Annotated in this window: 102 protein-coding genes, 5 tRNA genes, 1 other RNA gene and 1 pseudogene (1 of these 109 only partly in view); 44 read left to right on the top strand and 65 right to left on the bottom strand. The window is 61.1% G+C overall.

The window, feature by feature from the left end; translation table 11 throughout:
• The 3 genes from CFY91_RS08935 to CFY91_RS08925 form a co-directional block, all read right to left on the bottom strand.
• A protein-coding gene (locus CFY91_RS08935) for a DUF1302 domain-containing protein (RefSeq protein WP_093986002.1) crosses the window boundary here: on the bottom strand, positions 1 to 900 show its beginning. Its footprint begins 999 nt before the window's first position; the window shows 900 of its 1,899 coding nt (coding positions 1-900); it begins with the start codon at positions 898 to 900; the stop codon falls past the left edge of the window.
• 229 nt (positions 901 to 1,129) lie between these two features.
• Positions 1,130 to 2,812, bottom strand: coding sequence for a fatty acid--CoA ligase (locus tag CFY91_RS08930; RefSeq protein WP_093986001.1), 1,683 nt, complete (start codon positions 2,810 to 2,812; stop codon positions 1,130 to 1,132).
• A gap of 162 nt (positions 2,813 to 2,974) precedes the next feature.
• The gene (locus CFY91_RS08925) at positions 2,975 to 4,606 is read right to left on the bottom strand and encodes an NAD+ synthase (protein WP_093986000.1); all 1,632 of its coding nucleotides are present in this window, start codon (positions 4,604 to 4,606) and stop codon (positions 2,975 to 2,977) included.
• Positions 4,607 to 4,752: 146 nt separating this feature from the next.
• Between CFY91_RS08925 and CFY91_RS08920 the strand changes: the two genes are divergently transcribed.
• The 4 genes from CFY91_RS08920 to CFY91_RS08905 all read left to right on the top strand — a co-directional run bounded on the left by CFY91_RS08920 (position 4,753) and on the right by CFY91_RS08905 (position 8,897).
• A complete protein-coding gene (locus CFY91_RS08920; RefSeq protein ID WP_170307402.1) occupies positions 4,753 to 4,968 on the top strand; it encodes a PP0621 family protein in 216 nt (71 codons plus the stop codon).
• Positions 4,965 to 6,560, top strand: coding sequence for a sensor histidine kinase (locus tag CFY91_RS08915; protein ID WP_229727126.1), 1,596 nt, complete (start codon positions 4,965 to 4,967; stop codon positions 6,558 to 6,560). The genes CFY91_RS08920 and CFY91_RS08915 overlap by 4 nt, the downstream gene beginning before the upstream one ends.
• A gap of 2 nt (positions 6,561 to 6,562) precedes the next feature.
• Positions 6,563 to 7,897 carry a sigma-54-dependent transcriptional regulator gene (locus tag CFY91_RS08910; protein WP_093985998.1) on the top strand — a complete coding sequence of 445 codons (1,335 nt, stop codon included), beginning with the start codon at positions 6,563 to 6,565 and terminating at the stop codon, positions 7,895 to 7,897.
• Between the two features lie 88 nt (positions 7,898 to 7,985).
• On the top strand, positions 7,986 to 8,897 hold the full coding sequence (locus CFY91_RS08905; protein ID WP_093985997.1) for an acyltransferase: 912 nt from the start codon (positions 7,986 to 7,988) through the stop codon (positions 8,895 to 8,897).
• A gap of 65 nt (positions 8,898 to 8,962) precedes the next feature.
• Here the strand turns inward: CFY91_RS08905 and CFY91_RS08900 are convergent, their stop codons facing one another.
• Both CFY91_RS08900 and CFY91_RS08895 read right to left on the bottom strand, forming a co-directional pair.
• Positions 8,963 to 9,640, bottom strand: coding sequence for a YiaD family glycine zipper/OmpA-like lipoprotein (locus CFY91_RS08900; RefSeq protein ID WP_093986052.1), 678 nt, complete (start codon positions 9,638 to 9,640; stop codon positions 8,963 to 8,965).
• An 80-nt stretch (positions 9,641 to 9,720) separates the two neighbouring features.
• A complete protein-coding gene (locus CFY91_RS08895; RefSeq protein WP_093985996.1) occupies positions 9,721 to 10,365 on the bottom strand; it encodes an MBL fold metallo-hydrolase in 645 nt (214 codons plus the stop codon).
• A 167-nt stretch (positions 10,366 to 10,532) separates the two neighbouring features.
• Between CFY91_RS08895 and CFY91_RS08890 the strand changes: the two genes are divergently transcribed.
• The 12 genes from CFY91_RS08890 (at position 10,533) to CFY91_RS08830 (ending at position 22,546) form a co-directional block, all read left to right on the top strand.
• Positions 10,533 to 11,528, top strand: coding sequence for a tyrosine-type recombinase/integrase (locus CFY91_RS08890; RefSeq protein ID WP_229727127.1), 996 nt, complete (start codon positions 10,533 to 10,535; stop codon positions 11,526 to 11,528).
• Between the two features lie 150 nt (positions 11,529 to 11,678).
• Entirely contained in the window at positions 11,679 to 14,051 is a 2,373-nt protein-coding gene (hsdR, locus tag CFY91_RS08885) for an EcoAI/FtnUII family type I restriction enzme subunit R (protein WP_093985994.1), read from the top strand.
• Positions 14,048 to 15,463 carry a B12-binding domain-containing radical SAM protein gene (locus CFY91_RS08880; RefSeq protein ID WP_093985993.1) on the top strand — a complete coding sequence of 472 codons (1,416 nt, stop codon included), beginning with the start codon at positions 14,048 to 14,050 and terminating at the stop codon, positions 15,461 to 15,463. The genes hsdR and CFY91_RS08880 overlap by 4 nt, the downstream gene beginning before the upstream one ends.
• A 6-nt stretch (positions 15,464 to 15,469) precedes the next feature.
• On the top strand, positions 15,470 to 16,939 hold the full coding sequence (locus CFY91_RS08875; protein ID WP_093985992.1) for a type I restriction-modification system subunit M: 1,470 nt from the start codon (positions 15,470 to 15,472) through the stop codon (positions 16,937 to 16,939).
• Complete coding sequence (locus CFY91_RS08870) at positions 16,936 to 18,612, top strand: restriction endonuclease subunit S (RefSeq protein ID WP_093985991.1); 1,677 nt, start codon at positions 16,936 to 16,938, stop codon at positions 18,610 to 18,612. Before CFY91_RS08875 ends, CFY91_RS08870 begins: the two co-directional genes overlap by 4 nt.
• Positions 18,612 to 19,319 carry a DUF3800 domain-containing protein gene (locus CFY91_RS08865; protein WP_093985990.1) on the top strand — a complete coding sequence of 236 codons (708 nt, stop codon included), beginning with the start codon at positions 18,612 to 18,614 and terminating at the stop codon, positions 19,317 to 19,319. Before CFY91_RS08870 ends, CFY91_RS08865 begins: the two co-directional genes overlap by 1 nt.
• Positions 19,316 to 19,801: a hypothetical protein gene (locus CFY91_RS08860; RefSeq protein ID WP_093985989.1), complete on the top strand. Its 486-nt coding sequence runs from the start codon at positions 19,316 to 19,318 to the stop codon at positions 19,799 to 19,801. Before CFY91_RS08865 ends, CFY91_RS08860 begins: the two co-directional genes overlap by 4 nt.
• Positions 19,802 to 20,034: 233 nt before the next feature.
• Complete coding sequence (locus CFY91_RS08855) at positions 20,035 to 20,583, top strand: hypothetical protein (RefSeq protein WP_093985988.1); 549 nt, start codon at positions 20,035 to 20,037, stop codon at positions 20,581 to 20,583.
• A complete protein-coding gene (locus CFY91_RS08850) occupies positions 20,580 to 20,921 on the top strand; it encodes a hypothetical protein (RefSeq protein WP_093985987.1) in 342 nt (113 codons plus the stop codon). Before CFY91_RS08855 ends, CFY91_RS08850 begins: the two co-directional genes overlap by 4 nt.
• Positions 20,911 to 21,678: a hypothetical protein gene (locus tag CFY91_RS15890; RefSeq protein WP_133063677.1), complete on the top strand. Its 768-nt coding sequence runs from the start codon at positions 20,911 to 20,913 to the stop codon at positions 21,676 to 21,678. The genes CFY91_RS08850 and CFY91_RS15890 overlap by 11 nt, the downstream gene beginning before the upstream one ends.
• Before the next feature lie 56 nt (positions 21,679 to 21,734).
• Complete coding sequence (locus CFY91_RS08835; protein WP_093985984.1) at positions 21,735 to 22,046, top strand: ParE family toxin-like protein; 312 nt, start codon at positions 21,735 to 21,737, stop codon at positions 22,044 to 22,046.
• Positions 22,043 to 22,546: a glycine-rich domain-containing protein gene (locus tag CFY91_RS08830; RefSeq protein WP_093985983.1), complete on the top strand. Its 504-nt coding sequence runs from the start codon at positions 22,043 to 22,045 to the stop codon at positions 22,544 to 22,546. Before CFY91_RS08835 ends, CFY91_RS08830 begins: the two co-directional genes overlap by 4 nt.
• Positions 22,547 to 22,954: 408 nt before the next feature.
• On the opposite strand, the gene CFY91_RS15885 is transcribed toward CFY91_RS08830, so the two are convergent.
• Positions 22,955 to 23,191, bottom strand: a complete 237-nt coding sequence (locus CFY91_RS15885; protein ID WP_133063676.1) for a hypothetical protein — start codon at positions 23,189 to 23,191, stop codon at positions 22,955 to 22,957.
• Positions 23,192 to 23,513: 322 nt separating this feature from the next.
• Here CFY91_RS15885 and CFY91_RS08825 point away from each other — a divergent pair, with 322 nt between their 5' ends.
• Entirely contained in the window at positions 23,514 to 24,689 is a 1,176-nt protein-coding gene (locus CFY91_RS08825; RefSeq protein WP_093985982.1) for a thiolase family protein, read from the top strand.
• Positions 24,690 to 24,737: 48 nt separating this feature from the next.
• On the opposite strand, the gene CFY91_RS08820 is transcribed toward CFY91_RS08825, so the two are convergent.
• A complete protein-coding gene (locus CFY91_RS08820; protein ID WP_093985981.1) occupies positions 24,738 to 25,724 on the bottom strand; it encodes a DUF481 domain-containing protein in 987 nt (328 codons plus the stop codon).
• Between CFY91_RS08820 and CFY91_RS08815 the strand changes: the two genes are divergently transcribed.
• Together CFY91_RS08815 and CFY91_RS08810 are read left to right on the top strand one after the other, a co-directional pair.
• A complete protein-coding gene (locus CFY91_RS08815) occupies positions 25,723 to 26,112 on the top strand; it encodes an MGMT family protein (protein ID WP_093985980.1) in 390 nt (129 codons plus the stop codon). The genes CFY91_RS08820 and CFY91_RS08815 overlap by 2 nt on opposite strands.
• Before the next feature lie 45 nt (positions 26,113 to 26,157).
• On the top strand, positions 26,158 to 27,708 hold the full coding sequence (locus CFY91_RS08810) for an AmpG family muropeptide MFS transporter (RefSeq protein ID WP_093985979.1): 1,551 nt from the start codon (positions 26,158 to 26,160) through the stop codon (positions 27,706 to 27,708).
• Between the two features lie 77 nt (positions 27,709 to 27,785).
• Here the strand turns inward: CFY91_RS08810 and pnp are convergent, their stop codons facing one another.
• From pnp to ftsH, 14 genes are all read right to left on the bottom strand, one after another.
• Positions 27,786 to 29,891, bottom strand: a complete 2,106-nt coding sequence (gene pnp / locus CFY91_RS08805; RefSeq protein ID WP_093985978.1) for a polyribonucleotide nucleotidyltransferase — start codon at positions 29,889 to 29,891, stop codon at positions 27,786 to 27,788.
• Positions 29,892 to 30,058: 167 nt separating this feature from the next.
• Positions 30,059 to 30,328 carry a 30S ribosomal protein S15 gene (gene rpsO / locus CFY91_RS08800; RefSeq protein WP_003240577.1) on the bottom strand — a complete coding sequence of 90 codons (270 nt, stop codon included), beginning with the start codon at positions 30,326 to 30,328 and terminating at the stop codon, positions 30,059 to 30,061.
• Between the two features lie 117 nt (positions 30,329 to 30,445).
• Complete coding sequence (truB, locus tag CFY91_RS08795) at positions 30,446 to 31,363, bottom strand: tRNA pseudouridine(55) synthase TruB (RefSeq protein WP_093985977.1); 918 nt, start codon at positions 31,361 to 31,363, stop codon at positions 30,446 to 30,448.
• Between the two features lies 1 nt (position 31,364).
• The gene (gene rbfA, locus CFY91_RS08790; protein ID WP_093985976.1) at positions 31,365 to 31,742 is read right to left on the bottom strand and encodes a 30S ribosome-binding factor RbfA; all 378 of its coding nucleotides are present in this window, start codon (positions 31,740 to 31,742) and stop codon (positions 31,365 to 31,367) included.
• A gap of 125 nt (positions 31,743 to 31,867) precedes the next feature.
• A complete protein-coding gene (gene infB / locus CFY91_RS08785; RefSeq protein WP_093985975.1) occupies positions 31,868 to 34,357 on the bottom strand; it encodes a translation initiation factor IF-2 in 2,490 nt (829 codons plus the stop codon).
• A 27-nt stretch (positions 34,358 to 34,384) separates the two neighbouring features.
• Positions 34,385 to 35,866: a transcription termination factor NusA gene (gene nusA / locus CFY91_RS08780; RefSeq protein WP_093985974.1), complete on the bottom strand. Its 1,482-nt coding sequence runs from the start codon at positions 35,864 to 35,866 to the stop codon at positions 34,385 to 34,387.
• A 47-nt stretch (positions 35,867 to 35,913) separates the two neighbouring features.
• Positions 35,914 to 36,372, bottom strand: coding sequence for a ribosome maturation factor RimP (gene rimP / locus CFY91_RS08775; protein WP_093985973.1), 459 nt, complete (start codon positions 36,370 to 36,372; stop codon positions 35,914 to 35,916).
• A 130-nt stretch (positions 36,373 to 36,502) separates the two neighbouring features.
• Positions 36,503 to 36,579, bottom strand: a tRNA-Met gene (locus CFY91_RS08770).
• Between the two features lie 95 nt (positions 36,580 to 36,674).
• Positions 36,675 to 36,760: transfer RNA gene (locus CFY91_RS08765), tRNA-Leu, on the bottom strand.
• A gap of 11 nt (positions 36,761 to 36,771) precedes the next feature.
• Positions 36,772 to 37,146, bottom strand: a complete 375-nt coding sequence (gene secG, locus CFY91_RS08760; RefSeq protein ID WP_093985972.1) for a preprotein translocase subunit SecG — start codon at positions 37,144 to 37,146, stop codon at positions 36,772 to 36,774.
• A 1-nt stretch (position 37,147) separates the two neighbouring features.
• Positions 37,148 to 37,903, bottom strand: a complete 756-nt coding sequence (gene tpiA, locus CFY91_RS08755; RefSeq protein ID WP_093985971.1) for a triose-phosphate isomerase — start codon at positions 37,901 to 37,903, stop codon at positions 37,148 to 37,150.
• A 65-nt stretch (positions 37,904 to 37,968) separates the two neighbouring features.
• A complete protein-coding gene (gene glmM / locus CFY91_RS08750) occupies positions 37,969 to 39,312 on the bottom strand; it encodes a phosphoglucosamine mutase (RefSeq protein WP_093985970.1) in 1,344 nt (447 codons plus the stop codon).
• 129 nt (positions 39,313 to 39,441) lie between these two features.
• Entirely contained in the window at positions 39,442 to 40,287 is an 846-nt protein-coding gene (folP, locus tag CFY91_RS08745) for a dihydropteroate synthase (RefSeq protein WP_093985969.1), read from the bottom strand.
• Positions 40,288 to 40,298: 11 nt separating this feature from the next.
• The gene (gene ftsH / locus CFY91_RS08740; RefSeq protein WP_093986051.1) at positions 40,299 to 42,209 is read right to left on the bottom strand and encodes an ATP-dependent zinc metalloprotease FtsH; all 1,911 of its coding nucleotides are present in this window, start codon (positions 42,207 to 42,209) and stop codon (positions 40,299 to 40,301) included.
• 339 nt (positions 42,210 to 42,548) lie between these two features.
• Between ftsH and yhbY the strand changes: the two genes are divergently transcribed.
• The gene (gene yhbY, locus CFY91_RS08735) at positions 42,549 to 42,863 is read left to right on the top strand and encodes a ribosome assembly RNA-binding protein YhbY (RefSeq protein WP_093985968.1); all 315 of its coding nucleotides are present in this window, start codon (positions 42,549 to 42,551) and stop codon (positions 42,861 to 42,863) included.
• 6 nt (positions 42,864 to 42,869) lie between these two features.
• Here the strand turns inward: yhbY and CFY91_RS08730 are convergent, their stop codons facing one another.
• The 8 genes from CFY91_RS08730 to grpE form a co-directional block, all read right to left on the bottom strand.
• Entirely contained in the window at positions 42,870 to 43,286 is a 417-nt protein-coding gene (locus CFY91_RS08730) for a DUF4149 domain-containing protein (RefSeq protein WP_093985967.1), read from the bottom strand.
• Between the two features lie 10 nt (positions 43,287 to 43,296).
• Positions 43,297 to 43,773: a transcription elongation factor GreA gene (gene greA, locus CFY91_RS08725; RefSeq protein WP_093985966.1), complete on the bottom strand. Its 477-nt coding sequence runs from the start codon at positions 43,771 to 43,773 to the stop codon at positions 43,297 to 43,299.
• Positions 43,770 to 46,991 carry a carbamoyl-phosphate synthase large subunit gene (gene carB / locus CFY91_RS08720; RefSeq protein WP_093985965.1) on the bottom strand — a complete coding sequence of 1,074 codons (3,222 nt, stop codon included), beginning with the start codon at positions 46,989 to 46,991 and terminating at the stop codon, positions 43,770 to 43,772. The genes greA and carB overlap by 4 nt, the downstream gene beginning before the upstream one ends.
• A 30-nt stretch (positions 46,992 to 47,021) precedes the next feature.
• The gene (gene carA, locus CFY91_RS08715) at positions 47,022 to 48,170 is read right to left on the bottom strand and encodes a glutamine-hydrolyzing carbamoyl-phosphate synthase small subunit (protein ID WP_093985964.1); all 1,149 of its coding nucleotides are present in this window, start codon (positions 48,168 to 48,170) and stop codon (positions 47,022 to 47,024) included.
• A gap of 231 nt (positions 48,171 to 48,401) precedes the next feature.
• Positions 48,402 to 49,205, bottom strand: coding sequence for a 4-hydroxy-tetrahydrodipicolinate reductase (dapB, locus tag CFY91_RS08710; RefSeq protein WP_093985963.1), 804 nt, complete (start codon positions 49,203 to 49,205; stop codon positions 48,402 to 48,404).
• A gap of 86 nt (positions 49,206 to 49,291) precedes the next feature.
• Complete coding sequence (dnaJ, locus tag CFY91_RS08705) at positions 49,292 to 50,416, bottom strand: molecular chaperone DnaJ (protein WP_093985962.1); 1,125 nt, start codon at positions 50,414 to 50,416, stop codon at positions 49,292 to 49,294.
• A gap of 111 nt (positions 50,417 to 50,527) precedes the next feature.
• Positions 50,528 to 52,441 (bottom strand): molecular chaperone DnaK, encoded by a 1,914-nt coding sequence (dnaK, locus tag CFY91_RS08700; protein ID WP_093985961.1) that lies wholly within the window; start codon positions 52,439 to 52,441, stop codon positions 50,528 to 50,530.
• Positions 52,442 to 52,537: 96 nt separating this feature from the next.
• Complete coding sequence (gene grpE / locus CFY91_RS08695) at positions 52,538 to 53,095, bottom strand: nucleotide exchange factor GrpE (RefSeq protein WP_093985960.1); 558 nt, start codon at positions 53,093 to 53,095, stop codon at positions 52,538 to 52,540.
• A gap of 157 nt (positions 53,096 to 53,252) precedes the next feature.
• Between grpE and recN the strand changes: the two genes are divergently transcribed.
• Positions 53,253 to 54,917 carry a DNA repair protein RecN gene (gene recN / locus CFY91_RS08690; protein WP_093985959.1) on the top strand — a complete coding sequence of 555 codons (1,665 nt, stop codon included), beginning with the start codon at positions 53,253 to 53,255 and terminating at the stop codon, positions 54,915 to 54,917.
• Between the two features lie 57 nt (positions 54,918 to 54,974).
• On the opposite strand, the gene fur is transcribed toward recN, so the two are convergent.
• Positions 54,975 to 55,382: a ferric iron uptake transcriptional regulator gene (fur, locus tag CFY91_RS08685; protein WP_093985958.1), complete on the bottom strand. Its 408-nt coding sequence runs from the start codon at positions 55,380 to 55,382 to the stop codon at positions 54,975 to 54,977.
• Between the two features lie 98 nt (positions 55,383 to 55,480).
• Between fur and CFY91_RS08680 the strand changes: the two genes are divergently transcribed.
• Positions 55,481 to 55,990 (top strand): outer membrane protein assembly factor BamE, encoded by a 510-nt coding sequence (locus CFY91_RS08680; RefSeq protein WP_093985957.1) that lies wholly within the window; start codon positions 55,481 to 55,483, stop codon positions 55,988 to 55,990.
• A gap of 68 nt (positions 55,991 to 56,058) precedes the next feature.
• On the opposite strand, the gene CFY91_RS08675 is transcribed toward CFY91_RS08680, so the two are convergent.
• Both CFY91_RS08675 and CFY91_RS08670 read right to left on the bottom strand, forming a co-directional pair.
• Positions 56,059 to 56,367, bottom strand: a complete 309-nt coding sequence (locus tag CFY91_RS08675; protein WP_093985956.1) for an RnfH family protein — start codon at positions 56,365 to 56,367, stop codon at positions 56,059 to 56,061.
• Positions 56,360 to 56,794, bottom strand: coding sequence for a type II toxin-antitoxin system RatA family toxin (locus CFY91_RS08670; protein WP_093985955.1), 435 nt, complete (start codon positions 56,792 to 56,794; stop codon positions 56,360 to 56,362). Before CFY91_RS08670 ends, CFY91_RS08675 begins: the two co-directional genes overlap by 8 nt.
• A 107-nt stretch (positions 56,795 to 56,901) precedes the next feature.
• Between CFY91_RS08670 and smpB the strand changes: the two genes are divergently transcribed.
• Positions 56,902 to 57,384: an SsrA-binding protein SmpB gene (smpB, locus tag CFY91_RS08665; protein WP_093985954.1), complete on the top strand. Its 483-nt coding sequence runs from the start codon at positions 56,902 to 56,904 to the stop codon at positions 57,382 to 57,384.
• Positions 57,385 to 57,447: 63 nt separating this feature from the next.
• Here the strand turns inward: smpB and CFY91_RS08660 are convergent, their stop codons facing one another.
• Positions 57,448 to 58,224 (bottom strand): FCD domain-containing protein, encoded by a 777-nt coding sequence (locus tag CFY91_RS08660; RefSeq protein WP_093985953.1) that lies wholly within the window; start codon positions 58,222 to 58,224, stop codon positions 57,448 to 57,450.
• Positions 58,225 to 58,546: 322 nt separating this feature from the next.
• Between CFY91_RS08660 and CFY91_RS08655 the strand changes: the two genes are divergently transcribed.
• The 3 genes from CFY91_RS08655 (at position 58,547) to CFY91_RS08645 (ending at position 64,497) form a co-directional block, all read left to right on the top strand.
• A complete protein-coding gene (locus CFY91_RS08655; protein ID WP_093985952.1) occupies positions 58,547 to 60,241 on the top strand; it encodes an L-lactate permease in 1,695 nt (564 codons plus the stop codon).
• A 53-nt stretch (positions 60,242 to 60,294) separates the two neighbouring features.
• Positions 60,295 to 61,440, top strand: coding sequence for an FMN-dependent L-lactate dehydrogenase LldD (lldD, locus tag CFY91_RS08650; RefSeq protein ID WP_093985951.1), 1,146 nt, complete (start codon positions 60,295 to 60,297; stop codon positions 61,438 to 61,440).
• Positions 61,441 to 61,662: 222 nt separating this feature from the next.
• On the top strand, positions 61,663 to 64,497 hold the full coding sequence (locus CFY91_RS08645) for an FAD-binding and (Fe-S)-binding domain-containing protein (protein WP_093985950.1): 2,835 nt from the start codon (positions 61,663 to 61,665) through the stop codon (positions 64,495 to 64,497).
• Between the two features lie 6 nt (positions 64,498 to 64,503).
• On the opposite strand, the gene CFY91_RS08640 is transcribed toward CFY91_RS08645, so the two are convergent.
• Both CFY91_RS08640 and CFY91_RS08635 read right to left on the bottom strand, forming a co-directional pair.
• Positions 64,504 to 66,207 (bottom strand): O-antigen ligase family protein, encoded by a 1,704-nt coding sequence (locus CFY91_RS08640; RefSeq protein WP_093985949.1) that lies wholly within the window; start codon positions 66,205 to 66,207, stop codon positions 64,504 to 64,506.
• Positions 66,208 to 66,266: 59 nt separating this feature from the next.
• Positions 66,267 to 66,722 (bottom strand): pilin, encoded by a 456-nt coding sequence (locus CFY91_RS08635; protein ID WP_093985948.1) that lies wholly within the window; start codon positions 66,720 to 66,722, stop codon positions 66,267 to 66,269.
• Positions 66,723 to 66,952: 230 nt separating this feature from the next.
• On the opposite strand from CFY91_RS08635, the gene pilB reads away from it, so the two are divergent.
• From pilB to yacG, 5 genes are read left to right on the top strand one after another with little or no spacing between them, the layout of a single operon-like run.
• Positions 66,953 to 68,656 carry a type IV-A pilus assembly ATPase PilB gene (pilB, locus tag CFY91_RS08630; protein ID WP_093985947.1) on the top strand — a complete coding sequence of 568 codons (1,704 nt, stop codon included), beginning with the start codon at positions 66,953 to 66,955 and terminating at the stop codon, positions 68,654 to 68,656.
• 3 nt (positions 68,657 to 68,659) lie between these two features.
• A complete protein-coding gene (locus tag CFY91_RS08625) occupies positions 68,660 to 69,877 on the top strand; it encodes a type II secretion system F family protein (protein ID WP_093985946.1) in 1,218 nt (405 codons plus the stop codon).
• A gap of 2 nt (positions 69,878 to 69,879) precedes the next feature.
• Positions 69,880 to 70,755: a prepilin peptidase gene (locus tag CFY91_RS08620; protein ID WP_093985945.1), complete on the top strand. Its 876-nt coding sequence runs from the start codon at positions 69,880 to 69,882 to the stop codon at positions 70,753 to 70,755.
• An 11-nt stretch (positions 70,756 to 70,766) separates the two neighbouring features.
• Positions 70,767 to 71,375 (top strand): dephospho-CoA kinase, encoded by a 609-nt coding sequence (coaE, locus tag CFY91_RS08615; RefSeq protein WP_093985944.1) that lies wholly within the window; start codon positions 70,767 to 70,769, stop codon positions 71,373 to 71,375.
• Positions 71,372 to 71,572 (top strand): DNA gyrase inhibitor YacG, encoded by a 201-nt coding sequence (yacG, locus tag CFY91_RS08610; protein ID WP_093985943.1) that lies wholly within the window; start codon positions 71,372 to 71,374, stop codon positions 71,570 to 71,572. Before coaE ends, yacG begins: the two co-directional genes overlap by 4 nt.
• 226 nt (positions 71,573 to 71,798) lie before the next feature.
• On the opposite strand, the gene CFY91_RS08600 is transcribed toward yacG, so the two are convergent.
• The gene (locus tag CFY91_RS08600) at positions 71,799 to 72,476 is read right to left on the bottom strand and encodes an energy-coupling factor ABC transporter permease (protein ID WP_093985941.1); all 678 of its coding nucleotides are present in this window, start codon (positions 72,474 to 72,476) and stop codon (positions 71,799 to 71,801) included.
• Between the two features lie 62 nt (positions 72,477 to 72,538).
• Between CFY91_RS08600 and CFY91_RS08595 the strand changes: the two genes are divergently transcribed.
• Together CFY91_RS08595 and CFY91_RS08590 are read left to right on the top strand one after the other, a co-directional pair.
• Positions 72,539 to 73,165 carry a DUF1780 domain-containing protein gene (locus CFY91_RS08595; RefSeq protein ID WP_093985940.1) on the top strand — a complete coding sequence of 209 codons (627 nt, stop codon included), beginning with the start codon at positions 72,539 to 72,541 and terminating at the stop codon, positions 73,163 to 73,165.
• A gap of 57 nt (positions 73,166 to 73,222) precedes the next feature.
• Positions 73,223 to 73,951 (top strand): substrate-binding periplasmic protein, encoded by a 729-nt coding sequence (locus tag CFY91_RS08590; RefSeq protein WP_093985939.1) that lies wholly within the window; start codon positions 73,223 to 73,225, stop codon positions 73,949 to 73,951.
• A gap of 30 nt (positions 73,952 to 73,981) precedes the next feature.
• On the opposite strand, the gene CFY91_RS08585 is transcribed toward CFY91_RS08590, so the two are convergent.
• The 3 genes from CFY91_RS08585 to CFY91_RS08575 all read right to left on the bottom strand — a co-directional run bounded on the left by CFY91_RS08585 (position 73,982) and on the right by CFY91_RS08575 (position 74,226).
• Positions 73,982 to 74,057, bottom strand: a tRNA-Lys gene (locus tag CFY91_RS08585).
• Between the two features lie 7 nt (positions 74,058 to 74,064).
• Positions 74,065 to 74,141 (bottom strand) — tRNA-Pro (locus tag CFY91_RS08580).
• A gap of 9 nt (positions 74,142 to 74,150) precedes the next feature.
• A tRNA-Asn gene (locus tag CFY91_RS08575) sits at positions 74,151 to 74,226 on the bottom strand.
• Positions 74,227 to 74,469: 243 nt separating this feature from the next.
• Here CFY91_RS08575 and CFY91_RS08570 point away from each other — a divergent pair.
• The 3 genes from CFY91_RS08570 (at position 74,470) to CFY91_RS08560 (ending at position 77,496) form a co-directional block, all read left to right on the top strand.
• The gene (locus tag CFY91_RS08570; RefSeq protein WP_093985938.1) at positions 74,470 to 76,809 is read left to right on the top strand and encodes a DUF1631 domain-containing protein; all 2,340 of its coding nucleotides are present in this window, start codon (positions 74,470 to 74,472) and stop codon (positions 76,807 to 76,809) included.
• Positions 76,810 to 76,818: 9 nt separating this feature from the next.
• A complete protein-coding gene (locus tag CFY91_RS08565) occupies positions 76,819 to 77,151 on the top strand; it encodes a PilZ domain-containing protein (protein WP_093985937.1) in 333 nt (110 codons plus the stop codon).
• A gap of 105 nt (positions 77,152 to 77,256) precedes the next feature.
• Positions 77,257 to 77,496 carry a PA4570 family protein gene (locus CFY91_RS08560; protein ID WP_093985936.1) on the top strand — a complete coding sequence of 80 codons (240 nt, stop codon included), beginning with the start codon at positions 77,257 to 77,259 and terminating at the stop codon, positions 77,494 to 77,496.
• 41 nt (positions 77,497 to 77,537) lie between these two features.
• Here the strand turns inward: CFY91_RS08560 and bamJ are convergent, their stop codons facing one another.
• The 4 genes from bamJ to CFY91_RS08540 are packed head-to-tail and all read right to left on the bottom strand — an operon-like array spanning position 77,538 to position 80,180.
• Positions 77,538 to 78,155 carry a BamJ family beta-barrel-assembly machinery protein gene (gene bamJ, locus CFY91_RS08555; protein ID WP_093985935.1) on the bottom strand — a complete coding sequence of 206 codons (618 nt, stop codon included), beginning with the start codon at positions 78,153 to 78,155 and terminating at the stop codon, positions 77,538 to 77,540.
• 50 nt (positions 78,156 to 78,205) lie between these two features.
• The gene (locus CFY91_RS08550; protein ID WP_093985934.1) at positions 78,206 to 78,349 is read right to left on the bottom strand and encodes a DUF2256 domain-containing protein; all 144 of its coding nucleotides are present in this window, start codon (positions 78,347 to 78,349) and stop codon (positions 78,206 to 78,208) included.
• On the bottom strand, positions 78,346 to 79,884 hold the full coding sequence (locus tag CFY91_RS08545) for a cryptochrome/photolyase family protein (RefSeq protein ID WP_093985933.1): 1,539 nt from the start codon (positions 79,882 to 79,884) through the stop codon (positions 78,346 to 78,348). The genes CFY91_RS08550 and CFY91_RS08545 overlap by 4 nt, the downstream gene beginning before the upstream one ends.
• A complete protein-coding gene (locus CFY91_RS08540; protein ID WP_093985932.1) occupies positions 79,881 to 80,180 on the bottom strand; it encodes a DUF6482 family protein in 300 nt (99 codons plus the stop codon). The genes CFY91_RS08545 and CFY91_RS08540 overlap by 4 nt, the downstream gene beginning before the upstream one ends.
• A gap of 154 nt (positions 80,181 to 80,334) precedes the next feature.
• Here CFY91_RS08540 and CFY91_RS08535 point away from each other — a divergent pair, with 154 nt between their 5' ends.
• From CFY91_RS08535 to CFY91_RS16410, 3 genes and pseudogenes are all read left to right on the top strand, one after another.
• The gene (locus tag CFY91_RS08535) at positions 80,335 to 84,474 is read left to right on the top strand and encodes a bacteriohemerythrin (RefSeq protein ID WP_165765315.1); all 4,140 of its coding nucleotides are present in this window, start codon (positions 80,335 to 80,337) and stop codon (positions 84,472 to 84,474) included.
• A 77-nt stretch (positions 84,475 to 84,551) separates the two neighbouring features.
• Positions 84,552 to 85,352, top strand: a pseudogene (locus tag CFY91_RS16415) (Tar ligand binding domain-containing protein); the annotation flags it as partial.
• Positions 85,347 to 86,210, top strand: coding sequence for a methyl-accepting chemotaxis protein (locus CFY91_RS16410; protein ID WP_423812482.1), 864 nt, complete (start codon positions 85,347 to 85,349; stop codon positions 86,208 to 86,210). The pseudogene CFY91_RS16415 and the gene CFY91_RS16410, both read left to right, overlap by 6 nt.
• Here the strand turns inward: CFY91_RS16410 and CFY91_RS08525 are convergent, their stop codons facing one another.
• From CFY91_RS08525 to secA, 3 genes are all read right to left on the bottom strand, one after another.
• The gene (locus CFY91_RS08525; protein ID WP_093985929.1) at positions 86,211 to 87,149 is read right to left on the bottom strand and encodes a Nudix family hydrolase; all 939 of its coding nucleotides are present in this window, start codon (positions 87,147 to 87,149) and stop codon (positions 86,211 to 86,213) included.
• Positions 87,150 to 87,216: 67 nt separating this feature from the next.
• Complete coding sequence (gene argJ, locus CFY91_RS08520; RefSeq protein WP_093985928.1) at positions 87,217 to 88,434, bottom strand: bifunctional glutamate N-acetyltransferase/amino-acid acetyltransferase ArgJ; 1,218 nt, start codon at positions 88,432 to 88,434, stop codon at positions 87,217 to 87,219.
• A gap of 157 nt (positions 88,435 to 88,591) precedes the next feature.
• On the bottom strand, positions 88,592 to 91,321 hold the full coding sequence (secA, locus tag CFY91_RS08515; RefSeq protein ID WP_093985927.1) for a preprotein translocase subunit SecA: 2,730 nt from the start codon (positions 91,319 to 91,321) through the stop codon (positions 88,592 to 88,594).
• A gap of 183 nt (positions 91,322 to 91,504) precedes the next feature.
• Between secA and CFY91_RS08510 the strand changes: the two genes are divergently transcribed.
• Positions 91,505 to 91,960: a DciA family protein gene (locus CFY91_RS08510; protein ID WP_093985926.1), complete on the top strand. Its 456-nt coding sequence runs from the start codon at positions 91,505 to 91,507 to the stop codon at positions 91,958 to 91,960.
• Here the strand turns inward: CFY91_RS08510 and CFY91_RS08505 are convergent, their stop codons facing one another.
• The 19 genes from CFY91_RS08505 to rsmI form a co-directional block, all read right to left on the bottom strand.
• Positions 91,961 to 92,269: a cupredoxin domain-containing protein gene (locus CFY91_RS08505; protein ID WP_093985925.1), complete on the bottom strand. Its 309-nt coding sequence runs from the start codon at positions 92,267 to 92,269 to the stop codon at positions 91,961 to 91,963. It lies immediately after the preceding gene.
• A gap of 140 nt (positions 92,270 to 92,409) precedes the next feature.
• Positions 92,410 to 93,321 carry a UDP-3-O-acyl-N-acetylglucosamine deacetylase gene (lpxC, locus tag CFY91_RS08500; protein WP_093985924.1) on the bottom strand — a complete coding sequence of 304 codons (912 nt, stop codon included), beginning with the start codon at positions 93,319 to 93,321 and terminating at the stop codon, positions 92,410 to 92,412.
• A 107-nt stretch (positions 93,322 to 93,428) separates the two neighbouring features.
• Positions 93,429 to 94,625: a cell division protein FtsZ gene (ftsZ, locus tag CFY91_RS08495; protein WP_093985923.1), complete on the bottom strand. Its 1,197-nt coding sequence runs from the start codon at positions 94,623 to 94,625 to the stop codon at positions 93,429 to 93,431.
• A 49-nt stretch (positions 94,626 to 94,674) separates the two neighbouring features.
• Positions 94,675 to 95,919, bottom strand: coding sequence for a cell division protein FtsA (ftsA, locus tag CFY91_RS08490; protein ID WP_093985922.1), 1,245 nt, complete (start codon positions 95,917 to 95,919; stop codon positions 94,675 to 94,677).
• A gap of 16 nt (positions 95,920 to 95,935) precedes the next feature.
• Positions 95,936 to 96,811, bottom strand: coding sequence for a cell division protein FtsQ/DivIB (locus tag CFY91_RS08485; RefSeq protein WP_093985921.1), 876 nt, complete (start codon positions 96,809 to 96,811; stop codon positions 95,936 to 95,938).
• Between the two features lie 3 nt (positions 96,812 to 96,814).
• Positions 96,815 to 97,756 (bottom strand): D-alanine--D-alanine ligase, encoded by a 942-nt coding sequence (locus CFY91_RS08480; protein ID WP_093985920.1) that lies wholly within the window; start codon positions 97,754 to 97,756, stop codon positions 96,815 to 96,817.
• A complete protein-coding gene (gene murC, locus CFY91_RS08475; protein ID WP_093985919.1) occupies positions 97,753 to 99,189 on the bottom strand; it encodes a UDP-N-acetylmuramate--L-alanine ligase in 1,437 nt (478 codons plus the stop codon). The genes CFY91_RS08480 and murC overlap by 4 nt, the downstream gene beginning before the upstream one ends.
• Entirely contained in the window at positions 99,182 to 100,252 is a 1,071-nt protein-coding gene (murG, locus tag CFY91_RS08470) for an undecaprenyldiphospho-muramoylpentapeptide beta-N-acetylglucosaminyltransferase (protein ID WP_093985918.1), read from the bottom strand. The genes murC and murG overlap by 8 nt, the downstream gene beginning before the upstream one ends.
• Positions 100,242 to 101,486 carry a putative lipid II flippase FtsW gene (gene ftsW, locus CFY91_RS08465; RefSeq protein ID WP_371870502.1) on the bottom strand — a complete coding sequence of 415 codons (1,245 nt, stop codon included), beginning with the start codon at positions 101,484 to 101,486 and terminating at the stop codon, positions 100,242 to 100,244. Before ftsW ends, murG begins: the two co-directional genes overlap by 11 nt.
• On the bottom strand, positions 101,483 to 102,829 hold the full coding sequence (gene murD / locus CFY91_RS08460) for a UDP-N-acetylmuramoyl-L-alanine--D-glutamate ligase (protein ID WP_093985917.1): 1,347 nt from the start codon (positions 102,827 to 102,829) through the stop codon (positions 101,483 to 101,485). The genes ftsW and murD overlap by 4 nt, the downstream gene beginning before the upstream one ends.
• Before the next feature lie 10 nt (positions 102,830 to 102,839).
• A complete protein-coding gene (mraY, locus tag CFY91_RS08455) occupies positions 102,840 to 103,922 on the bottom strand; it encodes a phospho-N-acetylmuramoyl-pentapeptide-transferase (RefSeq protein WP_093985916.1) in 1,083 nt (360 codons plus the stop codon).
• On the bottom strand, positions 103,922 to 105,292 hold the full coding sequence (locus tag CFY91_RS08450) for a UDP-N-acetylmuramoyl-tripeptide--D-alanyl-D-alanine ligase (RefSeq protein WP_093985915.1): 1,371 nt from the start codon (positions 105,290 to 105,292) through the stop codon (positions 103,922 to 103,924). The genes mraY and CFY91_RS08450 overlap by 1 nt, the downstream gene beginning before the upstream one ends.
• A complete protein-coding gene (gene murE / locus CFY91_RS08445) occupies positions 105,285 to 106,748 on the bottom strand; it encodes a UDP-N-acetylmuramoyl-L-alanyl-D-glutamate--2,6-diaminopimelate ligase (RefSeq protein WP_093985914.1) in 1,464 nt (487 codons plus the stop codon). The genes CFY91_RS08450 and murE overlap by 8 nt, the downstream gene beginning before the upstream one ends.
• Positions 106,748 to 108,475: a peptidoglycan D,D-transpeptidase FtsI family protein gene (locus tag CFY91_RS08440; protein ID WP_093985913.1), complete on the bottom strand. Its 1,728-nt coding sequence runs from the start codon at positions 108,473 to 108,475 to the stop codon at positions 106,748 to 106,750. Before CFY91_RS08440 ends, murE begins: the two co-directional genes overlap by 1 nt.
• Positions 108,472 to 108,765: a cell division protein FtsL gene (gene ftsL, locus CFY91_RS08435; protein WP_093985912.1), complete on the bottom strand. Its 294-nt coding sequence runs from the start codon at positions 108,763 to 108,765 to the stop codon at positions 108,472 to 108,474. The genes CFY91_RS08440 and ftsL overlap by 4 nt, the downstream gene beginning before the upstream one ends.
• Positions 108,762 to 109,703, bottom strand: coding sequence for a 16S rRNA (cytosine(1402)-N(4))-methyltransferase RsmH (gene rsmH / locus CFY91_RS08430; protein ID WP_093985911.1), 942 nt, complete (start codon positions 109,701 to 109,703; stop codon positions 108,762 to 108,764). Before rsmH ends, ftsL begins: the two co-directional genes overlap by 4 nt.
• A 2-nt stretch (positions 109,704 to 109,705) precedes the next feature.
• On the bottom strand, positions 109,706 to 110,161 hold the full coding sequence (mraZ, locus tag CFY91_RS08425; protein ID WP_093985910.1) for a division/cell wall cluster transcriptional repressor MraZ: 456 nt from the start codon (positions 110,159 to 110,161) through the stop codon (positions 109,706 to 109,708).
• Between the two features lie 321 nt (positions 110,162 to 110,482).
• An RNA gene (rnpB, locus tag CFY91_RS08420) (RNase P RNA component class A) lies at positions 110,483 to 110,832 on the bottom strand.
• 79 nt (positions 110,833 to 110,911) lie between these two features.
• Positions 110,912 to 111,763, bottom strand: coding sequence for a 16S rRNA (cytidine(1402)-2'-O)-methyltransferase (gene rsmI, locus CFY91_RS08415; protein ID WP_371870503.1), 852 nt, complete (start codon positions 111,761 to 111,763; stop codon positions 110,912 to 110,914).
• A 137-nt stretch (positions 111,764 to 111,900) separates the two neighbouring features.
• Between rsmI and CFY91_RS08410 the strand changes: the two genes are divergently transcribed.
• The 4 genes from CFY91_RS08410 to CFY91_RS08395 all read left to right on the top strand — a co-directional run bounded on the left by CFY91_RS08410 (position 111,901) and on the right by CFY91_RS08395 (position 115,307).
• On the top strand, positions 111,901 to 113,706 hold the full coding sequence (locus tag CFY91_RS08410) for a penicillin-binding protein activator (RefSeq protein WP_093985909.1): 1,806 nt from the start codon (positions 111,901 to 111,903) through the stop codon (positions 113,704 to 113,706).
• Positions 113,703 to 114,053 (top strand): YraN family protein, encoded by a 351-nt coding sequence (locus CFY91_RS08405; protein WP_093985908.1) that lies wholly within the window; start codon positions 113,703 to 113,705, stop codon positions 114,051 to 114,053. Before CFY91_RS08410 ends, CFY91_RS08405 begins: the two co-directional genes overlap by 4 nt.
• Before the next feature lie 127 nt (positions 114,054 to 114,180).
• Positions 114,181 to 114,774, top strand: coding sequence for a phosphoheptose isomerase (locus tag CFY91_RS08400; RefSeq protein ID WP_093985907.1), 594 nt, complete (start codon positions 114,181 to 114,183; stop codon positions 114,772 to 114,774).
• Entirely contained in the window at positions 114,771 to 115,307 is a 537-nt protein-coding gene (locus CFY91_RS08395) for a BON domain-containing protein (RefSeq protein ID WP_093985906.1), read from the top strand. Before CFY91_RS08400 ends, CFY91_RS08395 begins: the two co-directional genes overlap by 4 nt.
• Positions 115,308 to 115,343: the final 36 nt, after the last annotated feature.

Raw genomic sequence — 115,343 nt, 5'->3', positions numbered from 1 at the left:
CCACTGTCCACTATCACGAGCATCTCGGTCTGCTCCGCGCGGGACCAAGACACCCTCCTCATTAAAGTTAACCCCATTTGCTGCCAGCAAACCCTGAGCACCGGCAGAGAGGGTTCGGGAACTATTGAGCAAACGATGGTTGTCAGTACAGCCATCAGCCACCACATCTGGCTGGGCGAAGAAGGTGCCGCAGTTATCCACTACGGTCTGATCCCACTCGATCTGATAGAAGGCTTCAGCGGACAGGTTGTCGGTCAGACTCTGCGAAACATAGAACATATTGACCGGAATCAGACCTTCCTTGATTTCGGCACCCGGACGGCGGAAAGCAGCCACGTCAATAGGGTTGATCGAGTTGATGCTGTTCTGGATAAAGGTACTCTCACCCCAGTTAATTACCTGTTTACCCAAACGCACCGAACCTGGTTGGTCCATCACGGAGTAGTTGTGATAGACAAAGGCATCGAGAATTTCGCCGCCGGAGGATTGAGCGCCCTCTTTGCGGTTGCTATCGCTGATATCTTTGAAGAGACGCGACTCGTCTTTCAGCTCAAAGTCATACCAGTATTTGCCACGGACAAACGCACCTGAGTCACCATAACGAAGTTCAAGGTCATGAATGCCCTTGAAAATCTTCGAGAAAGTTTCACCACGCTTGAAGTTCTGACGCGAGTCATCAGAAGTCTGCGACAAGCCCTTGCCACCATTGTTCGCGCCAATCAGGTCTTTATCCGCCTTGGACGTCGACCAACTGGCACCAACCGACAGCGAGGAGTCCAACTGGCCTTCAATTTCCCCAATGTTGAAGGTAACGCCAAAGGCGGGGGCAGCAAGGGTGGATGCGAGGCTGACGGCCAGCGGCAGTTTTGCCAGGCGCCAGGTTTGCTTGGTTTTAGTCATCGACGCTACTCCATGTGTTTTTGTTATGGATGTACGAACTATATCGCTTGCGAGCGGTGCCGCCTGATCCCTCGAAAGAGTGATTTGCGATCCCCCCGGATGCCTCTGCTAAACCGCCCCGAACTGCTCTGGCACGGGGCAAGCGCACAGAATCGCTAATAGACAGCAAATTGCGGGCCAAACGCTCGCTTGACCCAGCAGTCATTTTGTAGCCCAGCACCCGCGCAGGCTACAGGGTAGACAGGAACGGGCTACCGGCGGCCTGCCATTGCTGGATATCCAGGCGAATACGTTTCTTATCCAGCTTGCCAACGCTGGTCTTGGGAATTTCGGTAACAATTGCCACCTGAGTCGGGATTGCCCACTTGTTGATATGCCCCTGCTCGACAAAGGGTTTCAGGTGTTCCTTGAGCTGCCGCGCATCCAGTGCCTGACCATCGCGCAACACCAGCAAGGCAAACGGCCGCTCCCCCCACTGCGGATCGGGCACACCGACCACCGCCACTTCGCGCACCGCAGCGTGCTGGCTGATCAGGTCTTCCAGCTCCAGCGAGGACACCCACTCTCCCCCGGTCTTGATGACATCCTTGATGCGGTCACGAATATCGATGTAGCCCATGCTGTCGATGCAGGCGACATCGCCGGTATGCATCCAGCCGTGCTCCCACAGTTCGGCGCCCTTCTGCGGCTCGCGGAAGTATCCCTGGGTCAGCCAGGGCGCGCGCAAGACCAGCTCGCCCTGGCTTTCCCCGTCATGCGCCAGAAAACGACCCTCAGCATCCATCAGTGCGGCGTCCACCAGGGGCACCGGGATACCGGCCTTGACCCGGTAAGTGACCTGTTCGTCGTCACCCGCTGCGCGCAATTCATCATTGATGTGCGCACAGGAAATCAGCGGACAGGTTTCCGACATGCCGTAGGCGGCTGTCAGCTGGATCCCTTTGGCCTTGGCGGCACGGTACAACGAGGTATTCAGCGCGCTGCCACCGATGATCAGCTTCCAGCCGGCAAAGTCGACGCCCTCAGCCGCCTTGGCATGCATGACCATCTGCAGAATGGTTGGCACGCAGTGAGAGAACGTCACCTGCTCGTCACGCCACAGGCGCACCAGCAGTTCCGGATCGTAACGCCCGGGATAAACCTGTTTGACCCCCAGCATGGTCGCCACGTAAGGCACACCCCAGGCATGCACATGGAACATCGGGGTGATCGGCATGTACACATCATCGCTGCCCATCAGGCGGATACTGTCGAGGCTGCCGAGCACACTGGCCATCGACAGGGTATGCAGCACCAGTTGCCGGTGGGTGAAGTACACCCCTTTAGGGTTGCCTGTGGTGCCGGTGGTGTAGAAGGTAGTCGCCAGCGAGTTCTCGTCGAAGTCCGGGAAATCGTAGTGGCTGGAGGCCCCGGCCAGCAGGCTCTCATACTCGCCCAGCAGGTTCGGTAGCGCGGCGTTCTGTTCACCCGCATCGCTCAGCAGCAGGGTGCTCTGCACCGTGGTCAACTGCCCGGCGATCCCCTGGTACAAGCCGACAAACTCACTGTTGACCAGTACCAGTTTGTCCTCGGCATGATTCATGGTGTAGAGAATCTGCTCGGGCGACAGACGAATGTTGATGGTATGCAGCACCGCACCGATCATCGGGATGGCGAACATGCATTCCAGGTAGCGATGGCTGTCCCAGTCCATCACCGCGACCGTATCGCCAGCCTTTACACCCGCAGCACTGAGCACATTGGCCAGACGCGCCACACGCTCGTTGAAGGTGGCATAGCTGTAGCGCAACTGGTCGCGATAGACGATTTCACGGGTCTTTTCGTAGCGCGCGCCCGACAGCAACAGGCGCTTGATCAGCAAGGGATAGGCGTAGGCGTTGTCCGCCGCGGGGAGAATACGGGTCTGCAGCATGGCATTACCTTGGACTTGTTGTTGTAGAAGAAGCCATCGCCGGCGGGATAACGCCGACGCTTGCCGCACTCTAGTCAGCCAGGCAATGCTGATTCATCAGTCAAAGGAATGATTTGCCAGACCGGTAGCGCGCCACATCAACGGCTACCGGCAGACCACAGACTAATCGCCGATGCGCCAGCCGTTACTGATCGGGTAACGCCTGTCACGCCCGAAGCCACGCTGGGTAACACGCGGCCCAATGGCCGCCTGACGGCGCTTGTACTCATTGATATCCACCAGGCGCAGTACACGCTGCACCGTGTCGGCGGCAAAACCGGCGGCAATGATGGCCTGTGCGGACTGATCTTCCTCGACGTAGCGGCGAAGGATTTCATCGAGTACGGGGTAAGGTGGCAGTGAGTCCTCGTCTTTCTGGTCGGGCGCCAGTTCGGCGGAAGGCGGACGGTCGATGACCCGCTGCGGAATGACCTCTCCGGCCAGGCTGTTGCGGTATTCACAGAGGCGGAACACCAGGGTCTTTGGCACATCCTTGAGCACATCGAAACCACCCGCCATGTCGCCATACAGGGTGGCATAACCCACGGCCATCTCGCTTTTGTTGCCGGTGGTCAGCACCAGATACCCCAGCTTGTTGGACATGGCCATCAACAAGGTGCCACGGCAACGCGCCTGCAGGTTTTCTTCCGTGGTATCGCGCTGGCGACCGGCAAACACCGGCTCCAGGGTATTCATGAAGGCCTCGACCATCGGTGCAATCGGTAACACCCGATAGTTCACGCCCAGCGTACGGGCCTCGGCTTCGGCATCCTCCAGACTGATCTGCGCCGTGTAGTGATACGGCATCATCACTGCGTCCACCCGCTCGGCGCCCAGCGCGTCAACGGCGATCGCCAGGGTCAGGGCCGAATCGATGCCGCCGGACAGCCCCAGCAATACCCCCTTGAAGCCATTTTTCCGCACATAGTCGCGCACACCAAGCACCAGCGCCTGGTAGACACTGGCCTCCAGCTCGGGCAAAGGCGCGCAAGCACCCGCCTGCACGCGCAGGGTACCGGCTTCGCGATAACAGTCCACCTGCTCCAGGCTTTCCGTAAACGCCAGTGCACGCTGCAGCACACGGCCATCGGCGGCCATCACGCAGCTACCGCCATCGAATACCAGTTCGTCTTGGCCGCCGACCTGGTTGACATACAGAATCGGCAGCGCCACTTCACTCGCCCGCTGCGCCAGCATGCGCTCGCGCTCGGCCTGCTTGTCCAGATGAAAGGGTGAGGCATTCAGGCTGACCAACAGCTCGGCGCCGGCTGCCAGGGCCTGCGCTGCGGGCTCGGCGTGCCAGATATCCTCGCAGATGGTCAGCCCCAGGCGTACCCCCTTGACCTCGACCACACAGGGCTGCTGCCCTGCCGTGAAATAGCGCTTTTCATCGAATACCTTGTAGTTGGGCAGGCGCTGCTTGGCATAGCGCGCCTGCACCTGACCGTCGGCCAGCAACACGGCGCAGTTGTAGCAATGCTCACCCTCACGCCAGGGCAAACCGAGCAGCAGACTGATGCCCTGCACGTCCTGACAGAGACGCTGCAAAGCCGCCTCGATACGTCGCTGCATGCTCGCACGCAGCAGCAGGTCCTCGGGCGGATAGCCACACAGGCTCAACTCCGGCAACACCAGCAGGTCAGCCTGCTGCTGGCGGGCCTGTGCCGCCACCTCGATGATGCGTTGCACGTTGCCATCGATATCGCCCACCCGCAGGTTGAGCTGGGCCATCACGACTCGCAAGGCCGGGGTCATTGCCGCTCTCCAGAAAAACACGGCCCAGCGGCCGCCAAAGACGGCCATTGTCCCGCATTGCCTGGCCCCCGACAACGCGCCCAGGCGTTTGCCGCAACGCGGCCAGACACCCTAAACTGCAAGCCCAATCTTCCTGCGAGCCTGCCATGGGTATTGTCCGTCTTGTTATTCTGCTGGCCCTGATACTGGCCGCCCTGTGGCTGTGGCGACGCCTGCGACGCAGTGCCGGGCAGCCACCACGCGACAGTCAGCCGATGGTGCGCTGCGCCCACTGTGCCGCCTTTGTCCCGCAACAGCGCGCGATTGCCTTCCAGCAGCAATGGTACTGCTGCCCCGAGCATCTCCCGCAGGATCGTTCGTGAGCCCGCAGGACCTGGCTTTCAGCGGCGCCCCCGCACGACGCCTGCTGCGCCTGTACCATCTTTACCGGCTGAGCATCGGCCTGGCGCTGCTGGTGCTGATCGCCAGCAGCCTCGACGACCAGTTGCTAAACATGGCCCACGCCCAGCTGTTCCGCTACGGCAGCTGGTTCTACCTGGGGTTCAACCTGCTGGTGAGCCTGCTGGTCAATCGCCCACGCCACCTGTTACAGGTCTTCAGCCTGGCGCTCGGCGATATCCTGCTGCTTGGCGCCCTGTTCTACGCTGCCGGCGGCACCCCCAGCGGTATCGGCCATCTGATGGTCATCTCCGTGGCGATCGCCAATATCCTGCTGCATGGACGCATCGGCCTGCTGATCGCGGCGGCAGCGGCCAGTGGCATCATCTACCTGACCTTTTATCTGAGCCTGGCCCATCCTGGGGCAGCCGGGCAGTTCCTGCAGGCTGGCGGTCTGGGCGCGCTATGTTTTGCCGTGGCCCTGTTTGTCCAGGGACTGACCAAGCGCCTGCAACAGAGCGAGAGCCTGGCCGAGCAGCGCGCCGCCGAGCTGGCCAACCTGGAAGAACTCAACGAGCTGATCATCCAGCGCATGCGCACCGGCATTCTCGTGCTGGATAGCCAGCACCGGGTTCTACAGGCCAACCAGGGCGCCCTGAGCCTGATCGGCAAGAACAAGCTGGTGGGAAAAATCCTCGACCCCTTCGCCCCGGAGCTGATCCGCCGCCTGCAGCAATGGCTGATCAATCCGACGCTGCGTTCGGAAGGTCTGCAGACCTCGCCGACGGGCCCACTGCTGCAACCCAGCTTTGTTCCCCTGCAGCGTAACGGGCAGACACACACCCTGGTCTTTCTCGACGACCTGTCGCAGGTCGCCCAGCAGGCCCAGCAACTCAAGCTGGCGTCACTGGGACGCCTGACCGCCGGCATCGCCCACGAAATCCGCAACCCACTGGGGGCCATCAGCCATGCCGCGCAACTGTTGCAGGAGTCCGAGGCACTGGACCCCGCCGACCAGCGCCTGGCGCAGATCATCCAGGACCATTCGCGGCGCATGAACCTGGTGATCGAGAATGTCCTGCAACTGTCACGCCGACGCCAGGCCGAACCCCAGCTACTCGATCTGAAATACTGGCTACATCGCTTCGCCAGCGACTTCCGCAGCAACCACGCCAGCGACAAGTACAGCCTGCACCTGGAAACCAGCAGCGGCAGCCTGCAGACGCGCATGGACCCGCACCAGCTGACCCAGGTAATCAGCAACCTGGTACAGAACGGCCTGCGTTATAGTGCCCAGCGCCACAAGCACGGCCAGGTCTGGCTCAAACTGTTCCGTGACAGCGACAGTGATCTGCCAGTACTGGAAGTGCTGGACGACGGCCCTGGCGTGCAGCCGGAACAACTGCAGCACATTTTCGAACCCTTCTTTACCACCGAGAACAAAGGGACCGGCCTGGGCCTGTATATTTCTCGCGAGCTGTGCGAGAGCAACCAGGCCCGCCTCGACTATGAACCCCGCGAAGGCGGCGGCAGCTGCTTCCGCATCACCTTCGCCCACCCACGCAAACTGAGCTGAGCATGACCCGCCAGAGAGCCCTGATCGTCGACGACGAGCCCGACATTCGCGAACTGCTGGAAATCACCCTGGGTCGCATGAAGCTCGATACGCGCAGCGCCCGCAATGTCCGCGAGGCACGCGACTGGCTGGCCCGCGAGCCGTTCGATCTGTGCCTGACCGACATGCGCCTGCCCGATGGCACCGGTCTGGAACTGGTGCAGTTCATCCAGCAGCGCTACCCGCAAACCCCGGTGGCGATGATCACCGCCTATGGCAGCCTGGACACCGCGATTGGCGCGCTCAAGGCCGGCGCCTTCGACTTCGTTACCAAACCGGTGGACCTGGCGCGCCTGCGCGAACTGGTCAACAGCGCCTTGCGCCTGCAGGAGCAGCAGGCCGGCGATGCCCCCAGCGACGAGCGGCTGCTCGGCAACTCGCCACCCATGCAGCAGCTGCGTAGCCAGATCGGCAAGCTGGCGCGCAGCCAGGCACCGGTCTACATCAGTGGCGAGTCCGGCAGTGGCAAGGAACTGGTCGCCCGCCTGATCCATGAACAGGGCCCGCGCGCCGACAAACCGTTCGTGCCGGTCAACTGCGGGGCCATCCCTTCCGAGCTGATGGAAAGCGAATTCTTCGGCCACAAGAAAGGCAGTTTCACCGGAGCCATCGAAGACAAGCAGGGCCTGTTCCAGGCGGCTCAGGGCGGCACGCTGTTTCTTGACGAAGTGGCCGACCTGCCGCTGGGCATGCAGGTCAAGCTGCTGCGCGCCATTCAGGAAAAAGCCGTGCGGGCGGTCGGCGGACAACAGGAAATGCTGGTGGATGTGCGCATCCTCTGCGCCACGCACAAGGACCTGGCTGCCGAGGTGGCTGCCGGGCGCTTCCGCCAGGACCTGTTCTACCGGCTGAACGTCATCGAGCTACGCGTACCGCCGCTGCGCGAGCGCCGCGAGGACATCCCGTTGCTCGCCAGCGTCCTGCTGCAACGCCTCAACCAGTGCAGCCATAACAACGTGCAACTGAGCGAGGATGCCATCACCAAGCTGCAGAGCTACCGCTTCCCCGGCAACGTGCGAGAGCTGGAGAACATGCTGGAGCGCGCTTACACCCTGTGCGAGCACGAGCGGATCGAGGCGCGCGATCTGCGCCTGGCTGATAGCAGCCTGCCCAGCGACGGCGGCGAAACCAGCCTGGCCCAGGTCGACAATCTGGAAGACTACCTGGAAGCCATCGAGCGCAAGCTGATCATGCAGGCGCTGGAAGAAACCCGCTGGAACCGCACGGCCGCGGCCGAGCGCCTGGGCATGAGCTTTCGCTCCATGCGCTACCGCCTGAAAAAGCTGGGTATCGACTGAAGCCAAGACCGACTGGTCAGCCATGAGGCTTGCAGGTCAGTGAACAAGCGTTAACCATGTTGATACTTTCAACTGCAAAGAGCCCACCATGCTGCGATTTCTTCCCGCCCCCCTGCGCGGCCTGATAGCCAGCCTGATCCTGGCAGCCAACACCCTGTTCTGGTGCTGGCCGCTGTTCGCCCTGGCCCTGCTCAAGCTGCTCATCCCCATCCCGTTCATCCAGCGCCAACTGCGCTTTGTCATGCACTGGATCGCGGAAACCTGGATTGCCATCAACAGCCTGTGGATGGACCTGGTACAACCCATTCGCTGGGACGTGCAGGGCCTGCAGGGCCTGGACAAGCAGCACTCCTACCTGGTGACCAGCAACCACCAGAGCTGGGTGGACATCCTGGTGCTGCAATACCAGTGCAACCGACGCATTCCGCTGCTCAAGTTCTTCCTCAAGCAGGAGCTGATCTGGGTACCGGTGATCGGCCTGTGCTGGTGGGCGCTGGAATTCCCCTTCATGAAACGCTACAGCAAGGCCTACCTGGCCAAATACCCGGAAAAGCAGGGCAAGGACCTGGAAACCACCCGCAAGGCCTGCGAGCGCTACAAGACCAATCCGGTATCGGTGTTCAATTTTCTCGAAGGCACCCGTCTTACCCCGGCCAAGCACAGCCAGCAGCAGTCACCCTTCCAGTACCTGCTCAAGCCCAAGGCCGGCGGTATCGCCTTCGTCCTCGACGCCATGGGCGAGCAGCTCAGCGCACTGGTCAACGTCACCCTCCACTATCCCGACGGCAATCCGAGCTTCTGGAGCCTGCTCAGTGGCCAGGTACACAGCGTGGTGATGCGCGTGGAAACCCTGGAAATTCCCGCCGAGTTCCTGGGCAAAAGCTACGACAGCGATGAACAGTACCGTCTGCAGTTCCAGCAGTGGGTCAACCAGCTATGGCAAGCCAAGGATCGCCAACTGCAGGACCTGCACCAGCGCTATCCGGTCATTCGCCGCTGATCCCTAACGCTCCGCTGATTAAGAAAACGCCCCGCTGATGCGGGGCGTTTTGCTAGCGACACACGTTAATACTGCGCGTTGGGCAACGGCCGCAGATTGATCTCGACACGGCGGTTTTGCGCCCGTCCGGATTCTGTGGCATTGCTGGCCACCGGCTGGTCAGGCCCCATGCCGCGCGTGGTAATACGCATGCCGTTAACGCCCTGCGCCATCAGGTAACTGGCCACACTCTGCGCACGACGCTGCGAGAGATTCAGGTTGTAGGCGTGAGCGCCCACATTGTCGGTATGCCCGACAATCTCGATGCTGTTCTGGTCGTACAGGCGGAAGGAGTTGGCCAGGTTGTTCAACGGCGCATAGAAGTTGCCGGCGATATCGGCAGAGTTGGTGGCAAAAGTGATGTTGCCCGGCATGATCAGCTGGATATTGTCTCCCTGGCGCTGCACCTCGACCCCGGTTCCCTGCATGCTGCGGCGCAGCTCGGCTTCCTGTTTGTCGGCATAGTAGCCGTAGCCACCACCCGCCGCCGCACCTACGGCCGCGCCAATCAGCGCACCTTTGGTACGGTCCTTCTTGCTGGATGTCGCCGCCCCCACCGCCGCACCGGCAATCGCCCCGACAGTGCCGTAGGTGGTCGACTTGCGCATCTGTCCGTCATCGCGCACATAAGGGTTCTGCACCGCACAACCAGCCCCCAATGCCACGGCAGTGGCCAGCAAGAGCATTCGCGAAGGTCTGAACATCATGGTGAATCTCCCGTATTCAACAGCCAGGCCAAGTGCCTTGCCGAATTGGAGCACGCCGGGCGGAAAAGATTCCGTGCTCAGGCACGCACGAAGGGGTTGTCACGCATTTCGTCGCCCAGCCGGGTATCCGGGCCATGCCCGGTGACCACGGTGGCATCCTCGTCCAGGCAATACAGGCGCTGGCGAATCGAGCGCTCGATGGTCGAGTAATCGCCACCCCACAAATCCGTGCGACCAATACCGCGTTTGAACAGCGTGTCACCGGCAATCAGCAACTTGGCATCGGCAAACCAGAAGCTCATCGAGCCCGGCGTATGACCCGGCGTGTGCAACGCCACACCACAGCCGCAGGCCAGCTCCTCGTCATCACTGAGCCACTGATCCGGTGCCGGCACCGGCGTGTAAGGCACACCAAACATGCGGCACTGCATTTCCAGGTTGTCCCAGAGGAACTGGTCTTCCTTGTGCAGGTGCAGCGTCGCGCCGGTCTTCTCCTTCATCTGCCCCGAAGCGAGAAAATGATCGAGATGGGCGTGGGTGTGGATGATGCTCACCACCTTCAGCCCATGAGCCTCCAGACGCGCCATGATCAGCTCAGGATTGCCGCCCGGATCTACCACTACGGCCTTCTTGGTCACAGGGTCGCCGATGATCGTGCAGTTGCACTGCAAAGGGCCAACGGGGAAGGTTTCGCGTATTAGCGCGGCTTTTGCGGGTTCCATGGGTATTCCTGTAGGATAAATGGCACATTTTTGGCACAGTGCGATTGACGATGGCGACGATCAGGAAGAAAGGTCCATACCAGTGGCACGCCCAAATCAGGCGTAAAGGGTGGCCCCAACAGACCCGCACTTTCAACACCCAGGCTGAAGCGAAAGCTTGGGCAACGATGATCGAGCGCGAAATGGACGCCGGCGTCTTCGTCAGCCGTAACGAAGCGGAATCAACCTCCTTCGCCAAAGCCCTGGAGATGTACGCCGAGCAGGTTACTAGCAAGAAGCGCAGTAGCGACTCCGAGCTATCCCGCATCCAGGCTCTGCAACGCCATCCGCTGGCCCTACGATCACTCGCCAGTATCCGTGGCGCCGACATGGCCAGCTACCGCGATCAACGCCTCGCAGAGGGGCTGGCAGCGGCCACAGTCCGTCGCGAGCTTGCTTTGATTTCTCATGTCTTCACCATCGCTCGCAAAGAGTGGCGTATGGAGTCCTTGAGCAACCCCGTGGAGCTGATTCGCCAGCCCAGTGTTGATGACGCCAGAGATAGACGCATCTTGAGCGCAGACGTTTGGACACTGCGCGACGGCGTACTGATTTGCGAGCACCTCGATGAGCTGGAAATGATTTACCGCTACTCGCGCTCGGCCGAGCTGCCGAAGATCGTCGCCTTCGCCGTGGAAACGGCGATGCGCCGAAGCGAGATAGCCGGCCTGCTGCGCAGCAACGTAAACCTGGCCAAGCGGGTTGCCCTACTGCCCATGACCAAGAACGGAACCGCCCGTGGCGTCCCCCTATCCAGCAAGGCGGTGGAGATACTGGAAAGTCTCACCAAACGCGACGATGGCCGCTGTTTTAAAAGCCGGCCGGACTCAATCACCAAGGCTTTCGCGGACGCCATCGTCGATGCACGCAGCGCCTACGCAGAAGGGCTAAGCCTTCACCTCAAACAGAAAAAGCTTTCTCAGGCCAAGATCGACAAACACATCAGCGACGATCCGTTTCTGATGGATTTGCGCTTTCATGACCTGCGCCACGAAGCCACCTCGCGCCTGGCCGAAATTTTCCCGCTGCATGAGTTGACCAAAATCACCGGACACCAAGACACACGGATGCTGATGCGCTATTACCACCCGAGGACGGAAGATTTAGCTAAAAAACTGCTATGAGCACTCAGAAAAGAAGTCGTAGCGTAAGCCGCTAAAATGACCGCCCCGCCAGCCCCAATCAACGCCAAACAAGGTACATTTACGCCAATCGAGCACAATCAGCAGTACCGGAATGGAGCGACCAGGCCGGCTTGAAAGGGAATTGGGGTTATGGACAAAAAGTCGCTTTCCGAACGGGACATCTGCAGCAAATACATCGCTCCGGCCATTCAGCAAGCCGGCTGGGATATGCACAAGCAGGTGCGCGAGGAAGTCAGCTTTACCAAGGGCCGCATCATCGTCCGCGGCAAGCTCCACAGCCGGGGCGAATCGCGCCGCGCCGACTTCATCCTCTACCACCAGGCCAACCTGCCCATCGCCATCATCGAAGCGAAGGACAACAAGCACTCGATTGGCTCCGGCATGCAGCAGGCGCTGGGCTATGCCGAGGCGTTGGATGTGCCCTTCGTGTTCTCCAGCAACGGCGATGGCTTTCTGTTCCATGACCGCAGCGGCACTGGCGCTCAGGTCGAAAGCGAGCTGAGCCTCGCCGAGTTCCCCAGCCCCGATGAGCTCTGGCAACGCTACTGCCAGTGGAAGGGGCTGGACGACCAGGCCCGGCACAAGGTCGCCGCGCCTTACTACGACGACGGCTCCGGGCGCATGCCGCGCTACTACCAGATGAACGCCATCAACCGCACGGTTGAAGCCGTGGCGCGTGGGCAGGACCGCGTGCTGCTGGTCATGGCCACCGGTACCGGCAAGACCTACACCGCCTTCCAGATCATCTGGCGGCTGTGGAAGTCCGGGCAGAAGAAACGCATCCTCTTCCTCGCCGACCGCAACATCCTGGTCGACCAGACCAAGAACAACGACTTCAAACCCTTCGGCCAGGCGATGACCAAGATCGCCAAACGCCAGATCGACACCTCCTACGAGATCTACCTGTCGCTCTATCAGGCCGTTACCGGCGCTGAAGAGGAGATGAACGTCTACAAGCAGTTCTCCCGCGACTTCTTCGACCTGATCGTCATCGATGAATGCCACCGCGGCAGCGCCGCTGAGGATTCCGCCTGGCGCGAGATTCTCGACTACTTCTCCAGCGCCACCCACGTCGGCCTCACCGCCACGCCGAAGGAAACCAAGGACGTTTCCAGCATCACCTACTTCGGTGAGCCGGTGTACAGCTACACCCTCAAGCAGGGCATCGAAGACGGCTTTCTTGCCCCTTACAAAGTGGTGCGCATCGACTTCGACAAAGACCTGCAAGGCTGGCGGCCGCCCAAGGGCATGCTCGACAAGAACGGCGAGCTGATCGAAGACCGCATCTACAACCTCAAGGACATGGACCGCACCCTGGTCATCGAGGCGCGTACCCAGCTGGTCGCGCAGAAGGTCACCGAGTTCCTCAAGGCCACCGATCCGTTCCAGAAAACCATTGTTTTTTGCGACGACATCAACCATGCCGAGCGCATGCGCCAGGCCTTGGTCAACCTCAACCCCGAGCGGGTGGCCGAGAACCGCAAGTACGTCATGCGCATCACCGGCGACGATCAGGAAGGCAAGGCCGAGCTGGACAACTTCATCAACCCGGAAGAGCGCTACCCGGTCATCGCCACCACCAGCAAGCTGATGACCACCGGCGTCGATGCCCAGACCTGCAAGCTGATCGTCCTCGACCAGCACATCAAGTCGATGACCGAGTTCAAGCAGATCATCGGTCGCGGCACCCGCATCAACGAAGACTTCGGCAAGTACTGGTTCACCATCATGGACTTCAAGAAGGCCACCGAGCTGTTTGCCGACCCGGCCTTCGACGGTGACCCGGTGGTGATCTACGCCCCCGAGGGCGATGAGTCCCCCGTGCCACCGGACAGCCCGCTGGCCGATGAAGACGGCATCACTGCAGGCATGCCCGATCAGCCCACAGATGTTGAGTTCACCGGCGAGCAAGACGGCAAGAAGCGCATCAAGTACGTCATCGACAACCTGCCGATCTACGTCATCGCCGAACGCGTGCAGTACTACGGGCCGGACGGCAAGCTGATCACCGAGTCGCTGCACGACTACACCCGTGCCTGCGTGCACAAGCAGTTCGCCTCGCTGGATGACTTCCTGCGCCGCTGGAGTGATGCCGAGCAGAAGAAGGCCATCATCGACGAAATGGCTGCCCAGGGCGTGATGTGGGAGGCCCTGGCCGAAGAAGTGGAAAAGAAGCAGGGCAAGCCGCTCGATCCGTTCGATCTGATCTGCCACGTCGCCTTCGACCAGCCGCCGCTGTCGCGCAAGGAGCGCGCCGAGCAGGTCAAGAAGCGCAACTACTTCGCCAAATATTCCGGTGCAGCCCGCCAGGTGCTGGAAGCGCTGCTGGATAAGTACGCCGACACCGGCATCGAGCACATCGAGGACATCAAGATCCTCCAGCTCGACCCCTTCAGCCAGATCGGTGCGCCCATCGAGCTGGTCAAGGCGTTTGGCGGGAGGCCTTCCTTTACGGCGGCAGTACGCGATCTTGAGCAAGCCATCTATGAGCATGCCCAATGAGCCGGGTGATTTGCATCAGCGCGGGGCAGCTACAAGTTAAAAAGGCCGATACCCCAATCAACCGTCGCCACCAATACTTGAACTACGGCCTGCTCTCGCTGGCCACGGTGCTGCAGCGCCACGGGTTTGATCCTGTAGTGCTCCACGGTCACTTCGATCGTCCGGAATCACTGTTACTGAAAGCAGAAAATCTGGGGCTGGATAAGTCCTTACCTGTCCTTATTTCCCTGCCCAGCTTCTATGCCGTGGAGTGGGCGGATCTGTTCATGCGCCAGGCAAAAGCGCTGTACCCTTCGCTGCGCTTTATTGTCGGTGGTCGCTGGGTAGTGGGGGATAACCCGGAGCGCCTCAAGGCTCTGCTGCCCTTGGCAGATCGGGTGATCGCCGGTCTGGCGGAGTGGCAAATTGTCGAGTTGCTGGGGGGGACGCGAAATGCCACCGGGTTATTGCTGGGCAGCCCGGCATCACAGAGTTCGATACTGGATTACCGGCTGCTACATCAGCGTGAGCTCTACCAGCCCAGCATTGAAGTTTCACGCGGCTGCGGCATGGGCTGCAGCTTCTGTCAGGAGCGCAGCGAGCGCCTGCAACCGCTAAAGCCTGCCAGTCAGGTTGTCGAGGAGCTGGGGGCGACATTGCTGCGAGACAACCTGATTGAAATGACACCGTATTTTGAGGCCTCGATGTTTGTGCCGACCAAGGGCTGGGTCGCCGATTTTGCCGAGGCCTTGTCAGAGGCCGAGCTGGAGCTGCGCTGGCGCAGTGAAGGCCGCGTCGACAACATTCGCCCGGAACTGATGGCCGACCTTGCCGCAACCGGCCTCACAGTACTTGATCTGGGGCTGGAGAGCGCCAGCCTACAGCAGTTACAGAGGATGCAGAAAAGCAAGAAACCACAAGGTTACCTGGACAGAGCCTCCCGCCTGCTGGAGGCCTGTGCCGTCAATGGCATCAAGGTCAAAGTGAACCTGCTGATGTTTGCCGGCGAAACTGACGATAGCCTGGCTGAAACGCTCAATTGGCTGGATGCACGCAAGGATCAGTTCCACGGCGTATCGGTCGGGCCGGTTATCGTCTATGGCTGGCCGCAAGAGAGCGAAAGTTATTTGAATGAGCTTTCAGCCTTTGGTGCATCCCTCAGCCACTCGCCTTGTTTCGGCGTAAACCACCTGAATCTCAGCCCACAGATGAGTCATGCGCGGGCGCTGGCAGTTTCCCGTGAAATCAGCCAGCGCTACATGGATGCCGAGCACTATTACCAGCTGAAGTCTTTTTCCTACTTCGCACGTGACTACCGTTACCCGGACTTTCTCGAAGATGTAGCCAATACCAGCGTGCCGCTGAGCTTCGATACGTCCCGCCTCACATTGCCGGCCCGTGAAGGTCGCCATTCACCTGAATTAACTGTGTAAGCCACTATGTCTATCTCCAGTACCATCAAATCCATCCAGGACATCATGCGCAAGGACGTCGGCGTCGACGGCGACGCTCAGCGCATTGGCCAGCTCGTGTGGATGCTGTTCCTCAAGATCTTCGATGACCGCGAGCAGGAGTGGGAACTGCTGGATGACGCCTATCGCTCGCCGATTCCAGAAAGCTGCCGCTGGCGCACCTGGGCTGCCGACCCGGAAGGCATTACTGGTGACGAGCTGAAGAACTTCATCGACAACAACCTGTTCCCGCAGCTGCAGAACCTCCACGAATACAGCATCACTCCAGCCGCCTACGTGGTGCGTGGCGTATTCGAGGATGCCTACAACTACATGAAGTCCGGCCAGCTTATCCGCCAGGTGATCAACAAGATCCAGGAGGGTGTGGACTTCAACAAGGCGCAAGAGCGTCATGCCTTCGGCGACATGTACGAGCAGTTGCTGCGCGACCTGCAGAGTGCCGGCAACGCCGGTGAGTTCTACACGCCGCGCCCGGTCACCGAATTTATGGTGCGCATGGTCGATCCCAAGCTGGACGAGAAGGTCATGGACCCGGCCTGCGGCACTGGCGGCTTCCTTACCTGCACGATCGAGCACAAGCGCAAGCGCTACGTGAATACCGCCGAGGACGAGCGCGTGCTGCAAGCCAGCATCTTCGGCGTGGAGAAAAAGCCGCTGCCGCACCTGCTGGCCACAACCAATATGATCCTGCACGGCATCGAGGTGCCCAGCCAGATCAAGCACGACAATACCCTGAGCCGCCCGCTGATCAGCTGGGGGCCGGGCGAGCGGGTCGACTGCATCGTCGCCAACCCGCCGTTCGGTGGGATGGAAGAAGATGGCATCGAAACCAACTTCCCCGCCGCCTTCCGCACCCGCGAGACCGCTGACCTGTTCCTGGTGCTGATCATGCACCTGCTCAAGGACGGCGGCCGCGCCGCCGTGGTGCTGCCCGATGGTTTTCTGTTCGGCGAAGGCATCAAGAGCCGAATCAAGGAAAAGCTGCTGACCGAGTGCAACTTGCACACCATCGTTCGCCTGCCCAATGGCGTGTTCAACCCCTACACCGGCATCAAGACCAACCTGCTGTTCTTCACCAAGGGCACGCCGACCAAAGAGGTGTGGTTCTACGAGCACCAGTACCCGGCCGGCTACAAGAGCTACTCCAAGACAAAGCCCATGCGCATTGAGGAGTTTGCGGTGGAGGAAGCCTGGTGGGGCAGCGAGGCCGATGGCTTTGCCGCACGGGAAGAAAACGAATTCGCCTGGAAGGTCAGCCTTGAAGAACTCAAGGCGCGCAACTGGAACCTCGACTGCAAGAACCCGCATGTGGGCGAGCAGATCAGCCACGACCCGGACGAACTGCTGCGTAACTACGCCAGCCTGCAGGACGAAATCAGCGACCTGCGCGACCAGCTCAAGGCGGTACTGGCCGAGGCCCTGGAGCGCCAGGTATGACGGCGCTGCTCACCGACAACCTGCCGTTGCTGGCCGGCGCACCGAATGGCATCAAAAAGCTGCGTGAGCTGATTCTGGAATTGGCGGTGCGTGGCAAGTTGGTGTCGCAAGATCCGAGTGATGAACCGGCCAGTGAGTTGCTAAAGCGGATTGCTGAGGAAAAGGCACGGTTAGTTGTCGCAGGTAAAAAGGGCAAGCAGCAGGCTGAGATTAATGACAAGGAGCAACCATTCTCCGTGCCTCAGAGCTGGAGCTGGGTGCGACTTGGGAGTTGTCTTGAGATGATCAATGGGCGCGCATTCAAGCCAACAGAATGGATAGCTGCGGGCCTTCCTATTGTCAGAATCCAAAACCTGAATAAACCAGATGCGCCGTTTAACTATTGCGACCCAGATACTGTCGATGATCGCCATGTCATCGACACAGGGACAATACTCATCAGCTGGTCAGGCACACCTGGAACTTCATTCGGGGCATTCATTTGGGAACGAGGAAAAGCGGCTTTAAACCAGCATATTTTTTCTTGCTTTCAGGTAGGCGACGCATTTTTCGATAAGTTTCTAAAACTGGCAATTAATACTCGCTTAGAAGAGCTGATTGCTAAAGCTCACGGCGGAGTAGGACTTCAGCATGTGACGAAAGGCAAGCTAGAGGCACTTACTCTCGTCTTGCCTCCACTCGCCGAACAACACCGCATCGTCGCCAAAGTCGATGAACTGATGGCCTTGTGCGACCGCCTGGAAGCCCAGCAGGCCGACGCCGAAAGCGCCCACGCCCAACTGGTGCAGGCACTGCTCGACAGTTTGACCCAGGCCAGCGACGCCGAAGACTTTGCCCAGAGCTGGCAACGCCTGGCCGAACACTTCCACACGCTGTTCACCACCGAATCCAGCATCGACGCCCTCAAGCAAACCCTGCTGCAACTGGCCGTAATGGGCAAACTGGTGCCGCAAGATTCCAACGATGAGCCGGCCGATGAGTTAGTCGGGAAAATTGCTAAAGAGATTGCGCAGCTTCATTCAGAGGGAAAAATTAGAAAGCCAAAGCCTGTAAGTCCTGTCTCTACAGAAGAAGCAGGATTTGAATCGCCTCAAGGTTGGAGGTGGTTGAGGCTTTCGCAGATAACTAGGCAGCTAGGTGATGGCCTGCACGGCACGCCGATTTACAGCCAAGACGGCGCATACCATTTTGTGAATGGCAACAACTTAAAGGATGGCAAGATAGTCATCAAACCGGAAACCAAGACTGTTAGTGAGAGTGAGTATTCAAAACATAAGAAACCCTTAGATGAACAAAGCATTTTAGTTTCAATCAACGGCACTATCGGCAATGTTGCATTTTACAATTCTGAAAAAGTCGTCCTAGGGAAAAGCGCCTGCTACTTCAATCTTGCTGGCGGGATATCCAAGCACTTTGTTAGATTGTTGATTGAAGCGCCTGGCTTTATGGAATATGCCTTGAAGAGTGCGACTGGGACCACAATCAAGAATCTTGGTCTCAAAGCAATGAATGACTATCCAATTGCTCTTCCGCCCCTCGCAGAACAACACCGAATCGTCGCCAAAGTCGACCAACTCATGGCCCTCTGCGACCAACTGAAAACCCGCCTGACCCAGGCCCGCCAACTCAACGAACAACTGGCCAGCACCCTGGTCGAGCAGGCGGTGGCGTGATGAGTGAAACCTTCAATATCTACTGCGATGAATCCTGCCATCTGGAGAACGATGGTCAGAAGGCCATGGTGCTGGGGGCCGTCTGGTGCCCGGAGGCCAAGCGTCTGGAGATTGCCCAACGTCTGCGTGAAATCAAGGTCAGGCACAAGCTGCCGGCGGATTTCGAGATCAAGTGGACCAAGGTCGGTGCGACCAAGCTGCAGTTCTACCTGGACTGCATCGACTATTTCTTCGATGACGATGACCTGCATTTCCGCGCCCTGATCGTGGCCGACAAGGCGCGCCTCAATCATCAGCAGTACCGGCAGAGCCATGATGACTGGTACTACAAGATGTACTTCTCGATGCTCAAGACCATCTTCGAGCCAGATGCCGGTTATCACGTTTACATCGACATCAAGGACACCCTAGGGCATGAGAAGGTCGCCAAGCTGCATGAGGTGTTGGCCAACAACGCCTATGACTTCTCGCGCAGGGTGATTCGCCGGGTGCAACGCATCCACTCCCATGAGGCGGAGCAACTGCAGCTGGCTGACTTGCTCATCGGCGCGCTGTCCTATCTGCATCGCGGGCTTGCCGGCAGTGAAGCCAAGCAGCGCCTGATCGAACGTATCCGCGAGCGCAGCCACTACAACCTCAAGCAGAACACGCTGCTGCGTGAGTCCAAGTTCAACCTGTTCCTCTGGAACGGGAGCGCTGGGGTATGAGCCTGCCGGGGTGGCTGCCACCACTGGAGGAGCTGAAGGCTTACGGGGGCGATTTTGCTCGTTACCTGGACGCCATCTACCAGATCTTCTGTGCCGACTTCGTTGTTTCGAAACCTGTGTTTGCCGGTAAGCGCTTGAGCTTGAAACGCCACCCGATCATCCAGGGTAGGGAAGCCACCTTCTGGCACATGATTTCCGAAGGCAACGACGAAGCAGAACGTCTGCCCGACTTGAGACGTTGTGAGCGCATCCGCTGGCCCAGGCCGATTATCGAAAATACTGAAGACGCCGCGCTCAAGGTCTGGCGCGAGCCAAACGGTTCAGGTCATCGCGTGCTGATCTGGTTTGCCGAAGCCGAATACCTGGTGGTACTGGACGAGCGCAAGGACTACATCCTGCCCTGGACGGCCTACCCGGTTGAGCGGGAGCATCAGCAGAGAAAACTGGAGAAGCGTTGGGAGCGGTATAGCGAGGGGAATTAGGCTGGCCGCGCCCTCCGCAGGAGGACGGGGCCGTTACTCCTTCTACGCTGACACCCGAAGGCTGGTAGATGAGCTGGTGCGAACAGTAGGTGCTGCCGGGCACAATTTCAAGTCACGTTACGTTAATTCAGACGACCGTTGCACCTGCACCGACAAGCCATCGGTGCGGGTACGCATCACACTCAGCCGCCACCGGTAAGGGTGGTTACACACAACACATGCAAGGAGCACCTATGCAACACCCCGAACTCTCTCTGGCTGGCAAACTGGATATCGGCCTTAGCAAAGGTCTGTGCTGGCTATTGGGCTGGTCGAAAACCGTCAGCTTATGGCTGATCGGCCTGTTTATGCTGGCATCGCTGCCCTGGACTATTTTTGAATACGGCGAAGGCCTGGCTGATCTTGCCCCCCTGGAATGGCTGTTTATGCTGCTGTTGGCGCTCTTGCTGTGGCGACACATCCATTACGCCTCGCACTTTGCTTTGGGCTTCTGGCACGGCTTGCACCGCCTGCTGATCGCACAAGGCGTGATGTTCGTTTTAGGTCTTGTAGTACTCGGTGCAATCGCAGCAGTGCTTCAACTTGACAAGCACCCTGAAGAACTCTTGCGGCTGATACCCCAAGAGCACCCCATCGACAAGATCGTAACCTTCGGTGCGGTATTACTGGCGATCTTTCTTGGTGTTCCGCGTACTCCGGCAACTCAAGCCCCAGTGCCTGCGAGCGTGCAAACGCGCGTCGAACCCGAGATTACCCCCTTGGCCAAGGAGGCCAGCCTGTGAACCTGAAAGCACTGAGCATCTGCTGCCTGCTAACCAGCCTGCTAAGCCCTTTAGCGCAGGCCAACAATGACCCAGAGTACTTAATTGAGAGTTGCAAGGAGTTGGTCGGCATTTATGCCAAGCGCGATCAGCAGAATTTGCTGGCCGGCATATCGACCAGTTTGTCCGAAGCGCTGCGCGCCGGTTACTGCATGGGGGTAGTGGATGAGTACCGACGCCAAAATCATTGCGCCAGGCGTGACTGGTTTAGCCAGGCCAGCAGGGTGGCAGAAATGCCTGTGTCTTTTGCCAAGCGCACGTCAGTGAGGGCACTGCTGGAGCACTCCTGTGAAATCTGACCCACGCCATTGGCCCGAGCTGGCACAGGTATACGATGACCTACTGTGCAAAAGAATTGGCTTACAAAGCCCTCTAAGCCAGCATGGCAAACTGCTCAACAGCCTCAATACGTTAGTGAATGCCCTCAGCCCCTCCATCAAAGAAAAGGACGAGGTCGATCGCCGTCCTGACCGCAGCAAATACCGGGCGATCCATCTGGACTGGACGCCCATCGTGGGCGGCAAGGAAGGCCGCAACCGTGTGCGTATCAATCCTGAGCACATCATCCTGTTGTGGAATGCCATTTTGCTCCAGGGAGTATTTGGTGAGCCGAGGGTCGTCCTTGAGCTGGTCAAACCAAACGCAAAGCGTCAGCCTCTGGTCGATTGGGCCAGGCATCTTTTCCTGGAGCGTCAGTCACTTGCAGGACTTGGTTTGCTCAGGCAGGAGTTGTTGGTTTTTCTTGAACGCCTTCCGCTTGCCAAGCTCAATGAAGAAGCCTTGCCCAATCCATTTGCCGATACACTCCCACAAATGGGCCTCGGCCATCTGCAAGGCAACCTGCTGAAAGCTCTGGCAGCGCAGACAGCAGCGCTCTCTTTGGGCGACAGCATGATGGCGCATTACCTCAGCGGGGATCTGCAGCAGGCTTATGAGAAAGCCCGCGAGGTACACACGCAGAATGAACTGCTGCTGCAATACCGCGAGCTGATCATCCGTGAATACGAAGAAGCCAAGGACTTCGACGACCTGCTCGATTTACTTCGAAAAAACTAGGCGGCTTGTGGAATCCACAAATCAACACTGGCTCCGTCATCACAACGGAGCCTGTCATGCACACCATTCAATCCATTCTCGCCCGCTGTCCGCATCAGGTCAGCAGCTGCCACCAGGCTAAAGCCCAGCGCATTGACCAAGCCTTGCACACTGGCACGCCCTTTACCGCATTGGGCGGCAAGCGCGTGCGCTGCCGCGAGGGGCTACTGCGCTTCAAGCTTGGCAGCGACTGGCGCTTGCTCTATCAGATAACCGCCACTGGCTACGCACCGTGCGCCCTGGTCAGTCGTCAGTGTTTCGAACGTGAGCTGAAGCGAAGGCGGCCTATCAAGGCCTGCAACCTTCAATCACAGGAGAAACATCCATGACTGCACTTGTATCGCTCAATCAGCCGCTGCTGGCGGCCAACGGCCTGGAGATGAACGTCAGCCGCCTGGACTTCAAACGCCTGAAGTATAAGTACACCGAGTCTTCGGAAGCTGAAATGTCGGCAACTGAGTGGGATATGGCCGAGCTGGAATACCGCCGCTTTCTGACCCTCAAGCGCTTCTATCCATCCGTGGCATTGGTACCCAGCAAGACAGTGGATGCGATCTGGCATGCACACATTCTGGACACCCGTGCCTACCGCGAAGACTGCCAGCAAGTGTTCGGCCGTTTTATCGACCACTACCCCTACTTCGGCATCTACGGTCAGGACGATTACCAGGAGCTGAAGAGCGCTTTTGCTCAAACAGTCGCGCTGTATGAAAAGCACTTTGGTGCCTATCCGGGCGGTGGCAGCGAGGCGCAGGCCATGCGCTGCAAAGATCACCCGTGCCACGTTCCGACCAGCTGCGCCTGCCGCGTCGAAGGCGCTTGCAAGTAAACCCATTCACTTATTCAGGAAGCATGACCATGAGCAAACAACCGCAAAGCCCAAGCCGCCCTGCCCCTCAGCCTGCCCCACGCCCGGTAGTGCCTAACTTGCCAAGCACCACGGGCAACAAGTCAGGCGGTGGTCGCGGTAATTACCCGCCGGCTAAATCGAAGTAACGCCGTGGGTACGGCAGGCGCTTGGTTTGCGCCTGCCGTAGTTAATAGCTCCCAAGCAGGGCGTGGGCAGTTCGACTGCCTCAGCGTGGGAACGATCATAAATCGCAGGCAATAAAAAACCCCTGAGCAATCTCAGCGCCGGAGCGCATCAACCGACAGGGGCCGTGTTGCTGACGATTGTAGGCAGCTACGCCATTGCGTCAACCGCCGTCTGGCGTCAAAAACTGCCCGACCTTGGCCATCAGACATCTGGAGAGCATGCCTTGCGGCTGATCCATGTCGGCGGTTCCAAAAAAGGTTCAGCCGTGTATTCATGGCTGGGATCAGCTTGTTCTAGCTCAGCAGCCCGGGCCTTGCCTTGCTCTTCGCTGTAACAGGGCTCGACACCAATCCAGATGCCGGCATCGCATGCCCGATCACGCTTGTCGATATAGCCCCAGGCCTTCGCCTCTTGGTGATCACTTTGAAGATTCGCCATGCAGAGCAAAGTAGTTCGTGCGCGTTCGGCGCAGGAAAGTTGTGCAATGACGATTCACGCGCAATATTCGGCAAGCACAGGAGCAGTCTCGCGACAAAATCGGCCGAAGGCTGCCGGGCGCAGAATCAATGCGCTGCGATTTTACGCTAGCCGTTCGCCCTGGGCCGAATAAGGCGCGAAAAACTGATCACCACCTGCCAGTTCATCACTAAAACGGCCATGCGACACTCGTCGAACAAAATGACTCTATGGCGCTTTTCGGTCACAGGCTAAAATCGCCCATCGGCCCACCACGGCCCTGACTCAACGAGAGGTTATACAGATGTCCGATATCGTCATCGTCAGCGGTGCACGCACCCCCATGGGTGGTTTCCAAGGCAGCCTGGCCAGTGTGCCGGCCGTCGAACTGGGCGCGCTGGCCATTCGTGAAGCGGTAGCCCGCGCCGGCATCGCCGCCAGCGACGTCGAGGAAGTGATCATGGGCTGCGTACTGCCCGCCGGCCTCAAGCAGGGCCCGGCGCGCCAGGCGGCCCTGAATGCCGGACTGCCGGCCGCCACCGGCTGCACCACCATCAACAAGTTGTGCGGCTCGGGCATGAAGGCCGTGATGCTGGCCCATGACCTGCTCAAGGCTGGCAGCAACCGCGTGATGATCGCCGGCGGCATGGAGAGCATGTCCAACGCGCCCTACATCATCGAGAAGGCCCGTACCGGGCTGCGCATGGGCCATGGCGAGATCAAGGACCACATGTTCTTCGACGGCCTGGAGGATGCCCGCAGCGGCCGCCTGATGGGCTCCTTCGCTCAGGAAACCGCGGACCAGTACGGGATCACCCGTGAGGACATGGACGCCTACGCCATCGAGTCGCTGAAGCGCGCCCAGGCCGCCATCCAGAACGGCGAACTGGCCAGCGAGATCGTCCCGGTCACCGTCACCAGCCGCAAGGGCGAGGTGCTGGTGAAGGATGACGAACAACCGCTGACCGCCAACCTGGACAAAATTCCGACCCTCAAGCCGGCCTTCAAGAAAGACGGCACGATCACCGCAGCCAACGCCAGCTCGATCTCCGACGGTGCCAGCGCCCTGCTGCTGATGACCGCCGAGGAAGCCGCCCAGCGTGGCCTCAAGCCGCTGGCGAAGATCGTCGCCCATGCCACGCAAAGCCAGGACCCGAGCGAGTTCACCCTTGCGCCGATCGGCGCCATGAGCAACCTGTTCAAGAAGACCGGCTGGAGCAAGGACGACGTCGACCTGTTCGAGATCAACGAAGCCTTCGCCATGGTCACCATGCTGGCCATGCGCGAGCATGGCCTGGATCACGCTAAGGTCAACGTCTACGGCGGCGCCTGCGCCCAGGGGCATCCGGTGGGTTCCACCGGCTCGCGGATCATCCTCACGCTGATCAATGCGCTGCAACGCAAAGGCGGCAAGCGTGGTGTAGCTTCGTTGTGCATTGGTGGCGGCGAGGCCACCGCAGTCGCCATCGAGCTGCTGTAAGACCTTTCACGGTGCCTGCCTGGCAGGCACCGTGCCTCTCCGCCGGCTCTACCAGCCGACCCCCAGGCCAATCAGGTAGCGCCGCTGCGACTGGGTCACACCCAGGCCGCGCACCTGGTCCAGCTCGTACAACAAGCTCAGGCGAGCCCAGCTGTTGAGGCGATAGCGCAAGCCCATTTCGCCATCCAGCACATAGTCGATCTGCTGGATGTCCGGCATCTGTAGCTTGGCATTGCCGTAGAGCTCGACACGCGTGCCCCACAGCAGGCGTTGGTAATCCGTCTCCAGCGACCAGGTATCAAAGGTCAATGCACGCTGCTCACCTTCCAGACGAAAGCGATTGCGCATCAGGGTCATGTCGAAGCGCCCCAGTTCATCGTCCCAGAACAGATAGCCGGGCCCCATGCCGATGCTACGCTGGCGGCGCAGGGCTTCCATGGCATCCTCCTGCCAGTCCAGGCTGCTTCGCCAGTACAACTGCTCAGCGAAGAAGCGATCGAGGTCGTACTCCAGCTCCCAGTTATCCTTGGTCTGCGCATCATTCTTACGCTTGTCTTCCAACTCACCCTTGAGCAGATGTCGCCACGGGCCATGTTCAATACGCGTATCACCCTTGATCTTCAGCTCATCGGTGTCGTCCGCTTCGCGCTCGATATCCAGCTTTAAGTCGAGATTGCCTTCCCAGACCAGGTCATCGACCAGTTGCCGTGGCGGCACAGCACGATTGATATCACGCAGAGCCAGGGTCCGCGGAGTCTCTCCAAGCAGCCGAACCTGCCCAGGCTCCGCGGCCTGCAGGCGTTGTGCTCGTTCAGCCGTCACCCCTTCACCGCGCAGCAACAGGGCCGTTTCGGAACTTAAGGTCTGGATATTCTTCCAATCGATGACCACTCGCCCGGCATAAGTGGTATCCAGCACCAGTTTGCCGCCATCCATCAGTATGATGGTGCCACTCAGGCGGTCACCATTGTTCAGCCACACCGTATCGGCCAGGGCTGGCCAGGCCAGCATGCAGAGGAAAAGCACACGCCACATGGAATCAATTCATCACCGTGAGTCAGAAGTTGCACAGGATGCCTGCAGGCCAGCCTCTGCAACAAGCGCCAGTGAGCGGCGCGCGGCACTCTATGCCGTGCTGGCAGGCATACCCCAAGGCTATTTGCTGAGCTACGGACAGCTCGCCGAACTGGCCGGCCTGGGCCGTGCGGCACGCTGGGTAGGCCGGGAGCTGGCCCTGTTGCCGGATGACAGCCAGTTGCCCTGGCACCGCGTCGTTGCGGCAGGTGGTCGTCTGAGCCTGCCGGCGGACAGCCTGGCCGGGCAAGAACAGCGCGCCAGACTGGCCGCGGAAGGTGTACCCGTGCTCGGCGCACGTGTCGATTTGCGACGCTATGGCTGGCATGCCCAGCCTCCCAGGGGGTAGAGTGCCCGCTTTATTCCGCCTGTCTGCTACAAGGCCTGTCAGTCGATGACCGAAAATACCTGGCGCGCCGCCCTGGCCGCCTATGCCAGCCCGGCGACCCTGGTGCTGCTGCTGCTGGGCTTTGCCGCCGGCCTGCCCTACATGCTGGTGTTCTCCACCCTGTCGGTGTGGTTGCGCGAAGCCGGTGTCACCCACCAGACCATCGGCTATGCCAGCCTGATCGGCCTGGCCTACGCGTTCAAATGGGTCTGGTCACCCATGCTCGACCAATGGCGCCTGCCATGGATCGGTCATCTTGGGCGACGTCGCTCCTGGCTGGTGCTGTCACAGGCCCTGGTGGCAGCGGGGCTGGCCGGCATGGCCCTGTGCGACCCACAACACAACCTCGGCCTGTTGATCGGCATCGCCGTGGTGGTGGCCTTCGCCTCGGCCACCCAGGACATCGCCATCGATGCCTATCGCCTGGAGGTCGCCGATGACAGCCGCCAGGCTGCGCTGGCTGCCAGCTACATGGCCGGTTATCGTGTCTCGGCCCTGCTGGCCACCGCCGGCGCGCTGTACTTTGCCGACTGGTTTGGTGCCAACGACGGTCTCTACCATTACAGCGCCTGGTCCAGTACCTACCTGCTGTTCGCCCTGCTGATGCTGCCAGCACTGTTCACCAGCCTGCTGATGCGCGAGCCACAACGCGCCGCCGACATCAGCCGAGGCAACGGCCACAGCCTGCTCAGCCAGTTGCTCTCGGTACTGGTACTGATTGTCCTGCTGATCTCCGTGCCGGCACTGTTCACCCAGCTGTACAACACCGGTTTCAATGCCGCCCTCGAAGGCGGCGACCCACTGAGCCTGGTCACCGAGGATCGTGCTTTCCTGCGCGCCATCCTCTACGCCATCCTCACCGCACTCTGCCTGTCCAGCCTCGGCCGGCGCAGCCTCACGCCGGTGCTTACCCCGGTCAACGACTTCATTCGCCGCTATCGTTGGCAGGCCCTGCTGATGCTCGGACTGATCGCCACCTACCGCCTCTCCGATACGGTGATGGGCGTGATGGCCAACGTGTTCTACATCGACATGGGCTTTACCAAGGAACAGATCGCCAGCATCAGCAAGCTGTTCGGCCTGGCCATGACCCTGATCGGGGCCGGAGCCGGCGGCTTGCTGATCGTGCGTTTCGGCATTCTGCCGATCCTGTTCATCGGCGGCCTGAGCTCGGCAGCGACCAACCTGCTGTTTGCCGTACTGGCCGGGATGGGTGCCGACCGCGACATGCTGATCTTCACCATCAGCATGGACAACTTCAGCTCCGGCCTGGCCACTGCGGCCTTTGTCGCCTACTTGTCGAGCCTGACCAACCTGAAGTTCTCCGCCACGCAATACGCCTTGCTCAGCTCAATCATGCTCCTCCTGCCGCGCCTGATCGGCGGCTACTCCGGCAGCCTGGTGGAGAAGCTGGGCTATGAGCAGTTCTTCGTCACCACCGCGCTGCTGGGTATCCCGACCCTGCTGCTGATCGCCCTGCAATGGCGCAACCAGCCCCTGCAGCCTATGCCGGCCAGCAGCGATGACGCGACACAGCCCACAGCAGAACAACGCTAAGCCAGGCAAACAGTCACCGCATGATTTCCGCCCATAAAAAAAGAGCCCCGCAGGGCTCTTTTTTACCGGCTGGACGCTTACACGCCCGACGCCTTGGCCGCCGCCACGTCCTTGATGGACAGTTTGATACGGCCACGGTTGTCGACATCCAGCACCAGCACTTCAACTTCCTGGCCTTCCTTCAGTACGTCGGTCACCTTCTCCACGCGGGCATCGCTGAGCATGGAGATGTGTACCAGACCGTCCTTGCCGGGCAGGATGTTGACGAAGGCGCCGAAGTCGACGATGCGCTCGACCTTGCCGACGTAGATCTTGCCGATTTCCGCCTCGGCAGTGATCGACAGTACGCGTTGCTTGGCCGCTTCCGCCGCTTCCTTGGTTTCGCCGAAGATCTTGATCGAACCGTCGTCTTCGATGTCGATCGACGCCTTGGTCTCTTCGCAGATGGCACGGATGGTGGCGCCGCCCTTGCCGATCACGTCGCGGATCTTGTCCTGGTCGATCTTCATCGCCAGCATGGTCGGCGCATTGGCCGACAGCTCGCTGCGCGACTCGCTGATCACCTGGTTCATCTGACCGAGAATGTTCAGACGCGCTTCCAGCGCCTGGTTCAGGGCGATCTCCATGATCTCTTCGGTGATGCCCTGGATCTTGATGTCCATCTGCAGCGCGGTGACGCCCTTGGCGGTACCGGCTACCTTGAAGTCCATGTCGCCCAGGTGGTCTTCGTCACCGAGGATGTCGGTCAGCACGGCGAACTTCTCGCCTTCCTTGACCAGACCCATGGCGATACCGGCTACCGGAGCCTTCATCGGTACACCGGCGTCCATTAGGGCCAGCGAGGCACCGCACACCGAGGCCATGGAAGACGAACCGTTGGATTCGGTGATCTCCGAAACCACGCGGATGGTGTACGGGAACTCATCGGCGCTCGGCAGCATGGCGGCCACGCCACGACGGGCCAGGCGGCCGTGGCCGATCTCGCGACGACCGGTGGCGCCCATGCGACCACACTCACCGACCGAGTAGGGCGGGAAGTTGTAGTGCAGCATGAAGGGGTCTTTCTTCTCGCCTTCCAGGGTATCGAGCAGCTGTGCGTCACGCGCGGTACCGAGGGTGGCAACCACCAGGGCCTGGGTTTCGCCACGGGTGAACAGCGCCGAACCGTGGGTCTTGTCGAGCACGCCGACTTCGATGTTCAGGCCACGCACGGTGCGCGTGTCGCGACCATCGATGCGCGGCTTGCCGTTGACGATGTTCTCACGCACGGTGCGGTATTCGATCTCGCCGAAGGCATCCTTAACTTCTGCGGCGGAAGGCTGACCTTCCTCACCGGAGAACTTGGCGACTACCTGATCTTTCAGCTCGCCCAGACGCGCATAGCGGTCCTGCTTGATGGTGATGGTGTAGGCCTCGGAGATGGCCGCACCGAATTCGCTGCGGATGGCGTCGAGCAGCGCGGTATTGGCCTGCGGAGCAGTCCAGTCCCAGCGCGGCTTGCCGGCTTCGGCGGCGAGTTCTTCAACCGCCTTGATCACCGCCTGGAACTCTTCATGGGCAAACAGCACCGCACCGAGCATCTGGTCTTCGGTCAGCTCCTTGGCTTCCGACTCGACCATCAGCACGGCGTCCTTGGTACCGGCCACCACCATGTCCAGGCTGGACGCCTTGAGCTGCTCGTAGGTCGGGTTCAGCAGGTAGCCGGTTTCCGGGTGGAAGGCTACACGGGCGGCGCCGATCGGGCCGTCGAAGGGAATGCCCGAGATAGCCAGAGCTGCCGAGGTACCGATCATCGCAGCGATATCCGGATCGGTCTTCTTGCTGGTGGACACCACGGTGCAGATAACCTGCACTTCGTTCTGGAAACCTTCCGGGAACAGCGGGCGGATCGGGCGGTCGATCAGGCGCGAGGTCAGGGTCTCTTTCTCGGAAGGACGCGCTTCACGCTTGAAGAAGCCACCGGGAATCTTGCCGGCCGCGTAGTTTTTTTCCTGGTAGTGCACCGACAGCGGGAAGAATCCCTTGCTCGGATCGGCACTCTTGGCGCCTACCACGGTCACCAGCACGGTCACGTCGTTATCGACGGTAACCAGTACGGCGCCGGAGGCTTGGCGGGCAATACGCCCTGTTTCGAGGGTAACGGTCGACTGACCGAACTGGAACTTCTTGATAACCGGGTTCACGGTATTTTCCTTCTCTGTGTTGCCTTGGGGGAAATCCGCAGAAGGCCCGGGAATCGGCCCGAAGCATCCTGCAAGAAAGCCGAAAGCTGGAAGCCAGAAGCTGCAAGCGGGTGATACCCGATATGCAACTTCCCGCTTCCAGCTTCCGGCTTCACGCGAGCTACGTCTTAGCGACGCAGACCCAGGCGACCAATCAGGGCGCTGTAACGAGTGGTGTCCTTGCCCTTCAGGTAGTCCAGCAGCTTACGACGCTGGTTAACCATGCGGATCAGACCACGACGGCTGTGGTGGTCTTTGCCGTTGGCCTTGAAGTGACCTTGCAGCTTGTTGATGTTGGCGGTCAGCAGGGCTACCTGCACTTCCGGAGAACCGGTATCGCCTTCAGCTTGCTTGTACTCGTTTACGATCTGGGCTTTTTCTTCAACGCTCAGTGCCATGGTAATGGGCTCCTAGAGTGAACAGGCCGGGACTGCTCCCGTGTTTTAAAAAGAGGCATGACCGTGCCTGTTGACAGCCACCCTCGTCATCCAGCCGGTTTCCCGACTGGAGTCCGGTCATTCTGACCGAATCAGTCGACGCGGCGCCAGACGCCCGTCATCACTAACTTCACCAATTCCGATAAACCGCCCCTGCTCATCAACCACCCGCAGCAAACCGAATGTCGGTGTTCCGGGAGCACGTACCGGCTGACCATGCAACCAGTAGTACGCCGAATGGGCACTCAACTCCACCAGAGGCCAATGTTGCAGGCCGCTTTCTACCGGCAGGAGGAAGGCATCCAGCGCCTCGCTACCCGACTCGGCATGAGCCGCCTCCAGGGCCTCCAGGCTCACGGCCTGGGCCAGACTGAAGGGACCGGCCTGGGTGCGCCGCAACTCTGCAACATGCGCACCACAACCAAGCTGCTGACCGAGGTCTTCGACCAGGGTACGAATATAGGTACCCTTGCTACAGTCCACAGCCAAACGCAATTGCTCGCCTTGCCAGGCCAGCAACTCAAGCCGGGCAATAGTAACAGAACGCGCCTCGCGCTCCACTACTTCCCCCGCGCGAGCCAGCTTGTAGAGTGGCTGGCCGTCTTTCTTGAGCGCCGAATACATGGGGGGAATCTGCTGAATGGGCCCACGAAACCCCTGTAGAGCCGCTTCGATCTGTTCCGCAGTCAATGCAACGGGACGACGCTCCAGCACTTCGCCCTCGGCATCGCCCGTGGTAGTGGTCACGCCCAGCTGGGCGAGGGTTTCATAACCCTTGTCAGCATCCAGCAGATACTGGGAAAACTTGGTGGCCTCGCCAAAGCACAGCGGCAGCACGCCAGTGGCCAGGGGGTCGAGGCTGCCGGTGTGCCCGGCTTTTTCGGCATTGAGCAGCCAGCGCACCTTTTGCAGAGCCTGGTTGGAACTCATGCCGCGCGGTTTGTCGAGCACCAGCACACCATTGACCTGACGCCTTACACGCTTGACCTGCGCCATCTCAATCGTCCTGATGCTGGCGGTCTTCGGCTACCGCACGCTCGATCAGCGCCGAAAGATGCACGCCACGACTGACACTCTCGTCATAGTGGAAGTGCAGTTGCGGTACGCTGCGCAGCTTCATCAGCTTACCCAGCAGCATACGCAGGTAACCCGCAGCATCATTGAGAATCTCTAGGTTGAGCGCGATGCGCGGTGCATCGGCCTCGCCCATCAACGTGATGTAGACCTTGGCATGCCCCAGGTCGCGACTGACTTCCACCGTCGTAATGGTGATGAAGCCTAGCCGTGGATCGCGCACTTCACGCGGAATCAGCTGCGCCAGTTCGCGCTGCATCTGATCGCCGACCCGCTGGGTACGGCTGTAGTCTTTGGCCATAAAAGCTGCCTCAAGCTCCAAGCGTTACGCTTCAAGCTAAAAAATACCAAAAAGCCAAACGGCAAGCTCAACAGGTCGGCTAGGCCACCCCTTGAAACTTGCCGTTTGAGACATGTCGCTGCTGGTTAGAGCGACCGCGCTACCTGGACCTTCTCGAAGACCTCGATCTTGTCGCCGACCTTGACGTCGTTGTAGCTCTTCACGGCGATACCGCACTCCATGCCGGCACGCACCTCGGACATGTCGTCCTTGAAGCGGCGCAGCGACTCCAGCTCGCCTTCGAAAATCACCACGTCTTCACGCAGTACGCGAATCGGACGGTTGCGGTGCACCGTGCCTTCGACCACCATGCAACCGGCCACCGCGCCAAACTTCGGCGAGCGGAACACGTCACGTACCTCAGCGATACCCAGGATATTTTCCCGCACATCACTGCCGAGCATACCGGTGAGCGCCTTCTTGACGTCCTCGATGATGTCGTAAATGACGTTGTAGTAGCGCATGTCCAGGCCTTCGGACTCGACGATCTTGCGCGCCCCTGCGTCAGCACGCACGTTGAAGCCGAACAGTACCGCATTCGAGGCGAGCGCCAGGTTGGCATCGGACTCGGTGATGCCACCGACGCCGCCACCGACCACACGCACCTGCACCTCGTCGTTGCCCAGGGTACTGAGCGAGCCTTGCAGGGCTTCCAGAGAACCACGCACATCGGCCTTGAGGACGATGTTGAGGGTTTTCTTCTCTTCCTGGCCCATGTTTTCGAAGATGTTTTCCAGCTTGCCGGCATGCGCGCGAGCCAGTTTGACCTCGCGGAACTTGCCTTGACGGAACAGCGCGACCTCGCGGGCCTTCTTCTCGTCGGCCACCACCATCATCTCGTCGCCAGCATCCGGCGTACCGTCCAGGCCGAGAATCTCGACCGGAATCGACGGACCGGCTTCCTTGATCGGCTTGCCATTCTCGTCGAGCATGGCACGCACGCGACCATAGTTGACGCCAACCAGCACCATGTCGCCCTGACGCAGGGTACCGTCCTGAACCAGCACGGTGGCCACAGGACCACGGCCCTTGTCCAGACGCGACTCGACCACCACCCCACGGCCCGGTGCCGCCGGCGTAGCCTTCAGCTCCAGCACCTCGGCCTGCAACAACACCGCCTCGAGCAGTTCGTCGACGCCCGTACCTACTTTCGCAGACACATGCACGAAGGGTGCGTCGCCCCCCCACTCTTCCGGAATGACATCCAGAGCGGCCAGGCCGTTCTTGATGTTGTCCGGGTTGGCATCGGGCTTGTCGATCTTGTTCACCGCGACCACGATCGGTACGCCAGCCGCTTTCGCGTGCTGCACCGCTTCCTGGGTCTGCGGCATAACGCCGTCATCCGCCGCCACGACCAAGATGACAATGTCGGTAGCCTTGGCACCACGTGCACGCATCTGGGTAAACGCGGCGTGGCCGGGCGTATCGAGGAAGGTGATCATGCCGCGATCGGTTTCCACGTGATAGGCACCGATGTGCTGGGTGATACCACCCGCTTCCCCTGAGGCCACCTTGGCACGACGAATGTAGTCGAGCAGCGAGGTCTTACCATGGTCGACGTGACCCATGACGGTAACTACCGGCGCACGGTGGAAGGACTCACCTTCGAACTTCAGCGACTCGGCCAGTTGCTCTTCCAGGGCGTTATCGCTGACCAGCTTGACCTTATGACCGAACTCCTCGGCAATCAGCTGTGCGGTTTCCTGATCGAGCACCTGGTTGATGGTCACCGGCGTGCCCAGCTTGAACATGAACTTGACCACTTCCGCACCCTTGACCGCCATTTGCTGGGCGAGCTCGGAAACGGTGATGGTTTCGCCAATGGCGACGTCACGCACGATCGGACCGGTCGGGCTTTGGAAGCCATGCTGATTGCGCTTCTTCAGCTTGGACTTGCCACCACGCCCACCGCGACGGAAACCGTCGGTTTCTTCATCAGTGCTGCGCGGCGCCACACGCGGTGCAGGCACCTTCTCTTTTTCCTTGGCAGAAGGACGATGCGCCGGCTTACGCTCACGACGTTCGTCATCGACACGCGCACGCTCGGGCAAGCGGCGTGCTTCTTCTTTCTTGACCTCGGTGACTGCAGCGGGCAGCTCTTCGACAGTTGCAGCAGCCAACTCAGCCTGCTTGTTCTGCACAGCCGCCTTGCTGGCCTGCTCAGCCTGACGGCGAGCCTCTTCAGCAGCCTGGCGCTTGTTCTCCTCATCGGCGATCTTGCGAGCAGCCTCTTCCGCCGCACGCTTCTCAGCCAGATCACGCTGCTTTTCAGCCTCGATCTCTTCCGGACTACGCTTGACGTAGGTTTTCTTCTTGCGAACTTCGACACTGACCGTCTTGCTACCCGCTACGCGCAGGGTACTGGTGGTTTTGCGCTGCAGGGTAATCTTGCGCGGCTCTTCCACCTTGGCACCGTGACTGCTCTTGAGGTGCGCCAGCAGCGCCTGCTTCTCGCTGTCGGTTACCACCTGGTCGGCGCTGGAGTGCGGCAAACCCGCCTCTTTCATTTGCTGCAGCAGGCGCTCGACAGGGGTATCCACCACCTGCGCCAGTTCTTTCACCGTGACTTGCGTCATGCACTTCTCTCCTCAGGCCGCAATCGCTTACTCGAACCAATGGGCGCGGGCGGCCATAATCAGCTTGCCGGCACGTTCTTCATCCATGCCGTCGATGTCGAGCAAGTCGTCAATCGACTGCTCGGCCAGATCTTCGCGGCTGACCACACCACGCACAGCCAGCTCTACGGCCAGCTCGCTATCCATGCCTTCCAGCGCCAGCAGGTCTTCAGCCGGATGAACCTCGGCCAGCTTCTCTTCGGTGGCGATGGCCTTGGTCAACAGGCGATCCTTGGCCCGCGCACGCAACTCACTGACGATGTCTTCGTCAAAGCCGTCGATACCGAGCATTTCTTCCATCGGTACGTAGGCAATTTCTTCGAGGCTGGTAAAGCCTTCTTCAACCAGCACCTGCGCCAGCTCTTCGTCGACTTCCAGTTCATCGATAAAGTGCTGGAGGATGTCACCGGTTTCCGCTTGCTGCTTGGCCTGGATGTCCGCTTCGGTCATAACGTTGAGCGTCCAGCCGGTCAGCTGGCTAGCCAAACGCACGTTCTGACCACCACGACCGATAGCCTGAGCCAGGTTATCCTCAGCTACCGCGATATCCATCGCGTGGGCATCCTCATCAACGATGATCGCCGCCACTTCGGCCGGCGCCATCGCGTTGATGACGAACTGTGCAACGTTGTCGTCCCACAGCACGATATCCACACGCTCGCCACCCAGTTCGCCAGAAACGGCTTGCACACGCGAACCACGCATGCCGATACAGGCGCCTTGCGGATCGATTCGCTTGTCCTTGGAGCGCACCGCAATTTTCGCGCGCGAACCCGGATCACGCGCAGCGCCCATCACCTCGATCAGCTCTTCGGCAATCTCGGGCACTTCGATACGGAACAACTCGATCAGCATCTGCGGTGCTGTGCGAGACAGGATCAGTTGCGGACCACGATTCTCGCTACGAATCTCCTTGAGCAAGGCACGCACGCGTGCACCAACCCGGAAGGTCTCGCGCGGAATGATGTCTTCGCGTGCCAGCAACGCTTCAGCGTTGTTACCCAGGTCGACGATGACGTTGTCGCGGGTCACCTTCTTGACAGTACCGGCAATGATATCGCCGACTCGATCACGGTAGGCTTCCACCACCTGAGCGCGCTCGGCTTCACGCACCTTCTGCACGATGACCTGCTTGGCGGTTTGCGCAGCAATGCGCCCGAACTCAATCGACTCGATCTTCTCTTCAAGCACATCACCGACCTTGGCATTGGCGGCCACTGCCTGCGGCATGTCGACGGTCAACTGATGCGCCGGGTCTTCGAAGTCACTTTCTTCAACCACAGCCCAGCGACGGAAAGTGTCATAGCTGCCATTCGCCCGATTAATGCAAACGCGCACATCCACTTCATCTTCGTAACGCTTCTTGGTGGCCGTGGCCAGCGCCAATTCCAGCGCCTCGAAAATCACCCCCGCCGGCACACCCTTTTCGTTGGATACCGACTCAACAACCAGCAGTATTTCTTTGCTCATCGCACGCCTCGCCTTTGGCAATCCGTTGGACCCGTCGGATCCGCGTCTCAATCAAAACGGGGAATAATATTGGCCTTGTCGATCAGATCGATCGGCAGCAGGTATTCGTGATCATCCACAAGAACCACGACATCCTGCTCCTCTGCTCCACGCAGCAGGCCCTGGAAATTGCGTCGCCCCTCAAAGGGCGAACGCAGCTTGATTTTCACCAGCTCGCCGGCATGCCGGGCAAACTGTTCCAGCGTAAACAGAGGACGATCCATACCGGGCGACGACACCTCCAGGGTGTACTCGCTGCTGATCGGATCCTCCACGTCCAGTACGCCACTGATCTGTCGACTGACCTTTTCGCAATCGTCAACCAGCACGCCATTGGCATGATCGATGTAGACACGCAACAGGGAGTGACGCCCCTGTGACAGAAATTCTACCCCCCAGCACTCATAGCCCAGGGCTTCGACCACCGGAGCCAACAAGGCCTGCAACTGTTCTAGCTTGCTCGACACTCGAACTCCTCGCGCATGCTTTGCAAATAAAAAATGGGCATAACGCCCATCACCTCATGCCGCCAGGACACACACCTGCGGCCAATGTCCCAGCTAGCAAAAAGCCCCTGAAAAGGGGCTTCGGCACTACTGGTTGCGGGGGCTGGATTTGAACCAACGACCTTCGGGTTATGAGCCCGACGAGCTACCAGACTGCTCCACCCCGCGTCAAAGCTGGAGCGGGAGTATACGGCTCGACACCTCAAGGGTCAACCGCACACACCAGAAACGCAGCGACCCGCCAAGGCGGGTCGTTGCAAGTTTGGTACCGAGGAGGGGACTCGAACCCCTACAGCCTGTGGCCACTACCACCTCAAGGTAGCGTGTCTACCAATTCCACCACCTCGGCAAACTTTTGCACTACTCAGTTACTGGAATATCTTCCTGCCCCTGAACAGCACCTTGCTCTTCCAGTACCGGCACATCTTCAACCGCCGGCGCTTTTTGTTGAACCTGAATTACCGCAGGATCCGGCAATCCAACTTGACCCATTGTATCAGCTTTTTCTTTAGCAAAATACGCTAAACCCAAGCTGGTAATAAAAAAAGTTGCAGCAAGTATAGCTGTAACACGACTCAGAAAAGTAGCCGAACCCTGACTACCAAATACCGTAGCCGAGGCTCCCGAACCGAACGAGGCACCCGCATCAGCACCCTTACCCTGCTGAACCAGCACAAGACCGACAACAGCCAGGGCCACCAGCAGATGCACCACAATAACAACGGTTTCCAGCATGTCAGTTTCCCGCAGCGCGACAGATCGCACCGAATTCGTCTGCATTCAGGGAGGCACCACCCACCAGCCCCCCATCGATATCCGGCATTGCAAAAAGCTCGACAGCATTCGTCGACTTCACGCTTCCGCCGTACAAAATCCGCAGCTTCTCTGCCACATCAGCATCGAATGCCGCCACATGCTGGCGAATCGCCGCATGCACCTGCTGCGCCTGATCAGCGGTAGCAGTCAACCCCGTACCGATGGCCCAAACAGGCTCGTAAGCCACTACCGCCCGAGAGAACGCCTGAACACCCAGCGCATCCAGAACAGCACTTACCTGTCCCAGCACCACATTCAGCGTCTGATCCGACTCTCGCTCGGCGAGCGTCTCACCTACGCACAGTATCGGCGTTATGCCACACGACTGCACAGCAGAAAACTTGCGCACCACCTGCTGATCGTCTTCACCCAGCAACTGACGACGCTCGGAGTGCCCAACCAACACATAAGTGCAGGAAAAATCCAGCAACTGCGAAGCACTCACCTCGCCGGTCAGCGCACCTTGGCCAGGCTCGACCGCGCAGTTCTGCGCCCCCAGGACAACTTCAGAACCCTCAAGAGCCTGAAAGACCTGCTCAAGGTGAACCAGGGACGGCATTACTGCCACTTCGGCCCGACAATTCCGACACGCATCAAGCAAGCCACTCAGCAGCTCAGCAACACTGGTGCGGGTACCGTGCATTTTCCAGTTACCGGCTACCAGGGGGCGACGCATGCCATACCTCGTCGTTCAAAGTGGGCGCAGATGTTACCCAAGCGACTAATCCCAAGCAAGCAAAATCAAGTACATAGTTGCGCCACCAGCCCCGCCAGGCGCTCTGCATGCTGGCGCACCTGCAGCGCATCACGTCCCTCGACCATAACCCGTAACAACGGCTCGGTACCCGATTTGCGCAACAAGACACGTCCTTCGCCGGCCATTTCTCGCTCAACATCGACGCACGCCTGCTGCAATTGTGGATGCTGCAAGGGGTCACTGGTACCAGCAGCAAAGCGCACATTGATGAGCACCTGCGGGCACAGCGCCAAAGCGCTACGCGCCTCAGCCAGGCTGACCTGCCAACGCCGCAGCGCCAGCAAAACCTGCAGGGCGGCGATCACCGCATCTCCCGTAGTCGTATGCTGACAACACACCAGATGCCCCGAGTTCTCACCCCCCAGCTGCCAGCCGCGTGCCAGCAGTTCAGCCATTACATAGCGATCGCCCACCTTGGCCCGCACGAAGGGAATATCCAGCGCCTTCAGCGCCAACTCAAGGCCGAGGTTACTCATCTGTGTACCCACAACACCACCGCTCAAACGCCCACGTTCCTGCATGTCGCGCGCGATGATGTAGAGCAGCTCGTCGCCATCCACCACAGCTCCGGTATGGTCCACCATGAGCACACGATCACCGTCCCCATCGAAGGCAATACCCAGATCCGCCCCCTGCTCCAACACTGCGGCCTGAAGACCGTGCATATGGGTAGAGCCACAGTTCTCATTGATATTCAGGCCATCCGGCTGATTGGCGATCACGTGAACCTGGGCACCCAACTCACGGAACACGCTGGGCGCCACCTTGTAAGTAGCCCCATGAGCACAATCAAGCACCAATTTGAGGCCAGCAAAACTGGTACTGGTCGGCACGCTACTCTTGCAGAACTCGATATAGCGCCCTGCCGCATCATTGATGCGCGAAGCCTTACCAATCTGTGCCGACTCAACCACCTGCATGGGCTGATCAAGCAGGGCCTCGATCTTAAGTTCGATGTCATCAGGCAGCTTGGTGCCCTGCCCGGAAAAGAATTTGATGCCGTTATCGTCATACGGGTTATGCGAAGCACTAATGACAATGCCCGCATCAGCCTGAAAAGTCCGCGTGAGATAAGCGATCGCCGGTGTCGGCATCGGCCCCAGCAACATCACGTCCACACCGGCCGAGGCCAAGCCCGCCTCAAGCGCAGACTCGAACATATAACCCGATACCCGCGTATCCTTGCCCACCAGAATGCGACCGCGCCGCCCTTCCTGGCGAAACGCCATCCCTGCCGCCCAGCCTAGGCGCAAGACGAATTCCGGGGTAATGGGAAAAGTCCCAACGCGACCACGCACCCCATCGGTGCCGAAGTATTTACGTGCCATTGTTTGCAATCCCTAAGCTATCAAGGCGCTGAACCACGCGACGCGGATCGTCCTGAATCATGAAAATGAACCACAGGTTGCTGACCACACCCGCAACACTCGCAACCACACGCCGCATAAAAGTACCGATCAATCAGCTTCAGCTACCGCCTCGAGCATGCGCAGCACATCTACCGTCTCGGCGACATCATGCACACGCAGGATATGCGCGCCCTGCTGAACAGCTAAAGCGGCCAACGCCAGGCTACCCGCCAAACGCTGATCCACCTCACGACCGAGCACCTTGCCAATCATGCTTTTGCGAGAAACCCCCACCAACAGGGGCAAGTGCAAGTCATGCAACGTCTGCATATGGCGAAACAATGACAGATTATGCGCCAGCGTTTTGGCGAAACCAAAGCCTGGATCGATCAGCAGTCGCTCGCGAGCAATTCCCGCCGCTTCACACGCCGCCACGCGATCAGCCAGAAAAGTCCTTACTGCTGTCGTTACATCGTCATACTGCGGGCTGTCCTGCATGGTCTGTGGCTCGCCCTGCATATGCATGAGGCAAACCGCCAGATTGCCCTGAGCGGCAGCCTGAAGGGCGCCATCACGCGACAACGAACGGACATCATTGATCATCCCGGCACCAAGCAGCGCCGCTTCGCGCATCAGCGCAGGACTCGAGGTATCCACGGAAACCAGTGCATCCAGGCGGCACACCAACTGCTCAACCACCGGCGCCACACGCTGCAACTCTTCCTCGGCAGATACCGGAGGCGCTCCCGGACGAGTCGACTCCCCGCCCACATCAATGATCGTCGCACCCGCTTCAAGCATCTGCTCAGCGTGACGCAGCGCCGCATCGATACGGTTATAACGACCACCGTCGGAGAAGGAGTCCGGCGTAACATTAAGAATGCCCATCACCTGCGGACGGGACAAATCAAGAGTCCGGCTACCACAAGGTAGCCGGAAGGGCTGCACAGCCATTGCAATGAACCTTAGTGCTGGCTGGCCGGGCCGGCGATCGGTGACTGCACCGGCTCATCCGGGGTGGCCGGCGCACTGGGCTTGCCGGAAGAGCCACCCCGCCAGTCACGCGGCTCACGCGGCGGGCGCCCGCTCATGATGTCGTCGATCTGCTCGGCGTCGATGGTCTCGAACTTCATCAGCGCCTCAGCCATCATATCCAGCTTGTCACGGTTATCTTCGAGCAGGCGCCGCGCCGTTGCGTAGCTCTGATCGATGATCCGACGCACTTCCTGATCGATCAGCTTGGCAGTCTCTGCAGAAACATTGCTGTGCTGGGCGGCAGCACTGCGCCCTAGGAACACCTCGCCTTCTTCCTCGGCGTACATCAGCGGGCCAAGCTTTTCCGACAACCCCCACTTGGTCACCATGTTCCGGGCAATCTGCGTAGCCCGCATGATGTCGTTGGAAGCGCCGGTGGTCACACCATCAAAACCCAGCGTCATCTCCTCGGCGATACGCCCACCAAACAGCGAGCAAATCTGGCTTTCCAGGGCACGCTTGGACAGGCTGTAGCGATCTTCCTCGGGAAGGAACATGGTCACACCCAGGGCGCGCCCTCGCGGAATGATCGATACCTTGTAGACCGGATCGTGCTCGGGAACCAGACGCCCGACAATGGCATGACCCGCTTCGTGGTAGGCCGTATTGAGGCGTTCTTTCTCCGACATGACCATGGACTTGCGCTCCGCGCCCATCATGATCTTGTCCTTGGCCAACTCGAATTCCTTCATTTCCACCAGACGCTTGCCGGCTCGCGCGGCAAACAGCGAGGCCTCGTTGACCAGGTTGGCCAGGTCGGCACCGGAGAAGCCTGGCGTGCCGCGCGCGATAACTGCCGGATCGACATCTTCGCCCATCGGCACCTTGCGCATGTGCACATTGAGAATTTGCTCACGGCCACGGATATCCGGCAGGCCGACCACCACCTGACGATCAAAGCGTCCAGGGCGCAACAACGCCGGATCAAGCACATCAGGTCGGTTGGTCGCGGCAATCACGATGATGCCATCGTTCATCTCAAAGCCGTCCATCTCTACCAGCAACTGGTTGAGGGTCTGCTCACGCTCGTCATGGCCGCCACCCAGGCCAGCACCACGGTGCCGACCGACAGCGTCGATTTCGTCGATAAAGATGATGCAGGGCGCGTGTTTCTTGGCCTGATCGAACATGTCACGCACCCGCGAGGCACCGACACCCACGAACATTTCCACGAAGTCCGACCCGGAGATGGTGAAGAACGGCACCTTGGCTTCGCCGGCTACCGCCTTGGCCAGCAGGGTCTTGCCGGTGCCAGGCGAACCGACCATCAGCACACCGCGCGGAATGCGTCCCCCCAGGCGCTGGAACTTACCCGGATCACGCAGGAACTCGACCAGCTCGCTAACTTCTTCCTTCGCCTCGTCGCAACCAGCCACATCGGCAAAGGTGGTCTTGACCTGATCTTCGGAGAGCAGGCGTGCCTTCGACTTGCCAAAGCTCATCGGCCCGCCTTTACCGCCAGCACCGCCCTGCATCTGACGCATGAAGAACATGAATACGGCGATGATCACCAGGATCGGGAAGCTCGCCACCAGCAGTTGAGTCCAGATGCTCTGCTGCTCAGGCTGCTTGCCGACGATGGTCACGTTGTTGTCGATCAAATCCTTGATCAAACCATTGTCCTGAATGGCCGGGCGCACCGTTTCGAAGCTGCTGCCATCCTGGCGCTTGCCACTGATGATGAAGCCATCCACGGTCACCTGCTGAACCCGACCATCCTGCACCTGCTGCAGGAACTCCGAGTAGTTCAGCTTGTTGGCCTCACTGGGGCTGGAGAAGTTGTTCATCACGGTCACCAGGACCGCCGCAATGATCAGCCACAGAATCAGGTTTTTTGCCATGTCGTTCAATTCGTTACCCTCCGGCGGCAACCTCACAGGGGAGACAGCCCGGTATGACGGCCTATGGTGTACGGCCTTAACTTACTACAGGGCCAGGCAGCGCGCTGCTGCGCTCTGTAACCCGATGCTTCCAGTCTATTCCCAGTAAAAGCCGCACGCGAGCAGCGATTGCCAACAACCCGGCCCAAGCATTCGACCCACGCCTTACACATGGGGGCTCGCTGGCATAATCACAAGCACACCCACGCGACTTTTCCGCCCGGCAGCGTTACTGGGCGTCCGGCGCTGGGTTCGGGTACACTACGCCGCTTTCACGCGGATCGAAACGCAGGGTCAATTATGGCGCTTACACAAGAGCGGAAGAAACAATTCAAATCTATCGGGCACCATCTGAAACCCGTATTGACGGTTGCCGAGAACGGCCTTAGCGAAGGCGTTCTGGCTGAACTGGAGCGTGCGCTCAATGATCACGAACTGATCAAGGTGCAGTTCCGCATTACCGAGCGCGAAGATCGCCGCGCACTGATCGAAGCGCTCTGCCAGAACAGCGGCAGCGAGCTGGTTCAGGTGATCGGCAAGATGGCGCTGGTCTATCGCAAAAACCCGCAAGTCAATCGCAACCTGTCCAACGTCAGCCGCTTCAGCGGCCTCTAAGACAGCTCAGCCCAGCCGCTGGCGGCCACGGCCGCCGCGCGGCAACGGCTGCAGAATCAGCAACAAGCCGCAGAACGCCAATACCAGGTAGCTGAACATCAGCAACAGCTGCTGCTGCGGTAAAAACTCACGCACGGCAAAAAATACCAGGCTCCCCAGCAGCACCGTCAGCAACAGCTGACCACGCAGGTCAGCCAGCAAACGCCGCCAGCCCGTTTCCTGCAGCAATACAGCCAACTGCAATACGCCGCAAAACCCGGCGAACCCGACCAGCAACGGGCGCAACGCAGCACCAGCCTCATCGACCAGCATGGGTGCCAGGCCCATTTTCTCCAACCCAGGCAGCACCACGAAATGCAGCAGCCACAGGCCGCCGACCCAGAATGTCTGGGCCAGCAGCCAACTGATCGACCCGGCGCCCAACGGCGCCGGCTCAGAGATGGCGAACCTCGACAATTTCGTACTCGACCAGGCCGCTCGGCGTTTGCACCGCCACTACATCACCTTCCTGCTTGCCCACCAGCGCGCGGGCAATCGGCGAACCCACGGAAATCTTGCCTTGCTTGATATCCGCTTCATCCTCACCGACGATCTGGTAGACCACGCTGTCATCGGTTTCCACATTGGCAATCTCCACGGTGGTTCCGAAGATCACCTTGCCGGTGTGCTCAATGCTGGTGACATCGATGACCACGGCATTCTGCAAGCGGCCTTCGATATCACGGATACGCGCTTCGACCATGCCCTGCTCCTCACGAGCGGCATGGTATTCGGCGTTCTCCTTGAGATCCCCCAGTTCGCGAGCTTCGGCAATGGCCTGGCTAAGTGCGGGACGGCGCACCTTGGTCAGGTGTGCCAGCTCCTCTTCCAGGGCGCGAGCGCCCTGGACGGTCATCGGGTACTTGTTCATGCCTTGATTCCTGCATGCAGATCCTGCAGCCGACGCACGGTCTTCTCCGGACCGAACTTGAGCGCTTCACAGACCGCCTGCCCCGCCGCGATGGTGGTGGTGCAGTAGATCTTGTGCTGCAGGGCGTTACGACGGATCGAGTAGGAGTCCGCGATGGACTGACGCCCCTCGGTGGTATTGATGATCAGGGTCACTTCGTCGTTCTTGATCATGTCGACGACATGCGGACGCCCTTCGGTCACCTTGTTCACCCGGCGCACCGGCAAACCGGCCGCCTCGATGATCTTGGCAGTACCCGCGGTAGCGACCACTTCAAAGCCCAGCGCGACCAGATCACGGGCCACCTGCAGGGCTTCGGGCTTGTCATCCTCACGCACGCTGATGAAGGCCACACCGGCATTCGGCAGGATTTCATTGGCCCCCAGCTGCGCCTTGGCAAAGGCCTCGCCGAAGCTGTCGCCAACACCCATGACTTCGCCAGTCGACTTCATCTCCGGGCCGAGGATCGGGTCAACGCCGGGGAACTTGTTGAACGGGAATACCGCTTCCTTGACGCTGAAGAACGGCGGGATGATTTCCCGGGTAAAGCCCACCTCGGCCAGCGTCTTGCCAGCCATGACCCGTGCGGCCACCTTGGCCAGCGACTCACCGATGCACTTGGAGACGAACGGCACGGTACGCGAAGCACGCGGGTTCACCTCGATGACATAGATATCCTCGCCCTGCACGGCCATCTGTACGTTCATCAGACCGACGACCCCCAGCTCCAGGGCCATTTTCTTGACCTGCTCGCGGATCTCGTCCTGGATGTGCTTGGGCAGCGAGTACGGCGGCAGCGAGCAGGCGGAGTCACCGGAGTGCACGCCGGCCTGTTCGATGTGCTGCATGATCGCACCGATCACCACGGTCTCACCGTCGCTCACCGCATCCACGTCGACTTCGATGGCACAGTTGAGGAAGTGATCGAGCAGCACCGGGCTGTCATTGGACACCTTCACCGCTTCACGCATGTAGCGCTTGAGCTCTTCTTCCTGGTAAACGATCTCCATCGCCCGACCGCCCAGCACGTAGGACGGGCGCACCACCATCGGGTAGCCAATGTTCTTCGACAGGGCCAGCGCCTCGTCTTCGCTGCGCGCGGTGGCGTTGGCCGGCTGACGCAGACCGAGACGCTGCACCATCTGCTGGAAGCGCTCGCGGTCTTCGGCGCGGTCGATGGCCTCGGGGCTGGTGCCAATGATTGGCACGCCTGCTTCTTCCAGGGCGCGGCAGAGCTTCAGCGGCGTCTGGCCGCCGTACTGCACGATCACGCCTTTCGGCTGCTCGACGCGGACGATTTCCAGCACGTCTTCCAAGGTCACCGGCTCGAAGTACAGGCGGTCGGAAGTGTCGTAGTCGGTGGAAACGGTTTCCGGGTTGCAGTTGACCATGATGGTCTCGTAGCCATCTTCGCGCATCGCCAGTGCTGCGTGTACGCAGCAGTAGTCGAACTCGATACCCTGGCCGATACGGTTGGGACCGCCACCGAGGATCATGATCTTGTCGCGGCCGCTCGGATTGGCCTCGCACTCTTCCTCGTAGGTCGAGTACATGTAGGCGGTATCCGTGGCGAATTCGGCAGCGCAGGTGTCTACGCGCTTGTACACCGGCAGCACTTTAAGCTTGTGGCGATGCGCACGCAGGCTCTTCTCGGACACACCCAGCAGCTTGGCCAGGCGCGTATCGGAGAAACCCTTGCGCTTGAGCTTGAACATCAGGTCATAGTCGATGGCCGAAAGACCAAGCGTTTTGACCTGCTCCTCGGTCTTCACCAGATCCTCGATCTGTACCAGGAACCATTCGTCAATGCGCGTCAGCTCGAACACCTCGGCGATTGTCTTGCCGGCGCGGAAAGCATCAGCCACGTACCAGATACGCTCGGCACTCGGCACGGTCAGCTCACGGCGCAGGGTGCTTTCGGCTTCCGGGTCGTTCAGATCAAGTTTCGGGTCAAAGCCGGAAACCCCCACTTCCAGGCCACGCAACGCTTTCTGCATGGACTCCTGGAAGGTACGGCCGATGGCCATGACTTCACCCACGGACTTCATCTGGGTGGTCAGGCGGGCGTCTGCCTTGGGGAACTTCTCGAAGGCAAAGCGCGGGATCTTGGTCACCACATAGTCGATGGCCGGCTCGAAGGAGGCCGGGGTGCGTCCACCGGTGATGTCGTTCTGCAGTTCGTCGAGGGTGTAGCCGACGGCCAGCTTGGCAGCGATCTTGGCGATCGGGAAACCGGTAGCCTTGGAAGCCAGTGCCGAGGAACGCGATACCCGCGGATTCATCTCGATGACCACCATGCGCCCGGTGTTCGGGCAGATGCCGAACTGCACGTTGGAGCCGCCGGTTTCCACGCCGATCTCACGCAGCACCGCCAGCGAGGCGTTGCGCATGATCTGGTATTCCTTGTCGGTCAGGGTCTGGGCTGGGGCCACGGTGATCGAGTCGCCGGTGTGCACGCCCATCGGATCGAAGTTCTCGATGGAGCAGACGATGATGCAGTTGTCCTTCTTGTCGCGGACCACCTCCATCTCGTATTCCTTCCAGCCGATCAGCGACTCGTCGATCAGCAGCTCGCTGGTCGGTGACAAGTCCAGACCGCGGGCGCAGATTTCCTCGAACTCTTCACGGTTGTAGGCGATGCCGCCACCGGTGCCGCCCATGGTGAAGGACGGACGAATGATGCAGGGGAAGCCAACCTGCTCCAGCACGCCGTAGGCTTCTTCCATGCTATGCGCGATGCCGGAGCGCGGGCAGGCCAGGCCGATGTCACGCATGGCCTTGTCGAAACGCGAACGGTCTTCCGCCTTGTCGATGGTATCGGCATTGGCACCGATCATCTCGACGCCGAACTTGGCCAGCACACCGTGCTTTTCCAGGTCCAGCGCACAATTCAGCGCGGTCTGCCCACCCATGGTCGGCAGCAGGGCGTCGGGGCGCTCCTTCTCGATGATCTTGGCCACGGTAGCCCACTTGATCGGCTCGATATAGGTGGCGTCGGCCATGGCCGGGTCGGTCATGATGGTGGCCGGGTTGGAGTTCACCAGGATGACGCGAAAACCTTCTTCCTTCAGGGCCTTGCAGGCCTGGGCGCCCGAGTAATCGAACTCGCAGGCCTGGCCGATGACGATGGGGCCGGCGCCGAGGATCAGGATACTTTTGATGTCTGTACGTTTTGGCATGGTCTTTCTCGAATTCTCTGCTCGGCGGACTTAGCGGCGCTTGGCCATCTCGGCAATGAAGCGGTCGAACAGCGGGGCCACATCGTGCGGGCCCGGGCTGGCTTCCGGGTGTCCCTGGAAGCTGAAGGCCACCTTGTCGGTACGCTCAATGCCCTGCAGGGTACCGTCGAACAGCGACTTATGCGTAGCGCGCAGGTTGCCCGGCAGGCTGGCTTCGTCCACGGCGAAACCGTGGTTCTGGCTGGTAATCATCACCACGCCTGTTTTCAGGTCCTGCACCGGGTGGTTGGCGCCGTGGTGGCCGTGGCCCATCTTCACGGTCTTGGCACCGGAAGCCAGGGCCAGCAACTGGTGGCCGAGGCAGATACCGAAGACCGGAATATCGGTCTCCAGCACGGTCTTGATGGCGGCGATGGCGTAGTCGCACGGTTCGGGGTCGCCGGGGCCGTTGGAGAGGAACACGCCATCCGGGTTGAGTGCCAGCACTTCACTGGCTGGAGTCTGCGCCGGCACCACAGTCAGACGGCAACCACGTGCCACCAGCATGCGCAGAATGTTCAGCTTGACGCCATAGTCATAGGCGACCACGTGGTACGGCAACTGGCTGGCCGGAATCTCCGGATGGCTGTCGCTATCAAGAGTCCACACACTGGAACGCCACTCGTAAGCCTTCTCGCAGGTGACTTCTTTGGCCAGATCCATGCCCTTGAGTCCCGGAAAGCTGCGCGCCAGCTCCAGGGCCTTTTCTTCAGTGGCGTCTGCACCGGCCAGGATGCAGCCATTTTGCGAGCCCTTCTCGCGCAGGATGCGGGTCAGGCGACGGGTATCAATACCGGCGATGGCGACGGTACCGTTGGCCTTCAGGTACTCATCCAGTGGTTGCTTGTCGCGCCAGCAGGAAGACAGCAGCGGCAGGTCGCGAATAATCAGGCCGGCCGCCCATACGCGATTGGACTCGGCGTCTTCCGGCGTAGTGCCGGTGTTGCCGATGTGCGGATAGGTCAGGGTAACGATCTGCTGGGCATAGGAAGGGTCGGTCAGGATTTCCTGATAGCCGGTCATGGCGGTGTTGAACACCACCTCGCCAATGGTCTGGCCATCGGCACCGATGGCCTCGCCACGGAAAATACTGCCATCAGCTAGGGCCAGAATGGCAGGTTTAAGGGCTGGCTTACTCAAGAAGACCTCCGTCGATCAAGGCTTGAAGCACACGCAGATTGTAAAAAAGCGGGATGACGTGTGAAGGTCATCCCGCTTTTTTGTCTGATTCATTCTGCGCAACTTTAGTGGACACACTAAAGCGGGAAGCTTACAGAAAAACCCCTTTTTGGTCCACCCTGAATAAGCTCCAAGCCAATCAGCGCAAAGGCTGCCTTGCGCGACCAAGAGCCCCTACTTGCAGCTTGGAGCCTACCTCAGCTCCAACACATCCTGCATGTCATACAGCCCCGGCTGGCGCTTGTGCAACCACAACGCCGAGCGCACCGCGCCCTTGGCGAAGGTCATGCGGCTGGAGGCCTTGTGGGTGATTTCCACCCGCTCGCCGTCGGCGGCGAACAGCACGGTATGATCGCCGACCACATCGCCAGCACGCACGGTGGCGAAGCCAATGGTTTCCCGGGCGCGCGCGCCGGTCTGGCCTTCACGGCCGTACACGGCCACCTTGTGCAGATCACGCCTCAGCGCCTCGGCCACCACCTCACCCATGCGCAGTGCAGTCCCCGAAGGCGCGTCAACCTTGTGCCGGTGGTGAGCCTCGATGATCTCGATATCCACCTCGTCACCCAATACACGGGCAGCGGTATCCAGCAACTTCAGGCACAGATTGACGCCCACGCTGAAGTTGGCGGCAAAAACGATCGGAATCTCTTTGGCCGCCGCCGCCAGCTGCTGCTTCTCCTCGGCGGAGAAACCAGTGGTGCCAATCACCATGGCTTTCCCGGCACTGCGGCAGATCTGCAGGTTTTTCAGGGTCACAGAAGGATGGGTAAAGTCGATCAGCACATCGAAAGCATCGACGACTGCTGCAAGATCACCCACCAGCGTCACGCCCAGCCGCCCCACACCGGCCAGCTCACCGGCATCAGCCCCAATCAGGCTGCTGTCCGGGCGATCAACCGCTGCCGTCAGCTGCGCATCAGCCGCCTGCTGCACCGCTTCGATAAGGTTCTTGCCCATGCGCCCAGCGGCGCCCATTACTGCGATACGTTGCATAGCATCAGCTCCCAGCTGCAAGGCTCAAGCTGCAAGCCAAGCACAACACCTTCTTGCGGCTTGTAGCTTGCGGCTTGACGCTCATTTTAAACGTCACCGAAGAAGCGTTTGACGCCCTCGAACCAGCCGCTGGCCTTGGGCGAATGACCGCCGTCGCCTTTGAGCGTGGCGCGAAACTCTTCAAGCAACTCTCGCTGGCGCTTGGTCAGGTTGACCGGGGTTTCCACCAGAACACGGCACATCAGGTCACCTGCTGCACCACCGCGCACCGGTGCCACACCCTTGCCGCGCAAGCGGAACAGCTTGCCGGTCTGCGTACCCTCGGGAATCTTCAGCTTGACCCGACCATCCAGGGTCGGCACTTCCAACTCGCCCCCCAGCGCCGCATCGGCGTAGTCGATCGGCACCTCGCAATACAGATGTTTGCCGTCACGCTGGAAGATCGGGTGCTCACGCACATTGACCACCACGTACAGATCGCCCGACGGACCACCCTTGCCACCCGCCTCACCTTCACCGGACAGACGAATGCGGTCACCGGTATCGACGCCGGCCGGCACCTTGACCGACAGGGTCTTGGTTTCCTCAACGCGTCCCTGGCCATGACAGCTGCCACAAGGATCGGTAATCATCTTGCCGCTGCCATGGCAACGCGGACAGGTCTGCTGCACCGAGAAAAAGCCCTGCTGCATACGCACCTGGCCAATCCCGCCGCAGGTAGTACAGGTCACCGGGCTGGTACCTTTCTTGGCCCCGCTTCCGTCACAGGTCTTGCACTCGACCAACGACGGTACCTTGATGGTCACGGTAGTGCCGCGCACCGCTTCTTCCAGATCCAGCTCCAGGGTGTAGCGCAAATCCGCACCCCGCTGCGGACCGCCACGCTGACCGCCACGACCGCCACCAAAGAAGTCGCTGAACACATCACCGAAGATGTCCGAGAAATTTGCCCCGCCACCGCCGAAACCGCCACCACCCATCTGCGGATCAACCCCGGCATGACCATACTGGTCATAGGCGCTGCGCTTGCTGGCATCGGACAGCACTTCGTAGGCCTCGTTGGCCTCCTTGAACTTCTCCTCGGCCTCTTTGTCATCCGGGTTGCGATCCGGGTGGTACTTCATGGCCAGCCGGCGATAAGCCTTCTTCAGCTCCGCCTCGCTGGCACCGCGCTCCACACCGAGCACTTCGTAATAATCACGCTTGGCCATAACTATCCTGCACTGTGAATTCGCACCGTCCAGATACGCCGACGCGGGAGCAAGCTCCCGCGTGGCATATCACCTGCCACCCTGAGGTGGCGCGGGGACAGGACTCAAGCCTTACTTGTTGTCCTTGACTTCTTCGAACTCGGCATCAACCACGTCGTCGCCGGGCTTGCCATCGTCCTGCGCAGCACCGGCTTCGCCCGCCTGCGCCTGCTCGGCATACATCTTCTGCGCCAGAGGTGCAGTGACCTCCGACAGCGCGGTCATCTTGGCTTCGATAGCCGCCTTGTCGTCGCCCTTAACGGCCACTTCCAGCTCGCTGACCGCTTTCTCGATAGCCACCTTCTCATCGGCCGTCACTTTATCACCGGCCTCGGTGACCATTTTGCGGGTGGCATGCACCAGCTGATCGCCCTGGTTACGCGCTGCCGCCAGTTCTTCGAACTTGCGATCTTCCTCGGCATTGGCTTCGGCGTCGCGGATCATCTGCTGGATCTCGTCCTCGGACAGACCGGAGTTGGCCTTGATCACGATGGACTGCGACTTGCCGGTCGCCTTGTCCTTGGCCGACACATGCAGAATACCGTTGGCATCGATGTCGAAGGTCACCTCGATCTGCGGCACACCGCGCGGCGCCGGCGGAATCTCGGCCAGGTCGAACTTGCCCAGCGACTTGTTCTGCGCGGCCTGCTTGCGCTCACCCTGCAGCACGTGGATGGTCACGGCGCTCTGGTTGTCGTCGGCGGTGGAGAACACCTGCGACTTCTTGGTCGGGATGGTGGTGTTCTTCTCGATCAGCGCAGTCATCACGCCACCCATGGTTTCGATACCCAGGGTCAGCGGGGAGACGTCGAGCAGCAGCACATCCTTGACGTCACCGGCTAACACCGCGCCCTGAATGGCGGCACCCATGGCCACCGCTTCATCCGGGTTGACGTCCTTGCGCGCTTCCTTGCCGAAGAACTCGGCGACCTTCTGCTGCACCAGCGGCATACGGGTCTGGCCACCGACCAGAATCACGTCGTTGATCTTGCTGACGTCGATACCGGCATCCTTGAGCGCCACACGGCACGGCTCGATGGTGCGCGCCACCAGGTCCTCAACCAGGGCCTCCAGCTTGGCACGGGAGATCTTCACGTTAAGGTGCTTCGGACCACTGGCATCGGCGGTAATGTACGGCAGGTTGACATCAGTCTGCTGACTGGAGGACAGCTCGATCTTGGCCTTCTCGGCGGCTTCCTTCAGTCGCTGCATGGCCAGCGGGTCGCCTTTGAGGTTCATGCCGGTTTCTTTCTTGAATTCGTCGACGAGGTAATCGATCAGGCGAATGTCGAAGTCTTCACCACCGAGGAAGGTGTCACCGTTGGTCGCCAGCACCTCGAACTGGTGCTCGCCATCCACTTCGGCGATCTCGATCACCGACACGTCGAAGGTGCCGCCACCCAGGTCATAGACGATCACGGTGTGGTCGCCCTTGGCCTTGTCCATGCCATAGGCCAGCGCCGCCGCGGTCGGCTCGTTGATGATGCGCTTGACGTCGAGACCGGCGATGCGGCCAGCGTCCTTGGTGGCCTGGCGCTGGCTGTCGTTGAAGTAGGCCGGAACGGTGATCACCGCTTCGGTCACCGGCTCGCCCAGGTAGTCCTCGGCGGTCTTCTTCATCTTCTTCAGCACTTCCGCGCTGATCTGCGGCGGCGCCATCTTCTGGCCGTTGACTTCCACCCAGGCGTCACCATTGTCGGCCTTGGTGATTTTGTACGGCACCATCTGAATGTCTTTCTGTACCACGTCTTCTTCGAAGCGACGACCGATCAGACGCTTTACCGCGTACAGGGTGTTGTGCGGGTTGGTCACGGCCTGACGCTTGGCCGACTGGCCGACGAGAATTTCACCGTCATTGGCATACGCAATGATCGAGGGCGTGGTGCGAGCGCCTTCGGCGTTCTCGATCACCTTGACGTTGCCGTTTTCCAGAATGGACACACAGGAGTTGGTGGTGCCCAGGTCGATACCGATAATTTTGCCCATGTTCTTTCTCCTGAAACGAGTGACTTGTCTGCGGCCTTGACTCGCCGCTAAGCATGAATTCGCTTGTTGCTACAGATGGGGCCGGCCCGGATGATTTCAAGCCTGCTCATCAATCGAAGGCTGTGCCACGGCTGGTGCCTTGCTGACCACAACCATCGCCGGGCGCAGCAGACGCCCACTGAGCAGATAGCCCTTCTGGAACACCTTGAGCACACTGCCCGGCTCGGCATGCAGGCTTTCTTCCATAGCCATGGCCTGGTGATGTTCCGGGTTGAACGGCTCACCCAGCGGGTCCACTTGCTCAACCTGATAACGCTTGAGGGTATCGGTCAGCAGTTTGAGGGTCAGCTGCATACCTTCACGCACGGGTTTGATGGCCTCATTCTCGGCACTGGACAACTCCAGGCCACGCTCCAGGCTATCCACCACGGCCAGCAGATCACCGGCAAATTTCTCAAGGGCAAACTTGTGCGCCTTCTCGACATCCTGCTCAGCACGGCGCCGTACATTCTGCAGATCCGCCGCCATGCGCAGTGCCTGATCCTGAGCGGCTGCCAGCTGCTCTTCAAGTTGCGCTACGCGACCCTGCAGGTCTTCGGGGGCAGTCGCTGCCTGCTCGGGATTGTCGCCATCAAGGATCTGTTCGTCTGCCATCTCTTCCTCCAAACAACACTGGTGCGGCATAACCCGCCGATCTGTCCGTCTATTTGGGGACAAGCCAAAGGAATTCAAGGGCGCAAGAAACCAGCTATTGTCGCGCGCCAACAAAGCACTGTATAAATAACCAGCCAAATCATGCAGGAGGCTTGTCATGCTGGTGCATCTGTCGATCCACAACTACGCCATTGTCGAGCATCTTGATCTCGAACTGGACAGCGGCATGAGCGTCATCACCGGCGAAACCGGCGCGGGCAAGTCAATCATGCTCGACGCGCTGGGCCTGGCCCTGGGCGACCGGGCCGACAGCGGCGTCGTACGTCCAGGCAGCGACAAGGCCGATATTCTCGCCAGCTTCGACATCAGCCAGATCGCCGAAGCTCGCCAGTGGCTGAGTGAACGCGACCTTGAACAGGATGGCCCCTGCATCCTGCGCCGGGTTATCACCCGTGAAGGACGCTCCCGCGCCTACATCAACGGCAGCCCCTGCCCCCAGGCTGATCTCAAGGCGCTTGGCGAACTGCTCATTGACATCCACAGCCAGCATGAACACCAGTCTCTGTTGAAAAACGACACCCACCGCCGCCTGCTGGACGCTTACGCAGGCGCCGAAGAACTGGCCCGCCAGGTACAACTCGCCGCACAGCGCTGGCGACAGACCCGCAACGAACTGCAACGCCTGAGCGAAACCAGTGAAGAACAGCGCGCACGCCAGCAACTGCTCAGCTACCAGCTTGAAGAGCTGGAAAATCTGGCACTCGGCGACAACGAGCTGGAGGCCCTGGAGCAGGAGCACAAGCAGTTGTGCAATGCCGAGCATCTGATTGCCGCCTGCCGCCAGGTCGTGGACTTGTGCAGCGAAAGCGATGCCGGCAACGTGCTCTCGGCACTCGGCGCCAGCCTCAACCGCCTGAGCAGCTTCCACACGCAAGGCGGAGCCTTGGGCGAAGCGGCCAACCTGCTGGCCAGCGCACAAATCCAGGTGGAAGAGGCCGTCGGCGAAGTCAATCGCTTCCTCGATCATTTCGATGCCGATCCGCAGCGCCTGCAGCAACTCGAAGAGCGCCTCGATGCGATCTACAGCCTGGCGCGCAAGCACCGCGTGCAACCGTTTGAGCTGGGCGAACTCCAGCAACGCCTGCTACATGAACTGGAAGGCCTGAACGCCGATGACCAGGCCATCGAGCGACTGCAACAGGAACTGCACGCCTACACACGCCATTACCGGGAAAAAGCCGACGAACTCAGCCGGCTCCGCCAGGACGCTGCCAACACCCTGGCGGCGGCCGTGGAGCAGGAAATGCAACGCCTGGGCATGCCAGGCGGCCGTTTCAACATTGCCCTGCACGTCCATCCGCACGACGAGCCCCAGCCACAGGGCCAGGAACTGGTCGAGTTCTTGGTCAGCGCCAACCCTGGGCAACCACTCAAAGCGCTGGCCAAGGTAGCCTCGGGCGGCGAGCTATCCCGCATCAGTCTGGCAATTCAGGTGATTACCGCACAAACCTCACGGGTACCCACCCTGGTGTTCGACGAGGTGGACGTGGGCATTGGCGGCCCCACTGCCGAGGTAGTTGGCCAACTACTGCGCCGCCTGGGCGAGCGCGGCCAGGTGCTGACGGTCACCCACCTGCCACAGGTCGCCGCCCAGGGACATCAACACCTGTTTGTTCATAAGCAGCGCGGCAGCGAAGAAACCCGCACCGCCGTCGCCAAGCTCGACCACCCACAGCGCGTCGAAGAAGTGGCGCGCATGCTCGGAGGTGTAGACCTCACCGAAGAATCGCTGGCACACGCTCGCAAAATGCTCGCCATCTGAGCGGGCTATCGACACGAAAAAAGCGCCTAACGGCGCCTTTTCGCATTGCTCAGCAAATCATTTTTTAGCCTGGCGCACGTAGAGCACCAGATTGTGATCGACCAGCTCAAAGCCACGCTCGCGGACGATTTCCTTCTGACGCTTCTCGATCTCGGCATCGAAGAACTCGATGACCTCGCCCGTATCCACGCACACCATGTGATCGTGGTGCCCGCCATCGGCCAACTCGAAGACCGCATGCCCACCGTCGAAGTTATGCCGCTCCACCAGGCCGGCCGCCTCAAACTGGGTCAACACCCGGTATACGGTAGCCAGGCCGACATCCTCGCCTGCCTCCATCAATGCCTTGTAGACATCTTCCGCGCTCATGTGGCGCTGTTCGGCCGAGTCCAGCATTTGCAGGATCTTGACCCGCGGCAGGGTCACTTTGAGGCCGGCTTTACGCAGTTCGTTATTTTCAACCATGGTCAGCTTTCTCGCGGGTTGCAGCTTTCGCAGCTTCCCTCAATACGGGTATGATCGGGCCTTTAATGCCCAGCCAAGATAGTGGAAGTCGCCCACCGATGCAAAACTCCAAGCTCCTGCTGACCAGCTTTTCTCTCGCCGGCCTGCTCGCGCTCGCCGGATGTTCGCTGCCGGGCGTCTACAAGATCGACATTCAACAGGGCAATGTCGTGACGCAGGACATGATAGACCAGCTGCGCCCCGGAATGACCCGACGCCAAGTGCGGTTTATCATGGGTAACCCGCTACTCACCGACACCTTCCACGCCAATCGCTGGGACTACCTCTACAGCATTCAGCCTGCCGGCGGCACTCGCCTGCAGGAGCGGGTCAGCCTGGTGTTCGACAACAACGACCAACTAGTTGGCCTTGCCGGCGACTTCATGCCCGGCGTCAGCCGCGACGAAGCCATTCTCGGCACCGGCAGCAACACCCAGGTCACCGGCCAACCGCAGGCGCAGCCAGAGCAGGCACCGACACCCGGCTCGCTGCTGGAGCGCATTCAGCGTGAAGTCGACGAGGTACAGGCCGTACCGGTACCGATCCCCGAACCCCTGGATATCGAATAAGCGCAGCACGCCAAAAAGCCCAGCCGGTCAGACCCGCTGGGCTTTTTCATGTATATCGGTGACGCCAGTTACTCTGCCTTTGCCTGCGCTACCTTGGCGGCGCGCTGCTTGCGAACTTCTTTGGGATCAGCCAGCAAGGGACGGTAGATCTCCACACGCTCGCCCTCTTCCAGGACACGCTCTTCGGGCTTGGCCACCGCCTTGCCAAAAATGCCCAACGGCGCCTGCTGCACGTCCAGGCCGGGAAAGTGCTGCTGGATACCCGAACGCAACACGGCCTCGCGCATGTTGGTGCCGGCGGGCAGATTGAGGCGCAGCAGGCGCTGCTTGTCAGGCAAGGCGTACACCACCTCGACCATTATCATCGGCTTATCCATACAGTTGCTTGGCCCTCTGGCAGAAAGCATCGACCATGGTGTTGGCCGCCTGCGTGAACAGTGGCCCGAGCGTAGCCTTGACCAGCGGCCCGGCATAATCGAAGGTCAAGTCCAGGCTGATCTTGCAGGCCTGCTCACCCAGCGCCTTGAACTGCCATACGCCATGCAGCTCGCTGAACGGCCCCTCCTGCAGACGCATCTCGATCGTCTCGCCGAGCACCAACTCATTACGCGTGACAAAACTCTGACTCAACCCACCCTTGGCCACGTTGAGACTGGCCAGCATATGTCGCTCGGACACATCCAGCACCTGCGCAGAGGCGCACCAGGGTAAAAACTCGGGATAACGAGCCACATCGTTGACCAGGTCGAACAGCGCACGCGCGGGGTAAGGCAACAGCGCCGAGCGCTGGATACGGGTACTCATTGGTCACTCACCGGGCAGATTCAGGCGCGGCGCATTGTCCGGCATTCGCCGCGCAGCCTCAAGCGGGCATAGCCGACTGCCCGGCGACTGCCTATAATGCCGCCCCTATGGCCAAGCAAAGAAAACATCCGCAGGGCAACATTGCCCAAAACAAGAAAGCCTTCCACGACTACTTCATCGAGCAGAAGTTCGAGGCAGGCATTGCCCTGTCCGGCTGGGAAGTGAAAAGCCTGCGCGCCGGCAAGGCACAACTGGTTGACAGCTACATCCTGCTCAAGGATGACGAAGCCTGGCTGATGGGCTGCCACATCACCCCGCTGAAAACCGCCTGCACCCACGTCATCGCCGATCCGATCCGCACCCGCAAGCTATTGCTCAACCGTCGAGAGCTGGACAAGCTGTTCGGCGCCGTGCAACAGAAAGGCTACACCTGCGTGGCGCTGTCGCTGTACTGGAAAAAGCACCTGATCAAGTGCGAAATCGCCCTGGCCAAGGGCAAGAAGGACTACGACAAGCGTCACACCGAGAAAGAACGTGACGCCAACCGCGAAGTGCAGCGCGCCATGCGCAGCAAAGGCAAGGACGACTAAGCGCAGCGACGCGCTGCAATCCTCAAGCGCTCAGTAAAAGACAAAGCAATCTTGACGTGCTGCTCACGGTTTGTGGCTGATCTGCCTGCGTTGCGCGCGCTCTTCCCGCCGGGCCTGCTGCTGCACTTCGGCCAGCACCTCCTGCACGTAGTCGATATGCCGGTTGGATAGGCCTCGGGCTTCCTCCGCGTGGCCCTCCATGATCGCCTCATAGAGTGCGCGGTGCTGCTCGATCAAACGGTCGCGGGTTTCTTCGCGTTGCGCATACATGCCACCGATGTTGGTCACCACATTGCGCTTGAGCAGGTCAAACAGCCCGCGGATGGTATGCAGCAGTACGGCGTTGTGACTGGCCTCGGCAATTGCCAGGTGAAAACTGGCATCCGCCGCCCCCTCCTCGGCACGGCTGACCTTGCCCGGCCGACTGTAGCAGTCCTGCAAGCGCGCAAACGCCTCTTCCAGTCGTTGCCGGTCAACGTCGGTGGCCCGTTGCGCCGCGTAGTAGGCACAAGCCCCTTCCAGCGTATGGCGAAACTCCAGCAGGTCGCGTTGCGCCTCGGCATTGTTCTCCAACAGCTGCAACAGCGGATCACTGAAGGTCGAACCCAGCGACTCGGCGACATAGTTACCGCCACCCTGGCGGCTAACCAGCAAACCGCGCGCCACCAGCTTCTGGATGGCCTCGCGCAGCGAGGGACGTGAGACACCAAAGCGCTCAGCCAGTACGCGCTCAGCCGGCAAGCGCTCACCGGCCTTCAGGGAACCTTCGAGAATCAAGGTCTCCAGCTGCGTGACGATGCTGTCCGACAAACGGCGCGGCTGCACCAGCCCTACTTCCATCCACCTCACCCTATTTGGTTAGACCAGTCGGTACGGGCCTTTGCCGCCCCCGCGCCACAGCCTATCGCCCACCCACGACACTGGCAAGCCAGGCATTATCGACTAAAGTCGCAGGACAGCAGTTTGACAGCCAGCACGGGGCACTCTTACCCTTTCTCGTGCTTTCTGTTAATTGGTATTACCAATTTAGCAGAAAACCTCACCTACAATTCCAAGAACGCTGTAGAGGTCCCGCCCATGCTGCCCGTCTCGCTCCGCGCCATTTGCCGCCCTCGCCTATCCGCCACGCACGCCTGCGCGTGCCGCTAAGGGAGTGCCACCCATGTCTACCGGATTCCTCGCCCTGCTGGCCTTCTCGCCCATTCTGCTGGCGGCCATCTTGCTGGTCGGCCTGCGCTGGCCGGCCAAGCGCGCCATGCCCCTGGTTTACTTACTCACCGCCGGCGTCGGGCTGTTCGCCTGGGAGATGAGCTTCAACCGCATTCTTGCCTCCACACTGCAAGGCCTGCTGATCACCCTCGGGCTGCTGTGGATCATCTTCGGCGCCATCCTGCTGCTCAATACCCTCAAGCATTCCGGCGGCATCACCGCCATTCGTGCCGGATTCAGCACCATCAGCCCGGATCGACGCATCCAGGCGATCATCATTGCCTGGCTGTTTGGCTGCTTCATCGAAGGCGCATCGGGCTTCGGTACGCCGGCAGCCATCGCCGCGCCGCTGCTGGTGGCTATTGGCTTCCCGGCCATGGCCGCGGTACTGATGGGCATGCTGGTGCAGAGCACCCCGGTCTCCTTTGGTGCCGTGGGCACCCCCATCATCGTCGGGGTCAACACCGGTCTGGATACCGCCAGCATCGGTGCACAACTGGTGGCGCAGGGCTCGTCCTGGGCGCAATTCCTGCAACTGATCACCAGCGAGGTGGCAATCATCCATGCTCTGGTTGGCACGGTCATGCCACTGATCATGGTGATGATGCTGACACGCTTCTTCGGCCAGGAGAAAAGCTGGAAAGCCGGTCTGCACGTACTGCCTTTCGCACTGTTCGCAGGCATGGCGTTCACCCTGCCCTACGTGCTCACCGGGGTATTCCTCGGCCCCGAGTTCCCTTCGTTGCTGGGCGGACTGATCGGCCTGGCGATTGTCACCAGTGCCGCCCGCCTGGGCTTTCTGGTTCCCAAGCAAACCTGGGATTTCGCCCCCGCCGACAAGTGGCCCAGCGAATGGCTGGGTACCATCGAAATGAAGCTGGACCAACTGACTGCCAAGCCAATGGGTACCCTGCGCGCCTGGCTGCCCTATGTGCTGGTCGGCGCCCTGCTGGTCGCCAGCCGGGTGTTTCCCGAGGTGGGCAATGCACTCAAGGCTGTGGTCATCAACTTCCCCGACCTGCTCGGCGAAACCGGCATCAGTGCCAACTTCCAGCCGCTGTACCTGCCGGGCGGCATCCTGGTAGCGGTGGTCATCGCCACCTTCTTCCTGCATGGCATGAAGTGGCGCGACCTGGGTAGTGCGGTTAAGGAATCCTCGGGCGTGCTGCTCAGTGCCGGCTTCGTGCTACTGTTTACCGTGCCCATGGTGCGCATCCTGATCAACTCCGGGGTCAATAGCGCCGAACTGGCCAGCATGCCGATTCTCATGGCGCGCTGGGCAGCGGACAGCGTCGGCGGCATCTACCCGCTCCTGGCGCCGAGCATCGGCGCCCTGGGCGCCTTCATCGCCGGCTCCAACACGGTCAGCAACATGATGTTCAGCCAGTTCCAGTTTGGCGTAGCACAGAGCCTGGGCATTTCCAGCGCGCTGATCGTGGCCGTGCAAGCCATTGGCGCCGCCGCCGGCAACATGGTCGCCATCCACAACGTGGTGGCCGCCTCAGCCACCGTAGGCTTGCTCGGCCGGGAAGGCAGCATCCTGCGCAAGACCATCTGGCCAACCCTGTACTACGTACTGTTTACCGGCCTGATTGCCCTGTTTGCCGTCTATGTATTAGGCATCAGCGATCCGCTGGTAAGCCGTTAACTGTTACCGGGCGCGCCGCTGGCGCGCCTTTCCATCTGCCGCGAGTGACGCCCATGATCATTTCCGCCTCTACCGACTATCGCGCCGCCGCGCAGCGCAAGCTGCCGCCGTTCCTCTTCCACTACATCGACGGTGGTGCCTATGCCGAGCACACGCTGCGGCGCAATGTCGATGATCTGGCCGGCATCGAGCTACGCCAACGTGTACTGCGCGACATGTCCAGCCTGAACCTGCAGAGCCAGGTGCTGGGCGAAACCCTCAGCCTGCCGGTGGCCCTGGCCCCGGTGGGGCTGACCGGCATGTACGCCCGACGCGGCGAGGTACAAGCGGCCCAGGCCGCGGCAAACAAAGGCATCCCCTTCACCTTGTCCACGGTGTCGGTGTGCCCTATCGAGGAAGTCGCCCCGGCCATCAGCCGGCCCATGTGGTTCCAGCTCTATGTGCTGAAGGACCGCGGATTCATGAAAAACGCCCTGGAACGCGCCAAGGCGGCCGGGGTGACAACCCTGGTGTTCACCGTCGACATGCCCGTGCCAGGCGCCCGCTACCGCGACGCCCACTCCGGCATGAGCGGCCCGCATGCCGCCTTGCGCCGCGTCCTGCAAGCCATGACCCACCCCGCCTGGGCCCTCAATGTCGGCCTGCTCGGCAAGCCGCATGACCTGGGCAATATTTCCACCTATCGCGGCTACCCCACCGGTCTGGCGGACTACATCGGCTGGCTGGGCGACAACTTCGATCCGTCGATTTCCTGGAAGGACCTGGAGTGGATTCGTGAATTCTGGGACGGCCCGATGGTCATCAAAGGCATTCTCGACCCCGAGGACGCCAAGGATGCCGTGCGTTTCGGCGCCGACGGCATCATCGTCTCCAACCACGGCGGCCGTCAGCTCGACGGCGTGCTGTCCAGCGCCCGCGCCATGCCGGCGATTGCCGACGCGGTAAAAGGTCAGCTGACCCTGCTGGCCGACTCCGGCATCCGTACCGGGCTCGACGTGGTACGCATGCTGGCCCTGGGTGCCGACTGCGTGATGCTCGGCCGCGCCTTCGTCTATGCCCTGGCCGCCGCGGGTGGCGCCGGGGTCAGCAACCTGCTCGAGCTGATCGAAAAGGAAATGCGCGTGGCCATGGTCCTGACCGGTGCTAAATCGATTGCCGAGATCAACAGCGAGCTGCTGATCCGCAACCTGGCGGTCTGACAGGCCGTTAATCCGTGTCGAGCCACAAGCCTGCCACGGCGCCCTTGCCTGCAAGGGCAGCGAAGCGTCGATTGCCCTCGCCGCCTCGTCACCTTCCCTGACCGGCGCGCCGCCACAAGCGGATCGCCACCCGATTCCTTCGGGTACAACGCGGCGCGGGCCCCGTCTCACGCCGCGCCCCATCACGTGCAACGGTGGCCCAGGCGCCACCCCGGAGCCCGCATGACCCTGCCTGCTGCCTTTCTTGCTGCCGTCGCCCGCCTCATTCCGCCACAGCGCCGCTTCGATGACCCGCTGTCGACCCTGGCCTTCGGCACCGATGCAAGCTTCTATCGGCTGATCCCACAGTTGGTCATCCGCGTGGAAAGCGAAGAGGAAGTGCAGCAGCTCTTGCAACTGGCCAACCAGCAGCACGTAGCCGTGACCTTTCGCGCCGCCGGCACCAGCCTGTCCGGGCAGGCCGTCAGCGACTCGGTACTGCTGGTCCTCGGCGACCACTGGAACGGCCGCGAGATTCGTCAGGATGGCGCGCAAATCCGCCTGCAGCCCGGGGTGATCGGCGCCGCAGCCAATGCCGCGCTGGCTCCCTATCAACGCAAGATCGGCCCCGACCCGGCCTCGATCAATGCCTGCAAGATCGGCGGCATCGTCGCCAACAATGCCAGCGGCATGTGCTGCGGCACCGCACAGAACAGCTATCACACCCTGGCCGGCATGCGCCTGCTGCTGGCCGACGGTACGCTGCTGGACAGCGAAGACCCGGCCAGCGTCGCACGCTTTCGTCAGGAAAAAGCCGGACTGCTCGCCGAACTGGCCGAACTGGGTAGACAAACCCGCGCCAACCAGGCACTGGCCGAACGTATCCGCCATAAATACCGACTGAAGAACACCACCGGCCTGGCGCTCAACGCGCTGGTCGACTTCGACGACCCGCTGGATATCCTCTGCCACCTGATGGTCGGCTCGGAAGGCATCCTCGGCTTCATCAGCGCCGTCACCTACCACACCGTGCCCGACTACCCGCACAAGGCCAGTGCCCTGGTGGTTTTCCCCGACGTGGAAAGCTGCTGCCGCGCGGTCACTGCGCTCAAACCGCAACCGGTGTCCGCCGTCGAACTGCTCGATCGCCGCAGCCTGCGCTCGGTACAGGAAAAGCCCGGCATGCCGGCCTGGGTGGCCGCTCTCAGCGAGCAGGCCTGTGCGCTGCTCATCGAGTCTCGCGCCGCCAGTGCCAGCCTGTTGCAGGAGCAACTGGCGCAGATCAACGCCGTGCTTGGCCAGTTCCCCCAGGAGCGCCAGGTAGCCTTCAGCAGCGACCCGGCGGTGTACAACCTGCTATGGAAGATCCGCAAGGACACCTTCCCGGCCGTCGGCGCAGTGCGCCGCACGGGCACCACGGTGATCATCGAAGACGTCACCTTCCCCATCGAGCGCCTGGCCGAGGGCGTCAACCAGTTGCTGGCGCTGTTCGACAAGCACGCCTATCACGAGGCGATCATTTTCGGCCATGCCCTGGAAGGCAACCTGCACTTCGTGTTCACCCAGGGCTTCGAAGAGCCCGCCCAGGTGGCGCGCTATGAAGCCTTCATGCAGGACGTCGCGCAGCTGGTCGCGGTGGATTTTGGCGGTTCACTAAAGGCCGAGCATGGCACCGGACGCAACATGGCGCCCTTTGTCGAACTGGAATGGGGCCAGGATGCCTACCAGTTGATGTGGCAGATCAAAGCCCTGCTCGACCCGCATGGCATTCTCAACCCCGATGTACAACTGAGCCGCGACCCACAGATCCACCTCAAGCACCTCAAGCCGCTGCCGGCCGCCGATGAACTGGTCGACAAGTGCATCGAATGCGGCTTTTGCGAACCGGTCTGCCCCTCGCATGGCCTGACCCTCAGCCCGCGCCAGCGCATCGTGGTGTGGCGGGATATCCAGGCCCGCGAACGCGCCGGGGAAAACACCCAGGCCCTGCGCCAGGCCTACCAGCACCATGGGCTGGACACCTGCGCCGCCACCGGGCTGTGCGCGCAACGCTGCCCGGTAGGCATCAACACCGGCGACCTGGTACGCAAGCTGCGTGCGCAACGCGCCCGGCATGGCGCGCTGGCCCACCGGCTCGGCGCACAATTGCCCGCGCTGCTGCGCGCGGCGCGCCTGGCCCTGCGCCTGGCCGATGGCACGCGCCGCCTGCTCGGCACACCGCGCATGGCGCGGCTGATGCGCCGCCTGCACCAGGCCAGCGGCCAGCGCCTGCCGCTGTGGACACCGGCCATGCCCCAGGCGGCCAGCCCGCTGCGCCTGGATAGCCAGCCGCTGCCTGACGCGCGTCCGCGGGTCGTCTACTTCGCCGCCTGCGTCTCACAGGCCATGGGGCCTTCTGCCAGCGATGGCGAGCGCCAGCCGCTGCATGAGAAAACCCGCGCCCTGCTGGAAAAGGCCGGCTACCAGGTCATCCACCTGGCCAGCCCCGACAGCCTGTGCTGCGGCCAGCCCTGGCAATCGAAAGGCTACTTCAGCGAAGCCCAGGCACAACGCCTGCGCCTCCTGGATGCCTTGCTGCAAGCCAGCCGCGGCGGCCTGGACCCCATCTATTGCGATACCAGCCCCTGCACCCTGCGCCTGCTGCAAGACCACCCCGACCCGCGCCTGGATATCTACGAGCCGGTGCGTTTCATCCAGCAACACCTGCTGCCACGCCTGGAAATCACCCCGCAGACCGAGCCAGTCGCCGTGCATGTCACCTGCTCCACCCAGCACCTCGGCCAGGCGGAGGCCCTGCTGAACATCGCCCGCCGCTGCAGTACTCAGGTGATCATTCCGGAAGGCATCCACTGCTGCGGTTTTGCCGGCGACAAAGGCTTCACCACCCCCCAGCTGAACGCCCACGCCCTGCGCAACCTGCAGCAGGCGGTACAGCACTGCAGCGAAGGCCTGTCGACCAGCCGCACCTGCGAAATCGGCCTCAGCCAGCATGGCGGTATCGACTACCACAGCGTGGTCTATCTGCTGGATCGGGTGAGCAGAGCGTTATCACATGACGACAACAATCCTGAAAAGTAATCTCGCTCAAAGAGAGCCACAAATACCCGACTTACCTAGCTCGTACTCTTCATAAGAGCTAAATCCTTCCTTTTTATTTTCTTTAAACTCACCAATAACGTCATCAGCAGCCACAGGCCAATACTGTCTAACCAATGATTCAAAATAAGCACCAGGTTCATAATCAAGAACCCTATAGCGAGCCTTTAAAATCCCCCCCGCAAGATCATGATCATCATTCACCATAGCCAAAAACGCCATTCGCTCCAGATATTGCGGCAACGGTTCACGCATCGCCATTGCCTCAAGCTTGCAAAATTTAAACTCCCAATCAGGCCCGTTATCATAAGTAACAAAATCCATAAGAACCTTATCCGCGCGCCACGACAGCAAAGGGTTCAAACCCACTTGCGCAGATACAACAATACGCATGACCGGAGACTTATCAGCAGCCAACCAAATCGCACTTAGCAACTGAGAGTATTGAAACACCGACAGGCTCAAAAGCCCCAGAAAAACGCCAGCAACCAGACGCCCGCCAACAAAGCGTCTCATGCCACCACCAGAAGGCAAAAACGCCAGAAAAATTAAAAACAAATAAAAGAAATTCGCATACCAAAAAGAATATTCCAAAAAATTATGCAGCATAAAAAAAGCGAGCACACAAGGCACGCCTGCATCGCCTTCCCGAGATCTCAAATAATAAAAACAATATTTGACAACCAAGAGCAAAGCCAAAAATATTAAGCCTGCCCCAAAAAAACCCATTTCAACCAAAAAATGCAATATAAAATTATGCGGATTTGACCATACTAAAGCCTGCCCCTCTCCTGCAGAAAAACTAAAAGACGCATAATTACCAAACCCAATACCTAATGGATGCGCAAGAAAACCCTCCCAAGCCTTTGCCCACTCCCCCCAACGAACATCCACATGAGCATCATGGATGCGCTCCAAACCCGACCTATTTTCAAACAAATAAAAAAAATCCGGCAGCAACACCGAAAACAACTGCACTGAGAAGAAAACAGCTGCAAAAATTAAAAAATAATAACCAAACCGATCACTACGCCAAAAACACAGACGAAGCAGAACAATAATAAGCGCCGAAAAAACCATCAGCACAACCGCACGAGAACCCGCATGCACAAGCACAAACGAGCACAAAAAAGCCATAATTAATACAAGAGCAACACCTCGCCATAACTGCAAGCCAGAACGAGCCAACAATAGCAAATACGCCACAACCCCTATAGCAATATAAAGGCTAAACTGATTACGCTGCCCTATATTCGCAACGATCCCTGTCGCCCCATCAAAAACTAAAGGCTCCACCCAACGCCACGCAAAAATCTGCCCAAGCGCAATAATTAAAGAGCACCCTCCACCAAAAACAAGGCCATAGAGCGCTGCCTTTCTATCCAGAGACCGCTCATCGAACTGACGGGCTTGAAGGCAACCAAGAAAAAGAGCCCCCAGACAAATCATTATTGCAGGTGCCAGCCATATCTCTAAATAAGGCGCCCCGCCTAGCAAACCCCAAAAAACCACTAAACCAGAAAATAAAAACCCAATTAAAACAAGACGACTACTGCGCATTTGGCGACTACACAGCACAAAAACAAGCACAAAAAAAACAGCCAGGGCATCGGAAAAAAAGTCACCATCCGGATACCAACGAAAAGGCACAATAAACGGCACACTTGACAAAAGGAAAATCAACCAGCGCACGCAATCTCTCCAAAAAAAAAAAGAGCAGGCAAAGCCTGCTCTTTTTTACTCAGACCAATTTATTTACCCTTACAAAAACCCTTGGTAACGCAATCTCCCGATGCAGCCCAGCTAACACCACCAGTACCAGTGATCAACGAAGGGGTCAGAACATATGTATCAGTCGCTGCAAAACCATTAATTGCTCTCGGCGTAACTGTAATTACACCGGCAGTAGAAAGAGCGATGCTATTAACTTGCCCTTGACCGGCACCAGTAGCGACATCATCAGGCACAGAAAGCTGGGCACGCGAACCCGATGCAGGAACAGAAATAGTCGTACCGCTCAGGCAGCCACCCGACTGCACGCACTCTGTAACCCCAAGTTTGAACGGAGCCGATGCTACGATCAACTCAGCGCCACGCGCACGCTTGGTGTAATCCTGATAAGCAGGCAGCGCAATAGCCGCCAAAATACCAATGATCGCCACCACGATCATCAGTTCAATCAAGGTAAAGCCTTTTTGAGCCTTCATAAAATTCTCCTAGTTTCTAAGTAAGGCCATGCGACCTGAAAACGTAAAAGCATGAATCGTGCCAAAATCTGGAAAGGCATTTTCGCCAGCATTCACCAATTAGCGCCATCAGCAAGTACCTCTTATCGTCTCTATCTGACAATTAATGTCACACGCTATGGATGGGTTTGGCAGCACCATGCTTCTAAGCTATAACGCAGCTTTTGCGATAGCCTCTGGATATATCCGCTATGTCAGACACCCCTGCCCTGACCGGCCTGGCCAAGCAACTGGTCATGCAGCAACTGCTCGAAGAGCGCACCGCGCTGCAAGCCTTGCAGCAAGCCCAGCGTAACCAGTTGCCACTGGTGACCTACCTGGTGCAGAACAAGCTGGCCAAGGCGCGCGACCTCGCCGAACTGCTTTGCGAACAGTTCGGCATTGCCATGCTCGACCTGAGCAGCATCGACAAGGACAGCCAGCCCCGCGACCTGCTCAGCGAGAAACTGGCCCGCCAGCACCGCGTACTGCCGCTCTACAAGCGCGGCAGCAAGCTGTTCATCGCCCTGTCCGACCCGGCCAATCACCAGGCGGTCACCGACGTGCAGTTCAGCACCGGAATGACCACCGAGGCTCTGCTGGTGGAGGACGACAAGCTCGGCAATGCCATCGACAAGTTTTATGAAAGTGACACCAGCGCACTGGGCGACCTCGGCGACGTGGATCTAGATGGCCTGGATGTCGAAGCCACCAACGATGACAACAAAGATGCCGGCGTGGGCGACGACAGCGAAGACGCCCCCGTGGTGCGTTTCGTCAACAAGATGCTCCTGGATGCCATCAAAGGCGGCTCCTCCGACCTGCACTTCGAGCCCTATGAAAAAGCCTATCGGGTACGCTTCCGTACCGATGGCATTCTTCATGAAGTAGCCCGCCCGCCGATCCAGCTGGCGCCGCGCCTGTCCGCACGTCTCAAGGTCATGGCCGGCCTGGACATCTCCGAGCGTCGCAAGCCACAGGATGGGCGCATCAAGATGAAACTGTCGAAGAGCAAGTCCATCGACTTTCGTGTCAATACCCTGCCGACCCTGTGGGGCGAGAAGATCGTCATGCGGATCCTCGACGCCAGCAGCGCACAAATGGGCATCGACGCGCTGGGCTATGAAGAGGAACAAAAGGAGCTGTACCTCAATGCCCTCAAGCAACCGCAGGGCATGATCCTGGTCACCGGCCCCACCGGCTCGGGCAAGACCGTCTCGCTGTACACCGGCCTGAATATCCTCAACACCCCGGACGTAAACATTTCCACCGCCGAAGACCCCGTGGAAATCAACCTGGAAGGCATCAACCAGGTCAACGTCAACCCCAAGCAAGGCATGGACTTTACCCAGGCACTGCGCGCCTTCCTGCGCCAGGACCCGGACATCATCATGGTCGGCGAGATCCGCGACCTGGATACCGCGTCGATTGCCGTAAAGGCAGCACAAACCGGCCACATGGTGATGTCCACCCTGCATACAAACAGCGCGGCAGAAACCCTGACCCGCTTGCGCAACATGGGCGTGCCTTCGTTCAACATCGCCACCTCGGTCAACCTGATCATCGCCCAGCGCCTGGCCCGCAAGTTGTGCAGCAGCTGCAAGAAAGTCGTCGACATCCCCCGCGACACCCTGTTGGCCGAAGGCTTCCCCGAAGACAAGATCGGCAGCTTCAAGATCTACGGTCCGGTCGGCTGCGAAAACTGCAAAAATGGCTACAAGGGCCGCGTGGGTATTTATGAAGTGGTTAAAATCACGCCGGCTCTGCAACGCATTATCATGGAAGAAGGCAACTCCATCGATATCGCTGCACAGATGCGCAAAGATGGCTTTAATGACCTACGCACCTCGGGCCTGTTCAAGGCCATGCAAGGCGTTACCAGCCTCGAGGAAGTCAACCGCGTGACCAAGGACTAACCCATGGCGGAAAAAGCGCAAAAAACCAGCACCTTTGTCTGGGAAGGCACAGATCGCAAAGGTGCCAAGATCAAGGGGGAAACCGCCGGACAGAATATCGCATTGGTCAAAGCCCAACTGCGCAAGCAGGGCGTCAACCCCACCAAGGTGCGCAAAAAGGCCGTTTCGCTGTTCGGCGCGGGCAAGGCCATCAAACCGCTGGATATCGCCCTGTTTACCCGACAGATGGCCACCATGATGAAGGCCGGCGTGCCACTGCTGCAGTCCTTCGACATCATCAGTGAGGGTTTTGAAAACCCCAACATGCGCAAGCTGATCGACGAGGTCAAACAGGATGTCGCCGCTGGCAACAGCTTCGCCACCTCCCTGCGCAAGCGCCCGCGCTACTTCGATGAACTGTATTGCAACCTGGTGGATGCCGGCGAACAGTCTGGCGCACTGGAAAACCTGCTGGACCGCGTAGCCACCTACAAGGAAAAGACCGAAGCACTCAAGGCCAAAATCAAGAAGGCCATGAATTACCCCATTGCGGTGATCGCGGTAGCGATCATTGTTTCGGCTATTTTGCTGATCAAGGTCGTACCGCAATTCCAAGATGTTTTTGCCAACTTCGGCGCGGAGCTGCCAGCCTTTACCCTGTTTGTGATTGGCATCTCCGAACTGCTGCAGGAGTGGTGGTTGGTCGTTATGTTTGGCTTGGTGGCTAGCGGCTTTGCACTCCGAGAGTTCCACCACCGCTCACAAGCCTTTCGTGACAACCTAGACCGCGCAGTGCTCAAGGCCCCCATTTTTGGCGACATTCTTTATAAATCCGCAGTCGCTCGCTATGCACGCACCCTGGCAACCACTTTTGCCGCCGGTGTACCACTGGTGGATGCCTTGGATTCAGTAGCCGGTGCCACTGGCAATATCGTTTTCAAGACCGCCGTCAACAAAATCAAGGCGGATGTCTCCAGCGGTATGCAACTGAATTTTTCCATGCGCACGACCGGCACCTTCCCAGCCATGGCCGTGCAAATGACCGCCATCGGCGAGGAATCCGGTGCCCTGGATGAAATGCTCGACAAAGTGGCCAGCTTCTACGAAGCCGAAGTTGACAACGCAGTGGATGGCCTCACCGCGCTGATGGAGCCGATGATCATGGCAGTCCTGGGCGTGCTGGTCGGCGGCCTGATCATTGCCATGTACCTGCCGATCTTCCAACTGGGCTCCGTGGTCTAAACATGCAACTCATTGACCTTCTGGCCGGCAACTTGCCGGCCTTTGTTTTATTGATTGGCCTGCTCGGCTTGCTGGTTGGCAGCTTCACCAATGTAATGGTCTACCGCCTGCCGGTCATGATGCAGCGCGACTGGCAAAGCCAGGCGCGCGAAATTCTGCAGCTACCTGCCACCTCGGCACAGGACGAACCGTTCAACCTCGCCTATCCCAACTCCCGCTGCCCGCACTGCGGGCATGAGATTCGCCCCTGGGAAAATATCCCGCTGCTCAGCTGGCTATGGCTACGTGGCCGCTGCTCGGCCTGCCGCAGCCCCATCAGCACACGCTACCCACTGGTCGAACTGGCCTGCGGCCTGCTCTCCGCTGGCATAGCCTGGCAGTTTGGTTTCAGCTGGCAAACCGCGGCCATGCTGCCTCTGACCTGGGGGCTGCTGGCCATGAGCCTGATTGATGCCGACCACCAACTGCTGCCGGACAGCCTGGTTTTGCCGCTGCTTTGGCTGGGTCTACTGGTCAATCAACAGGCTCTATTCGCCTCCCCCAGCGACGCACTATGGGGCGCAGTGATCGGCTACCTGAGCCTGTGGTCGGTATTCTGGGCATTCAAATTGCTGACCGGCAAGGAAGGCATGGGCTATGGCGACTTCAAGCTGCTAGCCATGCTCGGCGCCTGGGGCGGCTGGCAAATCCTGCCACTGACCATCCTACTGTCATCGGTGGTAGGTGCCGTACTGGGCCTTATCCTGCTCAAGTGGCAGAACGCCGATACCTCCAAGCCCATTCCGTTCGGCCCCTACCTGGCCGTTGCGGGCTGGATAGCACTGCTCTGGGGCGAGCAGATCACCCAGGCATACCTGCAACTGGCCGGTTTCAACTGACCGCAATGGCTATGTCTACCTGGGTTTTGGGGATTACCGGCGGCATCGGCAGCGGCAAGAGCACAGTTGCCCGTCGTTTTGCCGAACTAGGCATTCACCGCGTGGATGCCGATCAGGCGGCTCGCTGGGTAGTCGAACCCGGCCGCCCAGCACTACAGCGTATCGTCGAGCGCTTCGGCACGCATCTGCTGCAAGACAATGGCCAGCTCGATCGCGCCGCACTGCGCCAGCTGATCTTTGCTGACCCGCCGCAGCGCCAATGGCTAGAGCAACTGCTACATCCACTCATCGCGGCGGAGATCAGCCAGGCGCTCGCCAAGGCACAATCACCCTATGCGATCCTGGAGTCACCGCTGCTGGTCGAATCCGGTCAGCTGCGCATGACCCAGCGCCTATTGGTCGTGGATAGCCCCGAAGCCCTGCAAATCGAACGAACCATGCAACGCGACGGCGCCGCACGCGAGCAGGTACAGGCCATCATGGCGGCTCAAGCGGCACGCGAAGAGCGTCTGCGCCATGCACATGAGGTAATCTGCAACGATCGCGACCTGAGCTGGCTGGACCAACAGGTGCGCCAGTTACATGCGTTCTATCTGAATCTGCGCGGAGGCCAGACATGACCCAGTACCCGATCGTAGCCTGTCCAACCTGCGCCGCGCCCGTAGAGTGGCGCAGCGATAATCCGACCCGGCCCTTTTGCGGCGAACGCTGCAAACTGATCGACCTGGGCGCCTGGGCAGCAGAAAGCCACAGCATCCCCGGCGAACCACTGCTCGACGAACTGTTTTCAGAAACACTGCAGACACCGCATCACTAACAGGTCGTTGAAAAACGTAGGCGAGGCAGGCAAGACAAGGCGAAAACGGCCGAAAAAGCGCAGTTTACGTGTTGTAAATGAGCATTTTGAGGCTGTTTTCAACGCTGTATTGCCAACGCAGGTAGTTTTTCAACGGCCTGCTAAGCGGCTTAGCAGACCGCCTTCCACGCAGTATTCACTGCATGGAGGCAGGAGGCCAAAGCCGAGGTGGTTTTGCAACGGCCTGCTAGTCCTGCCGCCAGGGCGCCTGTAAATAGCGTGTGCGATTGAAGGTTTCCATCCACTGCGGATAAAAAACCACCAGGGCCGTAACCAGGGTGCCGTTGATGAACGCCTCGGGAAACAGCACCAGCCACAGGTAACCCAGCAGGTTGTCCCACTCTTCCACGATGGTCAGTTGCCCGCCCAGGCTGAGCATGCCCAACCCAACCAGACAACTGAGCACAGCGACTATCCCGGCAGCGGAAAAGCCACAGGCAAAGATATAGACAAACAGATTGCGCGGCTGGAAACGCTCCACCCAACGACTGCACGCCTCGCTCAGCCACACCGGCAGCAACACCAGTAGCAACCCATTCGCGCCCAGCGCCAACCACTCCTGTCGCCCCAGCAGGCATAACGCCAACTGCGCAGAGAGCCCCACCAGGATCGCCAGGGGCCAGTCCAGCAAAAGAGTCAGCGCCGTCATGCCAATAAAGTGGAAGGACAGACCCGACTCAAAATCCCGACGCAGGAGCCATAACCCGCACAGCAGCAGCCAACTGCCGCCCAGCAAGTGCTGACGACGCGTATCGCTGAGCAACTCCAGCCAGGGCGCCCGAGCCACTGCCCAGCAAATTCCGGCCGTATAGAGCAACGCCGACAGCGTCAGCGTTTCACCTGTCAGCAAATGTCCGGCAATCATCGCTACCCCCTCCCGCCGTGCACTAGCATACGCCTGGCACACCCAGCGGTTAATATACCGCCATGAATGAGCGCGACTATCTTCGCTTGCTTACCCGCCATGCGGAACAGGCCAACGATCTGCTATCCAACGCCCGCAAATGGGAGCGTGAGCGCTGGGCTTGTCAGCGCCTGCTATTGGCGCTCAACCTGGCATACCGGCTCGACGAGTTCCGCAGCGGCCAGGAACCTCCGGATGTACAGTTTCGCGAGGCCAACTTCGAAGTCTTCTTTGTCCTGGATGAAGGACGCCGACTCAATGAAGAATGGCGAGAAGAAGTCAATCGCCGTCGCAATGCCTTCAGCCTCAGCCAACTGGTGCGCCGTGAACGACGCCCACAGCGCATCAGCGCCAGCCAACTGCAAGCACGCCTGGCCCCCACGCTGCGCAAGAAGGCTCACAACTATCGAGAGCGCGGCATCGACCCCGGCGAACTCGACTTGCTGGCCTTCGTCAACCTCAAGCGCGTGACACCGGACTTCAACAGCCCTTTTCCACCGCCTACGGAATATCTGCGCCAGGGCTGGCGCTCCCTGTCCCTGGTGGGCCCGACTTTCGCACGGGTACTGTTCGCGCACGCCGATGCGCCGGAGTTTCTGCGCAGCAACCTGGGAAGAACCACGCTGTTTGACGTCGGCCCCAGCCTTTGACAGCAGACTCACGACCGCTATCTATACTGCGAGAACTTTCGCAATGGAGTGCCGGTCATGTCCACGCGCCTGCTTCTATTCCTCGCTCTGCTGCTGGTCGGCACACCCTGTGCGGCGCAGGCTCTGCGGGTCTTCTACATTGAAAAGCCACCCTACTATCACAGTGTTGAGGGTGAGCCGACGGGCTTTCTGCTGGAGCGCAGTCGCGCCATTTTCGCGGCGGCGGGCATAGCGGTGCAGTTTGAAAGCCGGCCGGCCAAACGAATTCTCATGGAAGTCGCCGATCCGCAGGCCAGCTTCTGCTCTATAGGCTGGTTCAAGACCGCCGAGCGCGCGCAACTGGCCTGGTTCAGCCAGCCTATTCATCGCGATGAGCCCATGCAGGTCCTGACCCGCAGCACCCTGCAAGGCCAGCTCCGCGAGGTACGCCAGATCGAGCAACTACTGAACAGCCCACTCCGCCTCGGTCTGGTCGACGGTTTCAGCTATGGCGCGATCGACCAACGCCTGGCGCAGCAACCTGCACGCCAGCGGATTACCGCGCCGCCGCTACAGATCGTCATGATGCTGCTCAACGAACGCATCGATTACACACTGGTCGATAGTCGCGAGTTGCCTTACCTGATCGGCGAGGCAGACCTCAGCCTGGGGCGCCTGAGCCAACTCAGCCTGGCTGACATGCCACCCGGCCAATTACGCTATCTGATGTGCGGGAAAGGCGTGGAGAAAAATCAGCGCGCAGCAATAAACCGGGCTATTCAGCAACTTGAGCTGAAACCCGATTGATCAATGTAACGACAGGATAAAGAAGGGAAATGGTGGGTCGTGTAGGATTCGAACCTACGACCAATTGGTTAAAAGCCAACTGCTCTACCGACTGAGCTAACGACCCAAAAAGATGGTCGGGGTAGAGAGATTCGAACTCCCGACATCCTGCTCCCAAAACAGGCGCGCTACCGGACTGCGCTATACCCCGGCTGAAGATTGGCTCCGCGACCTGGACTCGAACCAGGGACCCAATGATTAACAGTCATTTGCTCTACCGACTGAGCTATCGCGGAACTGTACATCTTCAACTCTGCGACATGAACAATGTTGCGTTCATGCTTCAGAGGCGCACCATTTTACCCGGGCAAAGCCCCCTGTCAACCCTTTGCATGAGGCTTTGTCACGGAAAAACAAACCCGGCGACCTGGCATATGCTGTGCATTCAGCACTTTGCAGTCACTGTGCGCCCTGCTATATCTGTGCACAGCTGTTAACCCTTAGCTGTGCCGGCCCCCAGGCCACAGGCAGGATAGTCAATGAGCACCCAGGACCAACCCGGCACACCGCAGATTGTCGCCCAGCGCGGCATTCAGCCACGCCACGGCGAACTCATGCAGCGCTGTCGTCAGCAACTGATGAATTGCCTGGCCGAACACCTGAGCGGAGTCTTCGCCCAGGTTGACGACACGCTGTTTGAGCACGCGGAAAAAGCCGAGAACAACCAGCTGCAGGGCCTGTTCTTCGACAGCATGCGGGCCATTCGCAAACAGCGTCCGCATATCGAACGCCACTATCACCAGTACATTGCTCAACAGTTCAGCGCCTTCCTCGATCAACGTGATTCTGCACACCTAGCCCCTGCCCAAGAGCTGGATGCTGAACAGCTCAGCCTGATCCAGAACGACGAATATGAGGAAAGCCTGCAAGTCACCAATATGGTCAGCCGGGTCAAGGCACGTTGTGCGCAGAGCTTGTTCACCCTGGAACAGCGTCTGGCCCTGCTCAATGGTGGTGCAGCCTTGCAGGAAAATGCCAACCCCTGTGGCCCACACTGCGTTGCTCAGGGATTTTGCGAAGCACTGGCGCAAACCAGCCTGCCCTTGCGTATCAAGGTCATTCTTTATCTGCTGTTTGACCAGCACGTCATGGCCAATCTGGATGCGTTATACAGCAACCTCAACCAGCTGCTGGTCGATGCCGGCATCCTGCCCAATCTCAAGTTCAGCCCACAGCGTGCTGCCGCACGCCATGCGTCCAGCAAGGCAAGCGAGCCGACTTCAGCCGCCCCCCCCGCAGCCGAGCCTGTCTCGGGCAACCCGCCCGCAGGTCATGCAAGCGCATCCGGCACAGCAGGCGGCGCACTACCTGAACTGATGTTTGCCAGCCACCCGCCCAGCGATCCGCACCTTCTGTTCAGCGGGGTCAGCCAACTGCTGCATCTGCGTCATGCACAGCCAGGCAGCGAGCTACTCCCCGGCGGCCAGCCAAGCATGGCCAGCCTGGCTCCGCACAGTGCCACGGAAACCTACAGCGCCGATGAACTGCTCGCCGCGCTGGATCGTCTGCAACGCCAATCTGCTGCCGAGCTGGGCCAGCGTCTGCAACAACCGCAGCCAACGGCCAGCCTCAAGCGAGAACTTCAGGAGCAACTGGCTGCGTTCAGTCAGGCGCCGGAGCAACACAAACTGGCCGAGCAGGAAGCCGACGTCATCGATCTGGTGGGCATGCTGTTTGACTTCATCCTGGATGACGACAACCTCCCGGATAGTTGCAAGACCGCTCTGTCGCACCTGCACACGCCGTATCTGAAAATCGCCCTGCAGGACAAGGCACTGTTTACCCAGCACCAGCACCCGGCACGCCGGCTGCTCAACAGCATGGCCCAGGCAGGCGTGCTGTACGCCGGCAATGATGACGAAGCCGGCCTGCTGGCCAAACTGCAGTGGACGGTCGAACAGGTCATGCAACGTTTCTGCGGTGACCTGCAGCTGTTCCATGAGCTGCAAAACGAATTCAACCAGTTTGTCGCCACCCTGCAGCACAAGGTAGAACTGCGCGAGAAGCGCGCGGTAGAAGCCATCAAGGGCCGTGACCGGCTGCTTGGCGCGCGCCAGCTGGCGGTTGAGCAGATCACCCGCATCGTCACCCGCCAAGCGCTACCCAGCATTATCCGCAACTTTCTTGAACTGACCTGGAGCGATGTCCTGGTTTTCGTCCTGCTGCGGCACGGCCAGGACAGCCATACCTGGCAGCGTTCACTGGAAGTGGCGGAGCAGCTCGCCTGGAGCGGTACGCCGCTGGGCAGCGACGGTCAGCAACGCCTGCAGAAACTACGCCTGGCCCTGCTGGAAGACATCCGCAAAGGCCTGGAGCTGCTGGGTGGCTATCACGAGGAAGGCATTCGTCGCCTGCTGCAGGATCTGGTGGCTTGCCAGCACGCCATCCAGGCCAAGCAGCCACAACTGGCCGACCGCCTCAATCCCGAGCTGCCCAACAGTCCGCTCGGTGCCATGCTGGGTGAGGATGCCAAGCTTCTGGAGGAACAGCCCAGTTCCGGCCTGACGCCCCGCGCCCAGGCCCTGATCAAAGAGCTGGAGCAACTGGAATTCGGCACCTGGTTCGAGTTCAGCGATGGCCAGCAACAGCGCCGCCTCAAACTGTCCTGGTTCAGTCCCACCACCCGCAACTACATGTTTGTCGACCACAGCGGACAACGCGTAGCCATCAAGCCAGTCACCCTGCTGGCCAGCGAACTTGAACAAGGCCTGGCGCGCATCATCGCGCCGGAACGGCAAAGCCCACTGGTCGATCGCGCCCTGCATGCCATCTACCGCGTCCTGCAACGCTTTTCCGGGCGCAACGCCCCGCGCCAATGAGGATTCGTCATGGATGAACGTCGCCAGCATCCCCGCCATACCAACCTGCACCAGCTGGAAGCCTTCGATGCCAACAGCAACGTCCGCCTGGGACGGGTAGCTGACCTCTCCGAGACAGGCTTCATGCTGTTCAGCGAGCAGCAGATTGCCGTGGACAGCCTGTGGCAGATCCGCCTGTGCCTGGCCACTCCGCTCAATGGCATTCAGGAGTTGCAACTGGGCGCCGACTGCCTGTGGTCACGCCCGGGGGCCGATGGCAGCCATGCCTGGGCGGGCTTCCAGATCATCGACCTGAGCGAGGCTCAGGAGCAGCTATTGCGCGAATGGCTCAAGCATCTTTAACGAAGAGCGCGACGCGCATAGAGAAAAGCGCCAATAGGCACTTGCTATTTCGCCAATAAGAATTATTCTCATTCCATAGATGTGAACAACAGGAGGAATGAGCACATGACTTACATGATCGATGCGTGGCTGGATCGCCCGCACCCCTGCCTGCGTATCCTCAATCGCGAGACCGGCGAAATCTGTGCGGTGCTGCATGAGGACGCGTTACAGGAACTCCGCGAACAGGGCGAGCTGGATCTCAGCGACTTCGCCTCCTGTGAACCGGCCACGCTCAAGGAGCTGGTGCGCAATCTCTTCCTGTTCTGCTACGCCCGCGCCTTGCGCCCCAGCCTGGGCGGGTAACTGCCAGCCCCCGCCAGAGGGCGGGGGCCGGTTTGCAAGCCTTACAGAATGTCGAGCAGCTCAACGTCGAACACCAGCACGCTATGCGGCGGGATGCTGCCTACCGCCTGCTCGCCATAGGCCAGCTCGCTGGGCACATGCAGGCGCCACTTGCTGCCGGCATTCATCAGTTGCAACGCCTCGACCCAACCGGCAATCACGCCACCCACCGGGAACTCGGCAGGCTGGCCGCGCTCGTAGGAACTATCGAACACCGTGCCATCGATCAGCGTACCGTGGTAGTGGGTACGCACATGATCGTCACGCCCCGGCTTGGCGCCTTCGCCCGTCACCAGCACTTCATACTGTAGGCCGGAGGGCAGCACCACTACGCCTTCACGCTGCGCATTGCTGGCCAGATAGTCACGCCCTACTGCGGCGGCCGCCTGGGCTTTCAGCTCAGCTTCCGCCTGCATACGCTCACGGATAACCCGGAAGCTGGCATTCAGTTGCTCAGCCGCCACACGGCTGGGCTGGCTGGCAAACGCATCACGCAGGCCGGCGACAATGGCCTCCAGCTCCACGCCGGGCGGCGGGTTGTCACGCAGCTGGTCACCCAGCTGGCGGCCAATACCGTAGCTGACGCGCGCTTCATCGGTGGACAGATTGAGTTCGGACATGGCCGGCTCCAGGCAGATAAAAGGGCGGCCAGCCTAACACAGTCCCCCGATCACGCCGACCGGCCACGCTGCTGGCGGCAACGCTGCGAGCAATAGCGCACTGCGTCCCAGCAGCGCTGCCATTTCTTGCGCCAGGTAAACGGAAGTCCGCAACACGCGCAGGTCTTGCGCGGCAAGTCGGCTTTGCGCCTCATAGCATCTCGCCACGGTCCAGGCGCGCCAGCAACTGCTCGCCACGCGCCCAGAGCGCCTCACGCTGGCCTTCAGCCATGCGTGCCAGGTTGCGATAAGGCATGGCCAGGCGCGGATTGACCGATAGTTGCGCCTGATGACGCATCAGGAAATGCCAGTACAGGGCATTGAACGGGCAGGCCTGCTCGTCCGTGCTGCGGCTGACCTGATAACGACAACCGCTACAGTAGTCGGACATGCGCTTGATGTACTGGCCGCTGGCACAGTAGGGCTTGGAACCCAGATAACCGCCATCGGCATGCAGCACCATGCCCAGGGTGTTGGGTAGCTCGACCCAGTCGAACGCATCCATATACACCGCCAGGTACCAGTCGCACAGCTGCTGCGGCTGGATGCCGGCCAGCAAGGCAAAATTGCCGGTGATCATCAGCCGCTGGATATGGTGGGCATAGGCGTGCTCCAGCGTCTGGCCGATGGTCTGACGCATGCAGTTCATCTGCGTCTGCCCAGTCCAGTAGAACGCCGGCAGGGCACGCTGGTTACCCAGCGCATTGCGCTGCGCATACTCCGGCATCAACAACCAGTAGATACCTCGTACATATTCGCGCCAGCCCAGCAACTGGCGAATGAAACCCTCTGCGGCATTCAACGGCACCCTGCCCTGCCAATAGGCTGCCTCGACGTCCCGACACAACTGGCGCACATCCAGCAGGCCGATGTTCAACGCCGCACTGATCCGCGCATGGAACAGAAACGGCTCATCACTGGCCATGGCGTCCTGATAGTCGCCAAATGCCGCCAAGCCGTTGTCCAGGAAGTACTGCCAGAGCTGCTCCGCCTGGGCATGGGTGACCGCATGGGCAAAGCCTTGCAGGCGACCGTAATGTGCGGCAAAACGTTGCTCGACCAGCGCCTGCACAGCCAGGGTGATGGCATCCGCGCTGAAATACAGCGGCAGCGGCGGCTTGCTGTGACGGCCCAGCGGTTTGCGGTTGTCCTTGTCGAAGTTCCACGCCCCACCCACTGGCGTGCCATCACCATTCATCAGCAGGCCCTGCTCGCGGCGCATCTGCCGGTAAAAGAACTCCATGCGCAGCTGACGCTTACCGGCCGCCCAGGCAGCAAACTGCTCACGGGAACAAAAAAAACGCGTATCGGCGTGCCAGTGCAGCGGCAAGCCGGCTTCACGCAGGGACTGCTCGACCCGCCAATCACCGGTCTCGCAGAGATGCGCCTGCCCGGCACCTTCTTCACGCAGCGCACGCGCCAGTTCACCAGCCAGGCTGCCGGTATTCTGCGGGTCGTCGAGGTGCACATAACGCACTCGCCAACCCCGCTCGCGCAGTGCCTGGGCAAAGTGACGCATGGCACTGAACAGCATGATCAGCTTGTACGGGTGATGCGGCACATGGCTGGCTTCCTCCTGCACCTCGGCCAGCAGCAGACAGTCATGCGCGGGATCCAGCTGCGCAAACAGGGGCAAGTGCCAGGACAGCTGATCACCGAGCAACATGCCCACACGGGGGGCACGGCTCATAACGGGTTGGCCAGGGATAACCGGCAGGCCTCGCCGCGCTGCTCCGGCAAACCACACAGCTCCTCATGCACTTCGGCATGCCAAAGTTCCAGTGGCATCGTCACCCGTCCCTCCAGACACTGCCGGACCTGCAGCAGTGAACGCCACAGCAGAACCACGCCTTGCTCGTCACGCACGGGACGACGATCACCACCCTGTACAGCCTGCAACAGGTAGTACCCACCCTGCAGCGAATGCACGCGCAGCGCATCGAGTGCACCACGCGCAGACAGTTCCGTCAGTTCATCAAGAGTCACGGCCACACCTATACATAAAAATTAGAATGCACAACTTATGTATAGCATCGATCCCAATAAAAAGCAGCCATTCCTGCAAATAACTGGCAATCTGCTAGGCTCTAGGCCTAGTAACTTATACAATGACCACACAGATAGCAGAGTGCCATCATTCATGCCCAGCACCGCCCAGTCGTTCGAAATCTTCCCCTGGAACAGCAACCTGGAAACCGGCATTGCGCTCATCGACGAGCAGCATGCGCGACTGGTCGAACTGCTCAATCGCCTTGCCCAGCAACACGTGCAGGGGGTTAGCGCCGAGGAAATTCAGGGCATTCTCGGCGAACTGGCTGACTATGCCGATTACCACTTCCACAGCGAGGAAGCGATCTGGCAAGCGTCGCTGGGTGATGACCCCTGGTTCAACCAGCACCAGCACAGCCATGCGGCCTTTTTCCAGCGCATCCAGGCACTGCAGGACAGTGCACGGCCCTTTACCGAAGTCCTCAGTGAACTATTTGCCTTCCTCACCCAGTGGCTGGCCTTTCATATTCTGGATAGCGACAAGCGCATGGCCAAGGCCGTGTTTGCCGTGGCCGATGGCCTGGACGTAGCGGCTGCCCGGCAGCGCGCCGATGAAGAAATGAGTGGTGCCACCGCCCTGCTGATCAGCACGGTGCTGCAGATGTACGAGCAGCTTTCGTCCCAGGCACTCGAGCTGATGCAGGAAAAACATGCCCGCGAACGTGCCGAAGCGGCTTTGCGGCACAGCGAAAGTCGCTGGAAATTTCTCCTGGAAGGCTCCAGCGAAGGCCTCTGGGAATGGTCAGCCGAGCATGGCGACCTGTTTGAGCAACTAGGACAGTTAACCCTGCCCGAGGCCAATGACAGCCACTCGTGGCAGCTCTACGAGGAAGACCGCCAAACCCTGCAACGCGCGCTCGGCGAGCTCTACAGCGGCCAGCAGGAACAGCTGCTATGCCACTATCGACTGCGCAACGCCCAGGGTGCCAGCCGCTGGATGCAGTTGCGCGGCAAGGTCATCCAGCGTGACGAACAAGGCCAGGTGTTGCGCCTGATCGGCACCCGTCAGGACGTTTCCGAGCGCGAACTGGCTCGTCAGGTTCTGCAGCTGGGCCATGAACTGCTGTTCATTACCGATCACCAGAACCGCATCACCGCCATCAACCAGGCCTTCACCCGCGTCACCGGCTACAGCGCCGAACAGGTGCTTGGCCAGTCACCGCGCCTGCTGGCCTCCGACCGTCATGATCAGGCTTTTTTCCTGGCGCTCTGGCAGGCGCTCCAGCAGCAGGGACGCTGGCAGGGAGAAATCTGGAATCAGCGTGCCGACGGCAGCCAGTATGCCCTGCAGTTAGCCATCCATCGCCAGATGGGTCCGGATGGCAAGCATTGCCAATACGTCGCCATCGGCCATGAAGTGACCGCCTACCTGGAAGCGAACGCACAACTCCAGGCACTCTTCGCCAGCCTCCCCGACGCCATCCTGGTGGCGGATGACCTGACCCAGCGCATCGTCAGCGCCAGCCCGCAGGCCGAGCAGCTTTTCGGCCGCCCCTGCAACGAGTTGCTTGACCTGCCGATTGCCAGCCTGCATCCGCTCAGCGAGCTGGCCAAGATCACCCGCGAACTGGACAAGGACGATAGCCAGCAGCATGAAGTACGTTTGCTGGAAACGCGCATCCGGCATGCCAGCGGCCACGAGGTCGAGGTGGAAATCAGCAGCGGCCATCATTTCCAGCTGCACGGACGCAGCTACCATGTCGGGGTATTTCGCGACATACGCCAGCGCAAACAGCAGGAAGCCACGCTGCAGCACTATGCCCACGAACTGGAGCAGCGCAACCAGGAACTGGCCACGCTGCTCGACACCCTGCCCGACCTGATCTGGTTGAAAGATCCCCAGGGACGTTTCCTGCGCTGCAATGCACGCACCGCCTCACTGTGGGGTCTCCACGAGAGCCAGGTGCTGGGTAAAACCGACTTCGACCTGCTGCCTCGCGAGCACGCCGAGCAATTTCGCGCCAACGACCTGGCAGCGATCCAGCACGGTGGCACCCAGGTCAACGAGGAATGGCTGACCTTTGCCGATGGCCACAGCGAGCGTGTGCAAACCCGCAAGACCCCCCTCTACGACCGTCAGGGACAGCTGATCGGGGTGCTCGGCATCGCCCATGACATCACCGCGCTGAAACAGCAGCAGGATGCCCTGGAGGTACAACGCCAGCACCTGGCCACGGCCCTGGAGGCCGCCGAGGCGGGCACCTGGGAATGGAACCTGCAAAGCCACCAGGTGCGCTACAACCCGCGCTGGGCACAGATGCTTGGCTACCAGCTCGAAGAGCTGGGCCCTCCCACCTTTGCCGCCTGGGAAAACCGCGTACATCCGGAAGACCTGCCACGGGTGATGCAAAACCTGCAGGAGCACCTGGCCGGTCAGCGCGACAGCTACAGTGCCGAATACCGTATCCAGCACCGCAACGGCTTGTGGCTATGGCGACGCAGCCTGGGGCGCATCATGCAACGCGACGAGCAACAGCAGCCACTGTTGGTGGTGGGTATCGATATCGACATCACCGAGCACAAGGAGCATCAGCAGCAACTCAGCTATGTCGAGCGCCATGACGCCCTGACCGGCCTGGCCAACCGTGTACTGTTCGGCGAAATGCTCAACCATTGCATGCAGCAGGCCCTGCAGGACAACAGCACCCTGGCGGTGGCGTATATCGACCTGGACGACTTCGCCCAGCTCAACCAGCAACTCGGCCGTGACGCCTGCGATGAATGGTTGCAGGAAGTCGTGCGCCGCCTGCAAGGCAGCCTGCGCGAGCCCCAGTACCTGGCGCGCACCGGTGGCGATGAATTCGCCATCGTCCTGTGCAACCTGCAAGCGCCGGACAGGTATCTCACCCCGCTACTGCGCGTTCTGGAGAGCATCAGCCAACCCTGGCAACAGGGCGAGCGGCAATTCAGTTGTACCGCCAGCATTGGCGTCACCCGCTACCCGCAGGACAGCCCGGTAGACGCCGAACAACTGCTGCGCCAGGCCGACCAGGCCATGTACCAGGCCAAGCTGATCGGCAAAAACCGTTGCCACCTGTTCGATGCGGCTCATGACGAGCACACCCGTGTGCAATACATCCGCCTGGAAGAGATCCGCCAGGCACTGGACAACCAGGAGCTGCGCCTGTACTTCCAGCCCAAGGTCAACATGCGCAGCGGCCAGGTCAAGGCCTTCGAGGCCCTGATCCGCTGGCAGCACCCGGAGCGCGGCCTGCTGCCACCGGCGCTGTTCATTCCGGCGCTGAGCAACCAGCCACTGGCCCTGCGGGTCGGCAACTGGGTTATCGACCAGGCCTTGCAGCAACTGGCGCAATGGCAGGCCCTGGGGATCGATACCTGCGTCAGCGTGAATGTCGACAGCTATCAACTGCACAGCGATGACTTCGCCGAGCAACTGCTGCAGCGCCTGCAGCAGTACCCACAACTACGCCCCCAGCAACTGCGCCTGGAGATTCTGGAGACCGGCGCCCTGCAGGACATGCAGCACGTCTCGCAATTGGTCGATCAACTGCAGGCCCAAGGCATCGAGTTCGCCCTGGATGACTTCGGCACCGGCTTTTCCTCGCTGACCTTCCTCAAACAGCTACGCGCCAAGACCCTGAAGATCGACCAGAGTTTTGTCCGCCAAGCCCTCGAAGACCCTGAACAGGCCATGATCATCGACAGCATCGTCGGCCTGGCGCGCAGCTTCGAGCGCGAGGTGATTGCCGAAGGCGTGGAGAGCGAAGCCCACGGCCTGCTGATGCTGCAACTGGGCTGTGAGCTGGGCCAGGGTTACGCCATCGCGCGGCCGATGCCCGCTCAGGCCGTAGCCGCCTGGCTGGCCAGTTGGCAGCCCCCTGCCAGCTGGCAGGCCAGCCAGGCGCTGGACGAGCAGGGCGTACAACTGTTGCTGGCCGAACTGGCGCACGTGGCCTGGCTGCGCCAGCTACAGGAGTACCTATCTGGCCAGCAGAGTGACGCGCCCCAGGCCCACGCCGACAGCTGTCGTTTCGGACGCTGGCTGGACAAGCCGGAAACCCGCCAGCGCTATGCCGGACGCGAAGACTTCCAGGCATTGCTGAAGCAGCACGCCGCACTTCATGAACTGGCCGTGCAGTTACTCCGCCGTCACAGGGAAGACGCGCGCCAGGATATCAGCCAGGCGCTGGCCAACCTGCTGGCTACCAGCGCCAGCCTGATGCGCAAGCTACACCGACTGCGCCAGAGCCTGCACGCTAGCGACGACTGATCCAGCTCAAGATCGTCGTGGCTGCAGCCGATACAGTAAAGGCACAGTGATATCAAACCTGCCGCAAAGGACACTTCATGCGCACCTGGCTGACCCGCTTTTCCCTGAAAACCCGTCTACTCGGCCTGCTCGGCCTGCTCGCCATACTGGCGCTCGGGCTGACCCTGGCCGGCCTCAGCGGTATGCGCCAAAGCAATGCCGAGCTGGATCGTTTGTATAACCAGGTCCTGCTACCGGTGGACAAACTGGCCGACCTGACCAATCACATGCACCATGCGCGCAGCCAGTTGCTACTGGCCCTGCAACACCGCCCTGGCAGCGTCTACGAGAACGCTCACGACCACTCCGTCAGCCAGCACTTCGACGCCGTAGAGAACAGCCTGCGCATCATGCAGGAGCGTATCGACGACTATCAGCGCCTGCCGATGAGCGAGCAACAGCAGCGTCTGGTCAGCGAACTGCAACGGCATCTCGGCGATTACCTGAACAATGGCGTACGTCCGGTACTCAGCGCCATGCGTCAGGGCGATTATGTCGGCGGCAACGGCATCCTGCTGACCCGCCTGCAACCCGCCTTCATGACCACCTATGCCAGTGTCCGCCAACTTACCGAGCAACAGCATGCCCAGGCCAAGGCCGACCATGAGCGTGCCGACCAGCAATTCGACCAGTTGCTGTTGAGCATCAGCCTGGCGCTGGGTATCGCCGTGCTGTTGGTCAGCCTGATCGCCGCCGCCACCCTGTCGGGTATCACCCAGGCTGTGCAGGCCTTGCGCCTGGGAGGCGAACAACTGGCCGAAGGCAACCTGCGCCATCGCGTGGACTACCAGGGCCATGACGAGCTGGGCGACATTGCCAGCGCCTTCAACGGCATGGCGGCTCGCGTACAACACAGCCTGCAGGAACTGGCGGGCGCCGTGGAACAATTGGCCGCCGCCGCCGAACAGACCGCCCAGGTCAGCCACCAGACCAGTGATGGCATTCGTCGCCAGCAACTGGAAACCGATCAGGTCGCCACGGCCATGCATGAAATGTCGGCCACCGTCCAGGATGTTGCCGGCAATGCGGCCAGCGCCGCACAAGCGGCTGAACAGGCCGACCAGCAAGCCGAAAGCGGCAAGCGCGTGGTGCAGCAGACCATCGAGGCGATCGACGGCCTGGCCAGCGAAGTCGAGCATGCCGCCACGGTCATCCATGAACTGGAGGCCAACAGTGGCAGCATCAGCTCGGTGGTCGACGTGATCCGCAGCATTGCCGATCAGACCAACCTGCTGGCCTTGAATGCGGCCATCGAGGCCGCCCGCGCCGGCGAGCAGGGCCGAGGCTTTGCCGTGGTGGCTGACGAGGTGCGCTCACTGGCCTCGCGCACCCAACAGTCGACCAGCGAAATCCAGGCGATGATCGAGAAGCTCCAGCAAGGTGCCAACCGTGCAGTAGAAGTCATGCAAAGCAGCTGTGACAAGGCGCAACGCGGCAAGGAACAGGTCGCCAGTGCCGGTCACATGCTCGAGCAGATCAGCGCGGCAGTGGCCACCATCAACGACATGAACGCGATGATCGCCTCAGCCGCCGAAGAGCAAAGCTCGGTCGCCGAAGAGATCAATCGCAACGTCACCAGCGTCAGCCAGATCGCCGAAGAAACCAGCGATGCTTCGCGGCAGAACGTTGCCACTAGCACGCAACTGGCCAGCCTGGCCAGCCAGCTGCAAAAGGTCGTACAGCGCTATCGCCTGTGATCAGGTCGGCCACAACTGGCTGATGCCCGCCACGCCCTGGGCACCAGCCTGCCAGGCCTGCGCCAGGTGCTGGCGACCCAGCCCGCCCAACAGGTAGGCGGGACAGCGGCACACCGCCAGGCAATCCCGTACGGTTTCCCAGCCCAGCCCTGGCTGGCCGGGGTGACTGGTGGTGGGCAGCACAGGCGAAAGGGTGAGAAAGTCCACGCCCAGCGCCTCGGCCATGGCCAGTTCCTGAGGATCATGACAGGACGCCGCCAGCCAGCGACCCGCAGGCAGCGGTCGCGCCTGTCCGGCCAGTGCGTGCAACTGACGGGCATCGAGATGCCAGCCAACCTCGGGAAACGCCTCCAGCCGCGCCAGCTCGCCCTTGGCCATGAGCTGCGCTCGCCCTGCACACAGCGGCAGCAGCTGTGCCAGCAGGTCACGGTAGGCTTGCTCGGTCAGTTGCGGAGCACGCAACAGGATCAACCGGGTGCCCTGCTGCAAGGCCCGTTGAATACCCTGCAGCAACGCCGCGCTGGACAGGTTGGGCGGGGTAATCAGGTAACAGTCTGGCAGGCGCGCAGCCGCCACGATAGGCAGGTTGGCTGCAGGGAAGGCGTAATCAGGCAATGTCTCGGCAGGCACCCAACGCAACGGTTGGCCCTCGATACCCTGTGCCTGACCAGAAAAGGCACTGACCTCCCAGACATCCAGCAACACCTGCTTGTCGGCATAGTCATGGGCGACCTGGATCAGCGGACGCGCCTGCTGCACAGCGATCCCCAGCTCCTCATGGAGCTCACGAGCCAGGGCTTGCGCTACCGACTCGCCAGGCTCCACCTTGCCGCCGGGAAACTCCCAGAGCCCCCCCTGGTGCTTGTCGGGCGAACGCTGGGCAATCAGCACCTGCCCCTGCGCATCGCGAATCACCGCGGCAGCCACATGGATACGCATAGCGACAACCTCGTGCCCACCCACTGCCACGCACCACCAGGCGCCAGAACAGCAGGTGGGCAGCTTCTCAGGTGCGGTATTCCGCGTTGATCTTGACGTATTCGTGAGACAGGTCGGTGGTCCAGATGGTCTCGCTGCACGTACCACGTCCCAGCTCGATACGGATGGTAATTTCCTCACGGGCCATCACCGCAGCACCCTGTTCTTCGCTGTAGCTGCTGGCCCGGCAGCCCTGGCTGGCGATGCACACTTCACCGAGGAATACATCGATCTTGCTCACATCCAGGTCCGGCACGCCGGCATAGCCCACCGCAGCAAGGATGCGCCCCCAATTCGGGTCAGAGGCGAACAGTGCGGTCTTGATCAGCGGCGAATGGGCCACCGCATAGGCGACATCCAGGCACTCCTGGTGCGTAGCCCCACCATTGACCTGCACGGTGACAAACTTGGTGGCCCCCTCGCCGTCACGCACGATGGCCTGGGCAATGTCCATGAACACCGCGAACACCGCTTCGCGCAGCTTGCCGAACAGCTCGCCGCTGGCCGAGGTGATTTCCGCCAGGGGCGCCTGTCCGGTGGCAATCAGCATGCAGCAATCGTTGGTCGAGGTGTCGCCATCGATGGTAATGCGATTGAACGACTTGTTCGCGGCATCGCGTACCAGAGCCTGCAGCACATCGCGGCTGACCTTGGCGTCGGTGGCGATGTAGCCGAGCATGGTGGCCATGTTCGGGCGGATCATCCCCGCGCCCTTGCTGATGCCGGTGACAGTGACAGTCACACCGTCGTGCTGGAACTGCCGGCTGGCCCCCTTGGGCAGGGTATCGGTGGTCATGATGCCGGTGGCGGCTTCGGCCCAGTGATCTTCGTTCAGATCATCCAGCGCCGCCTGCAGCGCGCTTTCGATCTTCGCCACCGGCAGCGGCTCGCCGATCACCCCGGTGGAGAACGGCAATACCGCGCACTCGTCAACACCGCTCAGTGCGGCCAGCGCGGCACAGGTGCGGCGGGCGTTGGCCAGTCCCTCGGCACCGGTGCCGGCGTTGGCGTTGCCGGTATTGGTCAGCAGGTAACGCACGTCGCCCTGCAAACGCTCACGGGTGAGCAGCACCGGCGCCGCGCAAAAGGCGTTGGTGGTAGTCACGCCGGCAATCTGCGCCCCTTCGGCCAGGCGCATGATCACTACATCCTTGCGCCCCGGACGCTTGATGCCCGCCGAAGCAATGCCAAGTTGAAAACCGGGAACCGGGTGCAGGGTAGGCAGAGGACCAAGACCAACAGCCATGAAAGCGCTCCTTGTCGACACAGGTGACGGACGAAACAGTGAAAAAACGCCGCGAACAGGCTGGCCGTTCGCGGCGTGGTTAACGATGAATCAGCCTCGCCGCACACCAGAGCGGTAAAGCAGGCGGGGCCTTACAGGCCAGGCAAGCACTAACCTGTTAGTCAATCTTGCCGTGGCAATGCTTGTACTTCTTCCCGGAGCCGCATGGGCACGGCTCGTTACGGCCGATTTTCGACTCATTGCGCTGCGGTTGCTGGACGCCTTCCGCAGCGGGCTCGGCCGGCTCATCGCCGATCACATCGGGGGCCGCTGCATGCTGGAACTGCATACGGCGGGCCAGCTCCTCGGCCTCACGGCGCAAACGCGCCTCTTCCTCGACCGGGTCCTCACGGCGCACCTGTACATGCGAGAGCACGCGGATGGTATCGCGCTTGATCGACTCGAGCAGCTCCTGGAACAGGCTGAACGACTCGCGCTTGTACTCCTGCTTGGGGTTCTTCTGCGCATAACCACGCAGGTGGATACCGTGGCGCAGGTGATCCATGGTCGACAGGTGTTCCTTCCACAGGTCGTCCAGTACACGCAGCAGCATCTGCCGTTCGAACGTACGCAGCGCTTCAGCACCGGCCAGTTCTTCCTTTTCGTGGTAGGCGGCAACCAGTGCATCGTGGATTTTCGCGCGTAGCGGCTCTTCGTAGAGTTTCTCGTCGTCGTCCAGCCACTGCTGGACCGGCAGACGCAGGCCGAAGTCGCTGTACAGGGCCGCTTCCAGCCCGGCAATGTCCCACTGCTCGGGCAGCGACTGCGGCGGGATATGGGCGTCGATGGCGGCACTCAGCACTTCGCGGCGGAACTCGTCGATGGTTTCGGCGACGTTATCCGCCTGCAGCAGGCTGTTGCGCATGTGATAGATGACCTTGCGCTGCTCGTTGGCCACATCGTCATATTCCAGCAATTGCTTGCGGATATCGAAGTTGCGTCCTTCGACCTTGCGCTGCGCTTTCTCGATGGCATTGCTGACCATGCGATGCTCGATGGCCTCGCCCTGCTGCATGCCCAGCGCCTTCATGAAGTTCTTCACCCGGTCGGAGGCAAAGATACGCATCAGGCTGTCTTCCAGCGACAGATAGAAACGACTGGAGCCCGGATCACCCTGGCGACCGGAACGACCGCGCAGCTGGTTATCGATACGCCGCGATTCGTGACGCTCACAGGCAATCACATGCAGACCACCCGCTTCGATGACCTGCTGGTGACGTTTCTGCCAGTCGGCCTTGATCTGCGCCACCTGTTCGTCAGTGGGGTTTTCCAGGGCCGCGACTTCCACTTCCCAGTTACCACCCAGCAGGATGTCGGTACCACGACCGGCCATGTTGGTGGCAATGGTCACCGCACCCGGACGACCGGCCTGGGCAATGATCTCGGCTTCTTTCTCATGGTATTTGGCGTTGAGCACCTTGTGCTCGATGCCGGCCTTGACCAGCAACTGCGCAACGTATTCGGAACTTTCGATGGAAGCCGTCCCCACCAGCACCGGACGGCCAGCCTGCTGGCACTGGCGAATATCGGCAATCACCGCTTCGTACTTCTCGGCCTGGGTCAGATACACCAGATCGTTGTAGTCCTTGCGCGCCACCGGACGATGGGTAGGAATAACCACCACGTCGAGACCGTAGATCTGCCGGAACTCGAAGGCTTCGGTATCGGCGGTGCCGGTCATGCCGGACAGCTTGCCGTACAGGCGGAAATAGTTCTGGAAGGTAGTCGAAGCCAGGGTCTGGCTCTCGGCCTGGATATGCACCCCCTCCTTGGCTTCGATGGCCTGGTGCAGGCCCTCGGAGAGACGCCGTCCCGGCATGGTGCGGCCGGTATGCTCGTCGATGAGGATGATCTGGTTGTTCTGCACGATGTACTCGACGTTGCGATGGAACAACGTGTGTGCACGCAAACCGGAATACACGTGAGTCAGCAGGCTGAGGTTGTGCGCCGAATAGAGGCTCTCCCCTTCGGCCAGCAAGCCGGCCTTGACCAGCAGTTCCTCGACGAACTGATGGCCTGCCTCGTTGAGTTCGACCTGGCGGGTCTTCTCGTCGATGCTGTAATGGCCAGGCTGGGCCTCCTGGCCTTCCTCGGCCTCAACCTGGCGAGTCAGCTTGGGAATCAGCTTGTTGATCTCGCTGTACAGGCGCGAGCTGTCCTCGGCCTGGCCGGAGATGATCAGCGGGGTACGGGCTTCGTCGATGAGGATGGAGTCCACCTCGTCGACCACGGCAAAGTTCAGTTCACGCTGGAATTTCTCATCCAGGCTGAACGCCATGTTGTCACGCAGGTAATCGAAGCCGAACTCGTTGTTGGTGCCGTAGGTAATGTCGGCGGCATAGGCGGCGCGCTTTTCTTCCGGCGCCTGGAAGGGCGTGACCACGCCCACCGACAGGCCAAGGAACTCATACAGCGGGCGCATCCAGTTGGCATCGCGGCGGGCCAGATAATCGTTGACGGTTACCACGTGCACGCCTTTGCCGGACAGCGCATTCAGGTACACCGCCAGGGTGGCCATCAGCGTCTTGCCTTCGCCGGTGCGCATCTCGGCAATCTTGCCTTCATGCAGGGTCATGCCGCCGATCAGCTGTACATCGAAGTGGCGCATGCCCATGACCCGCTTGCTCGCCTCGCGGCAGACGGCAAAGGCCTCAGGCAACAGTTGATCAAGACTTTCGCCCTGCGCCAGGCGTGCCTTGAAGGCTTCACTCTTGCCCCGCAACTGCTCGTCGGAGAGCGCCAGCATCTGCTCTTCAAAGGCATTGACGGCCTGCACCACCTTGGCCATGCGCTTGACTTCACGCTCGTTCTTGCTTCCAAAGAGTTTCTTGAAAAGGGGGGCAAACATATCGGCAGGACTTCCACGCGTTGGAATGAAGAGCATCGCAGGCGACACCCAGGCAGCCTTCATGGCCGCAAGCGAAGGGGCATTCTACTCGGAAATGTCGGTGAGGAAAGGGGCTTCCCGGACTGTCGCCGTGCACCAGGACGCACATCTGCTACCATGCCGCGACCTGTGCGGAGTCCAGCCATGTCGTTTCGCCCCCTCGATGCCAAAGCACCCGCCCTGCTGCTGCGCGAGCTCAAGCCCTTGCGCGACCTGTTGCACAGCGCCGAGCAGCTCAACCGCCTGCAGCAACTGCTGGATGGCCAGCTGCAGCCGGCCGCCCGGCCGTTCTGCCGGCTGGCCTCCTGGCGCGAGGGTATCCTGCTGCTGATCATCACCGACAGCCAGTGGGCCACCCGCCTGCGTTACCAGGAGCGCCGCCTGCTCCGCCAACTACAAGGTCTGGCCGAGTTCCGCGGCCTGCAACGCATCCTTTTCAAGGTACAACCGACGCGTACCAGCCTGGGTTGCAGCATCGCGCCGCCACAGCGCTCGGCCAGCGCCCGTGCCAACCTGCTGGAAAGCGCCGAGGACATCCGCGACCCACGCCTCAAGGCAGCACTGCAACGCCTGGCTGCACACGTCCAGCCCGACGACTGACTACTCGACGATCACCACCCCACGCATGTCCGGGTGCGGCCCGCACAGGTACTCGTAGCGGCCCGGCAGGTCAAAGGAGCGCTGCCAGGCCTCGCCGGGAAACAGAGGCTCGGACTCGTCCAATCCTTCGTCCTGAAACCATACCGTGTGGTAACCGCGCTTCTCCGTATTCAGCCAGCGCACGTTGTCGCCCACGCGGATATGCACCTGCGCCGGCTGGAACTGCATATCCTGCATGCGCACCTCAACGTCCTGCCCCCAGGCGGCACCCGCCACCCACAAGGCCAATACTCCCGCCCAACGCTTCATGTTCCGCCCTCAACAGGTCTTCACAGGGAGTGTCGATCGCGCCACGGCCTCGCACAAGAGGGTGCGCCAGCCTGTCACAGGCAGACATAAAAAAGGCCACCCGAAGGTGGCCTGAATAAAGAGAAGAGATAGGGTATTGCTTAGCTTGCCGCAGCAGGACGCATGTAGGAGATGGGCGCGCTGCTGGCATCCTCGAAAATCACGACTTCCCAGGCATCGGTTTCCTCGATCAGCGTACGCAACAGGCGGTTGTTCAGCGCGTGCCCGGACTTGTAGCCCTTGAACTCGCCGATCAGGCTGTTACCCAGCAGATAGAGGTCGCCAATGGCGTCGAGGATCTTGTGCTTGACGAACTCGTCTTCGTAACGAAGACCATCTTCATTGAGCACATTGAACTCATCGACAACGATGGCGTTGTCCACGCTGCCACCCAACGCCAGGTTCTGCGAACGCAGGTATTCGATATCACGCATGAAACCGAAGGTGCGGGCGCGACTGACTTCCTTGACGAAGGAGGTGCTGGAAAAGTCGACACTGGCCGTCTGGGTACGTCCACGGAACACCGGATGATCGAAATCGATCTCGAAGCTCACCTTGAAACCGTCGAAGGGTACGAAGGTAGCGCGCTTCTCGCCCTCCTCCACGGTCACTTCGCGCAGCACACGGATGAACTTCTTCGGGGCGTCCTGTTCTTCCAGGCCAGCCGATTGAATGAGGAACACAAAGGGACCGGCGCTGCCATCCATGATCGGCACTTCGGGCGCGGAGAGTTCGACGTAGGCGTTGTCGATGCCCAGGCCAGCCATGGCCGAAAGCAGGTGCTCCACGGTGTCCACCTTGACATCACCATTGACCAGGGTGGTCGACATGGTGGTTTCCCCCACGTTCTCGGCGCGCGCGGGGATTTCCACCACGGGGTCGAGATCGACGCGACGGAACACGATACCGCTATCGACAGGCGCCGGCTTGAGGGTCAGGTACACCTTCTCCCCGGAATGCAGGCCAACGCCGGTGGCACGGATGATGTTCTTCAGGGTGCGTTGTTTGATCATGTTTTAGACTGCGTCTAGTTGCGAACTGTTTTCAACAATGGCCGGCGATGATAACAGAGCCGGCCTTTGCTGAACACCAATCACAACAATGCCCTCGATATAGTCAATCAATCAGCCTGACGGCGCAGGAAAGCCGGGATATCCAGGTAGTCCAGATCTTCCTGGGTATTCAGGCGTGCGGCCGTGGCGGCACTACCGTGGCTCTGACGCTGCACGGTAGGACGCTCGTAGTCCTTATAGTTGACAGATGCCGACTCGGCGCGCGGCGCGCTGGCGGCCGGCGCTTGCAGGGTAGCAGCGCTCGCCACCTGCAGGGTGTTGTCGACCACCTTGACCGGCTTCTCGGAACGCGAGCTGAGGCCGGTAGCCACCACGGTCACGTGCAGCTCGTCGCGCATATCGGCATCGATCACCGCGCCGACCTTGACGGTCGCGTGCTCGGAAGCAAAGGCTTCGATGATTTCACCTACTGCGGCGTATTCGCCCAGCGACAGGTCGAGACCGGCGGTGATGTTCACCAGAATGCCACGCGCGCCCTGCAGGTTGACGTCTTCCAGCAGCGGGTTGCGAATTGCCGCCTCGGTCGCCTCACGCGCACGATTCGGGCCGCTGGCCGAGCCAGTACCCATCATGGCCATGCCCATTTCACCCATCACGGTCTTCACGTCGGCAAAGTCGACGTTCATCAGACCCGGACGCTGCATGATGTCGGAGATACCACGCACGGCACCGGCCAGCACGTCATCGGCTTTGGAGAACGCCGACAGCAGGCTGGCATCCTTGCCCAGGATGGTCAGCAGTTTTTCGTTGGGAATAGTGATCAGCGAGTCGACGCACTCGGCCAGCGAACGAATCCCCTCGTCGGCCACCTGCATGCGCTTCTTGCCCTCGAAGGGGAACGGACGGGTCACCACAGCCACGGTGAGGATGCCCATTTCCTTGGCCACTTCGGCAATCACCGGTGCAGCACCTGTGCCGGTACCGCCACCCATGCCGGTGGTGATGAAGACCATATCGGCGCCTTCCAGCACCTCGGCGATACGCTCGCGATCCTCGATCGCCGCCTTGCGACCGATGTCCGGATTGGTACCGGCACCCAGCCCCTTGGTCACTGCAGTACCCAGCTGCAGGATGGTGCGTGCGCCGATGTTCTTCAGCGCCTGGGCATCGGTATTGGCGCAGATGAACTCAACGCCTTCGATGTTGTTCTTGATCATGTGGTTGACGGCATTGCCACCACCACCGCCGACACCGATAACCTTGATGACGGCGCTCTGCGGAACGTTGTCTACGAGCTCGAACATTTCCCTTCTCCTTTTTACTTTCTAGTTGTATCGCCTACTGCTACCGCGCTTAGAAATTGCCCTGGAACCAGCGTTTCAATCTTTCCAGTACCGGCGTTGCCGTCTCCTCACCACGCCCACCCGCGCTGTACCCACTGCCTTCGGACTGCTTCTGCAGGCCGTACAGCAACAGGCCAACCCCGGTTGCGTAGATTGGATTGCGCACGACATCGGTCATTCCCTTGACACTGTGCGGCACGCCCAGGCGTACCGGCATGTGAAAGATCTCTTCGGCCAGTTCGACAGCACCTTCCATCTTCGAGGTACCGCCGGTGAGGACGATCCCTCCTGGAATCAGATCCTCGTAGCCACTGCGCCGCAACTCGGCCTGGATGAGGGTGAACAGCTCGTCGTAACGCGGTTCAACCACTTCTGCCAGGGCCTGGCGGGACAGTTCGCGCGGTGGCCGGTCTCCCACGCTGGGGACCTTGATGGTTTCCCCCGCACCGGCCAGTTTGGCTAGGGCGCAAGCATACCGAATCTTGATCTCCTCGGCATACTGAGTCGGGGTGCGTAATGCCATTGCGATATCATTTGTGACCTGGTCGCCAGCAATCGGGATGACGGCCGTGTGGCGAATGGCTCCATCCGCGTAAATCGCGATATCCGTGGTGCCACCACCGATGTCGACCAGGCACACGCCCAGGTCCTTTTCATCGTCGGTCAGCACCGAGTAGGCCGAGGCCAATTGCTCGAGAATGATGTCGTCGACTTCCAGGCCACAGCGGCGCACGCACTTCTCGACGTTCTGTGCCGCGTTCACCGCGCAGGTCACGACATGCACCTTGGCCTCCAGGCGTACGCCGGACATGCCCAGCGGCTCGCGCACGCCTTCCTGGTTATCGATCACATAGTCCTGCGGCAGGCTGTGCAGCACTCGCTGGTCGGACGGGATGGCTACGGCCTGGGCCGCTTCGAGCACCCGTTCGAGGTCGGCCAGGCTGACCTCACGATCACGAATGGCCACGATACCGTGGCTGTTCTGGCTGCGGATATGGTTACCCGCCAGCCCCACGAAAGCCGAATGAATACGGCAGCCGGCCATCAGTTGGGCCTCCTCCACCGCACGCTGGATCGACTGCACGGTGGACTCGATATTCACCACCACGCCTTTCTTCAGGCCGCGCGACGGGCTGGTGCCGATGCCAACCACTTCCACCTGGCCGTCGGCGGTTACCTCGCCGACCAGCGCCACCACCTTGGAAGTGCCGATATCGAGACCGACGATCATCTTGCCGCTCTGCACGTTTGCCATGCTTGTTCCCTTCTCCTCAATTCACCGCTGTCGCAGGCGCGACAGCCGGCTCTACCTGACGCCAGGCCACGGCCAGGCCGTTGGGGTAGCGCAGGTCAACGCGTTGGATATTGGCCAGCTGAGGCTTGAGTTCGGCCTCATGGATGGCGATGAAACGGCGCAGTTTCTCTACCAGGTTGTCACGCCCGAGCAGCAACTCCAGGCTGTGCCCCTCGGCATTGGCCGTAGTCGTCAGGTACCAGCTGCCACGCTCACGCAGTTCCAGGCGGGCGATGGAGAAGCCCAACGGACGCAACAGCTGGCTGAACACCTGATACTGCTGCATCACCTGTTCCTTGGCACGCTGCGGGCCGACCAGCTGGGGCAGATGCTGATAATGCTCCAGCTCGCGGGGCGCAAAGGCCTGGCCCTGGTTGTTGAGCAAGGCCTGCTCCCCCCAACGGGCAATCGGCAGCTGTTCTTCCAGGCGAATTACCAGCTGATCGGGCCACACACGGCGCACTTCGGCACTGGCGATCCAGCTCATCTGTTCCAGCTCGCCACGCATCGCCGCCAGGTCGACTTCCAGGAAGCTCGCCGCCGCGAACGGTGCAATACGCTCCTGCACAGCCTGCTGGCTGATGTAGCGCAGGTCGCCCTGCACACTGATCCGGCTGATCGGCCGGTCGGCATACGGCAACAGGCGCTGAGTCCCCTCATAGACAACCAGCCCCAGCACTACCAGCGCCAGCGGCCAGAGCAGGCGCTTGAGCGGACTGAAGTCCGGGCGCGGCAGGCTCAAGCGCACGGGTTGCTTGGCCACCATGCGACTGGCCCCGCGTGGCGCCGGCTTGCCACCGCGCTGCGGTGCGCGCAGCGGCGCTGACGTGGGATGACGCAGGCTCATGACCATGGCTTAGCCCCTCGCCTCGACGCTGTCGGCAAGAATCGCCAGCACCAGCTGGGTGAAATCCAGGCCGGCAGCCCGCGCGGCCATCGGCACCAGGCTGTGATCGGTCATGCCCGGCACGGTGTTGACCTCGAGCAGCCAGAAACGCCCCGCAGCATCCTGCATCACATCGGCACGCGCCCAACCCTGCACGCCAACCGCCTCGCAGGCGCGCGCGGTCAGCTCGCGCAAGGCCTGTTCCTGGGCGGCCGGTAGGCCGCAGGGAATCAGGTACTGGGTGTCGTCGGCCAGGTACTTGGCCTCGTAGTCATAGAACTTGTGGGTTGTGCCCAGGCGAATCGGCGGCAGCACTTCGCCACGCAGCACGGCTACGGTGAACTCCGGGCCATCGATCCACTGTTCGACCAGCACCTGCGCGTCATAGCGCGCGGCTTCCTGCCAGGCCTCGATAAGCGCCGTGAGGTTGTCGACCTTGGCCATGCCGATGCTCGAACCTTCATGGGCTGGCTTGACGATCAGCGGAAAGCCCAGCTCTGCCGCGGCAGCCTGGCAATCGGCCGGCGAAGCCAACGCGGCATGCCGCGGCGTCGGCAGGCCGAGGCTATGCCAGACCTGCTTGGTACGCAGTTTGTCCATGGCCAGCGCCGAGGCCAGGATGCCGCTACCCGTGTAGGGGATGCCGGCACATTCGAGCAGCCCCTGCATGGCACCATCTTCGCCGCCCCGCCCATGCAGCACGATGAACGCACGGTCGACGTGCGCGTCAGCCAGGCGCTGCAGGATATCGTCACCGACATCGATCCCCACCGCATCCACCCCGGCCTGCAGCAAAGCCTGCAGTACGGCGTTACCGGATTTAAGGGAAACCTCGCGCTCGGCGCTCTTGCCGCCAAACAGCACGGCAACGCGGCCGAAGGCCTGCGGATCAAGGGTGCACTTCAGGCTCATTTCGACTCACCAGCGAACAGGGGGTGCTTGCACAATTGGCCAGCCAGGGCACCGATATCCCCGGCGCCCTGGCACAGCAGGATGTCGCCGTCGCGCAGCAACGGCTTGAGAATCGGGGCCAGGTCAGTACCCCGCTCGACATAGATCGGGTCCAGCTGACCGCGCTGACGGATGCTGTGGCACAGCTGGCGGCTGTCGGCGCCGGGGATCGGCTCCTCGCCGGCCGGATAGACCTCCATCAGCAGCAGGACATTGGCATCACCCAGCACCTGCACGAAGTCCTCGTAGAGGTCACGGGTACGGCTGTAGCGGTGCGGCTGGTAGACCATCACCAGGCGCCGCTCCGGCCAACCGCCGCGCACCGCCTTGATCACCGCCGCCACTTCACGAGGGTGATGACCATAGTCGTCGACCAGCATTACCCGCCCCTCGCCCAGCGACAGCTCCGGGTACACCTGGAAGCGCCGCCCAACCCCCTGGAAACCGGCCAGCCCCTGGACGATCGCGGCATCGTCGATCCCCTCGTCGGTGGCAATGGCAATGGTCGCCAGGGCATTCAGCACATTGTGATTGCCCGGCATGTTGACGCTGACCTGCAGCGGCTCACGCTCACGGCGCAACACGGTGAAATGGGTCTGCATGCCTTGCTGGCGGACATTGATGGCCCGTACGTCGGCATCTTCGGCAAAACCGTAGGTAACGATCGGCCGCGCTACCTGCGGGAGAATCTCGCGCACCACCGGATCATCTACGCACAGCACCGCCAGCCCGTAGAACGGCAGGTTGTGGAGGAACTCGACAAAGGTCTTCTTCAGCTTGTTGAAATCGCCGCCGTAGGTACTCATATGGTCGGCGTCGATATTGGTCACCACCGCGACCAGCGGCTGCAGGTGCAGGAAGCTGGCATCGCTTTCATCGGCCTCGGCCACCAGGTAGCGACTGGTCCCCAACTGGGCATTGGTGCCGGCGGCATTCAGTCGGCCACCGATGACGAAGGTCGGATCGAGCTTGGCGGCGGCAAACACCGAGGCGATCAGGCTGGTAGTGGTGGTCTTGCCATGCGTACCGGCCACGGCAATGCCATGCCGGTAGCGCATCAACTCGGCCAGCATCTCCGCGCGCGGCACTACCGGAATGCGTCGCTCCAGGGCATACGCCACTTCCGGGTTGCTCGGATTGACAGCACTGGACACCACCAGCACATCGGCACCACTGGCATTACTGGCGGCATGCCCAATATGCAGGGTGGCACCAAAGCGCTGCAGGCGTTCGGTCACCGGCGACGCCTTGAGGTCCGAGCCGGATACCTGATAACCGAGGTTGAGCAGCACCTCGGCAATCCCACACATACCGACCCCGCCGATACCGACGAAATGAATATGCCGGATGCGGCGCATTTCCGGCTGCGGCATGGCTTTACGGCTTTCAACCATGGGCCACCTCCAGGCAGGTATCAACCACCACCTTGGTGGCATCGGCTTTGGCCAGGCGCCGGGCGGCGGCAGCCATCGCAGTCAAACGTTCGCGGTGCATGGAAACCTCGGCAAGCTGCGCGGCCAAGTGGGCCGCGTCGGTCGTACGTTGGGCCAGGAGCACGGCAGCGCCCTCACTGACCAGAAATTCGGCATTGCGTGTCTGGTGGTCGTCGATGGCATGCGGCAGCGGCACCAGGAACGCCGCCTTGCCGGCCGCTGCCAGCTCGCTGACGGTCAGCGCCCCGGCCCGGCAGATCACCAGGTCAGCCCAGGCATAACTGGCGGCCATGTCCGTGATGAACGGCAGCACTTCGGCAACCAGTCCGGCGGCGCGGTAACGCTCGGCCGTCAGTTCGGCGTGACGACGCCCGGCCTGATGGCAGACCTGCGGGCGCTGCTCCGCCGGCAACAAGGCCAGCGCATCGGGCAACAGGCGGTTGAGCGGTTCGGCACCCAGGCTGCCGCCCAGCACCAACAGACGCAGCGGGCGATGCGCGGACTGCGGCACAGAGGGCGTAAGAAAAACTTCCGCGCGTACCGGATTACCCGTGGTACGCAGCTTGGCCGATGCGGCAAAGGCGCCCGGAAACGCCTGGCAGATGCGCGCCGCCAACGGCGCCAGGGCACGATTGGCCGTACCGGCAACGGCATTTTGCTCATGAATCACCAGCGGCACGCCGGACAGACGCGCGGCCAGGCCACCCGGGCCGGTGACATAGCCGCCCATACCCAGCACGCAGACCGGACGCAGCGTGCGCAGTACACGCCAGGCCTGCCACAGGGCACGCAACAGCTGCCAGGGCGCCTTGAGCAGCGCCAGCTTGCCCTTGCCGCGCAGGCCGCTGACCTGAATACGTTGCAGCGGCAGACCGGCCGCTTCGACCAGTTCGTTCTCGATCCCCTGCGGCGTGCCCAGCCAGTGCACCTCGTAGCCGCGTGCCTGGAACTCGCGGGCACAGGCCAGCGCCGGGAATACGTGACCGCCGGTGCCGGCAGCCATGATCAGCACCTTAGCGGCCATGGCGCAGCCCTCCCGACAACGGCGCAGGGGCCGGTTCGAGGAAGTCCTCCTCGCGGAACTCATAGTCGGCACTGCCCAGCAAGGCCGTACGCCGTTCCCACTCGATACGCAGCAACAAGGCCAGGCTGACACAGCAGATCACCAGCGAGCTGCCACCATAGCTGAGGAAGGGCAAGGTCAGTCCCTTGGTCGGCAGCAGGCCGACGTTCACGCCGATGTTGATGAGGATCTGGCCGATCCACAGCACCGCCAGGCCATAGGCCAGGTAAGCCGCGAAGAACTGCCGCGCCTGCTCGGCCCACAGGCCGATGTACAGCGCGCGAACACTGACGAAAACGAACAGCGCCACGCTGATCAGCGCCCCCAGCATACCCAGCTCTTCGGCCAGCACGGAAAACACGAAGTCGGTATGCGCTTCCGGCAGATAGAACTGCTTCTGGATGCTGTTGCCCAGGCCCACGCCGAACCACTCGCCACGCCCGAAGGCAATCAGCGCCTGGCTGAGCTGGTAGCCGGCACCAAACTGATCGGCCCACGGATCGACGAAGTTGAGCAGGCGCTGCATACGGTAGCTTTGGCTGGTCATCACCAGCACCCCGGCGCCGAGCACCGCGCTGGCCAGTGGGATGAAGCGCAGCAGGCTGACCCCGCCGAGGAACAGCATGGCAATCGCCGCGCCAAACAGCACCACGGTGGCCCCGAAATCGGGCTCGGCCAGCAGCAGGAAGCCCAGCATGCCCAGCAGCACCAGCGGCTTGAAGAAGCCACGCCAGGTATTGCGCACTTCCTCGCGGCGACGCACCAGATAACCCGCCAGGAAAACCACGGTGAACAGCTTGGCCAGCTCGGACGGCTGCACGTTGAACAGGCCGAAGCCAATCCAGCGCTTGGCACCGTTGACCTCTCGACCGATCCCCGGCAGCAGCACGAGAATCAGCAGCACAAAAGACACCAGCAGCAGTGGCGCTCCCGCACGCTGCCAGAACGATAACGGCAGCAGCAACACAAACAACCCGGCACACAGCCCGATGGCCAGGTACACCAGGTGACGGATCATGTGATACAGCGGGTTACCGGACAGCGCGGCAGCCACCTCGGTGGAAGCCGAGGCAATCATCACCAGGCCCAGGCCAAGCAGTGCCAGGCAACCCGCCAGCAGCGGGAAGTCCAGGTCAATGCCGCGCCCACTGTTCAGCGGCGACGGCTGCTTGAGCAGCTCGGCCAAACGACTCAGCACAGGGCCTCCACGGCGCGGGCAAACAGCTGGCCGCGCTCCTCGAAGTTCTTGAACATATCCAGGCTGGCGCAGGCAGGCGACAGCAGTACCGCATCCCCTGGCTGGGCCAACTCCGTGCAGCGCGCAACCGCCTCTTCCAGGTTGTTCACGCGCAGCAGTGGCACACCATCGCCCAAGGCATCGGCCAGCCGCTCGGCATCGCGCCCGAGCAACACCACGGCGCGGCAGAATTTGGTAACGGGGGCCTTGAGCGCCGAGAAATCGGCGCCCTTGCCGTCACCGCCGGCAATCAGCAGCAGTTTGCCGGCGATATCGCTGCCCAGCCCTTCGATGGCCGCCAGCGCGGCGCCAACATTGGTGGCCTTGGAGTCGTCGTAGTAGCTCACGCCCCGGCGCTCACGCAGCCACTGGCAACGATGGGCCAGGCCGGGGAAGGCTTGCAGCGCCTGCAGCATCGCTGCCATTGGCAGGCCTACGGCATGCCCCAGGGCCAGCGCTGCCAGCGCGTTGCTGTAGTTGTGCGCGCCACGTATCTTCAGTTCGGTAGTGGCCAGCAGCGGCTGGAACTGCAGCGCCAGATAGCTCTGGCCGTCCTGCTGCAACAGGCCGAAACGTTTGAAATCCGACTTGTCGAGACCAAAGCTCCAGCACGGCACCTGATCGGCAATCAACGGACGCGACAGCGGATCATCGCGGTTGACCACCACCTGACGGGCACCGCGGAAAATGCGGTGCTTGGCCAGGTGGTACTGAACCATGCCGTCATAGCGATCCATGTGGTCTTCGCTGATGTTCAGGCAGGTGGCCACCTCGGCATTCAGACGCTCGGTGGTTTCCAGCTGGAAGCTGGACAGCTCCAGTACGTACAGCTCGACCTCGTCGCTGAGCAGATCCAGCGCCGGGGTACCGATATTGCCACCCACCGCCACCTTCCTGCCGGCCGCCGCCGCCATCTCGCCGACCAGGGTGGTCACGGTGCTCTTGGCGTTGGAACCGGTGATGGCAACGATCGGGGCCTTGGCGTAGCGGGTGAACAGGTCGATGTCGCCGGACATCTTCACGCCGCGCGCGGCGGCTTCGCGCAGCGCCGAGGTGGCCAGAGCCAGGCCGGGGCTCACATAGAGCTCCGCGGCGCGGCACAGAAAATCGACATCCAGCTCACCGCAACGCACGTCCACCTGCGGGTAATCGCGCTGCAGGGTGGCCAGCTCCGGTGGGTTGCTGCGGGTATCGGCTACCGCGAAAGGCAACCCCTGGCGCGCCAGGAAGCGCACCACGGACATGCCACTCTTGCCGAGGCCGACAACGATACGAAACTGGTCGGAAGCGATCAGGCTCACGGATACGTCCTCAGCGCAGCTTCAGGGTGGCCAGGCCGATCAGCACCAGAATCACGGTGATGATCCAGAAGCGCACGATCACCCGCGGCTCCGGCCAGCCTTTGAGTTCGAAATGGTGATGGATCGGCGCCATGCGGAACACGCGCTTGCCGGTCAGCTTGAAGCTGGCCACCTGGATCATCACCGAGAGGGTTTCCATGACGAACACACCGCCCATGATGAACAGCACGATCTCCTGACGGACGATCACCGCGATAGTGCCGAGCGCGGCACCGAGGGCCAGCGCACCGACGTCACCCATGAACACCTGCGCGGGGTAGGTGTTGAACCACAGAAAGCCCAGCCCCGCCCCCACCAGTGCGGCACAGAACACAATCAATTCGCCAGCACCTGGTAGATAGGGAATCAGCAGGTACTGGGCAAAATTGATGTTGCCCGACAGGTAGCAGAAAATTGCCAGTGCACCGGCCACCATCACGGTCGGCAGGATCGCCAGGCCATCCAGGCCGTCGGTGAGGTTCACCGCATTGCTGGTGCCGACAATGACGAAATAGGTCAGCACCACGAAACCCACGCCCAGCGGCAACGCCACGTCCTTGAGCAGGGGCACGATCAGCGTGGTTTCCACCGGATTCTGCGCCGTGACATACAGGAAGATGGCCGCCGCCAGACCGAACACCGACTGCCAGAAATACTTCCAGCGACTCGGCAGGCCACGCGAGTTCTTCTCGATCACCTTGCGATAGTCATCCACCCAGCCGATGGCGCCGAACAGCAGGGTCACCGACAGCACCGTCCACACGTAGCGGTTGGACAGGTCGGCCCAGAGCAATGTGCTGATGGCGATGGCCGTAAGAATCAGCGCGCCACCCATGGTCGGCGTGCCTTTCTTCGACAGGTGCGATTGCGGGCCGTCGTTACGCACGGCCTGGCCGATCTGACGGATCTGCAGGGTACGGATCATCCACGGACCCAGCCACAGCGACAGGGCGAGCGCAGTCAGCACGCCGAGAATGCCGCGCAGTGTCAGGTACTGGAACACGGCAAAGCCCTTGTGGAACTGTTGCAGGTACTCGGCGAGTAGCAGCAGCATCAGTGAATCTCCCCGGATTGGCCACAGAGTGCCGCGACGACCTTGTCCATCGCCGCGCTGCGTGAGCCTTTTATTAGAATGGTGGTGCCGGCCGTTTCGGCCTGCAGAGCGCTGATCAGGCTGGCCTGATCAGCAAAATGACGGGCGCCGGCACCGAATGCCGCCACGGCATGGCGCATCAGCGGGCCTACCGCATACAGTGCAGAGACTTTGCCGGCGGCATGCGCGCCCACCTGACGATGGCCTTCTTCGGCCCACTCGCCCAGCTCGCCCATGTCGCCCACTACCAACAGGGTACGTCCGGCAAAACCGGCCAGAATGTCCACCGCCGCGCACATCGACACAGGGTTGGCGTTATAGCTGTCATCGATGACCCGCACCCCCTGCGCCGTCAACTGCGCTACGCAGCGCCCGGGCACCGGCTGCAGGGCCTGCAACCCGGCGACCATAGCAGCCAGGCTGACGCCCAGGGCATGCGCCGCCGCGCAGGCCGCCAGGGCATTGCTGACGTTGTGTTCGCCCAGCAGGTTGAGCTGGACCACGGCCTGGCCCTGCGGGCTGTGCAGGGTAAAGCCCTGGCAGCCACGGGCATCACGGTGCAACTCGCCCGCATGGAAGTCGGCTCGCGCTTCCTGCAGGGCAAAACGCAGGATCGACCGCCCGGCGGCACGCGCCTGCCAGGTGGCGAAGGCGGCATCATCCAGGTTGAGTACCGCCGTACCGTCAGCCGGCAAACCCTCAATAATCTCGCCCTTGGCCTCGACGATTTTTTCCGGACCGCCGAACTCGCCAACATGGGCATTCCCGGCATTGGTCAGGATGGCCACCTGCGGACGCGCCAGGGCCACGGTGTAGGCAATCTCGCCGACATGGTTGGCGCCCAGTTCGATCACCGCCGCGACATGCTGTTCGGCCAACTCCAGCAGGGTCAGCGGTACCCCGAGGTCATTATTGAGGTTGCCACGCGTGGCCAGCACTTCGCCATCCAGCGCCGCACGCAGGATGGCCGCGAGCATTTCCTTGACCGTGGTCTTGCCACTGGAGCCGGTCACTGCCGCCAACTGGCCACGAAACGCCTGACGATTCAGTGCGCCCAGCTGGCCCAGCGCCAGTCGTGTGTCAGCCACCTGCAACTGCGGCAGGGCCAGGCTGGCATCCGCCTGCTCGACCAGCGCCGCCACGGCGCCCTTGGCCGCCACTTCCGCCAGGTAGGCATGCCCGTCGAAATTCGGCCCACGCAAGGCAACGAACAGTTGCCCCGGCTGCAGGCGCCGGCTGTCCGTGCACAGGCTGCTGAACGCCACGTCCCCGCCCAGCAGACGACCATTCAGGGCCAGGGCCATTTCCGCCAGGGACAGTGGCTTAAGCATGGGCCACCTCCCAGGCACGCAGAGCCTCGGCGGCCTGTTGCAGGTCGCTGAACGGCAGGCGCTGACCGTGGATTTCCTGATAATCCTCATGCCCCTTGCCAGCCAGCAGCACGACATCGCCGGCCTCGGCCTGGCTAACCAGGCGGGCAATCGCCTCGCCGCGCCCGGACAGGAAGGTCACCGCCTCCGGCTGCACGAAGCCGCCACGGATATCGGCAAAGATCTGCTCGGGCGCTTCGCTGCGCGGGTTGTCATCGGTCACCCAGACCTGATCAGCCAGTCGCTCGGCCACGGCGGCCATCAACGGACGCTTGCCGCGATCACGGTCGCCACCACAACCAAACAGGCAATAAAGCCGCCCCTGCACATGCGGACGCAAGGCCGACAGCACCTGCTCCAGAGCATCCGGGGTGTGCGCGTAATCGACCACCAGCACAGGCTGCCCCGGCTGGCCGAAGCGCTGCATGCGCCCCAACGGCCCCTGCAGGCGCGGCACCAGGGCAAGGATCTCGCCCAACGGATAGCCCAGCGCCAGCAGGCTACCCACCACGGCCAGCAGGTTACTGAGATTAAAACGGCCGAGCAGCGCGCTGCGCAGCCAGCCTTCGCCCTGCGCGGTATGCAGGCGCGCCTGCACACCCTGTTCGGTGAAGCGCATTTCACTGCAGTACAGGCTGGCCTTGCTGTCCTGCTGGCTGTAGCTGAACAGCCGCGACGGCAGGCTCCGAGCGGCCAGCTCACGACCGAAGGCATCATCTAGGTTGATCACCCGGGCACGCAGGTCCGGCTGGGCGAACAGGCGCGCCTTGGCTTCACCATAGGCCTGCATGTCACCGTGATAGTCGAGGTGGTCACGCGAAAGATTGGTGAACACGGCGAGGTCGAAATCCAGCGCAGCCACCCGCCCCTGCTCCAGACCATGGGAAGAAACCTCCATGGCCACGGCACGTGCGCCTGCCTGTTTCAGCTGTGCCAGGGTGGCCTGCACGCCCAGCGCATCCGGCGTGGTATGCCGCCCGGCCAGCAGTTCGCCATGGAAACCGTTACCCAGCGTACCGATGATTCCGCAGCGCTCGCCGAGCAGGTCCAGAGCCTGGGCCAGCAACTGGCTGACACTGGTTTTGCCATTGGTGCCAGTGATGCCGATCAGGCGCAGGGCGCGGCTCGGCTCGCCATAGAAACGCCCGGCAATCGCCGACAACTGGGCAGACAGGCCACGCACCGCGATCAGCGCGCACGCGCTGTCCTGCATCGGCGCAGCACCGTCAGCCTCGTAGGCCACGGCTGCAGCGCCACGGGCAATGGCATCAGCGATATGCGCCCGGCCATCCGTCTGGCTACCCGGCACGGCCAGGAACAAGTCGCCCGGCAGAACCTTGCGGCTGTCCAGGGCCAGTTCACGAATAAGCACCGCGGACTCGGCCTGCGGCAACAATTGATTGAGTGGCATGGGCATCAGAAGCGCCCTCCGTTGACCTGGGCCAGCTTCTGCGGCTGCGCTTCGGCAGGCAGGTTATCCGGCGCGATATTCATCAAACGCAGCGCCCCGGCCATGACCTTGCCGAACACCGGAGCGGACACCAGGCCACCGTAGTAGGCACCGTTGCTCGGTTCGTCGATCATCACCACGGTGGCGATACGCGGGTTATCCATGGGGCCGACCCCGGCAAAGAAGGAGCGATAGGCCTTGTCGACGTAGCCTTTGCTGCCAACCGCCGCCTTGCGCGCGGTACCACTCTTGCCGCCGACGTGATAGCCCGGCACCTTGGCCCGTGCACCACCGCCACCCGGCTCTTCGACCACGGCCTGGAGCATCTGCAGCACCTGCTTGGCCACGGCAGCATCCATGACCTGTACCGGCTGCGGCAGGCGATCCTGACGGACCATCGACAGCGGCACGTTCTTACCCTCGTTGGCCAGGACGGCATAGGCATGCGCCAACTGCACGGCAGTCACCGACAGGCCGTAGCCATAGGCCAGGGTGGCGGTTTCCGCCTGCGGCCACTTGCGATGATTGGGCAGGTTGCCCACGCGCTCGCCAGGGAAACCCAGGCCGGTATCCTGGCCCAGGCCGGCCTGCTGCATCACCGCATAGATCGGCTCGGCACCGATATCGAAGGCAATCTTGCTGATGCCGACGTTACTGGACTTCATGAGGATCTGCGTCAGATCCAGCACGCCACCGCGCGACACATCGCGAATGGTGTAGCGGCCGATACGCAGGCTGCCCGGATGGGTATCCACGGTGCTCTCGGGCTTCCAGCGCCCGGTACCCAGTGCCGCGGCGATGGAGAACGGCTTGACCGTGGAACCCGGCTCGAAGACATCGATCATCGCGCGGTTGCGCATGGCCTGAGGATTGAGATTGCGCCGGTTGTTGGGGTTGTAGGTCGGCTGGTTGACCATGGCCAGCACTTCGCCGCTCTTCACATCGAGCATCACCAAGCTGCCAGCCTTGGCACCGAACTCCTGCAGGGCATTGCGCAGCTCGCGGTGCGCCAGGTACTGCAGGCGCAGGTCGATGGACAACGCCAGGGCCTTGCCCGACTTGGCGTTCTGGGTGACCTGGATATCCTTGATCAGCTTGCCGCGACGATCCTTGAGCACCTGGCGCTTGCCCGGCACACCGGCCAGCCACTCGTCGAAGGCCAGCTCGACGCCCTCGCGCCCCTTGTCATCGATATCGGTAAAACCGACCACATGTGCCGTGACTTCACCGGCCGGGTAGAAGCGCCGGAACTCTTCCACGCCATACACCCCGGGAATCCGGTATTCCAGTACCGCCTGACCCTGCTCGGGCGTCAGGCCACGCATCAGATAGATGAATTCCCGCCGGGCGTTCTGCTCGATACGCTGCACCAGCGCACGCGGTTCCAGGCCCAGCAACGCGGCCAGCTCGGGGATACGCCCAGCCGCCGGCAACAACTCCTTGGGGTTGGCCCACAGGGTCATGACCGGCGTACTGACGGCCAGCGGCTCGCCATTGCGGTCGGTAATCAGCCCGCGGTGTGCGGGAATCGGGATATGCCGCAGGCTGCGGGCATCGCCATGCGACTGCAGGAAATCCCGATCAACCACTTGCAGGTCGACAATCCGCCAGGCGATCGCTGCCACCAGCACGGCAAGCACCACCAGCACCAGACGAAAGCGCCACGGATACTGCACCCCGGGCAGGCGGATCATGGCGCCACCATGCGGACTTCGCCCGGCTCGGGAATGCGCATCTGCAAGCGCTCGGCGGCCAGACTCTCGATACGGTTATGCGCTGTCCAGGTGCTCTGCTCAAGAATCAGCCGTCCCCATTCGGCCTGCGCCTTGTCACGCACACTGAGCTCGCCATACAGCTCGTTGAGCAACTGGCGACTCCAATGCGCGCAGTAGGACACCCCCAGCGCCGACAGTACGATGCACACAAACAGCACCAGGAGCAGGCTGCTACCCGGTGGCAGGGGCTTGGCGAACAGGCGGCTCACCGCAGCTTCTCCGCAATACGCATGACGGCACTGCGCGAACGCGGGTTGGCACGTACTTCCGCTTCGCTGGCAAACACCGGCTTGCCATGCAGCTTAAGGCGCGGCTCGAACGCTTTGGGGATGATCGGCAAGTCACGCGGCAGGCGATCAACTTCGCCCTTGGCATGCCGGCGCATGAACTGTTTGACGATACGGTCTTCCAGGGAATGGAAGCTGATCACTACCAGGCGCCCACCCACGGCCAGGGCTTCGAGCGCCGCATCGAGGCCACGCTGCAGATCACCCAGTTCATTATTGACGTGGATTCGCAGACCCTGAAAGGCACGGGTCGCCGGGTTCTTGCCCTTCTCCCAGGCGGGATTGGCATCGGTAAGCACCTGGGCCAGGTCCGCAGTACGCTCGAACGGCTTGAGCGCACGACGCTGCACCACCGCACGCGCCATACGCTTGGCGAAGCGCTCTTCGCCGTACTCCTTGAAGACCCGGGCAATTTCTTCCTCGTCCGCCATGGCAATGAACTGCGCGGCACTCAGCCCGGCATGCGGATTCATGCGCATATCCAGCGGGCCGTCATTGACAAAGCTGAAGCCTCGCTCGGCGTCATCCAGCTGCGGCGAGGACACGCCAAGATCGAGCAATACACCATCCACTCGGCCATGCAGCTGGCGCTGCGCCAACTCATCGCCCAGCTCGGCAAAACTGCGCTGCACAACGACAAAGCGGCCGTCTTCGGCCGCCAGCGCTTGCCCCGTGGCAATAGCTTGCGGGTCTTTGTCAAAGCCCAGCAGGCAGCCCTCCGCACCCAGCTTCTGCAGAAGCAGGCGACTATGCCCGCCGCGCCCGAAGGTGCCATCGACATAGCAGCCATCGCCGCGCACAGCCAGGGCCTCGATAGCTTCATCGAGCAATACGGTGATATGGCGAAACGGGCTGGTCATGCTCACAGGATCAGATCACGCAGGTCATCCGGCAGCGCGCCGGGTTGTTTGATGGCAGCCAGATCCGCTTCCGCCAGGGCATTCCAGGCATCCTCGTTCCACAGCTGAAACTTGTTCAGTTGCCCGACCAGCATGGCGTGCTTGTCCAGGCCGGCATGGGTGCGCAGGCGCGGCGGCACGAGAAAACGACCGTTGCCGTCCAGCTCGATATCCACTGCATTGCCGATCAGCAGGCGCTGCAGGCGGCGCGTCTCTTCGCGCAACGACGGCAGCTCACGCAGCTTGGCCTCGATCAGCTCCCACTCGGACAACGGATAGATACACAGGCAGGGGTCTACCGCATCAATGGTCACGATGAGCTGGCCAGCACAACGCGCAAGCAGCTCATCACGATACCGACTCGGCATCGCGAGGCGCCCTTTGGCGTCGAGACTGATGGCGTTAGCTCCGCGGAACAAGGCTGCGCTTCCCCTTATTAACTAGCTATCCGTGCCCATAAAAACCACTTCAACCCACTTTATGCCACTTCGGCACACTATAGGAACGCAGCAACCCCACCGTCAAGGCACGGCAAAGCGGAAAAATCCTTATGTGACGGCGATTTAGCGCCGCCCCAGGGGGAATGAAGGGGCTTTTTGACGGAGCCAGAACAGGCAAAAACGAACCAGCACAAAGCACTGAACTTCGAACTTAAAGTACTTTGTTAAGAGTAAGATTTTTTAGGCATTAAAAAGGCGGGAAAAACAGCACTGCAGAAGTAACAGCAGCGAGAAAGGAAGGTGGAGAGTCGGCCTGTAAGCCGGGTTCTGTCGAGGACAGCCATTCCTCTACGCACTACATCACTGCAGCGCTTTAGCAACCTACCCGGTTCCAGCGCGGGCCACGCCAATGGAACCCTATTTGGTCTTGCTCCGAGTGGGGTTTACCTAGCCACGGACTGTTGCCAGCCGTGCGGTGCGCTCTTACCGCACCTTTTCACCCTTACCGGCGCTTGCGCGCTTAGGCGGTTATTTTCTGTGGCACTTTCCGTAGGCTCACGCCTCCCAGGCATTACCTGGCACTCCGCCCTATGGAGCCCGGACTTTCCTCCCCCTGCCAGATGGCAGGCAGCGACTGTCCAGCCGACTCTCCGCCGGCAAGGGTAACGGCAGCCGCCACAGGCGGCAAGCGCAAAGCGCAACAACCAGCGTCGCCGTGCCGCCTCAACGCTAAGACTGACGAGCCAGCGCTGCCTGGTACAACAGGTTCTTGCGCACCCCGGTAATCTCCGCCGCCAGTGCTGCGGCACGCTTGAGCGGCAAGTCGGCCAACAACAGGTCAAGCACGCGCAGCGCCTCACCACTCAGCGCCTCCTCGCCCTCGGGCGCCTGCCAGCCCGCCACCAACACCACACACTCACCGCGCTGCTGGTTGCTATCAGCCGCCACCCAGGCGCACAACTCATCCAGCGGCAGCCCCTTGAGGGTTTCAAAAGTCTTGCTCAACTCACGCCCAAGCACCGCCTGACGCTGCCCGCCAAAGGCCTCGCACATGTCCTGCAGGGACTCCAGCAGACGATGCGGTGCCTCGTAGAAGATCAAGGTGCGGGACTCCTCCGCCACGCCCTGCAGGCGCGCCTGGCGCGCTGCCGCCTTGGCCGGCAGGAAACCCTCGAAGATGAAACGATCCGAGGGCAGGCCAGCGGCAGAGAGCGCTGCGACCAGGGCACAGGCTCCCGGCACAGGCGACACACGAACCCCCGCCGCCCGTGCGGCACGCACCAGATGGAAGCCTGGATCGGAAATCAGCGGTGTACCGGCATCGGAAATCAGTGCCACATCCTCACCCGCCAGCAAACGCTCGACAAAGCGCCCCCCCTGTTCGCGCTCATTGTGCTCATGACAGGCGGCCAGCGGCGTCGTGATGCCGAAGTGCTGCAGCAGCCGCGACGAGTGACGGGTATCCTCCGCGGCAATCAACGCCACCTCGCGCAACACCCGCAGGGCACGCGCGCTGATGTCTTCCAGATTGCCGATCGGCGTAGCCACCACATACAGGGTACCGACAGCAGATGAACTCAAAGGGGCGGACGACACGGCAGACTCCGGGACATTGAACAGGCGCACGATTGTAACGGCTTTCCCGCCACAGGTTCGCACCCATGGCGCCCCTTCGGTACAATCGCCGATTCGTTGACCCGAGTACCAGGATAGACTCCATGACCTTGCGCCCCCTGCTCGCCTTCAGCCTTGCCGCCCTGCTTTGCGCCTGCGCAAGCGACGGCCGCGCCCCGCTTGGCGAACTGCCCCGCACCCCCAAGGCCAGCATTGAGCAACTGCTCAGCGAAGCCAGCAGCAGCCAAGGTGAACAGGCGGCGCTACTGCGCCTCTCCGCCGCCGAGCAGGCGTTGCGCCTGGGCCACTGGCAGCAGACCGCAGACATCCTGCAACAGGTGCCGCTGGACTCGCTCAAGCCGGCCCAGCAAATCTATGCCAGCACCCTGAGCGCTGAGCTGGACCTGGCCCGCGAACGCCCAAAAAGCGCGCTCAAGGCCTTCGCCCATCCCAGCTTCGAGCGCCTCGCCGAACTGCCACTGGAGCAGCAACTGCGCAGCCAGAGCGTACGCGCCCAGGCCCTGGAAGCCGATAAACAACTGCTCGCGGCAGCCCGTGAGCGCGTGTTCATTGCCCCCCTGCTCGCCGACCAGCAACAGGCGGCCAACCATGCCCATATCTGGAAGCTGCTCAGCCAGCTTTCCCGCCAGGAACTGCACAGCGAGGGCGACAGCGAGTTCGACGCTTGGCGACAACTGGCACTGATCAGCAAGCAGAATGCCACGCCACAACAGCAAAGCGCGCAGATCGACGCCTGGCTGGCAGCCCACCCGCAGCACCCGGCGGCACAAGACCTGCCCCAGGCACTGCGCGACATCCAGCAACTGGCTCGCCAGCCCTTGCAGAAAATTGCCCTGCTGCTGCCCCAGGACGGCCCGCTGGCCTCGGTGGCACGCGCCCTGCGTGACGGCTTCCTGGCCGCGCACTACCAGGCCCTGGCCAGCAACCCACAGCTACCCAGCGTGCAACTGTATGACAGCAACAGCATCAGCTCGCTGGACGCTTTCTACCAGCAAGCCAGCCAGGACGGTATCCAGCTGGTCGTCGGCCCGCTGGAAAAACCGCTGGTCAAGCAACTCAGCGAACGCGAGCAACTGCCCCTGCCCACCCTCGCCCTCAACTACAGCGACAGCACGCGCACACCGCCGGCCCAGCTCTTCCAGTTTGGCCTGGCTGCCGAGGACGAGGCGCGCGCAGCCGCGCAACGCGCCTGGGATGACGGCATGCGCCGCGCCGTAGCGCTGGTGCCGAGCGGCGAATGGGGCCGCCGCGTGCTGGCCGCCTTCCAGGGCAGCTGGCAAGCACAAGGCGGGGAGCTGCTTGGCGTGCAATACATCGATCAACCCGTCGAGCTGGCACGACAGATTGCCGAGCTGCTGCAGCTGCGCCAAAGCGAAGCACGCGCGCAGCGCCTGGAGGCCGCCGTGGGCAGCAGCATCGATGCACAGCCGGCGCGTCGCCACGATATCGACTTCATCTTCCTTGCCGCCACGCCGCAGCAAGCGCAACAGATCAAGCCAACGCTGGCCTTCCAGTACGCCGGCGACATCCCGGTCTACGCCACATCGCACCTTTACAGCGGCACGCAGAACAGCACGCAACTGCTCGACATGGACGGCATTCGCTTCTGCGAAACCCCCTGGCTGCTGTTTGCCGACAACAGCCTGCAGCAACAGACCAGCGGTCAATGGCCGCAAGCCTCGGGCAGTCTGGGCCGCCTGTACGCCATGGGCGCCGATGCCTATCAGCTGACCCCGCGCCTGCAACAACTGCAAAGCCTACCGGGAATGAGCCTGGACGGCCTGTCCGGTCGCCTGAGCCTGGCTCCCGGACAACGCGTACAGCGCCAACTGCCCTGGGCCGAGATCCGCGACGGCCAGGTCGTGCCGCTGCCAGGCAACGATTATTGAGCCGCCAGCACAGCGGCCAGCTCGCCGAGCAACGCGCCTGTCAGTTCCTGCAACGCCAGGGACTGCGCTTGCTCGAGCGGAACTGGCGCTGCCGCCTGGGGGAACTGGACCTGATCATGCGCGACGACGACCATCTGGTGTTCGTCGAGGTACGCTATCGTAGCCATGCCGCCTGGGGCGGCGCGGCGGCCAGCGTCGATGCGCGCAAACAGGCACGACTGATTCGTGCCGCCGAGCAGTTTCTCCAGCAACACCCAGCCCTCGCACGCCTGGCCTGCCGCTTCGATGTCGTCGCCCTGGACGGCGAGCAACCGCCAGACTGGCTGCAGGGAGCATTTACCGGCTGAATCGGGTCTATCAAGCAATTCTGCTCGACCGATAACCTCCGGTCGGGTAAAAAACCACGCCATGGCGCCCGCTCACCGCGCAGGCAATAGTTCACCGGCGCAAGCCGCGCACTCGAAGGTCTCAACGATGGATATGCAATCCCGAATCCGCCAGATGTTCCAGGCCAGCATCGACACCAAGCAGCAGGCCATGGACGTGCTGATCCCCGTGATCGAACAAGGCAGCCAGGTCATGGTCAACGCCCTGCTCAACGAGGGCAAGATCCTCTCCTGCGGCAATGGCGGCTCGGCCGGCGATGCCCAGCACTTCTCCTCGGAACTGCTCAACCGCTTCGAACGCGAACGCCCCAGCCTGCCGGCGATGGCATTGACCACCGACAGCTCGACCATCACCTCGATCGCCAACGACTACAGCTACAACGAGGTGTTTTCCAAGCAGATCCGCGCCCTCGGCCAGCCCGGCGACGTGCTGCTGGCCATTTCCACCAGCGGCAATTCGGCGAATGTCATCCAGGCCATCCAGGCCGCACATGACCGCGAAATGACCGTTGTGGCGCTCACCGGCCGTGATGGCGGCGGCATGGCCTCGCTGCTGCTGCCGGAAGATGTGGAGATCCGCGTGCCAGCCAAGGTCACCGCACGTATCCAGGAAGTCCATCTGCTGGCCATCCACTGCCTGTGCGACCTGATCGACAACCAACTGTTCGGGAGTGAAGAATGACTCGCAAAGCCCTGCTTCTGCTCTGTCTCAGTACCTGCCTGGCCATCGCTGGCTGCAGCAACCGCAGCATCGGCAAGTCCATCGATGACAAGCTGCTGCCGGGACGCATCAGCAGCAAGATCAACCAGGCCAGCGCTGACCTGAAGAGCAACTCGAACGTGGTGGTGGTCAGTTATAACGGGGTAATTCTGCTGGCCGGGCAAACGCCGCGCGCCGACCTCAAGGAACTGGCCGAACGAGTGACCAAGTCAGAGCCCGGAGTGCGCCGGGTACACAACGAATTGCAGCTCATGCCGCCCAGCGCGGTAAGCGGCCTGGCACGCGTCAATGACGCGACCATCACCAGTTCGATCAAGACGCGCCTGACCGCCGACAGCAAGGTGCCGGCACGCAATATCAAGGTGGTTACGGAAAACGGCGTAGTCTTCCTCATGGGCCTGGTCAGTCGTCAGGAAGCCAACCTGGCCACGCGCATCGTGCAGGATGTCTCCGGGGTACAGAAGATCGTCCGCCTGTTCGAATACACCAACTGACAGGCCATTCGGTACAGTCTCGGCCGTACCCGTAAG

The organism is Pseudomonas fluvialis (genome assembly GCF_002234375.1).
In the GTDB taxonomy this organism is placed as follows: Bacteria; Pseudomonadota; Gammaproteobacteria; order Pseudomonadales; family Pseudomonadaceae; genus Aquipseudomonas; species Aquipseudomonas fluvialis.
Note: the sequence above shows the minus strand (reverse complement) of the source record. Positions and strands in the feature narration are given on the sequence as shown.

Bases quoted from the DNA above. Each gene is read 5' to 3' on its own strand.
- secG (WP_093985972.1), bottom strand. From the start codon at position 37,146: ATGCTGGAAACCGTTGTTATTGTGGTGCATCTGCTGGTGGCCCTGGCT.
- CFY91_RS08930 (WP_093986001.1), bottom strand. From the start codon at position 2,812: ATGCTGCAGACCCGTATTCTCCCCGCGGCGGACAACGCCTACGCCTAT.
- CFY91_RS08925 (WP_093986000.1), bottom strand. From the start codon at position 4,606: ATGACCCCGGCCTTGCGAGTCGTGATGGCCCAGCTCAACCTGCGGGTG.
- infB (WP_093985975.1), bottom strand. From the start codon at position 34,357: ATGACGCAAGTCACGGTGAAAGAACTGGCGCAGGTGGTGGATACCCCT.
- ftsH (WP_093986051.1), bottom strand. From the start codon at position 42,209: ATGGCAAAAAACCTGATTCTGTGGCTGATCATTGCGGCGGTCCTGGTG.
- CFY91_RS08645 (WP_093985950.1), top strand. From the start codon at position 61,663: ATGACCCTGCCTGCTGCCTTTCTTGCTGCCGTCGCCCGCCTCATTCCG.
- CFY91_RS08485 (WP_093985921.1), bottom strand. From the start codon at position 96,811: ATGGTCATGAGCCTGCGTCATCCCACGTCAGCGCCGCTGCGCGCACCG.
- lldD (WP_093985951.1), top strand. From the start codon at position 60,295: ATGATCATTTCCGCCTCTACCGACTATCGCGCCGCCGCGCAGCGCAAG.
- CFY91_RS08410 (WP_093985909.1), top strand. From the start codon at position 111,901: ATGACCTTGCGCCCCCTGCTCGCCTTCAGCCTTGCCGCCCTGCTTTGC.
- CFY91_RS08855 (WP_093985988.1), top strand. From the start codon at position 20,035: ATGCAACACCCCGAACTCTCTCTGGCTGGCAAACTGGATATCGGCCTT.
- truB (WP_093985977.1), bottom strand. From the start codon at position 31,363: ATGGCGCAGGTCAAGCGTGTAAGGCGTCAGGTCAATGGTGTGCTGGTG.
- CFY91_RS08905 (WP_093985997.1), top strand. From the start codon at position 7,986: ATGCTGCGATTTCTTCCCGCCCCCCTGCGCGGCCTGATAGCCAGCCTG.
- CFY91_RS15885 (WP_133063676.1), bottom strand. From the start codon at position 23,191: ATGGCGAATCTTCAAAGTGATCACCAAGAGGCGAAGGCCTGGGGCTAT.
- CFY91_RS08535 (WP_165765315.1), top strand. From the start codon at position 80,335: ATGCCCAGCACCGCCCAGTCGTTCGAAATCTTCCCCTGGAACAGCAAC.
- CFY91_RS08835 (WP_093985984.1), top strand. From the start codon at position 21,735: ATGCACACCATTCAATCCATTCTCGCCCGCTGTCCGCATCAGGTCAGC.
- CFY91_RS08625 (WP_093985946.1), top strand. From the start codon at position 68,660: ATGGCGGAAAAAGCGCAAAAAACCAGCACCTTTGTCTGGGAAGGCACA.
- CFY91_RS08450 (WP_093985915.1), bottom strand. From the start codon at position 105,292: ATGCTTAAGCCACTGTCCCTGGCGGAAATGGCCCTGGCCCTGAATGGT.
- CFY91_RS08860 (WP_093985989.1), top strand. From the start codon at position 19,316: ATGAGCCTGCCGGGGTGGCTGCCACCACTGGAGGAGCTGAAGGCTTAC.
- CFY91_RS08440 (WP_093985913.1), bottom strand. From the start codon at position 108,475: ATGATCCGCCTGCCCGGGGTGCAGTATCCGTGGCGCTTTCGTCTGGTG.
- argJ (WP_093985928.1), bottom strand. From the start codon at position 88,434: ATGGCTGTTGGTCTTGGTCCTCTGCCTACCCTGCACCCGGTTCCCGGT.
- tpiA (WP_093985971.1), bottom strand. From the start codon at position 37,903: ATGCGTCGCCCCCTGGTAGCCGGTAACTGGAAAATGCACGGTACCCGC.
- CFY91_RS08810 (WP_093985979.1), top strand. From the start codon at position 26,158: ATGACCGAAAATACCTGGCGCGCCGCCCTGGCCGCCTATGCCAGCCCG.
- CFY91_RS08655 (WP_093985952.1), top strand. From the start codon at position 58,547: ATGTCTACCGGATTCCTCGCCCTGCTGGCCTTCTCGCCCATTCTGCTG.
- CFY91_RS08890 (WP_229727127.1), top strand. From the start codon at position 10,533: ATGATCGAGCGCGAAATGGACGCCGGCGTCTTCGTCAGCCGTAACGAA.
- CFY91_RS08830 (WP_093985983.1), top strand. From the start codon at position 22,043: ATGACTGCACTTGTATCGCTCAATCAGCCGCTGCTGGCGGCCAACGGC.
- fur (WP_093985958.1), bottom strand. From the start codon at position 55,382: ATGGTTGAAAATAACGAACTGCGTAAAGCCGGCCTCAAAGTGACCCTG.
- CFY91_RS08820 (WP_093985981.1), bottom strand. From the start codon at position 25,724: ATGTGGCGTGTGCTTTTCCTCTGCATGCTGGCCTGGCCAGCCCTGGCC.
- CFY91_RS08395 (WP_093985906.1), top strand. From the start codon at position 114,771: ATGACTCGCAAAGCCCTGCTTCTGCTCTGTCTCAGTACCTGCCTGGCC.
- yacG (WP_093985943.1), top strand. From the start codon at position 71,372: ATGACCCAGTACCCGATCGTAGCCTGTCCAACCTGCGCCGCGCCCGTA.
- mraY (WP_093985916.1), bottom strand. From the start codon at position 103,922: ATGCTGCTGCTACTCGCCGAGTACCTGCAACAGTTCCACAAGGGCTTT.
- recN (WP_093985959.1), top strand. From the start codon at position 53,253: ATGCTGGTGCATCTGTCGATCCACAACTACGCCATTGTCGAGCATCTT.
- ftsA (WP_093985922.1), bottom strand. From the start codon at position 95,919: ATGGCAAACGTGCAGAGCGGCAAGATGATCGTCGGTCTCGATATCGGC.
- CFY91_RS08400 (WP_093985907.1), top strand. From the start codon at position 114,181: ATGGATATGCAATCCCGAATCCGCCAGATGTTCCAGGCCAGCATCGAC.
- CFY91_RS08895 (WP_093985996.1), bottom strand. From the start codon at position 10,365: ATGGAACCCGCAAAAGCCGCGCTAATACGCGAAACCTTCCCCGTTGGC.
- CFY91_RS08525 (WP_093985929.1), bottom strand. From the start codon at position 87,149: ATGCGTATCCATGTGGCTGCCGCGGTGATTCGCGATGCGCAGGGGCAG.
- CFY91_RS16410 (WP_423812482.1), top strand. From the start codon at position 85,347: ATGGCGGCTCGCGTACAACACAGCCTGCAGGAACTGGCGGGCGCCGTG.
- CFY91_RS08600 (WP_093985941.1), bottom strand. From the start codon at position 72,476: ATGATTGCCGGACATTTGCTGACAGGTGAAACGCTGACGCTGTCGGCG.
- CFY91_RS08590 (WP_093985939.1), top strand. From the start codon at position 73,223: ATGTCCACGCGCCTGCTTCTATTCCTCGCTCTGCTGCTGGTCGGCACA.
- dapB (WP_093985963.1), bottom strand. From the start codon at position 49,205: ATGCAACGTATCGCAGTAATGGGCGCCGCTGGGCGCATGGGCAAGAAC.
- CFY91_RS08550 (WP_093985934.1), bottom strand. From the start codon at position 78,349: ATGAGGCGCAAAGCCGACTTGCCGCGCAAGACCTGCGCGTGTTGCGGA.
- CFY91_RS08825 (WP_093985982.1), top strand. From the start codon at position 23,514: ATGTCCGATATCGTCATCGTCAGCGGTGCACGCACCCCCATGGGTGGT.
- dnaJ (WP_093985962.1), bottom strand. From the start codon at position 50,416: ATGGCCAAGCGTGATTATTACGAAGTGCTCGGTGTGGAGCGCGGTGCC.
- CFY91_RS08865 (WP_093985990.1), top strand. From the start codon at position 18,612: ATGAGTGAAACCTTCAATATCTACTGCGATGAATCCTGCCATCTGGAG.
- CFY91_RS08595 (WP_093985940.1), top strand. From the start codon at position 72,539: ATGAATGAGCGCGACTATCTTCGCTTGCTTACCCGCCATGCGGAACAG.
- pilB (WP_093985947.1), top strand. From the start codon at position 66,953: ATGTCAGACACCCCTGCCCTGACCGGCCTGGCCAAGCAACTGGTCATG.
- rbfA (WP_093985976.1), bottom strand. From the start codon at position 31,742: ATGGCCAAAGACTACAGCCGTACCCAGCGGGTCGGCGATCAGATGCAG.
- CFY91_RS08565 (WP_093985937.1), top strand. From the start codon at position 76,819: ATGGATGAACGTCGCCAGCATCCCCGCCATACCAACCTGCACCAGCTG.
- CFY91_RS08880 (WP_093985993.1), top strand. From the start codon at position 14,048: ATGAGCCGGGTGATTTGCATCAGCGCGGGGCAGCTACAAGTTAAAAAG.
- murG (WP_093985918.1), bottom strand. From the start codon at position 100,252: ATGGCCGCTAAGGTGCTGATCATGGCTGCCGGCACCGGCGGTCACGTA.
- CFY91_RS08480 (WP_093985920.1), bottom strand. From the start codon at position 97,756: ATGAGCCTGAAGTGCACCCTTGATCCGCAGGCCTTCGGCCGCGTTGCC.
- rpsO (WP_003240577.1), bottom strand. From the start codon at position 30,328: ATGGCACTGAGCGTTGAAGAAAAAGCCCAGATCGTAAACGAGTACAAG.
- CFY91_RS08635 (WP_093985948.1), bottom strand. From the start codon at position 66,722: ATGAAGGCTCAAAAAGGCTTTACCTTGATTGAACTGATGATCGTGGTG.
- glmM (WP_093985970.1), bottom strand. From the start codon at position 39,312: ATGGCACGTAAATACTTCGGCACCGATGGGGTGCGTGGTCGCGTTGGG.
- rsmH (WP_093985911.1), bottom strand. From the start codon at position 109,703: ATGACCAGCCCGTTTCGCCATATCACCGTATTGCTCGATGAAGCTATC.
- greA (WP_093985966.1), bottom strand. From the start codon at position 43,773: ATGAACAAGTACCCGATGACCGTCCAGGGCGCTCGCGCCCTGGAAGAG.
- CFY91_RS08620 (WP_093985945.1), top strand. From the start codon at position 69,880: ATGCAACTCATTGACCTTCTGGCCGGCAACTTGCCGGCCTTTGTTTTA.
- folP (WP_093985969.1), bottom strand. From the start codon at position 40,287: ATGGCTGTGCAGCCCTTCCGGCTACCTTGTGGTAGCCGGACTCTTGAT.
- CFY91_RS08670 (WP_093985955.1), bottom strand. From the start codon at position 56,794: ATGAGTACCCGTATCCAGCGCTCGGCGCTGTTGCCTTACCCCGCGCGT.
- CFY91_RS08870 (WP_093985991.1), top strand. From the start codon at position 16,936: ATGACGGCGCTGCTCACCGACAACCTGCCGTTGCTGGCCGGCGCACCG.
- hsdR (WP_093985994.1), top strand. From the start codon at position 11,679: ATGGACAAAAAGTCGCTTTCCGAACGGGACATCTGCAGCAAATACATC.
- nusA (WP_093985974.1), bottom strand. From the start codon at position 35,866: ATGAGCAAAGAAATACTGCTGGTTGTTGAGTCGGTATCCAACGAAAAG.
- CFY91_RS08680 (WP_093985957.1), top strand. From the start codon at position 55,481: ATGCAAAACTCCAAGCTCCTGCTGACCAGCTTTTCTCTCGCCGGCCTG.
- CFY91_RS08660 (WP_093985953.1), bottom strand. From the start codon at position 58,224: ATGGAAGTAGGGCTGGTGCAGCCGCGCCGTTTGTCGGACAGCATCGTC.
- CFY91_RS08510 (WP_093985926.1), top strand. From the start codon at position 91,505: ATGTCGTTTCGCCCCCTCGATGCCAAAGCACCCGCCCTGCTGCTGCGC.
- coaE (WP_093985944.1), top strand. From the start codon at position 70,767: ATGTCTACCTGGGTTTTGGGGATTACCGGCGGCATCGGCAGCGGCAAG.
- CFY91_RS08900 (WP_093986052.1), bottom strand. From the start codon at position 9,640: ATGTTCAGACCTTCGCGAATGCTCTTGCTGGCCACTGCCGTGGCATTG.
- dnaK (WP_093985961.1), bottom strand. From the start codon at position 52,441: ATGGGCAAAATTATCGGTATCGACCTGGGCACCACCAACTCCTGTGTG.
- yhbY (WP_093985968.1), top strand. From the start codon at position 42,549: ATGGCGCTTACACAAGAGCGGAAGAAACAATTCAAATCTATCGGGCAC.
- CFY91_RS08910 (WP_093985998.1), top strand. From the start codon at position 6,563: ATGACCCGCCAGAGAGCCCTGATCGTCGACGACGAGCCCGACATTCGC.
- ftsZ (WP_093985923.1), bottom strand. From the start codon at position 94,625: ATGTTCGAGCTCGTAGACAACGTTCCGCAGAGCGCCGTCATCAAGGTT.
- CFY91_RS08875 (WP_093985992.1), top strand. From the start codon at position 15,470: ATGTCTATCTCCAGTACCATCAAATCCATCCAGGACATCATGCGCAAG.
- CFY91_RS08920 (WP_170307402.1), top strand. From the start codon at position 4,753: ATGGGTATTGTCCGTCTTGTTATTCTGCTGGCCCTGATACTGGCCGCC.
- secA (WP_093985927.1), bottom strand. From the start codon at position 91,321: ATGTTTGCCCCCCTTTTCAAGAAACTCTTTGGAAGCAAGAACGAGCGT.
- CFY91_RS08545 (WP_093985933.1), bottom strand. From the start codon at position 79,884: ATGAGCCGTGCCCCCCGTGTGGGCATGTTGCTCGGTGATCAGCTGTCC.
- smpB (WP_093985954.1), top strand. From the start codon at position 56,902: ATGGCCAAGCAAAGAAAACATCCGCAGGGCAACATTGCCCAAAACAAG.
- CFY91_RS08815 (WP_093985980.1), top strand. From the start codon at position 25,723: ATGGAATCAATTCATCACCGTGAGTCAGAAGTTGCACAGGATGCCTGC.
- bamJ (WP_093985935.1), bottom strand. From the start codon at position 78,155: ATGTCCGAACTCAATCTGTCCACCGATGAAGCGCGCGTCAGCTACGGT.
- lpxC (WP_093985924.1), bottom strand. From the start codon at position 93,321: ATGATCAAACAACGCACCCTGAAGAACATCATCCGTGCCACCGGCGTT.
- CFY91_RS08675 (WP_093985956.1), bottom strand. From the start codon at position 56,367: ATGGATAAGCCGATGATAATGGTCGAGGTGGTGTACGCCTTGCCTGAC.
- CFY91_RS08505 (WP_093985925.1), bottom strand. From the start codon at position 92,269: ATGAAGCGTTGGGCGGGAGTATTGGCCTTGTGGGTGGCGGGTGCCGCC.
- CFY91_RS08570 (WP_093985938.1), top strand. From the start codon at position 74,470: ATGAGCACCCAGGACCAACCCGGCACACCGCAGATTGTCGCCCAGCGC.
- murE (WP_093985914.1), bottom strand. From the start codon at position 106,748: ATGCCCATGCCACTCAATCAATTGTTGCCGCAGGCCGAGTCCGCGGTG.
- grpE (WP_093985960.1), bottom strand. From the start codon at position 53,095: ATGGCAGACGAACAGATCCTTGATGGCGACAATCCCGAGCAGGCAGCG.
- carB (WP_093985965.1), bottom strand. From the start codon at position 46,991: ATGCCAAAACGTACAGACATCAAAAGTATCCTGATCCTCGGCGCCGGC.
- CFY91_RS08560 (WP_093985936.1), top strand. From the start codon at position 77,257: ATGACTTACATGATCGATGCGTGGCTGGATCGCCCGCACCCCTGCCTG.
- murC (WP_093985919.1), bottom strand. From the start codon at position 99,189: ATGGTTGAAAGCCGTAAAGCCATGCCGCAGCCGGAAATGCGCCGCATC.